The sequence below is a fragment of the Nonomuraea sp. GTA35 genome (genome assembly GCF_041950525.1).
Taxonomy (GTDB): Bacteria; Actinomycetota; Actinomycetes; order Streptosporangiales; family Streptosporangiaceae; genus Nonomuraea.
In genome coordinates this window covers 1270838-1382699 of record NZ_JBGNUV010000001.1, presented here as the reverse complement: position 1 = coordinate 1382699, position 111862 = coordinate 1270838, and the positions used below count along the sequence as shown (strand labels likewise).

Here is a 111862-nt window from a genome sequence, read left to right as displayed (position 1 = left end):
CGAGCCCCCGGGTGAGAACACCGTCAACGGATTCGTTGTCGTTGACGGAGCCGCGCCTTTCATCGACTTCCTCGTCGCTGTCTTTGACGGGACCGAGCGGGAGGAAGCCCGCACCCCTGACTTCCACGCCGGAGACGGAACGCTGATCCACGCCGAGGTCAAGATCGGCAACTCGTTGCTCATGGTCGCTGACCGTAAGGCCGGCTGGCCGTTCACCCCGGCCCTGACCCAGGTGTACGTCGCCGACCCCGAGGAGACGATGCGCAGAGCGGTCGAACGCGGTGCGACCGTCGTCACTCCGGTGTCTCCCTTCTACGGCGGGTACGGCATCGCCCGGTTCCTCGACCCTTGGCGCAACCTGTGGTGGCTGTTCTTTCCGGCGGCGGAGACCAGTCCGGCGGCCGAGGGAGAGTCGAGCTGGGAGGAATCCGCTGAACCCGGCACTGTATACACGACGCTGCTCGAGACGATGGTGACGCTGTCCGACCCCGGTGCTGGTGGCACCGGATAACCTGACCGGCGTGTGAGATCTTCTGCTGCGGGCGGGCCGACTCCGAAGGAGCTTTCCACCCACCGCCCAGGTGGCCAACGACAGACGGTGGTCATGGTCTGTGACCTTTGTCCGACCCCAGGGGTGAGGCGAAGACGCTCACGCAAGAAATTGTCCTAGCTGATTGATGCCAAGGCGTCTGGCTACAGTTTGTGGTCATAGGCGATCAGGGACCGCTTGATCGGCTGGCCGGTCTTGTCGTTGGGCCAGATCACGCTGGTCAGCGCGAGGATGCGGGTCAGCACACGAATGATGACGCCGGCAGGGGTACGGCCGCCGCGGCGTTCCAGGCCCAGCCGGCTCTTGAAAGTCCATAAGTGTCCGGTCATGCGTCGCGGTGGTTGATCGCCAGGGTTGCCAGCAGGAGGGACACCACGACGTAACCCACCAGGATGACGGCGGCCGTTGAGGGACCGAAGGCTCCTGCGTCGGGTACGGCGGCCAGTTGCCTGGCCAGTGACGGAATCGTCAGGGAGCTGATCCGGTCGTTCCACGGGGCCGGGAGGAAGCGCTCGAGCACGGTCGGGGACAGCGGGAGGACGACCAGCGCGATGAGCGCTCCCGGTGTCGACCGCAGGACCGTCGCCAGGCCCAGCCCCAGTACCGCGGCGACGGCGGAGCCGGCGCCGGTGGTCAGCACCTCGGCCAGGGCCCCATGTTCGGCGAACGAGGCGCCGATCGGACGCCCGGCCACCACGGCCTGTGCGGTGAAGTAGGTGGCGAACGCCAGCACCTGGCCCGCGACCGCGGCCACGGCGGCCACCACGGCGGCCTTGGCCAGAAGGAGCGTCCACCGGCTCCGGATCGTGGTCAGCGTGAGTCTGATCATGCCGGTGGCGTACTCACCGGAGATGGCGAACACGCCCAGCATGCCGAACAGCACAGGAGGGATGTCGGCGCTGAGGCTGAGACCCGTGCCGACGGGATCGCCGCCGGGGCCGTTGGTGTCGAAGTAGCGCGAGATCGAGTAGGCGGCGAAGCCGGTGAGCGCAAGGGCCGAGAGCGTGGAGGCCAGGACGTAACAGGTGGCTCGGAGCGAGCGTAGCTTGAGCCATTCCGATGCGACGACGTCGCTCATTGGGTGATCTCCATGAAGGCTTCCTCCAGTGAGGTCCGGCGCGACACCAGCTCGTGAACGGCACAGCCGTTCGCCAGGGCGATGTCGCCGATGGCGGCTGCGGTCAGGCCGGTCACCAGCAGTTCCTCTCCGGCGACGGCGTCCCGCACGGGGCGCGCATCGACTCCAGCGGCTGCGGGCCTTCCGGGCACCGGTTGCTCACCGGCTTCGGTGTCCTGAGCGGGGCGGATGGTTGCGCCGGCCGCTTCGAGTGCCCTGGACAGGCGGGCCGCGTGGGGCGATCGGACCAGTACGCCGCTCTGGAATCGGGCCAGCAGGTCCGCCGTCGAGGCGTCCTCGATCAGCCGGCCCTGGCCGATGATGACGAGCCGGTCGGCGGTGAGGGACATCTCGGTCATCAGATGGCTCGACAGCAGGACGGTGCGCCCCTCGGCGGCCAGGGATCTGAGCAGTGTCCTGAGCCAGCGGATGCCGTCGGGGTCGAGGCCGTTGACCGGCTCGTCGAGAATGAGCACGCCCGGGTCACCGAGCAGTGCCGCCGCGATGCCGAGGCGCTGGCGCATCCCCTGGGAGTAGCCGGCGATCCGTTTGCGGGCCGCCCCGGCCAGGCCGACCTCCTCCAGCACCTCCACGACCCTGCGGCGCCCGATCCCGCCCGCGTACGCCAGCGCCTGGAGATGAGCGAACGCGCTGCGCCCGCCCTGCACCTCGGCCGCGTCGAGCATGGCGCCGACCTCGCGCATGGGGTCGCGCAGATCCTGTTTGCGGACGCCGTTGATCAACGCCTTTCCCGACGTGGGCGTGTGGAGGCCGAGGATCATGCGCATGGTGGTGGATTTGCCGGCGCCGTTGTGCCCGAGGAAGCCGGTGACCTGCCCGGGCTCGGCGCGGAAGGTGAGCCCGGACACCGCGCGGGTGGAACCGTACAGCTTTGTCAGTTCTGTGACCTCGATCATTTCCCCACCTTCTGGATGATCTCGGCCGGGCAGCGCGTGCCCGGGGCAGGCAGCTTCCCTGTGGTCAGGTAGGCGCTGACGTGCCGCCGCAGGCAGCTGTTTCGCGCCCACGACGCGTGGCCGTCGCCGTGCCACAGGACGCGCGCGGACGGGATCTGCTCGGCCACGTGCGCCTGCCCGCGATAATTGGTGTTGTTGTCGAGCTCCCCGATCGCGAAGAGGATCGGTGGGGCGTCCTTCACCCGCAAGGGACGCGGTGCCCAGGAGGCGCCTCCGCTGCGTCCCCAGCACCGCCCGAGCTCGAAGCGTCCCTCGAGCCAGCCGATCCTCGGCGCGATCTCACGGAGTCTGGCCTCGATGCCCTGGAACTCCTCGTACGTGGGCAGCTTCGGCATGAAGTCGTTGCACAAGGAGTCTTGGCTCACGGACGCGCCGCCCTCATCCGGGAGCAGTTCTTCCAGGAAGTCGCCGGCGTCGCCATCGAGGGCCTTGCGGATGGCGGTGGCGAGCTGGGGCCAGAATGCCGGATTCATGCCTTTGATCGCACCGGCGTACAGCTGCCCCTCGTGCACCGTCCGTCCGGCCGACGCCGGCAGTGGCGCGCGGCGCACCCTGGCGACGAGCTCATCCCACGCCTTGCCCGCGTCCGTACCGCGAAGGGCGCAGTCGGTGCGGCGGGCGCACCAGTCCCGGAAGCGGGTGAGATGGCGCTCCTGCGTGAGCGCGTAGTTGCGTATCCAGGGCTCGAACTCCTGCTGGGTGTGATCGGCGGTGCCGTCGAAGTACATCCGGCCGACCCGCTGCGGAAACAGCTCCAGGTAGGCCTGGGCGTAGACGGTGCCGTAGGAGTTGCCCGCGTAGACGAGCCTGTCCTGGTCGAGTGCGGCGCGCAGGGCGTCGATGTCGTGCGCTACGTTCCACGCCGTCATCCCGCGCCAGGCCGATCTGGCCATGATGCGGCAGCTCGCCTGATGGGCGGCGTTCTTGGCGGCGTGGGCGTCCCAGTCCTGCTTCGTCCTGGCCAGGAGCAGTCCGTAGATGGAGGCGTCGGGCTCCGCGCAGCTCACCTTGTTGCCGCTCGCGGGCTCCGCGAGGCCGCGCGGATCGATGGCGATGACGTCGAAGCTCCTCCGCAGCTCATCGAGCAGGCCGGGCAGCTCCGCCTGAGCGTCGGGCTGGCTTTTCCGCCTGAGCATCGACGTGCTGGTGCCGGGCCCTCCGAAGTTGACGATCAGCGGCCCGATGCTCTTGCCCGTCGCGGGCAGTCTGGCCACGTGCACCGAGGTTCTCGGCCCGCCAGGATCGGCCCAATCCACGGGAACGACCAGCTCGGCGCATCGCAGGCCGTCACCACAGTCCTTCCACACGAGGCCGTGGGCCTGCGCCGAGGCCAGCGCGATACCGCCGAGCGGCACGGCGAGACAGGCCGCCAGGCACAGGGCGATGAGTCTGCGTCGGTTCATGGCGGCAACGATGCTGCACGGCGGTGGGCCGCGCATCGGAGCCGGATCCGATCTTTGGGGTCGGACCAGGGTCATACGGTACGGGCGGGACGTGGGCGGAGTACGACCCTGGTCCGACGGCCCGTGCTCCGATTCGCGCCCGGGCCGTTCCTCGATAACGTCGGGCTGTGAATCTGCTCGCCCGAAGGCCTCCACCGTGGCTGCTCATCCTGGCCGACACCGTGGTCGCGGTGCTGCTCGCGCTGGCGTTCACGGCGAGTCCGCCGGAGCCGGCCACGAACGCCGTGACCACCGGGCTCTGCTGGCTGCTCGCGGTGCCCGTGGCGGTGCGGCGGACATGGCCGGAGCCCGCCTACTACGGTGCGCTCCTGATCGGCCTTGCCGTGCTGGCGCTGCAGGCCAACCGGCTGATGCCGACGGTGGTGGCGGCCCTGGCCATCTACCCGGTGGCGACGGGCCGGCCGGTGCGGCGATCGGCGATCGCCCTGGTGTCGGGCCTGCTCGTCAACGGAGGCTCGCTGCTGGTCTCGATCTCGGGCTCGCCACGATATGCGAACGGCTGGCCCGACCCCGTCGTCATCGTCGGCGCGGCCTGGCTGGCCTTCGCCGCGAGCTGGAGTCTCGGCACGGCGGCGCGCACCCGCCGCGAGTTCGCCGCCCGCGAGGCCAGGAGGCAGGCCGAGCAGGCAGCGGCCGGCGAGCGCCTGCGGATCGCGCGCGAGCTGCACGACGTCGTCGCCCATTCGATGAGCGTGATCACCGTCAAGGCGGGGGTGGCGGCCAAGGTCCTGGACAAGCATCCGGAGGAAGGGCGCAAGGCGTTGCGGGCCATCGAGGAGATCGGGCGCGGCTCGCTCGCGGAGATGCGCCATCTTCTCGGCGTGCTGCGCGAACCCGGCAGCGCGCCCGACAGCGCGCCGCTCCCCCGGCTCGCCGACCTGCCGTCCCTGGCGCGCCAGGCGGCGGAGGCCGGCGTGCAGGTCGACCTGTCGGTGGACGGAACCGTGCCCGACAGCATGGCGCCGGCCGTCTACCGCATCGTCCAGGAGGCGATCACCAACGTCGTCAAGCACGCCGCTCCCGCCCACTGCCGGGCCAGCGTGTCGGTCGCCGATGGAAGGTTGCGGATCTCCGTGGTCGACGACGGGCCTGGGCAGCGGGTACTGCCGGGGCGGCCAGGTGGGCACGGGCTGGCGGGGATGCGCGAACGGACCCTGTTGTACGGCGGCACCTTCGAGGCCGGCCCGCTCCCGGGAACGGGGTTCGGCGTGCACGCGTCATGGGAGATCCCCTGACCCGCCTGGGACTTCGACGGAATGAGCGGGCGCGGCGCCGGGCGTTCCCGCGGGGGCGCGGGCGTACGCGAGCGGCGGGACGCGGGCGTACGCGGACGGCGGGGCACGGGCGTGCGCGAGCGGTGGGCCATTCGACACAGTGCCGCATGGAGTTGCGTACGGCCGGCGTTCCGAAAGGCATCGACGTGGTGGGAGCGATAGGCGCGGATCGGTCATGATGGACGTGATGACGAGGATCTTGAGCGTGAGCTGGGAAAAGCGGAGTCGGCGGGTCCGGAGAGGACGTCCGCGGACCGGGCCGGGCCTGGTAGGGGTGGGTGCGGCAGGGGGAGGCTCGTGATTCGGGTGCTCATCGCCGACGATCAGGCGCTCCTGCGCGGCAGTTTCCGCTTGCTGATCGATTCGGAGGACGATCTCACCGTGGTCGGGGAGGCGGGTGACGGGCGGGAGGCGGTGGCGCTCGCACGTACGGAGTCACCCGATGTGGTGCTCATGGACGTCAGAATGCCCGAGATGGATGGCATCACCGCGACCAGGCAGATCGCCGGGGACACCCGGGTGCTCATCCTGACCACCTTCGACCTCGACGAGTACGTCTATTCGGCGCTGCGGGCGGGTGCCAGCGGGTTCCTGCTCAAGGACGCGCCTCCGGACGACCTGTTGAAGGGGATCCGCGTGGTGGCATCGGGTGAGACGCTGCTCGCACCGGCCGTCACCACCAGGCTGATCGCGGAGTTCGTACGGCGGCCGGTCCAGCAGCCCCTTCACGGGCTCGACACGTTGACGGACCGGGAGCGCGAGGTGCTCACCCTCGTCGCCCACGGGCTGTCCAACGCCGAGCTCAGCGCGCAGCTCCAGGTGAGTCCTGGGACCGTGAAGACGCATATCGGCCGCCTGCTGGCCAAGCTCAACGCCCGCGACCGCGCCCAGCTCGTCATCGCCGCCTACGAGGCCCGCCTGGTAACGCCGCGTTAGCCGCCCGCGCGCCGTGACCGCAGGCCGCGTCGCCGCATCACCAGGCCGGCCCGCACACCGGGTCTCATCCAGCGCACCCAGGGCGGATTCGGCAACGGCGGCGCGACGGTCACGCGGGCGGGCTCGGCCTTCAGCCGAGCGAACACCGACGCGCAACGCCTGGCAATATCCGCCGAGTCCCCGTGCAGCATCTCGCCGCCGGGCCGGAGCTCCTCGGCGTGCGCGGCCAGCGCACCGATCCGGCCACCGGCGTCAGCGGCCTGGCACACGCAAAACCCGCGCTCGGCCAGCCGGGCCTGCGCCGCGACACACGACGCCGCCCGGCCTTCGTCGGCGCGGCGAGCGGCGGCGGTTGAAGAGGCCGGCCCATGCTCACACGGCCTCCACGCAACGACTTCACCGGCCTTGACCAGGTCGAAGACCGGCTGATCGCCTTCGAGCGCCGTTACAACGAGACCGCTGCCGCTTCGGCCCGCGCGTGCTCAACAGAGGCAAGTTCACCATCGGGTGAGCCGCACGGCACTCAGGCCAGCACGTCGCGCAGCAGCCGGGCGTTCTTCACCATCTGGCTCGACCCGCTGCGCGCCGCCAGCGCGTCCACCTCGGCGATGCCGCCCTTGGCCCCGCACCGCGAAGCGCACTCGACGGCGAGCGCGAGCAGCGTCGCGGCGCCCCGGATCGGCTCGTCGCGCAGCAGCGCGGGCAGGGCGGCCTCGAACACCGACCAGACCGTGCCGTACGCGCCCGTCTCGGCCGCCGCGCGCAGTGCGTCGGCGGCCCGGTTGGGCTTGTGCCATCCCTTGCGCAGCTGGGCCTGCAACACGCCCGCGAACAGCCGGGTGTCGAGCTGCCCGCGCGCGGCCAGCACCAGCAAGGCGTCCACCGCCGCCTCCGGCCGCCAGCTCAGGGCGTTGGCGATCTGCCAGTGCACCGCGTACCCGGCCGGTCCGCCGGATTCGGCCAGGGCCGGGAACAGGTGGGACCTCAACGTCTCGCCCTGGTGGGTGCGTGCCGCCACCTCGTCTCGGTGATGCGGCAACTGCGCCAGCCAGTACGGCGAGGCGTAGGCGTCGGCCGGCGCGAAGGACTTGTCCGGCCCTAACAGGGCCACGGCCGCCGGTGGGAGGCCCGGGGCGACGTCGAGCCCAGGACGTTCCGGATGCCACCGTCCCGGCGCGGCGCCGCACGGGTCATCGGCCGGCCACCCCTCCGGCGTCGAGTCCTGATGGGGCAGGCCGCCGTCCTCCAGCCACCGCGCCAGGCGCCGCCCCGCGTCCGAGCGGAGCTCGCCGGCCGCCTCACACGGTACGGGGGTGACGCGCAGCAGCGCCTGCGCCAGGTCGATGGGGGCGGGGGTGACGTCCAGGCTCTCGTACGCGGCGATCCGCTCCACCAGCACGGCGGCGTCCAGCGCGCCGGTGGCGTCGGTCGGGACGGCCAGCAGGAACGGCCGCGTGCCGGACTCGACCAGGTCGATCGCCTCGTCCAGCCGGGCCAGGAGCATCGTCCCGGCCAGGGAGGGCCGCGGGCCCACGTCGGGGAAGCGGCGGCTGAGGGGGTGGTCGGCGCGCAGGCGGATGTGCCAGTCGCGGGGCTCGTCGCCGCGCACCGCCGCCGCCACGTCGTACAGGTCGGCGGACGTGTAGTCGGTTCGCTGGGGCGGCTCCCTGCGCAGGACCGGTCCGAGCGCCTGAGACAGCGCGGCCCGGTCGAGGCGGGAGTGGCGGACCAGCCCGTCCAGGGCCCGTTCGAACGCCACCACGTCGTGGTCGTTGGCCAGGACCGCCGCGACCTCCTGGGCGACCTCGGCGGGCGTCTCGATGGGGCCCGGCACCGGCCGGGGCTCCGGCACGACCGGCAACACCTCCTCGAAGGGCTCCCCGGAGGGCCGCTCGCAGGGTGCCGGGCCGAACAGCTCCGTGGCCCGCGCAGCCAGCCCCGGGCTGAGCGCCTCGGCGGCCGCACGCAGCTCCGGCAGCACCGCCTGGCCCACGGCCGTGCGCGGCGCCGGTCCGCCGGCGGCCGGCAGGTGCTTGGCGACCAGGTCGAGGGCCTTCTCCTGCAGGGCCACGTCCTGGTGCCGGAAGGTGATCGACACATCGGCCAGCAGCTGTCCGGCGCGGGCCGGGTCCCGCTTGATCAAGCGGCCGATCCAGGAGAGCTGGGCGCGTACCAGCTTCTTCTCGGGACGGAGCAGGACCCGTTCGCAGGCCTCGGTGAACACGTCGTCCTCTACCAGTCCGGCCCCGTCCAGCGCGATCAGCACCTCCTGGCCGTAGGCGGCCACCGGCAAGGACAGGTCGAGCATGGCCACGTGGTCGCGCAGGAAGGGCGCGTTCTCGGCGGGGGTGGGCGCCAGGGCACGCAGGAAGGCGAGGTGCGGCGTGAGGCCATGGCGGCTGCCGTCCAGGAGCAGCCGGGCGATCAGGGGTTCCAGAAACGGCACACGTTCCGGCGCCATCCGGGCGTGCTCGTCGGGGGTGAGGGCGACGGTCTCCAGCATTTTCGCGGCGGCCGCCGGATGCGTGCGGGCCATCGCGGCGAAGAGGCGGCGGACGAGCGCGGTGCGGTCGATCACGCCGTCAGCGGCCAGGACGGTCATCGGCTCCCACCAGCCGATGTCGACGCCCTGCCGCTGCACCGCCAGCGGGAGGAGCGTGGCGGTGCAGCCGTCGTTGCGCAGCCGCTCCAGCAGGCCAGTGCCGCGCGCCCCGTCCAGCACGTGCATGGGCCGCTCCTGCGTAGGGTGGACGGCGCGGTTGCTCAGCCAGGCGTTGATGTAGGAGTCGGAGGTCGGCACCGGGGCGCCGGTGGTGCGGACGATGTGGTCGGCGATGACGAAGCAGGAATCGGGCAGCGGTCCCTCCGCCTGCTCGCCGAGCCGCGCGACGAACTCGGCCTGCCAGGTCGCGGGATACAGGTTCACCACGGCCACCATCCAGTTCGTGGCGGGGCCGGGGTAGACGTTCCTAAACTTGTGACCCAGGGCGAACGCCGCCGTGGCCGTCGCGGTGACCTGGCACGCCATCACGGCGCTCAACAGGGCGGTCCTCTGCTCGGTGGTCAGCGCGACCCAGTCCGGCGTGCTCGTCGCTTCGAGGCGGGCCGCCGGCTCCGGAGCATGGCGTGCGCGCTGCTGCGGCGCGAGGGCGGCCAGTTCCCGGAGCACTCCGGCGACGTCGCCGGCCTCCACGAGTTCGATCACGTTCATTGCGCAGATTATTCCGTCATATCCCAGACCATGCGTGCCGCGAGCACGTGCTTGCACGGCCCGCGCCCGCCCCGGTACTTCGCCCACCACAGGCAGGTGCAGCTCAGCCGCCCCGCGTCGCCGGCGCGTACCAGGTGGGCGTGCTCGCCCTCGCCCACCCAGGCCAGCCCGCCGTCGATCCGCACGGCGCCCTCGTCGACCAGCGCCCGGGCTCCGCGCAGCCGGGGATTGCGCGCCTCGGCGGCGCCCGCCGCGTAGGGCAGGTGCCGGTGGAAGTACGCCTCCTCCGCCAGGTCGTAGCCGATCTGGCCGGAGGCGCCCAGCACCGTCAGCGCGGCACGCACCCGCTCCGGCGGCAGACCGGCCTGGCGGGACAGCTCGGCCACGTCGATCCTCGGCTCCCAGGCCAGCAGCTCCGACACCGCCTCCGCGTCCTTCGCCGCCGCCCCGGTGGCCAGGTCGTTCAGCACGCCGCCCTCGCCGGAGAACCCACGCGCCGCGTTCTGGGACAGCATCAGCGTCAGCCGCATGCCCGGCAGGGCCACCTCCCAGGCCACCGCCGTGGGCTCGTCCTCCGCACGGTCGGGGGCGTACACCCGCAGGCCCGTCGCGTGCCGCAGCACCTGCTGCAGCGTCGCCAGCCGCTCGGGGCCGGGCAGGCACACCGCATCCGGCACCGGCCTGCTCGCCGGCCGGAGGCCGCGGCCCGCCGGCACGACCCAGCGCGTCGTACGGGCGCCCGACGACTGGGTGGGCCGCGGCAGCGACCGCAGGAAGGAGGTCGCCTCCACCGCCGCGACCTCCGCGCGCAGCCGGAAACCGGCCCCCAGCACCTGCGCCTCGGCGAACCCGCGCAGCCAGCGCTGCGGCAGCGGCACCCTCTTCTCCACGAACCGCCCGTCGAACGTCGTGGCCTCCACCTCCTCCGGGCCGACCGTCAGCCGCAGCGGGTCCAGCCCGCCCAGCCTGGCCAGGGCCCGCCGCAGCGGCGCGTTGATGTCCACGTTGGTCGTGCCATGGCCGACCTCGCCCCCGTCCAGGCCGGGCGCGAGCACGTCGAGGCGCGCATAGACGCCGCAGCAGCCGGAGAAGGACTCCATCCGCAGCCGGTCTCCGCCGGCGGTGACCACCGGGTCCAGCGAGCCGGCCGGCCGAGGCTGGTAGTAGCGGGCGGCCGCGACGTCGGCGACCGTCAGCAGCGCCGCCGCCGCGGCGCCCGGCGCGGTCAGAAAGCCCTCGAAGAAGCGCGGATTGGCCGTCTCTCCGGCCGGGGTGGCTCCGCCGGAGGTCTCCAGCGCCAGCGTGCGGCCCGCCGCCGACTCGTGCACGGCCGACTCGTGGAGGTAGGCGTAGGTCTGCATCAGTGAAGTCACCCGCAAACGCTACGGCCCTTTCTCGATCTGCCCACCCCGCGCTTCCCCGCTGCCGACCGCTGTCAGACGTGCACCACGGCGGTACGGCCGTGCCCTCGGCTGCCGCCGACTCGCACCTTCCGTACATGGTCGCCCTCGCGGCGGATCAGCACCGGCCCGCGATACTGAGTGCAGAAATCAGCGGTAGCCGACCTCGCGCGAACCTGCGGCAGTAACGTGCGGCTGTCGCCGTGCGGATCGAGACAGATCCGTGCACGACCGATGAGATCGGCGCCGCGATCCGGTCGAACCGAACGACGCCCCCCGCGCGAAGGGAACTGCGACCATGAAACTGACGACTGTCACGAACGTCTCCGTCGACGGAGTGACGCAGGGACATCGACGGATTGATGCAGGGATCCGGCGCGAAGTCGGCGCGCCGGACGAGGACGGCAGCGGTGGATTCGAGCGCTTCGGATGGGCCCCGCCACTGCTCGACGACGAGGCCTCGACGTTCATCAGCCAGACCTTCCAGCGCGCCGACGCGTTCCTGTTCGGTCGGCGGACCTACGAGATCTTCGCCGGCTCCTGGGGAGCAGGCATGGATCCGGGAAACCCCGTCGGGAAAGCGTTGAACACGCGGCCCAAGTACGTCGCCTCGACCACGCTCACCGATCCGCAATGGGCGCACACGACCGTCCTGTCCGGTGACGTCGCGGGCGCCATCGGCGAGCTGAGAGCCGCGCCGGGCGGTGAGCTGCAAGTGTGGGGCAGTGGCACCCTGATTCGCTGGCTGCTCAACCACCGGCTGGTCGACGAGATCGTGCTGCTCACCTATCCCGTGGTCGTCGGCCAAGGCACGCGGCTCTTCCCCGCCACCGGCTCGGACGTAGGACTCGAGCTGGTCGACTTGCAGTCCACCCCGAAGGGGCTGACGATCCAGACCTACCGCACCACCGGTCGCCCGCAGTACGAGACGGCTACGACCTGAGGCATGCAGGAGTCCGGGCCCACCTGGACCAGCAACTTCGCCGACGGCCAAGGCTCGCGGCCATCCAGGAAGGGCCTGCTCAGCCGCCTTTCCCTGGAGACGGCCACGTGCATGTGCGACGGTCCGATGGTCAAGCCTGATCAGAAGCACGGCGGTCTCTTGGCGTGGTCAGCTCCGTGATCCGATCGTGGTGCCACGCCTGACAGGTGGCCGGGCCGCGGAAGTGCCTGGTCGAGCGGCCAGTGACCGTTCGAGCGCGACGGAGTGGTCCAGGTCGTCTTCGGCCCTCGTCATGGCCGAAGAGCTCTGGGCGGCGGCGCTGTGGCGGGCCGCCGATCGGTGACCCGCCCGCGCCGCGCCGCCGGTCACGGTGTGGCCGTGCCCCCGTCCACGCCGATCGCCGAGAACGGCCGCGCCACCCTGGTCGCCGCCCCCGCGTCAGGCCCGCACGCCGCCTCCAGCAGGTGGTACCCGATCGCGAAGTCGATGGCGTGCGTGACAGGGCTACCGTTCTCGTCGAGCTGCTGGTAGTTCCGCAGGTTGGTGCCGAAGGCGAACTGGCGTCCGCCGCCGGTGTCGGAGAACGCGAAGGTCTGCATGCCGGGGATGCTCCCGTCGTGCCCCCAGAACCTGCCGCACGGCAGGTCGAGGGGGAAGATCCCGAGACCGTAGTCGATCACGGCGCCCGAAAACGACCGGACGGGCACGGTCTTGTGCATCTCGGCGAGCAGAGTCGCGTCGAGCAGCTCGCCGCGCAGCAGCAGCCGGAAGAAGCGGTTGAGGTCCTCCATCGTCGAGGTGACCGCACCCGACGTCCAGGCCCAGGACATGTTGTAGACGCTGTAGTCCTTGGGCGGGTCGAAGTAGCCGAACAGCGCCTCGTACGCCTTGGAGCTCGGCCCAGGCAGGTACGGCGTACGCGGGAACGACGTGTTCCGCAGCCCGGCCTTCCGGAAGACGTGGTCGGTGAGGTACCGCTCGGCACTCGTGCCCGTCACCTTCTCCAGCAGCAGGCCGGCGATGACGAAGTTCGTGTTCGAGTACGACCCGGGTGTAACCCCCGGCTGCCCGGTCGCGGGGGCCCCGAGCCCCGCCCGCGCCAGCTCCTCCGGCGGGAAGGCACGGAAGCGGTTGGCGTCCAGGCTCTCGACCGTCGGGAAGAGCACCTCGGTGTGGTTGGCGATGTGGCTGGTGTGGTTGAGCAGCATGCGTACGGTGATCTGCTGCCCGCGCTCACCCGGGATCAGGTCCGGCAGGTAGCGGCCGATGGGGGCGTCGAGCTCGATCGTGCCCTTGGCGACCTGCTGTAATACGCCCACGGCGACGAACGACTTGGTGATGCTCCCGGCCCGGTGCACCATCCCGGGCCGCATCGGGCGGCGGGTCTCGACGTCGGCGACGCCCGCGGCACCCTTCCAGCTCCGCCGGCCGTCCACGACGTTCGAGGAGATGCCGTACATGCCGGCCTCGTGCACGGCGTCCAGCGTCTGGCGCAGCCGCTGCCGGTCGAGGCCGCCGTCCTCGGCGGCGGCCGCGGGTGCCGCCGCCGCGAGCAGGGCGGCGGCCAGGGTCGCGGCTCCCAGCCGCGAGGCGAGCGTGCTGAATCGACGAATGGTCATGGCGCCCAGCATGGGCCTTCCGCTCGGCGGAGGTCAGTGCGCTGTGTCACAGGTCCCGCATGACAGAAGTCAGCTCTCGTGCCGGGCCGGCGTGTGGCCGTCGTCGGCGGTGGATGCGGCTTCGGGGTGTTTCAGGCGTCGACGGGCAGGCGGGTCTCCGCGTCGATGACGACGGGTGGCGTAGCGGCGGGAGCGGCGCAAGGCGAAGTCGTCACGGCGAGCATCCCTGGCGGCGCGACGGCGCGCAGACGATGGCGATCATCTGCCGCGCCACGAGGCGGGCGGTCAGCGGTGCTCAGCCACGGGGCACGACCTCGATCTCGTACACGCGGGCCACGTCGAGCGCGTTGCCGGACGGGTCGGAGATCGACAGGCGCACCTGGTCGGCCGTCACCGAGGCCGGGACGCGGACGGTGCCCGCGGTGTTCCCGGTGATCGCGGCGACCTGCCGCCACCCGGACGCGGTGTGCGCCTCGACGGCGAAGTCGCGCAGCACGTCCGTGCCGGGGACGGGCGCCTTGGTGTAGCCGGAGTGAACCCGGATCTCGCTGATCGGGTACTCGCGGGCGAGCCTCACGGTGATCGTCGGCGCGGTGTCGCCCTCGGCAGAGATCCACCGGCTGTCGTCCGAGCACAGCCCGTCCACGGCCTTGCCGCCCTCGGTCCCGGCGCGCAGCACCGACGACACGGTCACGGAGGCGTTCAGCGCGACGTTCAGGCCGCCGGCGCCGGAGGCCAGCAGCCGGTCGGCGATCTCCGAGAACGGCCCGCCCGCTCCCGGCTCGCCGCCGCGCGGCACGGTGGCCCTCCACAGGGCGCCGATGACGGGCGCGGTGACGTACAGGAGGTCGGTGCCGTTGACGGAGCGCTCGGCGCGCAGCCGCTGGAGCCCCCGGCGGACGTCGCCGAGTGCGCTGAACGTCCACGGCTCGGTGCCGGACCGCTCGGCGCGCACGACCTGGCTGCGGACGCCGCCGCAGCCGCCCGCCTCGGCGACGAAGTAGATCCGGGTGACGGCCCCGGCGCGGGTGATGCCGATCGTGGCCGAGTTGTCCACGGCGTGGTCGGCCCGCGCGAGGACGGTCTCCCGCTTCCACGCGGCACCGTCCCAGCTCGCGTAGCGCACGTCGAAGCCGGTGAACGTGCTGCCGGAGCGTGCCGTCAGGTACCGGTAGGCGATGCCGGCGAGCTGGTCGCCGTACACGGCGAGCTTGGCGGTCTGGACGGCCCGGCTGGTCGAGGTGATCGTCTCGCCGTCCTCGTACGGCTGGTAGACGACGGTGTTCCCGGCACCCGGCGCGAGCGGCACGGTCAGCGCGGCGCCGGTGACGTCGCGCCAGGAGCCGTCCGCGGGGGCGAACACGGCGTACGAGCCGAGGTGCCGGTGCGTCGTCGCGGGCCACGGGCCCCACTCCCAGAGCACGTGCACCCGCCCGGCGGCGTCCACCTGCAGGTCGTCGGGGTAGAAGGAGGAGTTCGTGCCGGAGGCGATGACGGCGACGCGGCTCCAGGCGTGGGTGGCGGTGTCGAAGCGGTACAGCCGTCCGTCGCGGACGGCCGCCGCGTCCCTGTGCGCCCGGACCATCACGTACGCGGAGCCGTCCTTGCCGCGCGCGGTGACCGGGTAGGTGAAGCCGAGGCCGGCGTCGGGCAGGGTGGAGGACGCCTCGGCCAGGGAGGTGACGTCGCCGGGCCTGGTGGCGCGGTAGTAGCGCCAGCGGTCGCCGTGCATGGAGACGAAGGCGTGGATGACGCCCTCGCCGTCCAGGACGATCGACGGCTGGTTGTGCCCGACGTCGTCCACGTACGTGACGCAGGTGCCGAAGGCGTCGGGCAGGCAGCCGTCGCGCCAGGTGCCGTCCTCGGCGCGGGAGGCTATGTGCACCTCGTGGCGGCCGGCGGTGGAGGCGGGGGCGTTGTAGGCGAAGTAGCTGGTGCCGCCGAACGAGTCGAGCGGCCGCCACCAGCCGGACTGGTTGGAGGAGTCCACGGTGACGGGCACCTGCTCGACGGAGGGATCGGCGATCGCGGTGGGGGCCACGACGGCCGGCGCGGTCGTCGGCGCGGCGGCGGCGGCGGGCAAGGGGGCGAGGGAGGCCGCGAGCAGCGCGGCGGCGGCGGCGAGGATGACTGGACGGAGCACCGTTCCTCGTTTCATGGGAGGGGGGTGGAAGGTGGTCTTCGCGGCGAGGCCGGCCAGGCCGTGGCCGGGGGTGACGGTCTCGTGCGGGCAGGGCTCGGGCGGCCGTCGCCAGGACGCGGCCGGCGGAGCCGATCGTGATCGTGCCCGTGGGGTCCAGGGCGCCCGGCCCGGTGGCGGTGGTCGTGTCGCCGTCGCCCGCGCGGCCGGTTCCGGTCTACCGGGACGGCGGCGTCGAGGTCGAGGCCGAGCGGGGCGCGCGGCCCCGCCGCCGGCGGCGGGGCCGGCGGGGGGCGGGTGAGGAGCGCTGGGCACGCGTTCGTGCGAGCATGGCGGGGACCACCTGTGTCGAAGAGGGCATGCGGTGTCGTCGGAGGCCGCCCGGTGGAGCAGGGGTCGCCGTCCGGGAGTTGCCGCTCCCGGCGGCGCCGGCGTGCGAGGAGTTGCCGCTCCCCGCCGTGCCGGGGCGGGGGCGCTGTTCCCCGCCACGCGCCCCCTGCCGGGCGGCTGTCCTACTTCTGCAGCGGCTTGGCCGTCTCGGCGGCCTTGGCCAGCGCGTCCTTGGCCGACGACTGCCCGACGAGCACGGCCTGCACCTGCTCGGCGATGGCGGTCTCGATCTGGGCGTAGCCGGCGTAGCGCCAGAACGGGTTCGGCGTCGCGGTCTTGGTGATCTTCTCGGTCCACTCGGTGGTGAACGTGTCGCCCGCGACCTTGGGGTCGGCCAGGCCCGCCGTCGTCGTGGGCGGCAGCTTCACCTTCTCGAAGAACGCCGCCACGGTGGCCGTGTCGGACGTCGCGTACGAGGCGAAATCGGCGGCGGCGTCGGAGCCCTCGCCGTCGACGACCACGATGACGTGCCCCCACAGCAGCGCCTGCGGCGTGTCGCCGGCCTTGAGCACCGGCCTGGCGAGCGGCACCATCTTCTCGGTCAGCGACTTGTCGGGCGACTGCGCGGCCACGACGCCCCGCGTGATGACCGCGTCGTCGTAGAAGGCGGCCTTGCCCTGGGCGAACAGCGCACGGGCGTCGAAGCGGTCGACGTCGGGGGCGATGAGCTCGGCGTCGTACAGCTTCTTGTACCACTCGACCGCGGCCACGGACGCGTCGTCGCCGACCGTGATCGTGTCGCCCTCCATCAGGGGGCTGCCGAAGGTGCGCATCCACGGCAGGATGTCCTTGAGCTGCGCTGCCTTGGTCGCCGCCGCGTACGGCGTGATGCCGCCGCCGAGCGCGGCCACCTTGCGCAGGGCGTCCTCGAACTCCTCGACGGTCGCGGGCATGCCCTCGACGCCCGCCCTCTTCAGGATCTCGGTGTTGGCGACCAGGCCGATCGAGCCGGTCGTCCACGGCAGGCCGAGCTGCCTGTCCTGGAACCGGCCGCTGGACAGCGCGACGTCGGTGTAGCCGCCCTTGGCGGCCTGCGCGCCGAGGTCCTTCAGCCTGCCCATGGCGGCCAGGGCGGCCAGCCAGGAGATGTCGAGCTGGACGGCGCCGGAGAGCTGGCCGCCGCGCAGCTTCAGCGTCACCTGGTTGAGGTACTCGTTGTACGGGAACGACGCGGTGTTGATCTTCACGCCGTTCTTGGCCGCGTACGCGTCCACGGTCGCCTGCACGGCGGCCTTCTGCGCCTCCTCGTTCAGCGACCACGAGGTGAAGCCGAACGTCTTGGCCGCGGCGTCGCCCTTGGGCACGCCTCCTCCGGCGGCGTCGGGCGCGCAGGCGGCCAGGGCGGCGCCGAGCGCGGACAGGCCGGCCAGGCGGAAGGCGGCGCGGCGGTTGAGCGTTTCCATGTCTCTCCTACGGGGTGGGGGGTTGGGGGGGTCAGCCCTTGACCGCGCCCGCCGTGAGCCCGCCGACCAGGTACCGCTGCAGGAACATGAACGCGGCGATGACCGGGAGCGAGACGACGAAGGACGCGGCCATGAGGTCCGGCCAGGCGGTTTGGAATTCCCCGAGATAGGTGTGCACCAGGCCCGGGGGCAGGGTCTGCCGGTCCGGGTCGGTGAGGGTGAGCGCGAAGATGAAGTCGTTCCAGGCGCGGACGAACGCGAACAGCCCCGCCGCGATCAGGCCGGGCGCGGCCAGCGGCAGCGCGATCTGGTGCAACGTCCGCCAGCGGGAGGCGCCGTCGATCGCGGCCGCCTCCATCAGCGTGGACGGCACCGTGTCGAAGATGCCCTTCAGCATCCACACGCACAGCGGCAGCGTGAATGTCGTGAACGACAGGATGAGCGCGGTGTAGCTGCCGAGCAGCCCCGACGCGCTGAAGACGGCGTACAGGGTGACGAGCAGCAGCGCCTGGGGGAACAGCTGGGAGGCGAGCACGAGGTGCATGAGCGACTTGCGCCCGCGGTAGCGGAACTTGGAGAACGCGTACGCCATGTACGCCGACACCAGAACGCTGAGGAAGGCCGTCACGACCGACACGACGACGCTGTTGACGAGGTAGCCGAACAGCTGCTCGTTCTCGGCCAGCTTGGTGAAGTGGTCGAAGGTGATCTCGGTCGGCACCAGCGAGGGCGGGAAGGCGAAGGCCCGCTCGTCCGGTGTGAAGGCGGTGACGACCAGCCAGTAGATCGGGGCGAGCCCGAAGAGCCCGATGACCGCGACGGCCGCCCAGGCGGCGGCGCGCGAGCGCGGCCTCCTCCGTCTCGGCGCGCGGGTGATCGGGACGGAGCGCGACAGCGTGGCCGTCACGTGTTCTCCTTCCTCAGGTAGAAGGCCATGAGGACGAGCAGCAACAGCATCCACAGGCCGCCGAGCGCGGTGGCGTGGCCCAGGTCGAAGCCCTTGAACGCGGTGTCGTAGACGGCCACGGCGAACGTCTTCGTCGCCCCCGCGGGGCCGCCCCCGGTGAGGACGTAGATGGTGTCGAAGTGCTGGAAGTTCCAGATGAACTCCAGTAGGAAGGCGATGCCGGCGATCGCGCGCATGTGCGGCACCGTCACCGACCTGAAGCGGCGGATCGCGCCCGCGCCGTCGACGGAGGCGGCCTCGTGCAGCTCCTTCGGCATCGTCTGCAGGCCCGCGAGCAGCATGACCATCATCCAGGGGAAGCTCGCCCACGTCTTCGTCACGATCACCGCGATCATGGCGGTGGTGGGCGCGCCGAGCCAGCTCACGTGCGTGCCGAGCAGGCCGTTGAGCACGCCGTAGTTGGCGTTGAAGATCCACAGCCACAGGAACGAGACGACCACGCCGGGGATCACCCAGGGGAACAGGAACACGCCGCGCAGCCAGCCGGGCAGCCCGGCGTTGAGTGCCAGGGCGAGCGCGTACCCGATGACGAACGGCGCGATCGTCGCGCCGAGCGTGAAGACCAGCGTGTTGCGCAGCACCGGCCAGAAGTCGCCGCCGAGCAGGTCGGCGAAGTTGGCCAGCCCGACGAACGCGCGTCCCGGCTGGACCAGGCTCTGCTCGAAGAAGCCCGTGACCAGCGCGGACACCAGCGGGTAGGCGATGATGGCGAGGAACAGCGCCAGGCCCGGCACCATGAGCAGCCAGGCGAACTGGCCGTCGGTCAGCCGGCGGTTCACGCCGTGCCCGCCGCGACGGCGTGGACCGGCCCGACGTAGCCGAGGCCGATGCTGATGGAGTCGGCGGTCTCGATGACCGTGCGGGCCAGCTCGGCCTCGCGTGCCTCCAGAGCGATCGCCGACAGCGGGCCCGAGATGGAGATCGCCGCCACCACCGCGCCCGACATGTCGCGGATGGGGGCCGCAACGCAGGCCCGGCCGAACGCCAGCTCCTCCACCTCGGTCGCGTACCCGCGCCCGACCACCGCGGCCAGCTCCTGGTCGAGCCGCTCGTGCGTGACGATCGTGCGCGAGGTGAACTGCTGCATCGACGCCTCGGGGATCAGCTCGCGCCGCTCCTGCGCGGTGAGCGCGAGCAGCAGGCACTTGCCGATGCCCGTCGCGTACAGCGGCTTGCGCTGGCCGGTCAGCACGAACGACCTCGGGGCCAGCCTGCCTTCGAAGTTGAGCAGGTAGAACATCGACTCGCCGCGCCGCACGGCCACGTTGACGCCGAGGCCGAGCGTGGCGGCGAGGTCCTGGGCGACCTGGCGGGCCTCGCGGTGCACCGGGTTCTGGTTGAGCGCGACGCCGCCGAGCGTGATGGGGGCGGTGCCCAGCCGGTAGAGGCCGCTGACCTCGTCCCGCTCGACGAACTCCAGTGTCTCCAGCGTCGCCAGCAGGCGCGACGCGGTCGAGACGCCGAGCCCGGTGGCCTTGGCGACGTCCGACACCCGCAGCTCCGGCCGGCCCGTCAGGAACGCGCGCAGGACCGAGATCGCCCGCTCTACGCTCTGGTTGTTGCTCTGATCGGAAGCCACCCTGTCTCCATTGCAATCGACTTGCACTATGTGAGATGGTCACGCACATGGCGCAAATCCGTCAAGTGCGATGTTTTCCGGTGAAGCTACGGCACCGCGACGCCTACCTCGGCGCACCCGCGCAGGAGGAGGGCTACTTCGTGCGCCCGCCGTGGCGCAGCCTCTACTCGGCCCGTTTCGAGACGCTGCTCGTCTCGATCACCGCCGACGACGGCACCACCGGGTGGGGCGAGGCGCTCGCGCCCGTCGCGCCCGAGGTGCCCGCCGCGATCGTCGAGAGGCTGCTGGCCCCCGTGCTCGTCGGCGAGGACCCCACACGGATCCGCCCGCTCTGGGACAAGCTCACCGGCCTCATGCGCGAGCGCGGCCACCTCACCGGCCACCAGGCCGACGCCCTGGCCGCCGTGGACATCGCACTGTGGGACCTCACCGGCCGCCTCACCGGCCGATCCGTCGCCTCCCTGCTCGGCGGCGCCTTCCGCGACAGCGTCCCCGTGTACGTGAGCGGCCTGCCCCGCCCCACCGACGCCGAACGCGCCGAGCTGGCCGGGGAGTGGGCCGCCAAGGGCGCCACCATGGTCAAGCTCCACCTCGGGCACGGCGTCGAGGAGGACCTCGCCACGTACGACGCCGTCGCCGCGTCGGGGCTGCGCGTCGCCGTCGACGCCCACTGGGTCTACGACGTGCCGCAGGCCGTCCGCCTGGCCCGCGGGCTGGCCGAGCGCGGCGCGCTGTTCCTGGAGGCGCCGCTCGCCCCCGAGGACGTCGAGGGTCACAGGGAGCTCGTCCGCCGCGCCGACCTGCCCATCGCCGTCGGCGAGACCCTGCGCAACAGGTACGAGTTCGCCCACTGGCTGGGCCGCCGCGCCGTCGGCCTGGCCCAGCCCGACGTCGGGCGCACCGGCATCACCGAGCTGATGTCCATCGCCGAGCTCGCCGCCGCGCACCACGTCCGGGTCGCGCCGCACCACTCCACCGGGCTCGGGGTGGCGCTCGCCGCCGGCGTCCACGTCAGCGCCGCCCTCGGCAACCTGGCGTTCTTCGAGTACCAGCCCACCACCTGCGAGGCGGCCGGCTCGATCCTCACCGCGCCGCTGCCCGGCGACGCGACCGGCTTCCCCGTGCCGTCCGGACCCGGCCTCGGCGTGGACGTCGACCCCGGCGCCCTGTGACCACCACCTCCGACGCACCTGAAAGGGAGTATCCGTTGGTTCTGTCTGGACTGATCCCCATCCTCGCCACCCCCTTCTCCGATGGCGGCGGGCTCGATCTGCCGAGCCTGCGCAGGCTGACCGAGTGGCAGCTCGCCTCCGGAGCCGACGGAGTGGCCGTGTTCGGGATGGCCAGCGAGGGCTTCGCCCTGACCGCCGACGACCGCGCGCGCGTGCTCGCCGAGGTACGGGCCGCCGCCGGCGCCGCCCCGGTCGTCGCGGGCGTCGGCGCGACCAGCACCGCCACCGCGCTCGAACAGGCACTCGCCGCCAGGGACGGCGGCGCCGACGCCCTCATGGTGCTGCCGCCGTACCTGGTCAAGCCGTCCGGGGCGCAGCTCGTCGACTTCTACGGCGTCGTGGCCGAGCGGGCGGGGATCGACGTGATGGTGCAGGACGCGCCCGGCGCCACCGGCGTCAGCATGCCGGAGTCGCTGATCGTGGAGCTGAGCAAGCTCGACGGCGTCACCTCGGTGAAGGTGGAGGCGCCGCCGACCGCGCCCAAGGTCGGGGCGGTGGCCGCGGGCGTCCCCGACGGCTTCGCCGTCTTCGGCGGGCAGAACGCGCTGTTCTGCCTGGAGGAGTACGCGCTGGGGGCCGTCGGCACGATGCCCGCCTGCGAGTTCACCGACCTGCTCGCGCCGGTGCTCGCCGACTGGGCGGCCGGACGCGCGGAGCAGGCCCGCGCGGGGCACGCCAGGCTGCTCCCGCTGATCCGCTTCGGCATGCAGCCCGGCCTGGCCTGGGCGGTGCACAAGGAGGTGCTGGTCCACCGCGGGCTCATCGACTCGGCCACCGTACGCTCCCCGGCCCGCCCCCTGGACCACGCCAGCCGCGCCCTTCTGGACGCGCTCACGGCGGAGCTGTGGTGACGGAAGCGCCGGGGCTCGGGAGCGGGCCCGGGGCGCGCGGCGTGCTGGTGGCGGGCGGCAACTCCGGCATCGGCCTGGCCATCGCCGCCGCGTTCGCCGAGCGGGGCGACCGGGTGGCCGGGATCGGCCTGCAGCCGTGCGCCGACCCCGTCTACGACGCCTTCCTCGTCCACGACTGCGCCGTCCCCGCCGAGGCCGACACCGCCGTCGCCGAGGCCGAGGGCCTTCTCGGCCGTCTGGACGTCCTGGTGCTGGCCACGGCCGTGATGCCGGTCGCGTCCGTGGTGCGCACCACCGACGAGCAGTGGAGGTCCGCGATCGGGGCCACCCTGGACGCCGCCTTCCACCTGTGCAGGGCCGCGCTGCCCCGCCTGGCGCCGGGCTCCGCCGTCGTCGCGGTCGGCTCGGTCAACGCGTTCCTGGCCGCGCCGGGCGTGCCCGCGTACGCCGCCGCCAAGGGCGGGCTGGACGCGTTCGTCCGCCAGCTCGCCCTGGAGTACGGCCCCGCCGGGATCCGCGTCAACTCGGTGGCTCCCGGCCTGATCGGCGGGGACGGCCTGGAGAACGCCGCGGAGGGCTACCCGCTCGGGCGCACCGGGACGCCGCGGGACGTGGCTGAGGCGGTGGCCTTCCTCGCCTCGCCCGGCGCCGCGTTCATCACCGGGGCGGTCCTGCCGGTGGACGGCGGACTGTCGATCGCCTCGCCCGCCGCCTACCTGCGCCCGGACCTCCGGGCCCGGTTCCTCCCGTGACCGGCCGTGGACCGGTCACAGTGATGGAGCTTCCGCGCCGGCCACACCTCCGCAGCGCTCCTGCCTGCAGCCGGAACCTTGACCACCTGTCCTCGGGGCGAGACCCCTGCGTTTGACGCGGTACAGATTTGCCCTCAATCCACCAGGTCGGGCAACATTCCGGCCTTTTCGTACGATGCCAGGCGGTCCGCAGGCCGCGGCCATCTCATCGTGCGAAGGGCCGACGACGTGCGGGCGGTAGCCGTACCCTTCCATGAGCTTGACGAGCTCGCCTTCCGGGCTCCTGGCCGGCCGCGGTCAGCTCTCGGCGATCACGGTGAGGACGGTCTTGCCGGTGGCGCCCCCGCCGTCGATGTACCGGTGCGCCTCGGCGGCCTGCGCCAGCGGCAGTTCCCGGGACACGCTGATCCGCAGTTTTCCGGAGTCGGCCAGCTCGGCCAGGTGTTCCAGGCCGCGGTAGTCGGGCTCGACGATGACGGGCGCCACCCGCAGGCCGCGCTCGGCCGCCTCCTGCGAGACGTCCAGCCCGCGCGGCAGCGGGATGAGCAGTCCGCCTTCGGCCAGCACCTCCAGCGAGCGGCGGCGGGTCTCGCCACCGACGAGGTCGAGCACCACGTCCACGGGCTCGACGGCGTCCTCGAACGCGACGGCTGTGTAGTCGATCACCTCATCGGCTCCCAGCGAACGCACGAAGTCGTGCTTGGCGGCGCGAACGGTGCCGATCACGTACGCGCCCCGCGCCTTGGCGATCTGCACCGCCAGATGGCCGACGCCGCCCGCCGCCGCGTGGATCAGCACGCGCATGCCGGGCCCCACCTGGGCGGTGTCGACCAGGGACTGCCAGGCGGTCAGCCCCGCCAGCGGCAGCGCCGCAGCCTGCACGTGCGACAGGCTCGCGGGTTTGCGGGCGACCTGGCGCGAGCGCACCGCGACGAACTCGGCGTACGTGCCGGCACGGTGCGGGAAGTTCGGCATGCCGTACACCTCATCGCCCGGCTGGAAGCGGGTCACGCCGTAGCCGATCTCCTCCACCACACCCGACAGATCCCAGCCGGGGATGAACGGCGGCCGGCCCACTTGGGGGGCGAAGCCGCCGCCGGCGCGGGTCTTGCCGTCGATCGGGTTGACCCCGGCGGCGTGCACCCGTACCAGCACCTCGGTGACCCCCGGCTCGGGCCGGGAAACCTCGGTGAGCTGCAGCACCTCCGGGCCGCCGTAGGCGTGCTGGACGATCGCCCGCATGGTCGCCGTCATGACGTACTCCTTCTGTGAGCCCTTCGGCCGAGCCGAGCCAGGGTGTGGGAGGCGATCTCGCGCCGGCCCGCTACCGATCGATCAGGGGGACGCGGCCGGGCCCCGTCACCATTGACAGCGCCAGAGCCTGGCGCTGGTGCCGATCGTCCACCTGTATGGAATCAAGAATTCCACGGGAGCGTGGACCCTCCCCCGCCATATTCTCCGTGTCCTGGAAAGTCACCCTCACGGCGAGTCCAGCGTTCCGAGGGGCCCCGCGGCGGGTTGCGACACGGGGATCAGGCGGCCTGGGTGGGCGCGTCGCAGCAGGCGGCCCCGAAATTTGACTGTTCGTTCCAGATAAGGCTAGCCTGCGTGGCATGGCACGGGTGAGGGAGTTCGACACGGAGGCCGCGCTGGAGGCGGCGATGTCGGTCTTCCGGCACAAGGGCTACGAGGGCACCTCGGTGCAGGACCTGGTCGACGCCACCGGGGTGGGCCGCGGCTCTCTCTATGCGGCGTTCGGCAGCAAGGAGGGCCTGTATCGGGCGGTGCTCGATCGCTACCGGGAGCGGTATGCGCTGCCTCTGGTCGATCTGCTGCGCAGCGGCACCCCGGCACGGGAGCTGATCCGCGACATCCTGGTCGATCTGGTGGAGACCATCCTGCGGGACGGACGCGAGCAGACCTGTCTGATCGTGAGCGCCGCGACCGAGCGGCTGTGTCACGACCCCGAGGTGGCCACGCGGGTGGGGGCGACGACCTCGCTGCTGGAGGACGAGCTGACCGAGGTGATCGCGGCGGCCCAGGCCCGCGGCGAGCCGGTCGGCATCCGCGACCCCCGGGACTCGGCGAGGCTCATCATGACGCTCATTCATGGGCTGCGTGTCACGGGGGCGATCAACCCCGATCGACGGCACCTGATGAGCATCGTGGAGGCAGCCCTGAGCTGCCTTGACTGATGCTTCACGCCCTTAATCTGTAACGATCATTCAAGATATTTGCCGTCGACGGCCAGGAAGGCAGGCATGGAAGACAGCGACACGGGGACCTTCCGTGGGCGCCCGGGGTTCCCGCTGCGCGGGCGTGCCGATCGGCCGGGCGCGTTCAGCAGCCGGCGGTGAGGGCCATCGGCGGGCTTCGGCTTCGTCGGGCCCGCGCGGTCAATCCGCCGGACGCTCGCGATCACCGGCGCGGCCGGCGGCCTGTTGATCCAGCCGGCGAAGGCCGACGGGCTTCGGGCCGTCGGCGCGACTTCGCTCCTGCCGACCGCGACCTGGTCCGATCTCCGGGCGCGGACTCGGCGGTCGCCAGGGGCGGCGACGTGGCCACGCGGTCCCGCGAGATCGTGCCCGCCGGCGTGCACGCTCTGGCCGACAGGCAGACCCGACACGCTCGACACCCCCCGGCACGACATCGGCATACCGTTCGCCACCGGCGACCGGACATCACCAGAAGGAGCATCATGAAGATCGGCGTCGGCATCATCGGGGCGAGCATCGGCGGCTGGGCGGCCATCAGCCATGTCCCCGCGCTCAAGGCCCTCCCGGACTACGAGCTGCGTGCCATCAGCACCTCACGCCGCGAGTCCGCCGAACGGGCCGCCAAGGAGTTCGACGTCCCGGCGGCCTTCGGCGACCCCGCCGACCTGATCGCCCACCCCGGAGTGGATCTGGTGGTGGTGTCGGTCAAGGTGCCCCACCACCACGCGCTGATCTCCGCGGCGCTGGCGGCGGGGAAGATGGTCTACAGCGAGTGGCCCCTCGGCGTCGGCACCGACGAGGCAGCCGACCTGGCCGCCCGAGCCGAGGCCGCGGGGGTCCGCACGGTGATCGGGCTGCAGGGCGGCTTCCTCCCGGTGATCCGCCACACCCGTGACCTGGTCGCGGACGGCTACGTCGGGAAGGTGCTCGGCACGACGCTGGTCGGATCGGGCCTGTCCTGGAGCCCCGTGACCGACCGCGCGCACGCCTACCTCTACGACGCCACCGCCGGCGCGACGCTCTTGACGGCGTCGGCGCTGCACGCTCTGGAGGCGGTCAACGTTGTGCTCGGCGAGCTCACCGATGTCTCGGCCAACCTGGTCACCAGCCTCGCACAGGCACAGGTGATCGACGATGGCTCCACCATCCCGGTGACGGTGGCCGACCAGGTATCCGTCACGGGCACCTTGCGCAGCGGTGCCGCCCTCTCCCTGTTCTACCGGGGCGGCTTCTCCCGGGGCGACAACTTCCGCTGGGAGATCAACGGCACCGACGGTGACCTGGTCCTGACCGCGCCCGGCATCAACGGCAACCTCCAGGCTCTGGACCTGCGGCTGCAGGGCGGCCGGGGCGACGACCAGGCGCTCACCGACCTCGCCCTCCCCGACAGCCGCTTCCATCCGGTCCCGCGCGACCTGCCGGCAACGGCGCAGGGCGTCGCCCAGGTGTACGCGTGCTTCGGACGGGACCTGCATGAGGGCACGCACACCGTGCCCGGCTTCGACCACGCCCTGCGGAGACACCGGCTCATCGACACGATCGAGCGGGCCTCCCGCACCGGAACCACCCAGATACCGGCCCCGGCGGCATAGGGACGTGCTTCGTCGCATGGAACACATCACCATCACATCAACCGGCCGGCGTGCCCCGGCCAGGCCGGGCGATCCGAAACCGACGGTTCCCGGCTCGCCTGAGAAGATCATCTCGCTCTGACCTGCGGGAAGATGCCAACAACCCCAGACAGCAGAGCACGACCGCAACCGGCAGGGTAAGACGGTGAGCGGCGTCCTGCCGCACGCGACGGAACAGGCGGACGCTGTGCCCTTGGTGCGCCCGTCTGTACTGGTCACTCGCCAGTTCGGTCGTGCTTCCCCACCTACATCCGGATCGAGGAAACGCCCATGTCCGAGCTCTTCCGTAGTCCCTTCGACCGCCATTCGACCGCTTCGGAGGTGATCAAGAGTGTCGACCTCTCCGGCAGACGCGCAGTGATCACTGGCGCCACGTCCGGGATCGGTGTCGAGACCGCCCGCGCACTGGCGGCCATCGGCGCCGAGGTCACCCTCGCGGTTCGGCGTCCCGACGCCGGGGAGCAGGTCGCGGCCGACCTGCGGACCAAGACCGGCAACGACGCGATCCACGTCGCCCGGGTGGACGTGGCGGACCTGGCCTCGGTGAACGCGTTCACCGAGGCCAGGGCCGGTCCCCTGCACATCCTGGTCAACAACGCCGGGATCATGATGCTCCCCGAACTGGAGCGGGGCACCGGTGGCCACGAGCAGCAGTTCGCCACCAACTACCTGGGGCACTTCGCCCTGGCCCTGGGCCTGCATGGGGCGCTCGCCGAAGCCGGCGGTGCCCGCATGGTGAACGTGTCTTCCAGCGGTCACCTGTTCTCCCCGGTCGTCTTCGACGACCTGGACTATCGCTTCCGCCCCTACGACGCGCTGGGCGCCTACGGCCAGTCCAAGACCGCTGAGGTGCTCCTGGCCGTCGAGGCGGACCGGCGCTGGTCAGGCGAGGGCATCCGGGCGAACGCGCTGCACCCCGGGGCGATCGCCACCAACCTCCAGCGGCACACCGGCGGCCTGAAGACCCCCGAGCCCTACCGCAAGACCATCGAACAGGGCGCGGCCACCTCCGTCTTCCTCGCCGCCTCCCCGCTGGTCGAAGGCGTCGGCGGACGCTACTTCGAAGACGTCAACGAAGCCCCGCAGGTCACCTCACGGCCCACACAACTGGGCGTGCCCGGCGTGGCGCCCTATGCGCTCGATGCCGCGAACGCCGAGCGTCTGTGGGAGTCGGCACCACCATCCTGCGCTGACCGCGGTCATGGGACACGGCGGAGATCCCCGGCGATCGGTGGGTGCCGAGCGGATCGGCGCGCACGTCGCACGTCAGGAGGTGGCTGCCGGGTGCGGGTCGCCGAGGTACGGGAACCGGTCCAGGGTGTCGGTGTGCGGCGTCAGCCCGGTGGGCGGGGCCTCGTTCTTGGTGAGGAACGCGACGCGGATGTCGATGACGTCTTCCACGAACGTCCGGCCATTAGGGTACGCGGCCGGCTTGGACGGGTCGAAGCGCAGTACGTCCGGCAGGAGGCCGTGCTCGTCGAGCGCGGTGATCGCCTCCTCACGCGAGTAGCCGCCGGTGTGGCCCAGCAGATGGACGAACTGGTCCGTCCACCTGGTCCGGTCGTTGACCGGCTCGCTGGCGTTGTACTCCTCCTTCGTGTCGTCGGTGTTGAAGAAGCTGCTCATCGACGGGTGTCCGGCTCGGTCGGCGTGGACGAGCTCGCCGTGGCGCAGGACGCTGCACCGGCCCCAGATGTGCAGCTCGGGGTTGGGCGCCAGCTCCGCGGCCGGCAGTTCGATGGCCATGGAGAAGACGTTGGCCGTGCTGTTGGAGTCGACGCCCGTCCACGGGGACTTCCCGCCCAGATGCGGGGCGGTGAAATTCCGGTTGCCGCTGGTGTCGAAGAGATTCTTGATTCCGTCGAAGTCGAAGAAGAAGGCGTCACTGCGGCTACCGGCGGCCACCTTGTAGCCGCCGCTGCTGACCACGTTGGCTTGGGGGCCAAAGGAAACGGCGGCGTCCGACACGATCTCGGTGCCGACCGCCTCCGGGCTGCGGGACTCCGCACCGCTTGCCATGAAGACGCTGTAGGTCTGGGAGCCGTCGGATGCCGGCGGGCTGAAGACCCAGCTGAAGGCGACGTCGGTCAGGTAATCGCCGTCGTTGTCGATGTTCAGGCGGTATACGGCGTCAGGGTGCAGGGCGTCCGCGTTGGGATTGGCGTTGAGGATGAGAACGATCCTGCTCGGATCGCCAGGTGCCCCGAAGGCGTAGAGGTCGCACAGGTCGAGGCGCTGGTCGCCGAGTGGCGGCCCGAGGCTGAGGCCGGTGAAGTGGTTGGACATGTCAGATCCCTCCGTTGCTCGCTCGCCGGAAACCGCTGGAGCGCTCCAGTCGGCCCGCGGTCCTGTCGGTCCACTGGTGGCCGAGGTGGGGCGCTGTGTCGAGCAGTGCATCGGCGAGCCGATCTCGCTGTGCCCGGTCGCGGGTCTGGTCCGTGATCGTGGTCATGTGGTCCCCTTCGCACGCCAGGGGGAGGTGGAATGTCTTCCCGCCGCTCACCCGCGGTAATCCTCCGCGGCAGGGCCAGAGCAGCCCAGCCGATCACGAGGTCATGGATCGGGGACCACCTGCGTGTTCGGTCAGTCGTACCCGATCTCAGGGGGCCGCCCGCCTGCGCCGCATCCCAAGTTGACGGTCAACGAAACCCGCCCGCCCTGGGGGCCGGGCGGGCGGGTGGCCGGGGCGGCTACTTGAGCCACGGGGTGCGCTGGACGATGGGCAGGTTGCCGAGTCCGAGGGTGGTGCCGGCGCCGGTGAGGGCCAGGCCGATGAGGACGATCGCGTAGATGAGGTGGTCGTCCATGAAGGGGTTGGTGGTCAGGGGCAGCTCGGCCGCCCACATCAGGAGCAGCATCGCGGTGCCGGCGCCGGCGGCGATGCGGGTGCCGATGCCGAGCACGAGCGCCAGGCCGACTCCGGCCAGGCCGGCCATGAACAGCCAGTCCACCCACGCCTGCCCGGCCAGGCCGGCGAAGAAGCCGCCGAGGGCGTGCTCGCCGGTGCCCTTGAGGAAGCCGGTCGTCGGGCTGCCGCCGTTGATCCAGGCCTTGGCCGCCGGGGTGGCGAAGCCGAAGCCGAAGGTCTTGTCCAGGAAGGCCCAGAGGAAGACCCAGCCGATCGAGATCCGGGCGACGGCCCAGACGTAGTCGGCCGGCGTCTTGTGCTCCGCCTTGCCCGCGCTGGTGTGCATCACAGGCTTGTCGATGGTGGTGGCCATGGCGGGCCTGCCTTTCCTGTCCTGTCGTGCGTCCTGGTCTCACCTCCATCACACCGGCTGCGGCCGCCGGCGCTCAGTGCCGTACGGCCCGAGGCCTGAGGACCTTGGTCCTCCCCCACGCCAGGATCGGACGGCAGGGGACAAGGGACACGTCGGCAAGCGCAGCCGGCGCTGCTCGACCTGCGCACGGCCGGCCGGCGGCCAATGGTGTGGCGGTTGCCCACGCCCCCTGGCGGCCGTGCGCGTGGGCGGGCCGCTGCCCGTCCCCGAGGGGTATCGCGAGTTGTACGACCTCATCCCCGTACGCCGTACCAGCCGCCGGCCCTTCGCCGATTGTGCTCTGCTGGGCACGCGCAGGCGCATGACCTTCGATGCGAGCGGGCTGCCGCAGGCCGAGGGGTACAACTTTCTCGGGTTCGCCTCCGACGACCGCACCGCCGTCGCGCTGGCCGGCGGGTATTGGGTGCGGTGGGCTCCGCCGGCCGTTCCCGAAGCGATCGACGTGGACTTCTCCGCCGGGCTCGGCAGTCTGTCCAGCGACGGGGCGCACCTGGTCGCGTGGGCCTGGGTGAACAACACCACGAAGCTCGGTGTGATCATGGACGTCACCTCGAAGCGGCAGATCGCGAGCTGGCCCGTCCCCGAGCAGCCCGCGACAAGCCCACTCCTCAGCCACGACAAGACGCGGGTGTTCATGGCCTCCGACCAGTACGCCGGCAACCAGCCCAAGAGCACCCTCATCGAAGGGCTGGCCCGTCCTGGGATGGGCCGGATCTGGTCGATGGTCCTGCCCTACGACGAGGCGGGGCCCGCGTTGGACGGGGCCGACGGGTTCCTCACAGTGCGCACACCCCATGAGATTCTCGTCATCCGTGACGACGGCACGGTCGAGCTTCCGCGCGGACGCGACCACAGCCACCTGCCGTTCGTCGGCAGATGGCGGACACACGGCCTCGCCTTGACCATCGGCTCGGACCTGCGTGGCACCCAGGTCTGGAACGCGGGTCCCTGTCCGAGCGCGGACGGCATGTGCACGGGGCACGCCGAACTCGCCTTCAAGATGGACCCGCGAGGCCTGGTCGGCACAGTGGGTGACGTGGTCTTCAGGAACGGGTCGGGTCGGGCGGTATCCGGACATTCCGCTGTGGACGGCCATCCTCGCAAGGGCGACTCGCTCGTCCTTGAACGTGTGGACACCGGGGTGCTGCGCAAGCTGTTGCCAGCCGGCGACGGCAACCCGTACCTGTGCGGCAGCGGTGCCCGCGCCAAGTGGAAGGCCGAATGCAACGTGTGACAACGGCCTGTACCGCATCAATCCCATCGGATGGCGCTTGAACGGGGGTGGACCCGTCCGAAATTGACGGAGGCTGTCCGTCGGGCCCGGACGCGCCGCCTGGCGCGGGTGGCCCCCGGCGGGCACTTCGTCCATGCGGGTGCTACCTGGCGGCCCGCCCCGCCGGCGTTCCGGACCTGTCCCCGGATCCCGATGGCCGTAGCCGGCCTGCGCGCGAACGGCCGGAAGCCGGCGCCCCGCACGATGCCGTGCCCTCCGATCCGCCATGCCGCGTCCACGACGGCGCTCCTACAGCAACGGCGGGGCGACGATGAGGTCGTCGTTGTCGAAGACCACCTCGCACACCACGTCCATGACGCCTTCGACGGCGCGGGCCGGCTCGGTGACGGAGATGACCTGGGAGCGCCACCGCACCTGGCCGCCGATCGTCACCACGCCCGCGTCGATCTCGACCGTGAACGGGCCTCCCTCGGGCAGCACGGCGCGGATGTCGGCCTCGATCTCGGCGGTGGGCCGGGTGAAGACGCGCAGCACGTCCCGCTGGTGCAGGGTGCCGACGACCCTCCCGGTGACCACGTCGATCACGGGCAGCTGCTTGATGCGCTCGGCGTGCATCAGCCGCGCAGCGTCGCGCACGCTGGTGCCCGGGGTGACGGTGATCGCCGGGGAGGTCATCAGCTGGGATGCCGTGACTGCGGCGGCCTTGTCGTGCTCGCGCCGCCGCCTGCGGGACTCGAACATCGACACGCTGTGCCGCACGGGATCGATCTCCTTGAGCAGCAGGTCGTCCTCGGAGACCACGCCCATCGGGCGGCGGTCCGCGTCGATGACGGTGACCGCGCCGACCGCGAACCGCTTCATCGCGGCCACGATCTCGGCGAAGGACGCGTCCGCCAGCACGGCGATGGCCACACGTCCCATGACGTCCTTGACTTCGATCGACATGATGTCCACCTCACTTCCACGTCCATGCTCGCGTGCGGCGGTCCGCCCGGTCAGCGGCGAACGTCCCCGATGACTCGGGCCGAAGGTCCCGCCCAGCCGTCGACTCCTACGATGATCATGATTGCCTCCTTCGTCACCCTCGTCGCGACCTCGTACGCATCCGCGTGGTGCGGGGGCGGAGGTCGTCGGCGCCCGGGACGAAGGGCCCTGTCTGCGGCCGAGGCGGATGGGTAGCGTCACCACCATGGCCGCTCTCGATCTGACCACGCTCCGGGCCGTGACCTTCGACGGCATCACCCTGCCACGCGGTGCCGGCACCACGATCTCCTGGTCCTGCCCATCTGGCTGTTCGCCAAAGGCTTCACCCTGCCTCGGCCGGCGCGGGTCCGCGCGGCGTAGTCAACCGGCAGGCCTGCCGGCATGTCGATGCCGGCTCCGGCCGAGTGCTGCGGCAAGGTGATCTGAAGCGCGGGTCATGGGACGGTGGTGGGCTGTTCCGACCTGTGAGCGGCGTGTGGTCGGCGTGCTCTGGAGGGATCAGATCACCTGGTGACGAGCGCTCCGATTGGGTTTTGGCATCACCGGAAGGCCGCGGCGTTGCGCTTGGCCCAGTCGCCGAAGGTGGCGGGAGCACGGCCGAGGATCTTTTCGACATCGGGGCTTACGGTCTGTTCGCGGATGGCAGGGGTGCCGAGGATGTCGAGGGTGGTGTCGGCCACCGGGGCGGGCATGAACGTGAGCATCTGGGCGCGGGCCTCTTCCCGGGTCTGGTCGATGAGGGTGACAGGCTCGCCGATGGCGTCCCCGATGGCGGCCGCGCGCTGGCGCGGGGTGGTTGGCGTGGGGCCGGTCAGTTCGTAGATCGCCTTCGAGTGGCCCGGCTGAGTCAAGGTGGTGGCGGCTACGGCGGCGATGTCGTCGGGGTCGATGACCGGGAGGCCGATGTCGCCGAAGGGCGCGGCGATCGTGCGGGCTGCCTTGATGGAGGAGGCCCAGGCGTAGGCGTTGGAGGCGAAGCCTCCCGGGCGCAGGATGGTCCAGTCGGTGCCGGAATCCATGACGGCCTGTTCGAAGGCGGCGAAGGCCTGCCCGTGGGGCAGGGACTCCGGGCGGGTGGCCACTCCCTGGGAGGAGAGCAGGACGATCTTTCCGTAGGCCGCGAACGGGGTGACGACCCGAGCTGGGTCGCCGGCCATCATCAGGTCTCCGCCGACGAGCAGGAAGACCGCATCCGCCGCGGACGGCAGGTCGGCGGACGGCTGGGAGAGGTCGGCGGCGATCGCGCGGACGCCGGGCGGTACGTCGCCATCGGAGATGCGGCGCGAGATGGCGGTCACCTCATGGCCCTGTTCGACAAGGATGCGGACCAGCGTGCGGCCGACATTTCCTGTGGCTCCCGTGACAACGATCATGATAGATCCCTCGGCTCCCGAGTTAGTTAGCTGACTGACTTGCTTGCCTGAGAAGAAGCTAGCACAGATGCAAGCCGTAGAGTTAGTCAGCCGACTGACTTAAAGGATTTGGTTCGAGCACGCACGGCACCTGGACCTGCTCACCAGCCGCCTGAGCCAGCTCTTCGGCCCCCGCGAGCGCCTGCAAGGACTGATCAACGCCTGGGCGAGCCAGCGCGACTCGCCGCCCGCTACGACTGCCCGACCGGAACACTCGCGGTCGAGCCGGACAACCACAACGAGGGCGGCCTGGATGTCGAAGCAGGCAAGGTCATCCGGCTCATGCTCACCTGGGTCGAGCGCCCATTTCGAGAGCCGGCCCGGCCAGCGCGCGCACCCACCGGGAGACCTCGACCCACGCGCCGGACCACGGGCGCCGCCGTTATCGTCATGACCTGCCCCGGCGGAGACACCTAGAACCAGGCCGAGCAGTGGAAGGCTCGCTGCGCCGTACGCACGGGGTGGCTCGCGCGCTCCGGCCGGCCGCGCGGATCACCGGTGAGACGGGCGGGCACGCCACCGCGATGGCGATCTCGCCGCACCCCGGGCTCCTGGCGGCCGGCCACGACGGCGGCCGGAGTCCCGACGGCGCTGAGTGCGGCCATGCCGGACGGCTGCGCGCCGGCGACTACGACATCCCTCTCTGAGGGGGTTCGGCACGATCAGGGGCACGCCTTCGAGGCGGTCACCCGGCAGCCGGACGGCGCCGTGGCCCTGCATGCCGCCGCCCACGGCCGCCCGGGCTTGGACCAAGCGTCAGGCCTGGCTCAGCCCGGGCGGCCTGAAGGTCAGCAGCCCCAGCTGTCGTGATAGACGCCGTAGACATTCAGGTAGTAGCCGAGTTCCACCTGCTTCCCCGCCGGGACGCAGAAATGCTGGTTGTCGGAGGACCTCCTGTAGGTGACCCAGATCTTTTCGCTGGTGTCCTTACAGTTGCGGTAGTACTCCGTTCCGCTCTTGGTGTAGTGGCCGCACGTATCGTCCGTGAGTGCAGTGGGCCGCATGCCGGTTGCCTGCGCGACGGCCGGCGTGCCGGCGCCGGCTGCGGCGGGAAGCGCGAGGGCTGCCGGGCCGAGGGTCAGGACGGTGGCCGCGGTCAGCAGGGCCGCCTTGAGCTGAGCGTGCATGGGACTTCTCCTTCTCGTGCTTGCGGTGGGTGTCCGTACGATCACCGCTGTGTGGCACAAGCGAAGCCGGGCGACGAAGGTGTCCAACAGGGCCTTGGACGGACTCGGCCGGAACTGATCCACTCTGCGTTCCCCCTCGGACAGGGGCGTGCACCTCGAACTCGCGTGGCCCGGCCCGGAGCCGGGAAGGGTCTTCTGCGACCATCACCAGCGACGCCACGTAACATCACCGCGGCGAGCGGTATCTCCTCGGGGCGGTCTGAGGAAACCCACGGATTTCCTGTGGAAGACATGAGGTCAGGGTTTGCACAGGGTGCTGGCCGAGCCGGTGCCTGCCAGGCCCCTGACGATGACGGTGATCTGAAGGCAGCCCCGTTCGGCGAGCAGGATGTTGCCGAAGACCGCCTGGCCGTCGAACGAGGTGGTATACGGCACGCCCTTCGTTCCGGTGGCTGGACGGTGGGCCACGATCGATACTGTGCTGCCCCGTAGGTAGCTCAACCGGTCGCTGGGCGTGAACCTGCCCCAGGCGGCCCGGCAGCGGGGGGAGTAGCGAAGCTCGGCGACCCCGAGGAAGTGTCGGTCGCTGGTGTTGACCTCGATGCTGTCGATCGTGGCGACCGCCGCGTCATAGGAGCAGCCCGTCTCCTTGGGGTCGGCGTTGTCGCCAACCGGCACGCTGCTTCCCGCGAACCGCGCTACCGGCTCCGACGGGCGCGGCGCGGAGTCATCGCCGGTGAGTACGGCGACAGTGACGGTGACGGCGATCACAGTGAGCAGCGCGAGAGCTCCGAGCACAGGCAGCAGCGGCACTCGACGCGCCCGCGTCCGCTCACCCGCCGGCTCGGCGGGCGGCTCGGCAAGCGGTCCTGTAGTCGGCTCGGAGAACGGCTGCGGCTCGGGAAGAGGAGGTAGGCGGAGTTCGCTTCTGACCTCGTGCCAGCGGGCCCGCCACTGCTCGGCGTCACCTCCGCACGCCTCGACGTAGGCCAGCGTGACCTCAAGGGTCGGCAGCCGGTAACCGGCGGCCGCGTCGGCCAGGGTTGCCTTGGAGAAGTGCGCCTGCTCGGCCAGGCGGCGATAGGAGGGGCTGCCCGCCTTCTCCCGCAGGGCCCGCAGCTCTGTCGCGAACCGCGCTACTGGCCCCTGCTCGGGGTCGACGGGACGTTCGGGACGCGGCATCGCGGAGCTCCCTCGCGGTTGTCCGGAGTTCATTGTCCGGGCCCGGACGCGATGTCAGTCAATCGTCCGCCCCTATACACCTGGGTTCATCCGACAGAAAGGAGCAGTCATGCGACGACTGCTCATCGCCCTGGCCCTGACAACGACGGTGGTCACGGGCGTCACGGCGGCGGCCGGACCCGCGTCCGCAGCCGTACGCGGTCTTGACCTCCAGCGCGACGGCTGCGATCTGCAGGCCCCCGGCACCGTCATCAAGCTGCGGGCCTTCAACGTCAACGGATGGAGGTGCTACAACGGCATCTACGACCTCTGGATCAACATCAACACGGCATGCCGCCAGCGGTACGGCAACACCTCGAGCGCCTACTACCTGAACTACAACGACCCCTATTCCTGGCGCTGCACCTGACCCAGCCCGCCGGAAGCGTGGACTCCGCGCTTCCGGCACGGCACGCACGTCATCGCCCAGCCGCGGCGCAGGAGCCTCCGGCGGCCACGACCAGGGCTTGGCAACAACTCCTCACCTACGTCTTCGCCCCGCCCGACGCCGCCGCGGCGGCAGCCGCTGCTACTCGCTGGTACCGCTGTTGGCGGTACGGCTGTTCCCCCAAGGGCGGATCCGGACGCTGGCGGAGCTCCGCGCGATCACATGCTGCCCGAGTTCGAAGGGCTCGGCCGCCGGATCAACCAGGCCCGGCGGCGACTCATCCGGAAGCGGTGGAGGCGGGCGCACTGGCGATCGAGCGTCGCCGACCATCAGCCGAGCTCCGCTCTCGCACGCCGGCATCTGGCCCGGTGCTGGAAGCCGAGCAGCCCGCTGTGTCGGGCGGGTGCGGCGGTGCTGGCACGTTTCGAGGACGAAGGGGCCGACGCCGGCGAGGTGCATCTGCACGGCCAGGACCTGTCCACCAGGCCGACACCGCGCACCACGCCGCGTTCGGCCTGAGAGATCTGCGCGCTCTCCCCCGCTGGATCGCAAAGTACGGCTACGCGCCGCACCTGGAGGTTGTGCGCCCACGACCACGGGTCCGTTGACCTGCCTGCAGCTTTCGACGCTGCGGCCGGGTGACCCCGGCCCGGTCCCCATCCGGTCCGCCGGGTGACCCGGTCCGGTCCCCATGCGGCGGGTCAGCCCGCTCGGCCGCCGTCGAGGTGGGCCTGTCGAGCCGCAGGCGGGTTGCCGTCGGAGACCCGCCCGGCTTTCAGGACGGCAACGGCGGCCAGGGCGGTGAGAGCCGCCAAGAGGGCGGCGGCGGCCAGGGTCAGAGCGTCGGGGCGGATGAGGGGCTGGGCGCGTAAGGCCTGCCAGGTGAGCAGGGCGATCAGGCCGGTGTAGCTGGTGGCCGCCACGCCGATCAGGCGAGCGCGGAGGCGATCCTCCCGCAGGAGGGGATGGCGCGCCGCCAGCGCGGCCAGCAGCAAGGCGGCGATCAGCATGAACTGCAGGCCGTGCAGCCCGACGAAATGCGGGATCCGCAGGTCGCCGCCGGTGGTGCTCCACTGCGTGAGCGGCAGGCCGGGCCCGCCGTCGGGCACGCCCACGCTGTGCCCGCTGCTCAGGAGGACCGTCTCGCCGCCGGCGGTCAGCGCGGTCTGCGCCGTTCCCCGCGCCGGGATGAGGAAGCCCAGGGCCATGCCGAGGACGGCCAGGCCGAGGCCGGTGTGGATCGCCCGGCTCATCGCGCGGTCGGCGTGCACCCGCTGGACGGCCAGGATGATGGCGAGCGCGAGGTTGGCCAGCATGATGCACAGCACGCCGTTGCCGAAGATGACCTGCATGACCCTCTCGGCGGAGGCGGTGGACTTGTTGAAATGGCTGAAGGTGCCACGGGCGGCCTGGATGGCGACGATGGCGGTGTCGACGAGCCCGGTGACGGCGAAGACGGTGGCCAGGCCCGAGGTCCACCTCCTGCCCCGGTGGGGCAGGGACAACATCCAGGCGAGGGTGGTGCCGTAGACGGCCATCGACACCGCGAACTTGAACGGCTTGAGCCAGACGGGGGCGCCGAGCAGGATCCGGTCGTCGAACACGAGCCCGGCGACCGAGACGACCAGCAGGAGCAGCATCGAGGCGACCATGAGCATCAGCGGCCGATGCCACCGCATCACCCGGCCGAGTGGCGCACGGAGAACAGGGGACATCGGACCTCCTGTGGACGACCTGAGCTACGGCCCAGACTCGCCGGTCGCCGGCCCCGGCCACATTGCCGTACACCCCCTTGTCGCAGTGAGGTCAGCCCTACCGTCCAGGGACGTCCCCGTGGAGGTCCCGGACGGGAGGCGGCGATCCCGTCACGCGCGATCTCCGGCGCGGGAGGAGCTGCCGCTGTGGTCATCTGGCGCCTGCGGGCGGTCGGCCAGGCTGAGCGCGCCCGGTCGACGTGACGCCGCAGGTTCTCCAGGCGGTGGGCGGCCGTCATTCGGTCGCCGGCGCTGGCCGCGCGAACTCGCCAGGGGCGTCGCCCTCGCCCGAGCGAGGAGGCGGGCATGACGGCCGTGCGGTGACTTGATGTAGTGCAGCGTTTACATGGCGAAACGGCGGGGGTAGGCCAGTCATGGACTGACAGGGCGCGTCCATGACCAGGGCATCGTGGCCACTCAGCGGAGGGTGTGGTTCCGTCACCGCGGCACGCTGCTGCCTGTCTCGGCGACGCCGGCGGTCTTCGGGGGCGACTTGCGCCTGCGGGCTGCCCTCCGTGGTACGCCGTACGACGAAAGGAAGTCGCATGCTCGATCTGGATCCGCCTTCCACCAGCTGGGCCTCATGGGAACGGCGGGCGTGACAGCATGATCAACCGGCTCGTCATCTTCGGCGCCACCGGCGACCTCAACGCGCGCTACCTGCTGCCGGCGCTGGCCGCCCTGCGGGCCGCCGGGCATCTCGACGACCGCTTCGAGCTGACCTGTGTGGACCGGGCAGACTGGACCGGCGAGGAGTTCCAGCGCTGGGCGGCCGAGCAACTGGACCGGCATGACGTCTCCTCGCCCGCCGAGGCCAGGCAGGCGATCACGAAACCCACCCGCTACCTGCGGGCAGACGCCACCGACGTCGCCGACGTCGCGTCGGCCATCGCCGGCGACGAGCCCGTCGCCGTCTACCTCGCCCTCCCTCCAGGGATCTTCCCCGGTACGGTCGCCGCGCTGCGGGACGCGGGCCTGGTGGCGGGCAGCCGGATCGTGCTGGAGAAGCCGTTCGGTGAGGATCTGGACAGTGCCGTGGCGCTGAATCGGCTGCTGGCGGAGGTCGTGCCGGAGCAGGCGGTGTTCCGTGTCGACCACTTCCTGGCCATGACGACCGTCCAGAACGTGCTCGGCAGCCGCCTGGCCAACCGGGTGCTGGAGCCCATCTGGAACAGCGCGCACATCGCCGAGGTGGAGATCGTCTGGGACGAGTCGCTCGCGCTGGAAGGCAGGGCGGGTTACTACGACGGCGCGGGCGCGCTCAAGGACATGGTGCAGAACCACCTGCTCCAGGTGCTGTGCCTGGTGGCCATGGAACCACCGCTCAGCCTCGGCGAGCGTGACCTGCGCGATCGGAAGATCGACGTGCTGCGCTCGGTACGCCCCCTCACCGACGACGATGTCGTCCGCCGCACCCGCCGCGCCCGCTATCTGGCCGGCCGCATCGCAGATCGTGACGTTCCCGCCTACGCCGAGGAGGAGGGCGTGGACCCGGGGCGAGGCACCGAGACCTTCGCCGAGGTGGAGCTGGAGCTCGAAAGCTGGCGCTGGTCCGGCACGACCTTCCGGCTCCGCACCGGCAAGGCGCTCGGCCACGACCGCAAGGAGGTCGCGGTACGCTTCCGGCCCGTACCGCACCTGCCCTTCGGCCTCGGCGAGGAGGCCGTGCCCAACGTGCTGCGGTTCGGGCTGGAGCCGGAGAGCATGACCCTGGCGCTGACCGGCATCGGCGCCGGCGCCCACACCCTCGCCCCGCTCACCCTCACCGCGCAGCCTGCGCCCGCCGGCCTGCCTGCCTACGGCCGGCTGCTGCTGGACGTGCTGCACGGGGACGCCGCCCTGTCCATCCGCGGCGACGAGGCCGAAGAGGCCTGGCGGGTGCTCACGCCGGTCATGTCGGCGTGGTCCAGGGGCCTGGTGCCGCTTGCCGAGTACCCGGGCGGATCGGACGGGCCTGCCCCGGCGAGGAGGAGCTGATGCCGCCGACGGAACATGCCGGGGGCGGCCTGCGCAGCCAGGCCTGGTGGGACAATGCGGGCAATCCTGAGATGACGGCGCTGTACCTCGAACGTTTTCTCAACTTCGGGCTGACCCCGGCCGAACTCCGGTCCGGCAGGCCGATCATCGGCATCGCCCAGACGGGCAGCGATCTCGTTCCCTGCAACCGCCACCACCTCGGCCTCGCCGACCGGGTCAGGGACGGGATCCGCGACAACGGCGGCATCCCGCTCGAGTTCCCCGTCCATCCGCTGCAGGAGACCGGTAAACGCCCGACCGCCGCGCTGGATCGTAACCTCGCCTACCTCGGGCTGGTCGAGGTGCTCTACGGATATCCGCTCGACGGCGTCGTCCTGACGACAGGCTGTGACAAGACCACGCCCGCGTGCCTGGCCGCGGCGGCGACGGTGAACATCCCGGCGATCGTCCTGTCCGGAGGGCCGATGGTCAACGGTTATCACCAGGGCCGGCGGATGGCCGCGTCGGGTTCGGGACTGGTGATCTGGCAGTCGAAGCGGCTGCTGGCCACCGGGGAGATCGACTACGAGGAGTTCATGGCGCGCGTGTGCGCTTCGGCGCCCAGCATCGGCCACTGCAACACGATGGGCACCGCGCTGTCGATGAACAGTCTCGCCGAAGCGCTGGGCATGTCCCTGCCGGGGTGCGCGGCGATCCCGGCCCCCTACCGCCGGCGAGCGCAGATCGCCTACGAGACCGGCCGCCGGGCGGTGGACCTCGTGCGCGAGGACCTCACCCCCCGCAAGATCATGACCATGCGGGCCTTCGAGAACGCGATCGTGGTCGCCTCGGCGATCGCCGCCTCCACCAACGTGCCCATCCATGTCAACGCCATCGCGCGGCACGTCGGGGTGCCGCTGACCATCCACGACTGGCAGCGCGTCGGAGCCGACATCCCGGTGCTGGCGAACGTCGCCCCCGCCGGCGAGTTCCTCGGCGAGGACTTCTACCGTGCCGGCGGCGTCCCCGCCCTCATGCGGACATTGCTGACGGCAGGGCGCCTGCACGGCGACGCCGTGACCGTCTCCGGCCGTACCGTGGCCGAGAACCTGGCCGACGCCCCGCCCGCCGACCCTGCGGTCATCCGCCCCTTCGACGAGCCTCTCGCCGCGCGCGGCGGGCTTCTCGTCATGACGGGCAACCTGTTCGACTCCGCGGTCATGAAGACCTCGGTCCTCAGCGACGACTTCCGCGCGGTGTCGGACTACCGCGCCATCGTCTTCGACGGGCCCGAGGACTACCACGCCCGCATCCAAGATCCGGAACTGGGCGTCGACGAGGGCTGCATCCTCGTCATCCGCTACACCGGCCCGATCGGCTATCCGGGATCGGCCGAGGTCGTGAACATGGAGGTGCCCGCCGCGCTGCTCCAAGCAGGCGTCGCCACGCTGCCCACGCTCGGTGACGGCCGCCAGAGCGGCACCTCAGACGCCCCGTCCATACTCAACGCCAGCCCCGAGGCCGCGGCCGGTGGCAACCTCGCCATCCTGCGCACCGGCGACCGCATCCGGATCGACATCCACAACGCGCGCGTCGACGTCCTCCTGCCGGATGAGGAGATCGCCGCGCGGTGGGCCGACTACACGCCGCCGGTGCTCGACAACCAGACACCGTGGCAGGAGATCTACCGCGCCACGGTCGGGCAACTGGACAGCGGAGGCTGCCTGGAACTCGCCGTGTCCTACCAGGATCTCGTACACACCAAGGGGATTCCCCGTGACTCGCATTGACGCCAGAGGCACGATCATGATCGCCGACTCCGACTTCGGCGACGTGGACATCGAACGCGAGATCGTCGAGGGCGCCGGATTCGAACTCCTCGCCGCACAGTGCAAGAGCGAGGACGAGGTGATCGAAAAGGGCCGGGACGCCGACGGCGTCCTGACCCAGTACGCCCGGGTCGGTTCCCGCGCCATCGACGCGTTCACCCGATGCCGGGTGATCGCCCGCTACGGCACGGGCGTGGACATCGTCGACGTCGACGCCGCGACCCGGCGAGGCATCCAGGTCACCAACGCGCCGAACGAGTGGTGCGCCGAGGAGGTCGCCGACCACGCCGTCGCGCTCTGGCTCGCCGCCGCCCGCAAGATCTGCGCCTACGACCGGGCGACCCGGCAGGGCGAATGGCAGTGGCAGAGCGGGGAGCCGATCTGGCGGCTGCGGGGCCGGGTGTTCGGGCTGCTGGGCTTCGGCGCCATCGCACAGCTCATCTCCGAACGCGCCAGAGCGTTCGGCGTCGAGGTCTGGGCGCACGACCCGTTCCTCGACGAATCCGAGCTCCGATCGCGCCACGTGCTGCCGGTGTCCTTCGACCAGCTCGTGGAGGGCGCCGACTACCTCGTGATCCAGGCGCCGCTCACGCCCGATACACACCACACCTTCGACCGTACGACGCTGCGCAGAATGAAGCCGACCGCCATCCTCATCAACACCGCTCGCGGCCCGATCGTGGAGGATACGGCGATCCACCAGGCACTCACCGAGGGATGGATCGCCGGCGCGGCACTGGACGACCTCGAGGAGGAGCCCGCGAAGCAACGCGACTGGCGGCCAGGAAACCCCCTGTTCACGCTGCCCAACGTGATCATCACTCCGCACGCCGCCTACTACTCCGAGCAGGCCATCACCACAGTGCGGCGCGTCGCCGCGGAAGAGGCCGTACGGGTCCTGACCGGGCAGGGCGCCCGATACCCGGTCAACGACGTGACGGCCGGCTCTCCCGGTCGCGATCGGTGAACGCCGGAACTCCGCACTCCCCCACCGGGTGGAGTTCGAGCGGCTGAGAACCGACCCTCCACGGACGGGCAGGATGCTGGATCCGCCGCGAGCGGACCGAAGCGGCCGGAACGCCGGCGGCGATTCCTCACCCGGCGGGCTCGAAAATCTCTGAGCCGGGTTGTCCCCCTTCCGGGTCCTCGTTCGTCGCCTGGTTGTATGCGACGAACTTCGACGCGAGACGGGGTAGCGATGGTAACGCAGCATGAGATGGACGAGGCCGAGATCCGCGGACAGATCGGCAGGATCGTCGAGGGGCTACGCGCCAAGGATCTCGAGGGACTGAAGCGGGTCTACGCCACGGACATCGTGTCCTTCGACATCGAGCCGCCGCTCCAGCACGTGGGGATCGAGGCGAAGCTCAAGAACTGGGCGAAGGTGTTCACGCTCTTCGAGAGCGTGAACTACGAGATCCGCGACCTGACGCTCACCGTGGGCGATGGGGTGGCGTTCGGGCACGCGTTCGGCCGGCTCAGCGGCACGCTGGAGGGCGGGCCGGTGACGAGCGGCATGTGGGTGAGGGCCACCTTCGGCTTCCGGAAGATCGGCGGCGCCTGGTGGATCACGCACGACCAGGTCTCGGTACCGCTCGACGTCGAGAGCGGCAAGGGCATGACCGGCCTCGAGCCCTGACCGCCGCACGACGCACGAGAGACGACGTTCGATGAACATCTTCCTCTGGATCCTTCAGGTCCTCCTGGCCGCCATGTTCGCCATGTCCGGCCTGGAGAAGGCTACTCAGCCGAGGGACAAGCTGATCGGGAAGTACCCGTGGACGGGGGATGTCCCCCAGGCGGCCGTGCGGTTCATCGCCGTGCCGGAGCTGCTCGGCGCGATCGGCCTGATCGTCCCCGCCGCTACGGGGATCGCACCGATCCTGACGCCGCTCGCCGCGGCAGGACTGGCGATCCTGGTGGCGCTGGCGGCGGCCCTGCACGTCCGCCGCAAGGAGACCGAGGGTCTCGCGATCACGATCGTGTTGTTCCTGCTCACCGCCTTCGTCGCCTGGGCCCGCTTCGGCCCCTACGGCTGGTAGCCACCGCGCCCGTGCCGCGCCCGTGCCGCGCGCGTGCTTCATGTGTCAGCGGCGCCTACGCCAACTTCCGCTCCTCCGCCACCGGGGAGGACGTCGCCGCGATCTGTCCGCCGCACATCTACCAGCGGTCAGGAGTACTGACCGCTCAGGACGCTGCCCAGAAGTACCAGCCCTGGTCATCGAAGCAGGGATGGGTCTGTGTCCCACCTGCCTGCACACCGTTCCGCCAGTATTCGCAAATTCCCTTGGTGGAGTAGGGGCCGTACCAGTGACCTGCCGCCTCCTTGGCCTGTGCGGGGCTGACGGAGAGCAGCAGAGCCGCGAGGCCGCCGACCGCGGTAATGGCAATACTTCTGGTGACGTTTCTCTTCATTTCTCCCGCTTCCTTTTCTTCGTCATACGACCGCCCATTCGTTTTCACGCGAATTGAAGACTGACGCATGTCTGGAGGTGCCGATAATTTCGTCACCCGCGTGCCATTCACGCTAAGGTCCAGGAAGGCTCGGCTCCAGGTAACCAGCAGGACATTCATAGGACATTCCACCGCCGGCAGGAGCAGTTCACGAGAGCCGGACGCACCTGCTCCCCGCAGACGTTGTCCGCCAATCCCCCGGGCCACGCAAAGGGCTGCCGTCCGGCGTTTCGATGATCGCCGTCCCTCAGGGCGCCGAGCAGTTCGTCAACGCCGGCCGGCTCGTGGAAGCGGGCTCAGCCGGCCGATCGTGCCGCTCCGGGAGCGGCGTGCCCGGCCAGGCGGCGCAGCAGCTCGACGAGGTGCCGCCGCTCGGGCCCGGTGAGCCAGCCGAAGAGCTGGTCACCCACCTGCTCGGCGATCTGCCGCGCCTCCGCGAGGACCTGCTCGCCGCGGAGGGTCAGCACGATGGAGTACGCGCGCCGGTCCTGCGGCGCCCGCTGACGGGAGACGAGCCCGCCTTCCTCCAGCTCGTCGATGATCCGGACCATGGTGGACTTGTCGATGCCCATGTGCCCGGTCAGGTCCCGCTGGCTGACGGGGCCGTACATCGGCAGCGCGAGCAGCACGCCGAAGCTGCGGATGTTGACGCCCAGCGGGCGCAGCGCCTGGTCCAGCCGTTCCCTGCTCTGGTGGTGGGCCTCCGCCAGCAGCATGCCGAGCCCCACGTGATCGGCGGCCGGGCCGCCGCTCCCGGACAGCAGGCGTTCGAGCAAGTCGTGGAGCATGCGCACATCCTAGTGCCACCCAATATAGTCTCAGGTGAGATTATCTCAGCAAGGTCCGTGCGCGTCGAGGAGGAAACCCCCATGCCCGAGCCGACCCACCACCGCGCGTTCCCGGCGCGCGCCCGCACCGGAGGATCCCGATGATCGCGACCCCGGCCGGCGAGCGCGTGCCCGATCAGGTCATGATCGCGACGCGGGTGGTGAAGACCTACGGCACCGGCGACAGCGCGGTGAGCGCGTTGCGCGGGGTCTCGGCGACGTTCGCCCGGGGCCAGTTCACCGCGATCATGGGGCCGTCGGGGTCGGGGAAGTCGACGTTCCTGCACTGCCTGGCTGGCCTGGACACCGTGACGTCCGGCACCATCGTCATCGGCGACGTGGACCTCACCGGCCTGTCCCGCACCGGCCTCGCCGAGCTGCGCCGCGACCGGATGGGGTTCGTCTTCCAGTCGTTCAACCTGCTGCCGATCCTGACGGCCGAGGAGAACATCCAGCTCACCGCGCGGCTGGCGGGCCGCCGGGTCGAGCCGGGCTGGTTCGACACGGTCGTGGACGCACTGGGGCTGCGCCGGCGGCTGGAGCACCGGCCCTCGGAGCTGTCCGGCGGCCAGCAGCAGCGGGTGGCCGTGGCGCGCGCGCTGCTGACCAGGCCGGAGGTGCTCTTCGCCGACGAGCCGACCGGGAACCTGGACTCCCGGGCCGGCGCCGAGGTGCTGGGCTTCCTGCGTACGGCCGTCGACGACCACCAGCAGACGGTGGTCATGGTGACGCACGACCCCGTCGCCGCCGCGACCGCCGACCGGGTGCTGTTCCTGTCCGACGGGGCGATCGTGGACGAGCTGACCGAGCCCGCCATCGACGCCGTGCACGCCCGCATGCGCAAGCTCGAAGGGTGACATGATGGGAAACCCCCTGTGGCTCATCGCGCGCCGGTCCTTCGCCGAGGGCTGGGTGCGGCTGGCTGCCACGCTGCTGGCGGCACTGGGATCGATCGCGCTCATCGCGGGCTCGCTGCAGTTCGCCCTGCGCGCGCAGGAGGCGGTGGCCGGCGGCGACGCCAGCGAGTACTTCCGCGCGGACGTGCTGGTGCAGGGCGGGACGGTGGATCCGGACAACGTGTACGCGCCGCCCGACGGCCGGATCCGGCTCGACCGGCTCGCCTCCCGCCCCGGGGTGGCGGCGGCCGCCGGGGACGCCGCCGTGGCGGTGACGGCCTCCCGCCCGGACGGGCAGGCGATCATGGCGGCGGCCGAGGGCCGCACGCTGCTGCGCCCCTGGGTGCCCGACCCGCAGCTGAACCCCTACCAGCTGGAGGCCGGCCGTGCCCCGTCCGGTGACGGCGAGGTGGCGGTCGTCCGGCACCTGGCGCGCGCCGGAGAGCTGAGCGTCGGCGGCACGATGACGCTGACGCTGCCCCACCGGACGCAGCAGGTGCGGATCTCCGGCATCGTCAACGTCCAGGGCCGGGGCGCGGTGGCCGCGGGCGACCTGGTGCTGGCTTCGCCCGAGACCGTGCAGCGCGCCGCGATGCTGCCCGCCGGCACCTGGCAGAGCGTCTGGCTGAAGGCCGCCCCCGGCGTGCCCGCCGAGCGGCTGCGCGGCGAGCTGGCCCGCGAGCTGGCCCAGGAGCCGGGCGGCGTCACGGTGCGCACCGCCGAGTCCGTACGGCGGGTGCAGCTCGCCACCGCCTCGGGTGAGGGCACCACGATCGCCGGCATCGTCGGCATGCTCGCCTCCGTGGCGATCTTCGTCGGGCTGTTCGTGGTGGCCAACACCTTCGGCACCCTGGTCAGGCAGCGCACCCGCAGGCTCGCGCTGCTCGGCGCGATCGGCGCCACGCCGCGGCAGATCGGCCGGCTGATCCGGCTGGAGGCGCTGGTGCTGGGCGCGATCGCCTCGGTGGGCGGCGTGGCCGCGGGCTTCCCGGTCTCCGAGCTGATCATCCGGCTGTTCGCGCGGGACGGCTTCGACGTCTCCGGCTCCGACCCCCAGACCGGCTGGATCGCGCTGACCCTCCCGGCCGTGGCCGGCATCCTGGTCACCCAGGGCGCCGCCTGGCAGGCGGCGTACCGCGCCGCGGGCGTCTCGCCCGTCCAGGCGTTGCGCAGCACGGTCGCCGAACCCCGGGAGCGGCGCCTGCCCCGGCTGCTGTTCGGGGGCGCGATCCTGGCCGGGGCCGTGGCCTGGTACGCGGTGGCGGCGGCGATCCGCGCCGCCGAGCCACCCGGTCCTGACCGCACGTTCGTCATCGCCCTGATGGTCCTGTTCGGGTCGCTGATGGCCGTGACCGGGCTGGCCGTGCTCACCCCGTTCTTCGTCAAGCCGCTGGGCGGGCTGGTGGGGCGCGTCGGCAGGCTGGTCGGCGGGGAGACCGGACGGCTGGCGCACGCCACCGTCACCCGCAGCCCGCGACGGGTCTCCTCGGCCGCCTCGTCGCTGATGCTCGGCGTCGCGCTGGTCGCCTCGGTGGCGCTGGTCACGATCTCGGTGCACGACCGGTTCCGCGAGGCGGGACGGCAGGTGATGGCGGCCGAACACGCGATCACCTCCACCGCCAGGACCGCCGAGGGCGCGCCCGCGCCCATCGCCCGGGACGTCGCGGCGAAGCTGGCCGGGGCTCCGGGGGTGTCCCGGGCGGCCGTCCTGACCCAGACCGAGGTCACGCTGGTGCCGCCGGCGCCGGGCGGCTCGCCGGAGGAGCGGCCCGAGCCGTTCCGGTTCCTGGTCAGCGGCGCCGAGCAGAGCGGGCTGCGTGACGTCCTGAGGCTGGGCGGCCGGCCACCCGCCCTCGGCACGGGCGAGATCGCGCTGTCGTCGGCCGTCATGAAGGGGCAGGGGCTGCGGCGGGGCCAGGAGATCGTCGTGCGCGGCGTGCACGGACGCACCACGCTCACCGTGGCGGGCACCTACCACGACCCGTCCCACCTGTTCGCCGACCAGGCGCTGGTGGCGGCGGAGACGATGGACCGGCTCGACGCCAACGCCCCCACCCGGGCGGTGCTCGTGCGTGGCGGCTCGACGGAGGCGCTGACCCGCGCCGTGGCCGGGGTGCCGGGGGTGCGGGTCCTCGGCCGCGACGCGTATGTGGACGCGGCCTCGCAGTCGCAGACCCGGGCCCTGCGCTCCACGTACGTCTTCGTCGGCATGGCGCTGCTGCTGGCGCTGTTCGGGATGGCGACCACGGTGTCGATGAGCGTGGCGGAACGCACCCGCGAGTTCGGGCTGCTGGGCGCTGTGGGTGCCACCACGCGGCAGATCCGCGCGATCATCCGCTGGGAGGCGGCCACCGTGGTCGTCCTCGGCACGCTGCTCGGCCTGGCGATCGCGATGGGCACGCTGGGGTTGCTGCACGTGATGAGCGGCAGTTCGTTCCTGCGGCCGGACCCGCCGTGGTGGCTGTTCCCGCTGGTCCTGACGGGTGCGGCGGTGGCGACGCTGGTGACGTCGGCGCTGCCCGCGCGCCGGGCCGCGGCGGTGCCCGTCCTGGAGGCCGCCAAGGCGGAGTAGCGGGCCGTCGCGGATCGCCGAAGGCGAACGCCGCCCCATCGCGCGCCGGATCGTTGCAGGGTGGGCTCATGATCCTCACAACGTTCGAGCACGGCGCCGGCGAGCTGGCGGAGAACATCGTGGTACTCGCCGACGGCACGGTCTGCGCGACGCTGCTGCTGGCGGGCACCGTCTGGCTGTCGAGCGGGGAGCAGGAGCGGGTCGTCCCGGAGCCGGCCGACGCGATCGTGGTCGGGCTCGCCGCCGACGCCGAGGACCGGCTGTACGCCGCGGTGCGCGGCACGGCCGAGGGAGTGGCGGGGATCTGGCGGCGCGAGGCGCCCCGCCGCTGGGTCCGCTTCGCCGCCGCGCAGGCCGGCGCCGGGCTCAACGGCATCACCTTCGCCGGCGACGGCACGTTGTTCGCGGCGGACTCCGTCAACGGCGAGATCCTGCGCTGCGCCCCCGGTGACGACACGCTGCGCCTCTGGCTGGGCGGCGAGCCCCTCCTGGCGCCGCTGTCGCCGGACGACCCGGTGTCGTCCACGGGCGTGAACGGGCTCAAGGTCTGGGACGGTGCCCTGTGGGCGACCAACACCGCCCAGGGCACCGTCCTGCGCATCGCCCTGGACGAGGGACGGCCCGGCGAGGTGAAGCAGGTGCACACCGGCATCCCCGCCGACGACCTCGCCTTCGACACCTCCGGCGCGCTCTACCTCGCCGTCCACCCGCGCGACACCGTGGTGCGCATCGCCCCGGGCGGCGCCATGACCGTCCTGGCGACCGAGGCCGACGGGCTCGACGGGCCCACCGCGATCGCCGTCGTCGCGGACGGGCTCCTCGTGACCAGCCTGGGCATGCTCGGCTCGCGGCACCGGCCGAACATCGTCCGTCTCACCCTGGACGTGGCCGATCCGGCGCTCCCCCGGCCGCGCGTGCCTCGCTGAGCAGCACCGGACGGCCGCCTGCCTCGGGGGCCGCGGGGTTGGCCATGCTGTTGCGGCCAAGGTGTCCCCGCGGATTCCCGCCGCCTCAACCGGTGGACGGCAGGTCGATGACGCCGAGGAGTGACAGCAGCGCGAGTGCCGCCACCACGGCCAGCACGATCCAGGCCACGGGGGTGCCGAGATTGAGCGTCCACCGGCTGCCGGCACGTCGGTGCACGAGGATCGCGGGGTCGTGGCGGTTGACGTAGACGGTTCCGGCCAGGTGCCAGTACCGCGTCGCCGGCATGGTGTCGCTCGACGTCGCCCGGACGGCCGGTTCGTGGGGCTCGCTGCCCCTGGCCCTCATCAGCGCCAGTGGTGACCAGCCGGCCATCGCCCGCCACCGGCAGATCGCGGCCGTGTCGGCCCGCGGACGCCATGCCGTCGCGCCCACGGACGACCATGACCCGCACCTGGCCGAGCCGGCGCTGGTCCTGCGCCACATCCGCCAGATCGGCCGGCAGGGGAAGCCGGTCATGAGGGCCAGGCCGGGCCGGCTTGAGAAACGGTGCGGGGGGTGACGACAGCGCTTCCAGGCCGCAGCCGGTCCCCAGTGCCGACCCCGCGGGCAGGCTTCGGCCGTCCTGGGCCGGCCGCGGAGCGTGGCGCGTTCCATGCGGAGAGCACGGCGAAGCTCGTCAAAGAGATGGTCACGGGCGGGTGCGGGTACCGGCTGGTGGTGGCGGATCGGGGTGCCGGAGGGAAGACCGGAGTCATGGCAGACCTTCCCTTCGGCGACCGGTCCGATTTCGACGCCGCCGACCGCGGATTCGTGGCCGCGCTGAGCCCCGCGACCGTCAGGGCCGACGGCCGTGTCGTGTGGGACACCGACTCCTACGGCTTCCTGGCGCAGGAGTGCCCGGACACCGCGCATCCCAGCCTGTGGCGGCAGGGGCAGTTGTGCGTCAAGCAGGGCCTGTACGAGGTGACGGACGGCATCTACCAGGTGCGCGGCCTGGACCTGTCGAACATGACCCTGATCGAGGGCGACAGCGGCGTCATCGTGGTCGACCCGCTGCTGTCCGTCGAGTGCGCGGCGGCCGGGCTGAAGCTCTACCGCGACCAGCGAGGGGACCGCCCGGTCACCGCGGTCATCTACACCCATTCCCACGCCGACCACTTCGGCGGGGTACGCGGCGTCACCGACGGCACCGTGCCGATCCTGGCCCCGGCCGGGTTCATGGAACACGCGGTGTCGGAGAACGTCTACGCCGGCACCGCGATGAACCGCCGCGCCACCTACATGTACGGCCCGGCCCTGCCCCGCTCGCCGGAAGGGCAGATCGGCTGCGGGCTGGGCATGACCACCTCGACCGGGACGATCTCCCTCATCCCTCCGTCCAAGGACATCACGCGCACCGGGCAGGAGGAGACGCTCGACGGCGTGCGGATCGTCTTCCAGCTCACCCCCGGCACCGAGGCGCCGGCGGAGATGAACTTCCTCATCCCCGGCCGCCGGGCGCTGTGCATGGCCGAGAACGCCACGCACAACCAGCACAACATCCTCACGCTGCGCGGCGCGCTGGTCCGTGACGCGCGTGTCTGGTCGCGCTACCTGACCGAGGCGATCGCCCTGTTCGCCGGCCAGGCCGACGTCGTCTTCGCCTCACACCACTGGCCCACCTGGGGTCAGGAGAACATCGTCGCCTTCCTGTCGCAGCAGCGCGACCTGTACGCCTACCTGCACGACCAGACGCTGCGGATGATGAACAAGGGCATGACCGGCACCGAGATCGCCGAGGCGATGCGGATGCCGCCGGCGCTGGAGCACGCCTGGCACACGCACGGCTACTACGGCTCGGTCAGCCACAACGTCAAGGCCATCTACCAGCGCTATCTGGGCTGGTTCGACGGCAACCCGGCCCACCTGTGGGAGCACCCGCCGGTCGAGCAGGCGCGCCGCTACGTCGAGTGCATGGGCGGGCGCGACGGCGTCCTCGCCTACGCCCGCCGCTACATCGACGACGGCGACCTGCGGTTCGCCGCCTCGCTGCTCAACCACGCCGTCTTCGCCGACGAGCACGACAGCCAGGCGCGCTCGATGCTCGCCGAGGTCTACACCCGGCTCGGCCAGGGCGCGGAGAACGGCACCTGGCGCAACTTCTACCTGGTCGGCGCACTGGAGCTGACCGGCGACGTCGTCCCTGCCAACCTCAACAGCACCTCGCCGGAAATGATCGCGGCCCTGACCGTCGAGCAGGTCTTCGACTCCCTGGCCATCCGCGTCGACGGCCCCAGGGCGTGGAACGAGACTTTGGTCATCGACTGGCGGCTGACGGATCTGAACCAGCGCCACCGCATCACGCTGTCCAACGGCGCGCTCATCCACCAGGCCGACCCGCCGCGGCAGCCGGCGGACCTGACGCTCACGCTCACCAAGCAGCAGCTGCTCGGCCTGCTCACCGGCCGGCAGGCCGACGGCATCGAGCACGAGGGCGACATGGACGTCCTGCGCCGCCTGACCGCCGTCCTGGACGACCCGGATCCCGCGTTCGCGATCGTGACGCCGTGAGCCCTGGGCGAGCAGGCCGCGCAGGCCCTTGGCGAGGAACAGCAGGGCGAACGCCAGGATGAGCAGCAGGGTGAGGGCGCCGTTGTGCTGGATCAGCCAGCCGCGCATGCGCTGGAGCCGCTGTTCGCCGCCCGGGGTGAGCCCGGTGGCGTAGGGGGCGAGCACGCCGATGCTGCCGATGACGACGAACACGGCGGCGAGGACGAGCTGCCGACCGGCGGGCAGGGGCTCGTGGGCGGCGGCGACGGCGCCACCGGCCGGCGAGGCGAGGTTGACCGGCTTGGCCACGATGAGCAGGGCCGCCACAGCGATGATCTTCGGGTTGGTCAGGGTGTCCATGGCGGCGATCCAGCGGGGCACCCCGGGGGCCTTGCCCTCCTTGCGGCGGGCGGCCCTGCGGATGCCGGCGCAGGCCATCGCCAGCAGGAGCACGCCGATGATCAGGGCGAGCCAGGCCACCCAGGCGGGGCTGGCGTGCCCGCCGGCGCCGAGGGCGCCGAGCAGGGCGATGAGGACGAGCAGCACGACCCAGCTCATGACCAGCCAGGTGGCTTCGAACAGCAGGGCCTTGGTGCGGCGGTTCGCGCTGATCAGCAGGGCGATGACGACCACGACCGGGAACGGGCCTCGGACGTAGCGGCCGCGCTGCACCGCCTCATCGACGGCTGCGACCGGCGGGCTCACGCAGCTTCGCGATGAAGCTCGTGTCCGCCGGCACAGGATCGGTCTCGATGCGGGCTCGCCTCATGGGCACCAGCCGCCGGCAGCGCCGCCCCACGGCGACGGCCGTCGTCCAGCGCGGCACGCTCATGCGTGCGGCGCAGGTCCGGGCCGCGGCCAGGACGCTCCGGACGGTGACGGTGTCGAGGCGGCCGGCGGGCCGGCTGACAGGCGTCCAGGCCATCACCAGCATGCCGCCCAGCAGGCCCAGGAGCATGCCGAGCAGGAATCCGCCCAGGTTGGAGTAGACGAACGACGCCATCGACAGCAGCACCGCGATCAGGCCGAGGAACACCCGCTGGCCGGGCTGCAGCCAGACGAGCACCCCCGCGATGATCAGGACGAGGGCGATGAGATAGCCGGCCCCCACCGTGCCGAACCTGACGGCCAGGGGCAGCGCGTCGAGCGCGAGCGGAATGGACAGCAGCTCCAGCCCCGCCACCACGATGAACAGCCCGCCCCAGAACGGCCGGGAACGCCGCCACGACTTCATGATCTTCCGCCCTTCGTCTCGCGCCGTGCCCGCCCGCCGCCGGCCAGGGCGGGGCCTGCTCCGCCTCAGTAGCACTCGTGCACGCCGCGCGACAGCCTGAGGCCGAGGTCGGGCAGGCTGAACGTGGCGGCCGTGACGGCCCTGGCGCCCAGCCTGACGTTGTGCAGCGTGACCACTCTGGCCTGGCCGCCGAAGGTGCCGGCCGGCCCTCTGCCGGCGGGAACCTCGTCCAGGGTGCTGGCATCCCGGCCCAGCTCGAGGTCACGGATGGAGGCCGCGGTCTGTCCCGCCGTCACATCGATCACCAGGTTGTCGATGTTCACCTCGTTGCCGCCCTGGCCGCCGGTCAGCCGGAGCGTCACCGTGCCCACAGGGGTCTTCACCAGCGCGCTCGAGCACAGCTCGGTGACCGCGGCCCGCCGGACGCCGGCCACGATGACGGGGACCAGCCGGCCCTTCCTGGTCCGGTCCACGTCGGTGGCCAAGGAGAAGCCCTGACCGCGCAGCTCACCGGCGAAGAGTTTGAAGCCGTTGCCGGAGATCACGAACGTGGCGGCGATGACCCCTTGGGCCGTGGCGCCGATCAGCAGCGACGTCAGCGCCGCGACAGGAACGAGGATCAGGCCGAAGCGCTTCCATCGCACGCGTCCCTGCTCGGCCATCATGTGCTCCCCTTTGCGTCAGCTCCGGACGAGCCGGCAATCCCCTTACAGACAGTCACAGGTCCGTCTATTGCCGAGCATGCGCGACGTCCACCACGTTCGCCGACATACACGCCGGACGCGCGGAGCTCATGGCTTCAGGCTGGGCAATCTTGCCGAAAACCAGAACGGCGGCTCCCCGCGCACCGGTCGACCGGGAAGCGCCTGTGCGAGCGGACCGGTGGACGGCGATCGCGCCCCCGTTCCAGCCGGAGGACGAGATCGATCGTTCAGGCGGCGGTCATCCCGCCGTCGATCGCGAGGGCCGCTCGGCCAGCCGGCGGATCTGGTGCAGCTTGTCCGTCCGCCCCGCGTAGTCGGGGACGAACGTCGTCCGCACCGTGGCGTGGCCGCCGTGGCCGAATTCGTGGCCGCCGGGTTCATCGGCGCCAGGAACCGCGCGTACGTGCCGCCGTCCCGTACGGCGTCCAGAAGGCGCGGCCCGATCAGCGCCGTGTCGGCGACCGCGTCCACGCCGTCCGGATACCGGTCCCGGAGGCGGGCGGCGACATCGGGCCCCCTGGTGACGACGTCGGCCGCGCCCAGGCGGCGGACCAGGGCCTCGTCGGCGGGCGCGGCATCGGCAACCACGGTGAGCCCGGCGTGCCTGCCCAGCTGGACGAGGTAGCCGCCGAGGGTTCCGGCGGCCCCGGTCACGGCGAGGATCGAACCCGGTGCGAGTGCCGGCTGGTCGAGCGTCAGCTGCGCGGTGAGCCCGTTCATCGGCAACGTCGCCGCCGCCGCGCCATCGGCGCCCGCCGGCGCGCGGACGACCCAGCCGGCCGGCAGCACCACGTACTCGGCGTAGCCGCCCGCGGCCGGGCCGATCGGCATCACCATCGCCATCACCGGCTCGCCGGGGGACAGCTCGGTCCTCGTTCCCGGGCCGATCTCGTCGATCTCGCCGGCGATGTCCATCCCGGGCACGTACGGGGCCGGCACCCCGGCGAACGCCCGCGCGTGCACGCCGGCACGCAGCAGCGTGTCCGCCGGATTCACCGCGGCCGCGCGCACCCGCACCCGGACCTCGCCGGGCCCGGCATGCGGCTCCGGCAGGTCGACGACCCGCAGCACGTCGGATCCCCGAACTCGTACAAGCCGATCGCTCGCATCATGGCAGCTCCAAGACAGTTCTCTTTTGATACCAGGTCCGTTGTCCGTACCATCGCATCGCTGCCGCGAGCCCCACAAGAGAGCACTTCGATGTGCTCAGGTATCACCAGGAGAACCACTCCACCGGGGGCGGCACCTGCGCGGCATGGGCCGGGCAGGCCTCCGTCCGCGGCCCTCGTCCTGCGGCCGTGGCGTCCGGGCCTGCCCGCGGGCGGGGGCGGCGGTGGGGTGGACAACATCCGGTCGACCGGGCGCTCGAAACGGGGAAGGCCTTCTCACCCGTGGCGACGGCGGCGGACTCGGTGACCCATGACAAGGTGGCGAGTTGGGGATCCGTGTTCGCCGTCGGTTCTCAAGGCACCGCCGACCGTGGCCGCCAGGGGCTGACAACGTTGGCTCGTCACTCGATTTCCTGCGGCTCGCGGTAATGTCGGAATCAGGTTCTCCGAGCACCGGCAAGGTCGCTCCTGGTCCCGGTATGTCGTGCGTGAAGTCGGAGGTGATCACGGTGCATCCGGTCTTGTGACAGCCCCATCCCGGGGCGTCGCGGAGCCGAAAGGTGACCGTATGAGCAAGACTGACAAGACCCGGCCCTGGTGGGTGGGGATGGCCGAAGCGCCGATGGTGAACTGCCGGCCCGTGCATGATCATCGGTTCGGGCCGTGCACGCTGCCGGAGGAGATCTCCGCCGACAGCGCGTCCATGAACCGTCGCGGAAGAAGCGGCTGTTACTGGGGCGCCAGCGACTACTTCCTGTTCGATTGCGGCAGCCTCAGTGGTGGCCAGGAGTGGTACTACTTCCGGCGCGAAGAGCGTCGCCGCAGCCGTCACCAGGCGCGCCGCGAACTGCGCGCCTACAGCGGCGAAGACTGAAAGAGAGGGCTGGGCCCGCATACCAGCGGGCCCTGCCCCAGCCGCCGGCTGAACTTCAGCCACACCGCCGGCGCCGGCAGGTGGTGCTCGTCCTGAGCTCATCGCTGCCCTGCGTGCCTGGTTCACCCGCCCCGGCGCCGAAGTCCCCGCCTGACCGCGCGCACAGCGACCTCGTGGTGGGCAGGCCCTGCGGCTGCTCGACGCCGATCCGGCCCGTCCGTGGACGGTTGTACCCTGGCGGCGAAGACCGGCGTGTCCCGCGCGGCGTTGGCCCGGCGCTTCACCGCCCTGGCCGGCCGGCCTCCCATGGCCTATCTGCGCGAGCGCCGGATCACCCAGGCCGCCGAGCTGCCGCGCGAACCCGGTGCGACGCCCGACCGAACGCCGAACAGGCGCGGCTCGGGCCCAGGAGTGAATCGCTCCATGCCAGTAGGCGCCGTGCAGCGTGATGACCGTCGCGCACGGCGACTCCCACACCTGAACGTTTCTGAGAGGCGAAAGCGGCGCCCGGGAGGATGGGGCTTGCGAGCATGGCCGTGACCTGATCCGCGACGTGCTCGAACGGATCGGCGACAAGTGGTCGGTGGTCGTCATCTGCCAGCTGGGTGACACCACCCGGCGGTTCAACGAGCTGCGCCGGATGAGCGAGCCCATCACCCAGCGCATGCTCAGCGCGACGTTGCGGGGGCTGGAGCGCGACGGCCTGGTGACGCGGACCGTCCACGACACCAAACCTGTGCGCGTCGACTACGCGCCGACCCCGCGCGGGATCAGCCTGCTCGAGGTCGTTCGCGCCCTGGCCGGCTGGGCGGAGGACAACGCCGCCGGCGTCCTGGAGTCAAGGACGTCCTTCGACGCCCGATGACCCGGGGGACGCTCCGAAGCCGGCATCCCTCCCCGTCGGCCTTCATGGAAGGCTAGTTTGACATCTCTCTAATCAGTGAGGCATGCTGCTAACTACTTCGACAAACATCTAATCAGTGCTGGTGTGGTGCGCGCTCTCATCGGCCACGGCGCGGGGACAACACGATCACGCTCGGCGAGCAGCCGTGAAGAGACCCGCGATGCCCTGCAGAACCAAGGCGATGACCGATCACGCCCGCGCCTGATGCTCCGCCGACCGGAGACGACGAGACCTGAGAGGCAATCATGGGTAACGGATGCTGCAGCACCACCACGTCCCTGGAGACAGAGCAGCCCACGGCCGCCCTGGAGACCAGCGCGCTGCCCGTGGTGGTCATCGGTGCGGGCCCGGTCGGCCTGGCCGCCGCCGCCCACCTGGCCGAGCGCGGCCTCGACTTCCTCGTCCTGGAGGCGGGCGGGCAGGCCGGCGCGTCCATCGCCAAGTGGGGGCACGTACGGGTGTTCAGCCCCTGGCGTTACAACATCGACGCCGCCGCTCGCCGCCTGCTCGACGCCGCGGGCTGGCAGGCGCCGGACGACGACTGGCTGCCTACCGGCGCGGAGTTGATCGACGGCTATCTCGCCCCGTTGGCCAAGGTCCTGGGTGACCGGGTACGGGTCAACGCGGCGGTGAGCGCGATCACCCGGCTGGGCTTCGACCGGGTCCGGACCAACGGCCGCGAGGAGGTACCGTTCCTGATCCGCCTGCGGGATGGCGAGGAGCTGTACGCCCGGACGGTCATCGACGCCTCCGGCACCTACACCACCCCCAACGTGCTCGGCGCGAGCGGCCTGCCCGCGCACGGCGAGGCCGACGTGGCGGCCCTGATCGACCACGCGCTGCCCGACGTGCTGGGCGCCGACCGGGCCGCCTACGAGGGCAGGCACACCCTGGTCGTCGGCGCCGGCCACTCGGCCGCCACCACGCTGCTGGCCCTCGCCGAGCTCGCCGACACCCCGATCACCTGGGCGATCCGCGCGGCCGACGCCGGCCGCACGTACGGCGGCGGCGACGCCGACGCCCTCCCCGCGCGCGGCGCGCTCGGCATCCGCCTGCACGCCCTGATGGAGTCCGGCCGGATCACGCTGCTGACCGGCTTCTACACCCACCGCGTCCGTGGCACCGACCAGGGAATCGAGGTGGTCAGCCGCGACCCGTCCGGCGCCGAGCAGGCGATCACCGTGGACCGCATCGTGTCGGCCACCGGATATCGTCCCGACCACTCCATCGCCGGCGAGCTGCGCCTCGACCTGGACCCGGTGCTCGGTTCGACCCGCGCGCTCGCGCCGCTGATCGACCCGAACCAGCACTCCTGCGGCACCGTCCCGCCGCACGGCGTGGACGAGCTGGCCCACCCCGAGCCCGGCTACTACGCGATCGGCGTCAAGAGCTACGGCCGCGCGCCCACCTTCCTCATGGCCACCGGCTACGAGCAGGCCCGCTCGGTCGTCGCCGCCCTCGCCGGAGACTGGGAGGCCGCCCGCGACGTGCAGCTCGACCTGCCCGAGACCGGCGTCTGCTCCTCCGGCCTCGCCGAGGCCCAGGAACAGCGCGTCGGCCTGGCCACCGGCATCAGCGGCGGCCTGCTGTCCACCCCACTCCCCCTGGTGACCGCCTCGTCCGGCGGCGGCTGCTGCGGCTGAACGGGGAAGAGCGCGATGTCCGACGGCTGTCCCACCGCGGCGCAGGAGGCGCTGAGCCTGATCTGCGACCACGAGCCGATGCCCGCCGACCGGCTCGCGGAGCGGCTGCTCGCCGCCCCGCGAACCCGGCACCGATCCCGGCCACGCCCGCGCCATCACCCGCATGGCCGCAACCCCGGCCTGGCGGCTGCAGGCGCAAGGCTTCATCACCGCCAACGGCACCGACGCCTGGCGCACCACCTCCACGGGACGCGCGCTGATCGCCTGCCCGGGCGCAAGCCCGTGAGCTCCACCACGACCAGCGGTTCGGCCGCCGCCTCCACGGGGAGCGCGGCGGCCAGGGCCGCTTCCGCCAGGGCCGGCGCATCGTCGCCGCCCTGGCCGTCACCCAGGCCGTCGGCTACGCCGAGCCCCTGCTCGCCTGACACCGCCTATAATTTCGACAAGGTTCGAATTAGGAGGAGGAGCCGGATGGCCGCCACCACGACCCCGTGCTGCGCACCGATCGCGCGCGAGCCGCTGTCGGAAACCGACGCGGCCGACCTCGCGGTCATGCTGAAGGCGGTCGCCGACCCGGTCCGGCTGCGCCTGCTGTCCATGATCGGATCCCACGCGGGCGGCGAGGCGTGCGTGTGCGACCTCACCGACGCCTTCGACCTGACCGCCCCGACCATCTCCCACCACCTGAAGGTGCTGCGCACCGCAGGCCTGATCGACGGCGAGCGGCGCGGCACCTGGGTGTACTACCGGATCATCCCCGAGGCGGTGAACAAGCTCGGCGCCCTCTTCGCCCCGCTGACCGAGCCCTCGCCCGGCAGGCCGGGAGACCTCGAGCTCCTGCCCGTATGACCCGAGCTCCGCGCCCGGTCGACGTCCTGGTCGTCGGCGGCGGTCAGGCGGGCCTGGCCGCCGGCTACCACCTGCGCCGCGCGAAGGCCGACTTCGTCATCCTGGACTCCCAGGAGGAGCCCGGTGGGGCGTGGAGGCACGCGTGGCCGTCACTCCGGCTGTTCTCCCCCGCCCAGTACAGCTCGCTGCCCGGCCGCATGATGCCCATCCCGCCCGGCGGCGGCCACCCCGGCGCCGCCGGCACCGTCGCCTACCTCGCCGACTACGAACAGCGCTACCAGCTCCCGATCATCCGGCCCACGACCGTGCATGCGGTACGGCGAGGCGAGCAGCGACTCCTGGTCGACACCGACGCCGGCACCTGGCAGGCCGGCCACGTGATCAGCGCCACCGGCACCTGGTGGCGCCCCTACGTGCCCTACTACCCCGGCATCGGCGGCTTCCGGGGCGAGCAGCTGCACACCGCCGGCTATCGGGGCCCGGAGCCGTTCCACGGCCGCCGCGTCGTGGTCGTGGGCGGCGCCAACTCCGGCGCCCAGATCCTGGCCGACGTCTCGACCGTCGCCGACACCACCTGGGTCACCCTGCGCCCGCCTCGCCTGCTGCCCGACGAGGTCGACGGCCGGGCCCTGTTCGCCCTGGCCACCCGCCGGACCCGGGGTGCGGACGGGGTGGGCTCGCTGGGCGACATCGTGGCCGTCCCGCCGGTCCGCGAGGCGCGCGACCGCGGCGTGCTCAAGGCACAGCCGATGTTCAGCCGCATCACCTCCACGGGCGTCACCTGGCCGGACGGCACCGGCCTCGACTGTGACGCCATCATCTGGTGCACCGGCTTCCGCCCGGCCCTGGGCCACCTGGCCCCGCTCCGGCTGCGCGGCCCCGACGGGCTCATCCCGGTCGAGGGCACCCGCGCCGCGGGCGAGCCTCGCCTGCACCTGCTCGGCTACGGCGACTGGACCGGCCCCGCCTCCGCCACCCTGATCGGCGCGAGCCGCACGGCCAGATACACCGTCGCGGAGATCATGCGAGAGGCGAGGCCCCGGCGAGGTCGCTAGCCGATGAACGGGGCGTCGGGATACTTCCACTGCGGCCCCGCCGTGGCCTCGGATGTTCGCCGCAGTGCGTCACAGCTTCGCGTCCAACACCGGCCTCGCCTGGCGGACGATCTCCACAGCCAGGGCCCTCCTGCCTGACCTCGCGGCTGCGGGCCCATTGGCGTCACCTTATAGATGTATGTCAATATGAGAAGGACTTCGACAGTCATCTATATCAGGGGGTCACGTGGAGCCGCTGCAGATCCTGGATTGCAGCCCGCCGCTGGTACGCGAGCAACTGGACGCCGACAAGGCCACCGAACTCGCCCGCGTGTTCAAGGCTCTGGGCGACCCGGTACGGCTGCGCATCCTGTCGATCGTCGCGAGCCACGCGGGCGGCGAGGCCTGCGTCTGCGACATCACCGACGCCTTCGACCTGACCCAGCCGACGATCAGCCACCACCTGAAGGTGCTCAGGGACGTCGGCCTGCTCACCCACGAACGGCGCGGCTCCTGGGTCTACTACCGGCTCGTCCCGGAGAACCTGAGCCAGCTCTCGGCGCTGCTGAACATCCCCGCCACGGTCTGACGGCCATCTCACCAGGGAAGAACGACATGTCTTCGGATGCTGCCCGCGCCCAGGTTCCCGCACAGGAGATCACTACAGCCGTCGTCGGCCGGCTGTCGGTCCTCGACCGTTTCCTGCCGGTGTGGATCGGCGCCGCGATGGCCGCCGGCCTGCTGCTGGGCCGCTTCGTCCCCGGTCTGGACACCGCGCTGGAAGCCGTGAAGATCGGCGAGATCTCGCTGCCGATCGCGCTCGGCCTGCTGCTGATGATGTACCCGGTGCTGGCCAAGGTCCGCTACGACCGGCTCGACACCGTCACGGGCGACCGCCGGATGCTGATCTCATCGCTCCTGCTGAACTGGATCGCCGGCCCCGCGCTGATGTTCGCGCTGGCCTGGACCTTCCTGCCGGACCTTCCCGAGTACCGCACCGGGCTGATCATCGTGGGGCTCGCCCGCTGCATCGCCATGGTGCTCATCTGGAACGACCTGGCCTGCGGCGACCGCGAGTCGGCGGCCGTGCTCGTGGCGATCAACTCGGTCTTCCAGGTGGTCGCGTTCGGGGCGCTCGGCTGGTTCTACCTGCAGGTCCTGCCCGGCTGGCTCGGCCTCTCGCAGGCCGCGCTCGAGGTGTCGATGTGGGACATCGCCCAGTACGTGCTCATCTTCCTGGGCATCCCGCTGCTGGCCGGCTACGTCTCGCGCACCTGGGGCGAGCGCGCCAGGGGCAGGACCTGGTACGAGGAGCGCTTCCTGCCGAAGGTCGGCCCGCTGGCCCTGTACGGCCTGCTGTTCACCATCGTCATCCTCTTCGCGCTCCAGGGCCACACGATCAGTGAACGTCCCCTCGACGTGGCCCGCATCGCGCTCCCCTTGCTGGCCTACTTCTTCGTGATGTGGGGCGGTTCGTTCCTGGCCGGACGCGCGATCGGCCTGTCCTACGAGCGGACCACCACGCTGGCCTTCACCGCCGCCGGCAACAACTTCGAGCTGGCCATCGCCGTGGCCGTCGGCGTCTTCGGCGTCACCTCCGGCCAGGCCCTGGCCGGGGTCGTCGGCCCGCTCATCGAGGTCCCCGTCCTGGTCGCCCTGGTCTACGTCAGCCTGGCCGGCCGCCGCCTGTTCACCACCGCTTCCAAGGAGCAGATGTCGTGACTGACAAGCCGAGCGTGCTGTTCGTGTGCGTGCACAACGCCGGACGTTCCCAGATGGCCGCCGGATGGCTCACCCACCTGGCCGGCGACCGCATCGAGGTGCGCTCCGCCGGATCGACCCCCGCCGACCAGGTCAACCCGGTCGCCGTCGAGGCGATGCGCGAGGTGGGCATCGACATCACCGCCGAGCAGCCCAAGATCCTCACCGTCGATGCCGTCGAGGCCTCCGACGTGGTCATCACGATGGGCTGCGGGGACGCCTGCCCGATCTTCCCCGGCAAGCGGTACGAGGACTGGAAGCTCGACGACCCCGCCGGTCAGGGCATCGAGCCGGTCCGCGTGATCCGCGACCAGATCCGTACCCGCATCGACACGCTCATCGGCGAGCTGACCGGCTGACGAAGCCAGGACGGCCGGCACGCCGCCCTTCGAGCGCCTGCCTCAGCACCCCGGCCCGGTAGGTTCGGCGGTCATGACCACGATCGCCCATCAGCTCGCCCCGACCCTGGCCGCGGCCGTCGCCATGTTCGCCGGGACCAACGTGGACGACCTGATCGTGTTGACGGTGCTGTTCCTGTCCGCCCGCGCCGGCGGCGCGCTGCGGCCGTGGCACATCTGGGCCGGCCAGTACGCCGGCATCGGCGCGCTGGTGGTGATCTCGGTCATCGCCGCGCTCGGCCTGGCCCTGCTGCCCGATCGCTGGGTGGGGCTGCTCGGGCTCATCCCTCTGGCCCTGGGGGTGCGCGGCCTGCTCGGCGCACTGCGCTCACGCGGCGACGGCGGCGGCGACGGGCCGTCCGGCGGGCCGCCTCCGGCCACCGGCGTGGTGTCGGTGGCCGCGGTGACGATCGCCAACGGAGCCGACAACATCTCCGTCTACACGCCGGTCTTTCGCACCATCGGCTCCGCCGCCTCTGCTCTGACCATCGCAGTGTTCGCCGCCGGGGTCGCCGTATGGTGCCTGGCCGCCTCCTGGCTCGGCTCCCACCGCGCCGTCATCGCCGTCGTCGAACGCCACGGCCACTGGATCGTCCCGCTGGTGTTCATGGCCATCGGAATGGTCATCATCGCCGAGTCCGGCGTCCTGTCGGAGATCTTCTGACCCGAGGTGCGGCTCGGCCGCCGACCGCGGCGTCTTCGGCGCCCGGTACGCCCAGCTGGATCCGTGCAGCGGCCGGTCAGCAGCTCCACCCCGGCGGTCCGCTGCCCGCACCCCAGGCGAGCTTAATTAGATCTACGTCTATCTTGACGAGCTTCTAATCAGAATGCCAAGATTGCCGTTGTTTAGAAGTTCATCTAAGTAAAGGAAAGGCGGCAACGATGACGAAGGAGACGCGCGGGGGCTTCATCGGCAGCCCGGAGGAGGCGTTCGCCCCGGCCGCAGCCGGAGGTTGTTGCGGCGCTCCCGCTTCGCAGGCCGCCTCACCAGCCGGAGGCGACACCTCCGCGGCCTGCTGTGGTGGCCCGGCACCCGCCGTGCAGGCAAGCGAGGACGGCGGCTGCTGCGGCCAGGCGCCGGCCCCCGGCAACGAGCGGGCAGTTTCCGCCTCTGCGGCATGCTGCGGATGACGTCCTCCAGCTCGGTGCCGGCGCGATCCACGCCGGCACCGGCGTCTGCCCTGGAGCGGATGTCCTCCGCGCGCATGCTGGCCACCGTGCGGGAACTGGCCGCCGATCGCTACGCCGGCCGGCGCGTGGGTACGCCCGGCGGCCGGGCCGCCGCCACCTGGCTGGCGGGGAGGCTGGGCGAGCTGGGCGCCGAGGCCGAGCTGATCGGCTTTCCCGTCTCCGGCGTGCGGGAGCTGTACGGCACTCCGGAGCTGCATTGGCGTGCCGAGGGGCAGCCGAGGCGTCTGGAACATCGCCGGGACTTCGTCGAGCACCTCGCTTCGGCCGAGCTGCCCATGGCGCGCACCGCTCCCCTGGCCACGATCGAGGATGCCGACCTGCGCGGCCGATGGGTACTGGTCGCCGCCGAGCGCCTGGGGCAGGCGTGCGAACGGGCCGTAGCAGGCCAGGCGGCCGGGATTCTCACCGCGCGCGGCACCGATGCCGAGGGCTGGATGCCCAAGATGATCGCCGGGCCGGCCGTCCAGCCCGTGCCGATCCTGGCCTTGCGTACCGACCTGCACCAGCACTTGGCCGACGTCTTCCGCGACACCGCGGTGGAGGTGTCAGCATCCATGCCCCTGCGGGTGGTCTCCGCCGACGGCGTCAACGTCGTGGGCCGCCTGCCGGGCCAAGCTCGCCCCGACGGCGGTACCGGCGAAGAGCCGACGCGGGTTCTGCTGACCGCGCACTTCGACGGTGTCGGTGACGATCCGGCGCGCCGTCTGCCCGCGGCGGCCGACAACGCCTCCGGCGTGGCCGTCGTCCTTGAGGTCGCCCGCGCCTTGGTGACGGCCGGCATCCCAGAAGGACTGGACGTGCGGGTCGCGTTACTGGACGGCGAGGAAGCAGGTGCGCGCGGATCAGCGCACCACGCCGCGGCCGTCCCGGCGGACACGCTGGTGATCAACATCGATGGGGCGGCGCGACTTCACGAGGCCGCGTCGGTGGAGGCCGGCGGTCCCGCCCATGTCCTCCTGAGCGCTGTGGATCAGGCCGCTCGGGTAACCGGAGTACCCCTGCGGGCCGGCGCGATGGCCTCGGACAACCGCCGCTACGCCGCGGCGGGGCTGGCGGCGATCGGCATCGGCATGGGCATGCCCGGCTACCAGACTCCGGCCGAAACCCCGGAGCGCGTCGAAGCGGACACCCTCCTCGCAGCGGCCCGCCTGCTGACCGCCACCGTCCTGGAGCTGGCCTCCCTCGGACGGACCTCCGCAACCCGGTCCTCGCGGCACTGAGCGGCGCGGCCGGTGCGCAGCTCGCAGGCATCCCGGACACCGCCCTGATCGGCAGCCCCGGTCACCCTCGTGCGCCCGCCTGTCCCACCAGGGCACTCCAGGGACCGCGAGCTGCTCCCACCCGCCCGCGTCGAACATGAACAGCATTCCCGCGGCACGAGAACGCCATCAGCCACACGCTGAGGTCCCCGCCCCGCAGTCGCCGGGCGGGCAGCAGGCTTGCAGCGTCGCCTGCAGGTCGGACAGGGCCTTGCCGATGCGGGCCGAATCGGCCCTGTAGTAGACGGTCTTCCACTCGCGTCGCGAGGCCAGCACGCCACCGTCGCGCAGCGTGGCCAGATGCGTGGAGGTGGCCGACTGCGCGAGCGACATGCGCTCGGCCACCTCGCTGACCGTCAGCTCGACACCGCCGACGAACAGCTCCATGATCTGCTGGCGCGTCTCGCTGGCCATCGCCTTGAGAAAGGCGCGCGCCTCGTCGCTCAGCTCGAACCCGTTCGTCGTCATGGTCATAGCATCACCCCGCCCTCATCATATTGTGATTTCTGGATATGAGGATATGATGCGGCGGCATGGACACCATCGTCATCGGCGGAGGCCAGTCCGGCCTCGCCGCCGCGCACTGCCTGAGCGCCGCCGGGCTCCGGCCCGTCATCCTTGAAGCGGGCGAACGCCCCACCGGCTCCTGGGCCGGCTACTACGACAGCCTCACCCTGTTCTCCCCCGCCCGCCACAGCGCCCTTGGCGGCCAGGAGTTCCCCGGCGACCCCGACCACTACCCGGGCCGGGACGAGGTCGTCGACCACCTGCAGCGCTACGCCGACCGTCTGGACGTCGAGATCCGCACCCGCACCCGGGTGAGCGCGGTCGAGGGTGACGGCGCGGGCGGCTTCCTCGTCCACACCGCCGACGGCGGCACCCTGCGCACCATGGGGGTGGTGGCGGCCAGCGGCTCGTTCGGCAACCCGTACCTGCCCGAGTTCCCCGGCCAGGAGACCTTCGCCGGTCAGGTGCTGCACGTGGCCGGCTACCGCAACCCCAAGCACTACACGGGCCGGCGCGTGGTCATCGTCGGCGGCGGCAACTCCGCCGTGCAGGTCGGCCACGAGCTCGCCGAGGTGGCCACCGTCACCCTGGCCACCCGCCACCCGGTCGCGTTCATGCCGCAGTTCATCGGCGGCAAGGACGTGCACCACTGGCACACCACCACCGGCTTCGACGACCTGCCGCCGCACTGGCTGGCCCGGATCACCGCCCGCGCCGGCGGCGGCACCCTGGTCCTGGACACCGGCGACTACGCCGCCGCCCTGGCCGACGGCCGGATGGACCGCCGCCCCGTCTTCACCGCCTTCGACGGCGACCGGATCGTGTGGTCCGACGGCGAGCGCGAGCACGTCGACACGGTCATCTTCGCCACCGGCTACCGTCCCGACCTCGGCTACCTGCGCCCGCTCGGCGCGCTCAGCGAGGACGGCACGCCCCTGCACGACGGCGGCATCTCCACCACCCACCTCGGGCTCGGCTACGTCGGGGTGGAGTTCCAGCGCTCGTTCGCCTCCAACACCCTGCGCGGCGTCCACCGCGACGCCCAGCACGTCACCGCCCCGATCGCCGCGTACGCCGGCGGAGCCCTGGCCGGCTACGGTCTGTGACACCTGATGACCAGCGACCTGCCCGGCCCCGGCGCCGCCGTCCGGCCATGGGGACGACGACGCCCTACCGGCGCCCCATCCAGGCCTGAGTAAATAACACGTCACCCACCGCGGCGTCGCAGAAGGGCGGTCTCCGGCGCGTGTGGGTGGGCTGGACGCGTCGGAAGGGCCACAGGTTTACGTGCGACAGGGCAAGAATCCTTGATCGGACGATACGGGGTGGCGAGCGGCCCGGCGGCCTCCGCGAACTTACGTTTCGTTGTGGCTTCACTTCGGGCCGCAACAAAGGGGGATTCCTCATGCTTCGTCGTACTCTTATGGGCTGCCTCACGCTCGCCGCCGCAGGTCTCGCCACCATCGCCGGCCCGGCCGCGCACGCGGACCTCAAAGCCCCGTACGCGCGGGCCGCGGCGATCGTCGACGCGGACGGTTCGCTCAACGAGAGCAAGAACGTCGTCAAGGCCTGGCGGGCGAGCACCGGCCGGTACTGCGTCCAGCTCTCCCACTACATCGACGCGCGCAGCTCGCTGATCCAGCTCACCCCGCGCCACGCGCTGCGCCTGCCGCACATCGCCTACCGTCACCCGTCGCTCACCTGCGAGGAGGACAACACCATCACCGTCAACGTCTACAGCACCCACACCGGGCGCCTCGCGGACAGCGGCTTCGACCTGCTGGTCTCCTGACTCGGCCCGAAAGGACACACAACCGATATGAACACCATCAGGCGATTCGCCACCGGGACGCTCGGCGCCGCCGCCGTGGCGTCCGCCACGCTCCTCGCACCGGTGGCCGCGTCCGCAGAGACTCCGTTCGCCCAGGCCTCCGCGACGATCGAGGCGGACGGGTCGGTGACCGAGAGCAAGCACGTCGAAGACGTCTGGCACCCGTCCCGGGGCGTCTACTGCGTCATCGTGAACCAGCACGTCGACCTGGACGACGACGTGGCCATCCATGTCACGCCCATCGGCCGCTACGACCGCCCGCGCTCGCTGGCGGTGGAGCTCGGCGCCCGCGCCTGCGTCCGGCACGACCTGCACGACAGCGCGGCCGACCGCACGATCGCCGTCTACAGCCAGGCGGGCTACCGGTTGCCCGCGGAGACCGCGTTCTACCTGACCGTCTCCTGATGCCGCCGGAGCGAGGCCGCGCACGTGACCCGCGCGCGGCCTCGCCGCTGATCCCCTCCGGTGGCCAGGCGCGCGAACCCTGAGATCCCGGACGCCTCGGCGGTACGTCGCAGCCGGTGTCCTCCGAAGAGGTGAACGCCTGGTAGTTGCCGGCGTCCGTCTCGCCGGGCGACTTGAGCGCCAGTTCCGTACAGCCGCCCTTGCCCGGCGGCCTCCCCACGCCTGGCCGGCGGGAGCCGGCCCCGGGCGGTGCCGTCCGCGACCGCACCAGCCACACCGGTGACGCGTCTGCGCCGAGCCGGTTCTCGCCCCACCGGACGCCCGCTCCGTTGGCCGCTGACGGGGCGTCGCTCCCGGCTTCCCACCTCTGATGGACCGGGCGGACTCCATGCCGAGGAGTCCGCCCGGTCGCTTTCCAGCCCGCCGGAGCATTGTCTGCGGTGGTCAAAGGGGGGTACCGGACAATTTCCCCGCCCCGGAAGCTGGGTGACGCGACGAACGATCGGCCGGCACGGACACCCGTGCCGTTGCCCGAGATCCCCGGCGGAGGGTTGTGTGAGTGTGAGGTTCTGGCGTGGGACGGGGGCCGGCGTCCTGCTGCTCCTTTCGGCCGCCGCGGGCGGCGGGCCGGCGCGGGTGCCGGTCCCGGACAGGGAGCTGACGGACACCGAACGGATCCTGCTGGAACGGGCGGAGGACGTCCTGACGCGGCAGTGCATGCGGCGCCACGGCTTCCGCTACCACACCGCCACACCCCCCACCGTCGAGGAACGGCAGGGCACCGGGTACGTGCTGGCCGACGTCGCCTGGGCCCGCGAGCACGGGTACGGCACGCGCATCAGGCAAAGGTGGCTGGCCGCCAAGCGGCACAACCCGAACGTCGCCTACTACGCGACCCTCTCCCCCGCCGATCGGCAGCGTTACGACCGCGCGCTGGACGGCGGCCCTGACAGGAGCCGGGTCTCGGTCAAGCTGCCCACCGGCGGCACCGTCACCAGCGTGATGGGCGGCTGCACCGCCACCGCCAACGAGGCGCTCTACGGGGATCGCGCGGCCTGGTTCCGCGCCGACAAGGTCGCCACCAACCTGCGGCCGCTCTACGTGCCCGCCATCATGCGCGACACCCGCTTCACCACCGCGCTGGCCGCCTGGCGGCGGTGCATGGCGGCGCGGGGTCACCGCTACGCCGACCCGCCCGAGATCCGGGCCAGGCTGCCCCGCCTCACCATGGGCCTGGGCCCGGACGAGGCCCACTCCTTCGAGGTACGGCTCGCGGTCGCCGAGGCCACCTGCGCCCGGCGGACCCCGTTGCTGGCCACCGCCCGCGCGCTGGAGGACCACTACCGCGCCGAGGCTGCCCGGCCCTACGCCGTGGACCTGGCGCTGCACCACCGCCTCGAGTTCCAGGCGCTCGACCGGGCCAGGCGGATCACCGGGTCCTGACCGAGGACCGTCCGCGCGACGCGACCGGCGCGCGCGCCCCATGACGCCTGCCACGGGGCAGGCAGAAGGAGAGTCACCATGCGAAGGATCACCACGACCATGTCCGCCCTCGGGCTGGCCGCGATCACCGTCGCGGCCGCGCCGGCGGCCGCCCCCGCCGCCTCGGCGGACGCCGCCCGCAAGCAGGTGGCCAACTGCGACGCCGTCTGGTTCGACGTCCCCACCGAGAACGAGCAGGCGCACCGGGACGGGAAGGTCCGCGCGTTCGGCAGCACCGACTGTGAGGACCCGCTCGGCGCGGACGACGGCAACGACCTGGACTGGGGCGACAACGTCGGCGCGTTCAGGGGAAGCGACACCAACAAGGCCTCGTCCCTGATGAACAACGGTTTCACCAACGAGCAGCTCAAGTACGTCGCCTTCTACGACTACACCCACCAGGACCACAGGTACGGCTACGGCTGCCTCGCCCCCGACGAGCTCTACGCCGACAAACTCTCCGACGACTACCTGACCACCGGCCCGACCATCAACAACAAGATCTCCTCCCACCAGTGGGTGACCAAGAGCGCCTGCACGGACAGTAGCTGGATCGAGTGACCCGCCCGGGGAGCGGCACGGCTCACGCTCCCTTCCGCGGCGGGCAGGTCTGCCGGTAGGGGTGGTCGGGGAAGTGCCTGTCCCACTCCTGCGCCGGCAGGCCGCCGCCGGCGCGACGGCACAGGGTGGCCGCGCCGGCGTCGGGGCTGAGCGCGTACTTCTGGAGGGGGACGTGCCCGCTCGCGGCGTACAGGGTCCGGCCGTCGGGGCCGAAGGCCAGCGCGAGGATGATGTCGCCTCCGGCGGGCAGCGGTGAGCCGATCGGCTCGCGGGAGGCGACGTCCCACAGTTGCAGCGAGCCGTCGCCGCTGCCTGCGGCCAGCATCGTGCCGTCGGGCGAGAAGGCCAGCGCCGTCACGAGCTTGCCGTAGTCGTGGACGGTCGTGCCCGGCGGCGTCAGCACGCCCAGGCGCCGCTGGACGCGGCCGTCCCACAGCACGGTGGCGCCGGTGTCGTCGCCGGCGGCGAGGTGGCGGCCGTCGGGGCTGAAGGCCAGCGCGGTGGTCTCGCCGGGGCCGTGCCGGCCGGTGGCCTTGGTGACCGAGGGCAGGTCCACGACCTCTCCCTGCGAGGTGACGAGCTGCCGCCGGTCGGGGCTGAGGGCGATCCGGTGCGCGCTGGTGCCGGCCAGCGTCCTGGTGGCGACCCGCCGGTCGAGGTCCCAGAGCCGCAGGGAGCCCAGCGTGGGCTGTTCGGCGATCAGCAGCGACCGGTCGCCCGCGGCGAAGGCGATCGCCTCCACGTTCCGGATGTCCTGCGTCCGCAGCGGCAGGGTGTCCGTCGTACGCCCGCGCGAGACCTCCCACAGGGACACACGGGGGGCCGGCGATTCCACACCGGGCGGGGAGGCGCCGAAGGCGAGCAGCCGCCCGTCGGAGCTGAAGGCCAGCAGGGCCGAGCAGCCTTCCGGCGAGCCCGATGCCGGGCAGGGCACGTCCGGCAGGTCGGCGAGGGGCTGCCCGGAGTGCCGGTCGTGCAGCCGGAACCGGACGGTGCCCGCCTTCTCGTCGGTGTAGGCGAGCGCGAGCGTGGTGCCGTCGGGGCTGAAGGCGGCCTCGTGCGCGGCCTGAGGCCGCCAGCCGGAGGTCACCGCGCTGCCCAGGTTCAGGGTGCGGACGGTCGTCGGCCAGGCGCGGCCGGAGCCGGACAGGTAGCGGATCCAGTTCGCCTGCGGGTCCACGCGCAGGTCCATGGCGTACTGGCCGGACAGGGAGTGACGCAGCACCAGGAAGCCGGGGCCGGCGAGCCGCCAGAGCAGGATGTCGGTCGCGTCGGCGGCGACCAGGAAGGCGCCGTCCGCGCTGAAGCCGATCTCCTTGATCCCCGGATGGCGAACCGTGGCCTGCTCCGTCCCGGAGGCGAGGTCCCACAGGCGGACGCCGTCGTCGGTGATGAGGGCCAGTCGCCGGCTGTCGGGGGTGAAACTGACGTGCTCGTACTGGCACTGCCGCATGGTGACGGCAGGGGCCCAGGGCGTGTGCATCCTGCGCCCGGTCCCGACGTCCCAGAGCTGGAGCGGCAGGCCGGGCACGCACACGGCCAGGACGCGGTCGTCGGGGCTGAGGGAGGCGTCGATGAGCGGCGGCATGCTGCGCTCCTCCTCGTAGCGTCGGACGTGCGCCGCTCCCGGCTCCCAGGTGGCCTCGTCCGGCTCGGCCGCCGCGGTGCGGGGAACGCTGACCTCGATGAGCCGCCGCCCGTCGCGGACGTCGCGTACCTGGACGCGGCGGCGGGAACGGCCGGTTTCGTAGGTGATCAGGCTGCGGCCGCTCGCCCCCATCTCGACGCCGCCGGTGACGGGGCCGAAAGTGGTCGTGGCGGGGCGGCCGGCGCGCAGGTCCCACAGCGTCATCTCGCCGTCCCGTACCAGGGGGACCTGCCAGGCGTCGCCTCGGCGTACCCCGGCCTCGGACCGGTCGGCGCGCAGGCCGGGCATGGACGCGGTGCGGCGGTGGGTCTCCAGGTCCCAGATCGTGACCTGGTCGGCGCCGACGCTGAGCAGGGTGCGGCCGTCGGCGCTGAGGTGGCGGGTGGTGCCGGCGCTGCCGTCGGGGTCGGTGAAGACGTCCTGGGTGCGCTGGCCGGCGGCGGCCAGCAGAGCCGAGCGGGTCTCGGGCAGGTCGGCCAGGTGCCAGGCGGCGAGGGCGAGCCGCATGGCCGTGACCGGGTCGGCCTCGCGCAGGCTCTCGGCCACGCCGACGGCGCGGCGGGCCGCGCTCTCGCGTTGCTGGACCAGGCTGGTACGGCTCTGCTGCCAGGCCAGCAGGGCGGCGACCAGCGTCAGGACGAGCAACCCCGAGATCGCCCCGGTACGGCGGCGGCGCCGGCGCCGCTCGCGGTCCCGGGCGGCCAGACCCGCGGTGAGGAACTCCCGCTCCAAGGGGGTCAGGCCGTCGCAGGAGGCGAACTGCTCGGCGGCGATCGACAGGCGGGCCCCGCGATACAGGCCGCCCGGGTCGCGGTCGTGGTCGTGCCAGGCGCGAGCGGCCTCGGTGAGCAGGCGCTGCTGGCGGATCCGTTCTCGGTCCTCCTCGATCCAGCCGCGCAGCCGCGGCCAGGCGGTCAGCAGCGCCTCGTGCGCCAGGTCCACGCGTTCGCCGTCGAGGGTGATCAGCCTGGCCTGGGCCAGCCGTTCCAGCAGTGGCTCGGTGTCGTCGTCGCCGGTCAGCAACTCGGCCCGATCCACCGGCCGGCGGGTGTCCTGGGCTCCGTGGCCGGGGGTGACCAGCCGCAGCAGCAGATGGCGCAGGCGCTCCCGCTGGTCGGCGGTGAGGCCGGTGTAGAGCTCCTCGGAGGTGCGCGCGATGGCGGTCCGGATGCCGCCGGCGGCCTCGTAGGCGGCCGTGGTCAGGACCCGGCCGTGACGGCGGCGCCAGGTCTCCAGCAGGGCGTGCGACATCAGCGGCAGGCCGCCGGGCTCCCCCGCCACCTCGCCGACGATCCTGGCGGTCAGCTCGCGCTCCACGACCAGGCCCGCCTTGGCGGCCGGCCCGGTGATCGCCTCTCGTAGCTCGGCGGGGCTCATCGGGCTCATCAGCGTGGTCGCGTCCCGGACGGCCTCGGCCAGCTCCCGGTGCTCGGCGCAGCGCCCGAAGAAGTCGGCCCGTACGGCCAGCACGACCCGGCCGCCGTCCCCGGCCAGCAGCGCGTCGATGAAGCGGGCCCGCCGTGCCGGGTCGGCGCACAGCGTGAAGACCTCCTCGAACTGGTCCACGATGACCACGTCGTGCGTCCGGCCGGGGAACTCCGGCTCGGCACCGGGTGTCAGCACGCGGATCGAAGCAGGCCGCTCGCCGGGCCGGGCGGCCTGCCGCAGCCACGGCACCAGGCCGGCGCGCAGCAGTGACGACTTGCCGCTGCCCGACGGGCCCACCAGCATGACGAGGCGGTGCTCGCGGACCAGGGCGGACAGCCGCTCGACGAGGGCCGCGCGCCCGAAGAACAGGTCGCTGTCCTCGGTCTCGAACCGGGTCAGCCCCAGGTACGGTGCCGCGGAGTCGTCCGCGGCGGCGGCCTCCTCCCGGGCCTCCCGGCCGGCCTCCCGCCAGCGCCGCCGCCACTCCTCGACGTCTCCCCCGCAGGCCTCGGCGTACGCCTCGGCGACCGCCAGCGAGGGCAGCCGGTCCCCGGCGGCGGCCTGGGCGAGCGTCGCCGGGGAGTAGTGGGCCCGCCCGGCCATCACCCGGTAGGTGGGGCCGCCCGCCTCCTGCCGGAGCTTGCGCAGCTCGAAGGCGAACCGGGCGACGGGCCCGTCCGCCGGATCCAGTGGCCGCTCACGCCGTCCCAACGCTTCCCCCGCTCAGTCGATCCGTCCCGTACCGATGAAGAGTGATCAGTGGGCAGCATACGGACGTCCAGAAGCCGGGTATTTCCTGATGATTCGGCCACCTGTTCAGGCGGTGGGCGGCAACCCCGGCGGGCGGCTCGGGCGCAGGCGGCGTCCTGGCGCATCGGCCGCGGGAGGGGGACTGGCCGGGTCAGCCGGCGAGTGCGGCGGCGATGGCCGGGCCGAACGCGGCGCCGAGCAGGTAGCAGAGGTTGAACTGGCCCATGGCCGTCGATCTGGCGCCGTCGGGCACCGCGGCGGCGGCGCGTGCCGCGAACGCCCCTTGCCCGGAGGCGGCGGCGAGGGAGGTGAGCGCCTGGGCGATGAGCAGGACAGCCGGCCAGGTACTGAGGCATGCCAGCCCCACCCCTGCCGCCGCCAGCCCGGGGAAGAGCACGGCGACGCTCTTCACCGGGGCCTTCGCGGTGACGGCGATCATCCCGTAGGACGCCAGCCCGCCGAACATCAGCGGCCACAGGATGGCGGCTCCCACCTGGCCGCTGGTCCAGCTCGCCTGCTCGGTGAGCAGGGCGGGCAGCAGATAGATCATGCCGAAGTTGATCGCGGCCAGCAGGAACGCCAGCCCGGACGCCAGCAGGAACACCGGAGCGCGGACGATCGACACGGGCACGAACCCGTCGGGCCTGGAGCGCAGGTGCAGCACCAGCAGCCCACCACCGGCCACGGCGGCGGCACCCGCCACCGGCCACGAGTGGGGCACGAACACCAGCGCGGTGACCAGTGCCGTCAGCAGCACCGCGCCCACCGGGTCGAAGGGTGCCTGCGGCGCGGGGCCGCCCGGCCGGTGGCGCAGCACGCCCGGGACGGCGAGCAGGCTCAGCGCGGGCAACACCAGGGCCGCCTGCCAGGACAGCAGCTGTGCGGCCAGATCGGCGATCAGCGGTGCGGCGGAGCCGACGGTCGCCAGCGAGGCCGTGACGAGTCCCATGGAGCGCGCCGAGCGGGTGAGGCTCATGGCGATCGTGGTGAATCCGGCGGTGCCGAGCCCTTGAGCAGCGCTGCCGAGCACGAGCGACGGCAGCGTGGGCACGCTCACCACGAGCACCGCGCCCAGGGCGATCAGCGCGGCACAGGTGAGCAAGGCCCGGCGGATGCCCTGGTGGCTGTGCAGGCTCGCCATCAAGGGGGTGCCGATCGCGATGGCCCAGCCGAAGGCGGTGACGATCCAGGTCACGGCGCCCAGCGTCAGGCCGAGGTCGCGGGCGGCGTCCGGCAGGATGAGGCTGGGCCCGGCGATCCCGAACGAGAGCGGCCCCGCCAGCAGCGCCAGCCAGGCCGCCGGGACCCCGCGATCCGTGGTGCCGGCGCGGGTGGTGGAGGGGGTGCGGGACGAGCTGCTCATCTGTCCGCCCCGTCGGCGGGCAGCACCGGGTAGTCGGTGTAGCCGCGATGGTCGCCGCCGTAGAAGGTGCTCGGGTCGGCCTCGCTGTACGGCCCGCCCGCCGCGATCCTGGCGGGCAGGTCGGGGTTGGCCAGCCACAGCCGGCCGAAGGAGATCGCGTCGGCCAGGCCGGAGCGCAGTGCGTCGGCACCGTCCGCGGGATTCGCCGGCTCCTCGCCGCTCCACGGGTGCGGGTTGAGGATGAGCGGGCCCTGCCACAGCTCGCGGATGAGCTTGGTCACCTCGCGGGTGTCGTTCTCCGAGACGTGCACGTACGCCAGGTCGTGCGGCGCGAGCGCCCGGGCCAGCTCCGTGTAGAGGATCTCCGTGTCGCTCTCGTTCATGCCGTTGTAGGTGATGCCGGGCGAGATCCGCAGGCCGGTGCGGCCTGGCCCGATCGCGTCGGACACGGCCTGCACGACCTCCATGGCGAACCTGAGGCGCCCGGCCACCGAACCGCCGTAGGCGTCGGTGCGCCGGTTGGTGTTGTCCGACAGGAACTGGTGGATCAGATAGCCGCTGGCGCCGTGCAGCTCGACCGCGTCGAAGCCGGCGTCCATCGCCAGCCGGGCCGCCGACGCGAAATCCTCGATGGCCTGGTCGATGTCGGCGAGCGTCATCTCCCGCGGCGTCGGGTGGTCCAGCAGCCCTTCGGGGGTGTAGAGCCGCTCTCCCGAGCAGATCGCCGACGGAGCGAGGGGAAGCTCGCCCGCCGGGTACAGCCAGGGGTGGCCGATGCGCCCGGAGTGCATGATCTGGACGGCGATGCGGCCGCCCCGCCGGTGCACCGCGTCCGTGACCAGCCGCCAGGCCGTCACCTGCTCCGGCGTGTGCAGGCCGGGGGTGTCGATGTAGCCCTGGCCGATCACGCAGGGCTGGGTGCCCTCGGTGATGATCAGCCCGGCGCCGGCGCGTTGGGCGTAGTACTCGGCGGTCAGCTCACCGACGAGCCCGCCGCGGGCCCGGCTGCGCGTCATGGGCGCCATGATCAGGCGGTTGGGAAGAGCCAGCTCGCCGGCGGTCACCGGCGTGAGAAGCTCGTTCACGATCATCCTCCTCGTTACGGGATCGTCTTCGCGCTACGAGGCTATGAATGGGTCTTTACGGGCCGAATCGGTAAGGTTTCGGTACTGAACTACTGAGATCGCGTACGTGTCCCGGATGGCTGCGGTACGTATCCCCCTGACGAAAGGCATGGTCGGTTGCTGTACGGCAGGGCGAGCGAGCAGGCCGCGATCGAGGACCTCGTGGAGGCCGCGCGTGCCGGCCGCAGCGGCGGCCTCGTCCTGCGCGGCGAGCCCGGGATCGGCAAGTCGGCGTTGCTGGACTGGGCCGCCGAGCACTGCGCCGGCAGCGGCGTGCGCGTCCTGCGGGTCGCCGGCATCGAGACGGAGGCAGATCTTGCCTTCGCCGGGCTCGTCCAGCTGCTCTGGCCGGTCAAGGACCGCCTCGAAGCTCTGCCCGCGACACAGGCCGACGCCCTGCGCGCGGTGCTCGGCTCGGGCGGCGCGGCCGGGCAGGACAGGTTCCTGTCCGGGCTGGCCGTGATGATGCTGCTGGCCCAGCTCGCCGACGACGGGCCGGTGCTCTGCCTGGTCGACGACGCGCACTGGCTCGACCACGCCACCGCCGACGCGCTGCTGTTCGCCGCCCGGCGGCTGACGCAGGAACGGGTGGCGCTGCTGTTCGCCGCGCGGGAGGAGGGGTTCGCCGCCCCCGGTCTGCCGGAGATCCGCCCGTCGAGGTTGTCGCAGCAGGACGCGGAACGCGTTCTGACCCACCGGGGCCTCACCCCCGCGGCCCGGGAGCAGGTGATCGCCGAGTCCGAGGGGAACCCGCTGGCGCTGATCGAGTTCTCCGGCGAACGCAGGCGCTACCACGCGGCGGCCGGCCCTGTCCCGATCGCCGACCGGGTGCTCGCGTCCTTCCGCTCGCGCATCGCCCTGCTGCCCGACAGGACCCGCCTCATGATGCTGATGGCCGCCGCCGAGGGCCGTGGCGACCTGCCGATGCTGCTGAGCGCCGCGGACGCGCTCGGAGTCGGGCCGGAAGACCTGGAGGAGGCCGAGAAGGCCGGCCTGGTCGAGGTGAGTGCCGCGGCCATCGCCTTCCGCCATCCCCTGATCCGCACCGCCGCCTACCAGAGCGCGCCGCTGGCTCGGCGGATCGCCGTGCACCGGGCGCTGGCGGGCGCGGCCACCGACGACGACTGCCGGATCCGGCACCGGGCCGCGGCGACGACCTCGCCTGACGAGGACCTCGCGGTGGAGCTGACGCGCGCCGCCGAACGAGCTCGCGGCCGGACCGCCTTCGCCGCCGCCGCCGGGCTGTGGGAACAGGCCGCGCTCTTCACCCCGCACCCGCGCGACCGGGCTGCCCGGCTGGGCCGGGCGGCGGCGCTGGCGCTCTCGTCCGGGCACGCCGACCACGCCGCCGGGCTCGTCGGCCAGGCCGAGGAGCTGCTGGACGATCCGGTGTCCCTCGCCACGCTGACCGAGATACGAGCGGCCGTGGAGTTCGAGCGGGGAGCGGGGCGGCCGGCCGCCCGCCTTCTGCTGGAACGTTGCGCCGCCGCCGATCCGGTGCGGGTCGTGCCCATGCTGCGCACCGCGGCCGGGTACGCCTGGCTGTTCGGCGAAGCGGAGGTGATCCGGAGCGCGGCGGCACGGCTGACCGCCGCGGGCGCGCAGGATCCGATGATCCAGGGGCTGGCGCACCTGGTCGACGACGACTACGCGCGCGGCCTGCCGCTCCTGGGACAGTTCGTCGCGCACACCCTGCCGCACGTCACCGGCCAGGCGCCGGACACGCTGCCTCGCGTCACCGGCCAGGCGCCGCACACCCTGGCTCACGTCACCGGCCAGGCGCCGGACACGCAGCCGGAGGGGGCCACCATGCAGTGGGCCGTCTTCTGTGCGATGGTCATGGCCGACGACGGCGCGGCCGCCGCCCTGGCGGGCGCCGAGGTGACCCGGTTCCGCCGGCAGAGCCTGGTCGGGGCGCTGCCGCAGCTGTTGCAGGATCTGGCCGGAGTGCAGGTTCAGGCCGGCAGGCACCGTGACGCCGAGGCGTCCATCGAGGAGGCCGTCCAGCTGGCCCGCGACACCGGGATGCACCAGCGGGTGCCGCGGCTGCACTCGGTGCTGGCCAGAGTGGCGGCGATCGAGGGCGACGAGCAACGCTGCGTCCGGCTCGCCAGCGACCACCCGGACGCCGGCGGCATGACCGGCCTGGCCGCACTCTGCCTGCTCGACCTGGGGCTCGGACGCTACGGCCAGGTGCTGGAGCGGCTCGAGGCCGCGGCGCGAGGACCGCTGCGCCACCTGACGGTGCTGGTCACGGCCGGAGCCGAGCAGGTCGAGGCGGCCGTACGGCTGGGCGAGCCCGAACGGGCCGAGGAGCCCCTGCGCCGCCTGGAAGCCTGGGCGCACGCCGGGAAACAGCCGTGGGCCGAGGCGGTCAGCGCCCGCTGCCGCGGGCTGCTGAGTGACGACGAGGACGACTATCTGCGCGCTCTGGCCGCGCACCGGCGCGCGGACCGGCCTTTCGAGCAGGCGCGCACCGAGCTGGTGTACGGCGAGTGGCTGCGCCGGTCCGGGCGCCGCGCCGATGCCCGCGCCCCGCTGCGGGCGGCGCTGCAGACCTTCGAACGGTTGCGGGCCGCGCCGTGGCGGGCGCGGGCGGAGGCGGAGCTGAAGGCGACAGGAGAGTCCGTCCTGCCCGCCCGGCCGGCGGCCGCCGACCCGCTGGAGCGGCTCACGCCCCAGGAACTCCAGGTCGTGCGCCTGGCCAAGGACGGGAGCACCAGCCGGGAGATCGCCGCGCACCTGTTCCTCAGCCCGCGCACGGTCGAGCATCACCTGTATCGGGCCTACCGCAAGCTCGGCATCCGGTCACGCCGGGAACTGACCCGCCTGGACCTCACCTGAACCATGCCGGGAAGCTGTCCATGGAGGCGAGCCCGGTGGCGGTGATGTGCCGGCGCTCGGGCATGCTCGCAGAACAGGCCGGGACGCCAGTCTTCGTCCCGGCCCGCCCCGCAGGCGATCAATCGATGACGGGCATCATGGGAACACGCAGGGCCGGCCCTGGCCGTTCACCCCGCTGGACTCCCTGAGGTTCACCGCCGATCCCCGTACCACCGTCGTACCGGCGCCGGGGGTCGAGGACAGTACGGTTCCGAACACGTCCCTGCAGGTGTTGTCGAACGTGACCGCCCCGACCGTCAGACCGGCCGCCACGATCGCCTGCCGAGCGCTCGCGTCGTCGAAGCTCTGCACGTCCGGCACGGCCGTGAGGCCGCACTGGACGCGGAAGATCTCCCACGACTGGATCAGGGTCGCGTTGCTGTGGACGACGTCGGTGATCCGGCCGCCCCCGCCGACGGCGGTGAGGTAGTGGCCGTCGACGGTCCGGATGGCGAACCCGTCCCCGCCCTGACGGATCAGCGCGAACTTCTCCCAGGCCTGCAGGACGGTCGCGTCCGAGTGGACGACGTCCGTGGTCCGGTTGCCCCCGCCGACGGCGGTGAGGAAGTGCCCGGTCCGGGTCTTGATGCCGAAGTGGACGCCGTCACCCGCGTCGACCAGGGTGAACCGCTCCCAGGACCGGGCCACGGTCGCGTCCGAGTGGATGACGTCGGTCGTACGCCCCCCGCCGCCGACCGCCGTGAGGAAGTTCCCGGTGTTGAATGTCTTGAACGTGCAGGTGGTCGGGGTCGCGAAGGGCAGTGCCGCCGCTGCCGCCGAGGCGGGCTGGGGCAGCCCCGCCACAACGGCCGCGGCCAGCGCCGTGCCCGCAATCACGCCGAACACGCGTCTGAGGTTCATTGGCCTCTTCTCCTACTTCCGGCTCCTGCGATGGAGCCCTCGTCAGTAGGGCGTTCCACCGCCGTTCCGGCACGTGGAACGACTCCCCGGCCGACCAGGCCGCCCTCGTCCAGGAGCTTTACGACATGCGGGACAGGCGGACGCCCGAGGGCCGAACGCTTGGGAAGAACGGAATCGGGTGTAAGAAGGCCTTCCCTCGGACCACTTGCTCTGTGAACGGTTGTCCCCGACCGAAGGAACCGGCTTGCCCAACCCCCATGAGCGCTTCACCGCGCTCTACAACACCTATCAAGCGCGGGTGTACGGCTATGCGGTCAGTCGCGCCGGACATCAGCTCGCCGAGGAAGTGGTCAGCGAGACCTTCCTGGTGGCCTGGCGGCGTCTGGACAGCATTCCCGAGCAGGCGCAGTTCCCATGGCTTCTCCACGTCGCTCGCAACGTGCTGCGCGACAACTTCCGGCAGGCCGCACGGCGTGAGTCTCTGGAAGCCGGGCTGAGAACGTGGATGGAAGAGGCCGTCGCCGACGTAGGCGAGCACGCCACCGAGCGCGTCGCCGTACTCCGCGCCCTGGCCCGCTTGTCCGAGGCCGGCAAGGAGATCCCGACTCTGACCACCTGGCATGGCCTGTCCACCACGGAGGCGGAAGTTCCTGCCGACCGCCGCAAACCTCCTGGGCATGCCGCTCAACCCGGCGCAGCGCGCCGCGATCATCCGTGGTCTGGCCGATCTGCCGACCACCAAGGTCGTGGGCACAGTGACGGATCCGCTCGGCAGAAAGGGCATATCCATCGACTTCGGCGAGGCGGAAGGCTCCCTGGTGTACTCCAGCAAGTCAAGCAAGGAGCTTCCGGTCTCCTACAGGCAGATCCTCGACCCGGCGACCGGGGAGACGCTCTCGCGCGTTTCCTACGCGGCTCGCACCGCCTTGGGGGCGACCAAGGGCGAAGTCATGGGCTACCAGGCCCGCGGCCCCGGGTCGGGCTGGACCGGACCGCCGGCTTCTCCCCTGAAGGGGTGCAAGACGGGGAGATGAAGGGGTGCGGCTGCGGTTACCACCGGCCTCCGAGCTCATGGGTGACCGGGGAAGGGCCAAGCGGGTCACTGAGCCATCAGCAGGTCCGCGAGTTCCGTGCGAGCGTAGAGCACCAGGCGTCCGGCTCTGGCGCGGGACACCAGGCCGGCCCGCCGCAGCACGGCGAGGTGCTGGGAGACGGCGCCGGGTGTGACGCCGTGGCGGCGGGCCAGCTCCGTGGTCGACGCCGGGCCGTCCAGGGTCGTCAGGAGGCTCGCTCGAGCGGATCCAATCAGGTCGGCGAGGGCCTGCGGCGGGCGCGAGGCGGGCTGCTCCCACAAGGTGCCGATGCCCCGGCCCCGGTAGATCACGGCAGGTGGATCGTGTGCCGCTCGGGCCGGCGCAGCGCCCACAGGCTGGTGACCGTCTCCAATAGCGGTGAACAGGCGAAACGTACGTTGGCCAGATCGTCCACGGACAGCCGGTAGGTAATCATTGAGGCATACGCTAAATCACTGTCGCCGGTGCGCCGCCACGGAGTTGACTGACGCGCCATGGCTGTCGTTGTGCATCAAGTGGCCCGGCCCCAGGGGTGGCCGAGCGCCGACCAGTTCGCCTCTGTCGAGATCCCCGCCCCGGTGCCGGGCCCCGGCCAGGCGCTGGTGGAGAACCTCTACCTGTCGGTGGACCCCTACATGCGGGAACGGATGGACTTCGAGAAGCTCGGCGTGCCCATGGAGGGCCGGGCGCTGGGCCGGGTGGTCGAGTCGCGCGACCCCCGCCTGGCGGCCGGCGACGTGGTCTTCCACCGTCAGGGCTGGCGCAGTCACGCGGTCGTCGCGCCGGAGGAGACGCGGGTCGTCCGCGAGGAGCCCGGCGTGCCGCTGACGGCGTACCTGAGCGTGCTGGGCGGGACAGGACTCTCCGCGTACGTGGGGCTCACGCGCATCGCGCGGCTCAGCCCGGGAGAGACGGTCGGCGACCGGCACGAGCCCGTGCCCGCCCGCATCGACAACACGACCGGTCACGTGCTGGGCGGGCCTGCGTCCGGATGAGTCGGGTACCGAAGCGGCCGGGGAATCCCTCCCGTCGTCGGCGTCGTCTGCGCCACCGTGTTCCTGGGCGAGACCTTCGGCTTCCTTCAGGGAGTGGGCACGGCCGTGCCCGCTCACGCCGCGGAGACGCGGGGCCCGTCAGCGTGGTTTCGCGTGGGCGCGTCGGGCGTAGGCACGGGCGGCGCGGGCGCGGTCACCGCAGCGGGTGGAGCACCAGTGGCGGCGGCCGTGGCGCAGCAGGTAGCGGTTGCAGGGGGTGGATCCGCAGGCGGTGAGGCGCTCGGCGTCGGGGCCGGTGAGCAGGTCGGCCGTGTTGGCCGCAAGGGTCGCCAGGGCGTGGTCGAGGATCTCGTCGGTGGGGCACGGCACCGCGCGGTAGGGGCCGCTCTTGTCGTCCCACTGCAGCAGGGCGGCCGTCGGGGCCTTGCTCAGCGCCACGTTGACGGCGGACAGAGCCGCGGGCAGGGCGGGCAGCCCGGCAACGCGGGCGGCGAACAACGCCCTGACGTGCTCGCGCAGCGAGCGCAGCTGCGTGGTGCACATCTCCTGCACCCCGGCATCGGCCGGTGCGAGGCCGCGTTCGGCGAGCCAGCGGTTCGTCGTCTCCGGGGTGCCGAGGAGGTCGATGAACTGCCCTCCCGGCAGCGCGATGGCGCTGTTGACGAAGTCGAGGGCGAGGTAGTCCTCCGCCCCCGGCGCGGGCGGCAACACGGACTCCGCGATGGAGGGCTCGTTCATGGCTCTCATGGTACGGCTTGCATTCGTCCGTGAGACACCGCTACGTTCATCACGGATAAACCGTTTCTCATCCGTGAGGTGCCTGGATGTCTCGCTTCAGCACGACCACCGAGCAGTTCCCTGTCCGCGTCTTCGGCGGCTCCACCGCCCTTTTCGAGTACGGCGGCCTGCGGTTCCTGACCGACCCGACCTTCGACGCTCCCGGCGACTATCACGTACCGGGCGGCAGCCTGACCAAGACGGCTCCCCCGTCCGCCGTACCGGCCGACCTCGGCCGTGTCGACGTGGTCCTGCTCTCCCACGACGAGCACCCCGACAACCTCGACCACTCCGGCCGGGCGCTGCTCGCCGACGTCACGCTCACGCTCACCACGCCTGGCGGCGGTCAGCGCCTGGGGGACGGGGCCCGGGGGCTGGCCGACTGGGAGCCGATCGAGCTGGACCGCCCCGGCGGCGGCACGATCACCGTCACGGGCGTGCCCGCCATTCACGGGCCCGGCCCGCGCGAGGAGGTCGAACCGATCACCGGTCAAGTCGTCGGATTCGTCCTGACCGGGGAGGGCCTGCCCACGGTGTACGTCAGCGGCGACAACGCCTCGCTCGACCTGGTCAAGCAGATCGCCGGCCGATTCGGCCCCGTGGACACCGCCATCCTGTTCGCCGGCGCCCCCCGATTCCCCGTCCTGTTCGGCGGCGAGCTGATCGTCATCGACAGCGCGCAGGCTGCCGAGGCCGCCAGGATCCTCGGCGCCCGCCGGGTGGTTCCCGTCCACTACGACAGCTGGGCCCACTTCACCGAGGGCCGTGACGAGCTGGTGGCCGCCTTCACCGAGGCCGGGCTGGCCGACCGCCTGGACCTGGGCGACCGGGGCTGATGGCCCCGGGCGCGCGCCGGGGGCGATGCGCCGCCGCTTCTTCGCCGGGCCCCGCCGCGTCGGCTCCCGCCGGCCTGACCTGTCGGAACCGCGCCACCGGAGGCGGCCGGCCCGGTCACTCCTATCGAAAGAACTCCCTCGTGACGATGAACGTGCCTGTCCGGATCGGGGACGGCCCGCGCCTTCAGGCGCAGCGCCGCGCCTTGATCGTCCTGGTCGCCGCCCAAGTCCTCAGCGGCGTCGGATTGGCGGCCGGCGTGACCGTCGGCGCCCTGCTCGCGCAGGACATGCTCAGCTCCACCAGCCTCGCCGGCCTGCCCAGTGCCGTGGGTACCGCCGGTTCCGCGCTGGCGGCCGTCGCCGTCGGGCGCCTTTCTCAGTCCCGCGGCCGCCGCCCCGGCCTTGCCGCCGGGTACCTGGCCGGTGCCGTCGGCAGCGCCGGCGTCATCGCCGCCGCCGTCGCCGGCAACCCCGTCCTGCTGTTCCTCGCGCTGTTCGTGTACGGCGCAGGCACGGCCACCAACCTGCTGGCCCGCTACGCCGGAGCCGATCTGGCCACCCCCGCACGCCGAGCCCGTGCTGTGTCCACCGTGCTGGTCGCCACCACCCTGGGCGGCGTGCTCGGCCCCAACCTCGCCGCACCCACCGGCGTCCTCGCACAGAGCCTCGGCATCCCCTACCTGGCCGGGCCGTTCCTTCTGGCCGGCGCCGCCTATGCGATGGCCGCCGCGGTCCTGGCCGTCTGGCTGCGCCCCGATCCGCTGCTGCTGGCCCGCGCCCTGGAGTCCGAACGCGCCGTTGCGCCGCGCGCCCAGCCCGCCGATGCCGACGGCCGGTCGCGTCCCGCGGTCGAAAGGCCTCGCCCCGGCGTGCCGGTCGGTGCGCTGATCATGGTGCTCACCCAGTTCGTCATGGTCGCGCTCATGACCATGACACCCGTCCACATGCACGACCACGGCCACGGCACCGCCGCCTCCGGCCTCGTCGTCGCCGTCCACATCGGCGCGATGTACCTGCCCTCGCCCCTGACCGGCTGGCTCGCCGACCGCTACGGCCGCCTGCCCATGGCCGCCGCCTCCGGACTGACCCTCCTGGCCGCCGGAATCGTCGCCGCCGGCGCCCCCGACGACTCCGTCGCCGCGTTCGCGGTGGCCCTCGCGCTGCTGGGGCTGGGGTGGAACCTCGGTCTCGTCACCGGCACCGCGATCATCACCGATGCCGTCCCGCTGGCCCGCCGCGCCAGAACCCAGGGCTTGGTGGACGTCTCCATCTCCATCGCCGGCGCCGCCGGCGGCATGGCCTCGGGCCTCGTCGTCGCCGTTGCGGGCTATCCCCTTCTTGCCATCGGCGGCGGCATCCTGGCGCTGGTCATCGTGCCGGCGGTTGTCGCCGCAGCGCGCGGCCGGTGAGCGGGCGTCGATCCGGTCGAGATCCCGTGCGGCTGGAGTTCGTCCGCGACCGCAGATGAACCGTCCCGTGCTGCCGCCGAACCGGCTCAAGCCCGGCCGGGGTTCTCACTCGCCGCAGCCGTCTCCCCGGGAGCTCGTGCGGCGGTGTAAGTGCCTGAGATGACGACCGCTGCTGGGGACGCGGGCGCCGCGCAGCTCGCGGACGCGGGGCTGGTGCCGGGGCAGCGGGGCAGGCGGGCCGTCGAGCTGGCAGATCTCCACATCCGTGGCCGACAGGGCCGCGGCCATGCTGGCGTATGCGGCGATGGCGGGCGCTGTGTCGTGCTCGGCCTGCAGGGCGATCAGCCGGCACAGCGGCGGCTGGGCTTCGGCAACGGCCAGGTGTCCGCCCTTGGCCCGCAGGGTCCGGTGCGTGCGAGCGAGTTGGTCGAGCCCGCTCAGGTCGCAGAACGACAGCTCCGCGGCGGCGACGACCACGTAGACGACGAGGGTCTGCGCGATCGGGGCAAGAGGAGCGGCCAGGATGGGCCGCGTGGTCACGTCGAGTTCTCCGGCCAGGACGATCACCAGGGTGGTGTCCCCCACGGGAACGAGCCGTACGGAGAGCGGCATCACGACTGACGCACCTCCGCCCCTTCGAGACCGCCGCCGCCTGACAGAGGTCCGGCGGCCATCTTCCTCCGTTTCCGGGCCATGGGCGAGAGTTGCGCTGATGTCCCATGGCCGATACCCCCCATACAGTCGCGTCCAGCCGATGAACGCAACACGGGGGACTGCCGCCCCCGCGCCACCGGGCCGAGTCGGTGCCAGGCGGTCAGACCAGCCTGCTCCAGATCAGTTCGGCTGTCCGTTGCGCACCCCAGAGCCGGGTGGGGGTGGCGATGCCGAGTTTGAGGAGCTCGCCTGCGAAGCTCACCTTCCGCACCTGGCGCCGTCCCATCCAGTTCGGGAAGAGACTCGTCGTGACGTGGTGCTCGACGGTCGTGGCATCGACGACCTCGAACGACCCGGCGTAGGCGACGGGCTTCCTTCCTTGCTCGCCGGCTGGGCCCCGTCCGGGAGAACGGACGGGGCCATGGCGGGTGATCAGTGCTGGGTGAGTTCGCCGTCGACGAGCCGCCAGAGGCGCAGCGGGTTCGCCTCGCGCAGGGGCTGCGGCAGGAGGTCGTCCGGGAAGTTCTGGTAGGTGACCGGACGGATGAACCGCTCGATCGCGCCCATCCCCACGGAGGTGAAGCGGCTGTCGGAGGTGGCCGGGAACGGGCCGCCGTGGGTGGAGGCGTAGGAGACCTCCTGCGGGATCGAGAAGGCGTTGAACACGATGCGGCCCGTGCGGCGCTCCAGGGTCGGCAGGAGCCGCTGGGCGGCGGCGCGGTCGGCGGCGTCGGCGTGCAGGGTGGCCGAGAGCTGTCCGCGGAAGGCGCGGGCGGCTTCGAGCAGCTGGTCCGTGCCCGTGAGCCTGACCAGCAGGATCGCGGGGCCGAAGACCTCCTCGCGCAGGGCCGGTTCGGCCAGGAACTGGTCGCCGGTGACCTCGTACAGCAGGGACTGGCCGTCCCAGGCGTGGGCAGGAGCCGTTCCCGCGCCGATCAGGGCGGCGCCGTCGTCCTCCAGGCGCTCGGCGTTGCGGAGGTAGGAGTCGTGGATGCCGGGGGTGAGCATGGTCCTGGCGGCCGCCTTCCGCACCTCGGCCGTGGCCGCGTCGCGCAGCTCCCCGTAGCCGGGCCCGTCGGCGGCGAGCAGGACGGCGGGCTTCAGGCAGGCCTGCCCGACGTTGAACATGGCCCGCTGGACGAGGTTCGCGCCGATCTCGGCGCCGCGGGCGGCCAGGGCGGCGGGCAGCACGAAGGTGGGGTTGACGCTGGTCATCTCGGTGAAGACGGGGATGGGGTCGGGGCGCCGCTGCGCCCGGCGGTAGAGGGCCATGCCGCCGGCCTCGGAGCCGGTGAAGGTGACCGCCCGCACCAGCGGGTGGTCCACCAGCGCCTCGCCGATCTCGTTGCCGGCGCCGCGGACGAGCGAGAAGACGCCCTCGGGCAGTCCGGCCTCGGCGACGGCCTCCTGGATGACGCGGCCCTGGATCTCGGCGGCGCCGGGGTGCGCGTTGTGCGCCTTGGCGATGACGGGGCAGCCGGCCGCCAGGGCGGAGGCGGTGTCGCCGCCCGCCACCGAGTAGGAGATCGGGAAGTTGCCGGCGCCGAAGATCACCACGGGACCCAGAGCCACCTTCTGCAACCGGTGGTCCAGGCGCGGTGCGGGCTGCCGGTCCGGCTGCGCGGGGTCGATGGTCGCCTGGAGGAAGCGGCCCTGCCGGACCACGGTGGCGAACTTGCGGAACACCGCGGCGCTCCGGACGATCTCGCCCTCGAACTGGGCGGCGGGCAGGCCGGTCTCCAGGGCGGTGCGTGCGGCGAGTTCGTCCTTGACCGCCTCGAGCTTGCCGGCGATGAGGTCGAGGAACGCGGCCCGCTCGGCCAGGCCGGTGTGGCTGTAGCTGTCGAAGGCCTCGTCGGCGAGGCGGACCGCGCGGTCGACCTCGTCCGCGCCGCCGAAGGCGAACTCGGGTCCGATCAGTTCTCCGGTGGCGGGGTTGAGCGCCTTCATGGTCCCTGCGGTGGCGGGCACCTGGGCCGCCCCGATCAGCAGTGCACCGGTCAGTGTCATGCGTGCGCTCCCTTGAACGCGGCCGTGAGGTCGCCGGTGGTGGTGATGGCGTGGGCGAAGGTGGGGCCGTTCAGCTCGTGGGCGGCGTGCATCATCTCGGGCAGGAACGCCGCGGTGGCGTCGCGCACGAGCGTGACGTGGTAGCCGAGCTCCATGGCGAACCGGCCGGTGGACTCGATGCAGGTGTTGGCCAGCAGGCCGACGAGCACGACGTGGGTGATGCCGTGCTGCTTGAGCTGGAAGTCGAGGTCGGTGTTGGCGAAGCCGCTCTGCGCCCAGTGCTCCCGGGCCACGATGTCGCCGGGGCGCGGCTGGAAGTCGGGGTGGAACTCCCCGCCCCAGGTGCCGCGGGCGAAGCTGTGCCGCTCCATGATGCCGCGCTGGGTGGGATTGGGGTGGTCCCACGTCTCGTAGTCGCCGGGTTCCCAGCGGCGGTGCGGCACGATCATCACGCGGACGCCCGCCTCCCGGGCGGTGGTGACCACGGAGCGCAGGTGGTCCAGCAGGCCGACCTGCTCGGCCACGGGCTGCACGCGCGGCCAGATCTTGCCGCCCTCCGACAGGAAATCGTTGTACGGATCGACCAGCAAGACGGCTGTACGACGGGGGTCATAGGTCGGTGACATGTCTTCCACTCCTTCCTGTGGATGATGAACAACATCCAGAATCTGGATTATGCCCGTCATCCGAAATTTCGTGGAAGTGATGCTCAGGAGGCCGTGCGGCGCCAAGATGGATGATGTCCATCGTCCAAGGCTGCGCGGAAGGTCAGGACCGGCGAGGTCTCAGTCGAGATCGTCGGGGTCGTGGCCGGCGGCCTGGTCGAAGGCGCGGCGGTTGCCGCGGAGCGTGTCCTGGTTGTCGGCCGCCCACCGGGTGAGCGCCAGGACGGGTTCGGACAGGGTGCGTCCGAACGGGGTGACCTCGTACTCGACCCGGGGCGGGATCTCCGGAAAGACCACGCGCTTGACCAGCCCGTCCCGCTCCAGGCCGCGCAGCGTCAGCGAGAGCATGCGGCGGGAGATGCCGGGCGCCGTCCGCAGCAACTCGGTGAAGCGCATCGGCCCGCTGTCGAGCAACCCGATGAGGATCAGGCTCCACTTGTCGCCGACCCGGTCCAGCACGGACCGCAGGACGTCCGGGTCGTGATCAAGGCACGCCCTGCCCAGGGAACGCAGCACCCTGTCCGCCTCGGTCTGGTGCGACATGGGCTCCCGCCTCCTCCGTATCCCGAAAGTGACCAGGTCACGTTGCTGTTACTGGTTATCGAAGAGTACATCGGTGACCAAAAGTAACTCGCGAGGAGGTGCACCATGCCCGTTGTCGGACCTCGGCCTGGTGTCCGCGTCTTCCCCGGGATGACTCTCAGGTCCCCATGGCCACCCGCCGGCGGGCGCGTAACCGCCGGCGCTCTTCGGGAGTGCCGGCCACCGCGGGCCGGCGCGTCCGCCTTGTTTCCCCGCCGACCGGCTTCACCTACGCCCGGGCGAGCAAGGAAGCCACGTCGGCGGGAGCGGGAACGCCGCCCGCGGCCAGGACGCGCCCGTCCCGTCCGGTGACCACCGCGTAGGGCGGCCACGGGATGCCGTTCGCCTCGAAGACTCCCGCATCGACGACCAGCGGCAGGTCCACTCCGTGTCCAGCCAGATAGGGGCGGGCCTCTTCCGCGTCAGCGGCGGTGACCAGCACCACGTTCATCCGCCGGGCGGCGTCGGTCAGGGCCGGGAGGACGCCGGTGCACAACCCGCAGGCGGGAGAGATCAGCGCGTACAGGACCGGTTCCGGACGGGGCCCGGCCTGCCGGCCGGACAGGATGAAGGGCTCACCCGGGCGCGGTCCCGGCGGGAGTGCCGGGGAGGAGATCCGGGCCGGCAGGAGCGCCGGCGCCAGCAACGCCGCCGCCGTGAGCAGGGGCGCCAGCAGCACGTGCACGGGCTCGAACGGCGCGTCCCCCGCGAGCACCGCCATCAGGGCGAGGACCAGCAGCAACCCCGTGCGCACCAGCGTGCGCACGCTCACCCGGTCTGCCGCGCCGCCGAAACAGCCGCACGCGACGTCGAGGCGGCGTCCGAGCGCCGAGCCGATCGCGGTCAGGAACGTGGTGAACAGCAGCGCGGCCAGCACCCCGCCCCAGCGCCGGGTTCCGGGGAAGCCCAGCAACGCAGCCGTGACCACCTCCGCCGCGATCACGCCGGGCGCGGCGGCCGTGGCGAGCCGGCCGGACAGCAGGCGGTAGCCGGCGATGTCGCGGGCGAAGGCGCGCACGTCCCGGGCCTTGCTCAGCGCGGCGGCCAGCAGCACCACGACAAGGCCCAGGGACGCGGCGGCGCAGACGGCCGATCCCGGCGACAGGGCGTCCTGGTACGCGGCTCCGAGCACTGCTGCCACGCCGTCCGGCACCACCGCACCGCTGACCTGCGCCGCCACACCGTCCCCGACCGCTGCACCGCCCAGCGTCGCCACACCATCGTGGGTCACCGCACCGCCTCCCGGGGCCGCGCCGCCTTCCCGTCGTGCTGGTAGGCGGCGGACTGCAGGCCGTACAGGTCGGCGTAGAGCCCGCCGAGCGCCATCAGCTCGGCGTGTGTGCCCTGCTCGGCCACCCGTCCCCGGTCCAGGACGTAGATCCGGTCGGCGTAGCGGACGCTGGCCAGCCGGTGCGTGATCAGGACGACGGCCCGGCCGTCGGCGTGCAGCCGGATGCGCTCGAACAGGGCGTGCTCGGCGCGGGCGTCCATGGCCGAGGTCGGCTCATCGAAGATCACCAGCTCGGCGTCGTGGTAGAAGCCCCGCGCCACCGCGATGCGCTGCCACTGGCCGCCCGAGAGGTCGTGGCCGCCGCGGAACCGGCGGTCGAGCAGCGCGTCGTAGCCGAGCGAGAGCGTCGACACCACCTCGTCCGCCCCCGCCGCGGCGGTGGCCGCGGCCAGCCGCTCCTCCTCCAGGGGGCGGCCCATGAGGATGTTCTCGCGGACGGTCAGCGGCCAGCGGGTGTGGTCCTGGGCGATCACCGAGACCATCCGGCGCAGATCCAGGCCGGCCAGGTCGCGGCCGTCCCAGCGGATCGTGCCGGACTGCGGCCGGTACAGCCCCGCCAGCAGCTTGGCCAGCGTGGTCTTGCCCGAACCGTTCTCGCCGACCAGCGCGATGACCTCGCCGCGCGCGACGGTCACGCTCACCTCGCGCAGCGCGGGCCGGTCGGCCCCGGGGTAGGCGAAGGTCACCCCGTCGGCGGCCAGGCGGGTGAGTCCCGATGGGGTCAGGGCGGGCGCGGGCACCGTGCGGGTCTCGGCCTCCTCGCGGAAGGTCAGGTAGTCGCCGAAGTACAGGCCCGCCTCGTACAGGCGGTTCAGCGTCTGGACCAGCCCGGCCAGCGAGGACTGGCCCGTTCTGAGGGCGAGCACGGCCGTGCCCGCGACGGCGAGCGGGATGACGCCGGCGGCCAGCAGCCAGGCCAGCGCGCCGTAGACAGCGAGGGTGGCCGCGCCGGTCAGCAGATCGCCGCCGGCCTTCACCATGGTGCGGCGGCGTGCGACGTCGAGCTGGACGCCCTGTTCCAGGTCCGCCACCTTGGCGTACTCGCCGAGGAGGAAGTCGCGCAGCGCGAACGTGCGCACCTCGGCGGCGGGCTGCCGCTCGGCCATCAGGTCGGAGAGCATGAACTTGCGCCGCCGCGCGACCGACAGCCGGTAGAAGGCCTGGTAGCCGAGCCGGGCGGTGCGAATCGCGGCCCAGCCCGCGGGCACGGCGGTGACCAGCAGCAGCGGCATGAGCGCCGGGTGCAGGAACCCCAGCGCGGCCGTCGCCGCCACCACGCCGACCGTTCCGGTCAGCGCGGACACGGTGGTCTCCACGACCGTCGCGGTGTCGGGCACCCCGCTGTCGCGGGCGCGGCGCATCGCGTTGTGGAAGTCGTCGTCGTCGAACGCGGCCAGTTCCACCCGGGTCGTCAGCTCGAACAGCCGGGTCTCCGCGAGCCGTTCGACCTGCGGCTTGAGCCGGGCCTGCGCCCAGCCGGCGGCGGCGAGCAGCGCACCCCGCAGCCCCGTCGCGACGGCCACGAGGACCAGGGCGGGCAGCGCGGCCCGCACCCGCTCGGGAGTGGGGCCGCCGGTGAACAGCGAGGCGAGCACGTCCGAGGTCGCCACCAGCCCGTAGACGGTGAACACACCGGCCAGGACGTTGCCCGCCAGGGCGACCACCGTGTCGAAGGGGGCGGCCTGCCATGCCAGCCGCAGGGCGGAGCCGACCAGGAACGGCAGGCGGCGAGCGATCTTGCCGAGGCTCGCGGTCAGCAGCTCCTCGTCGCGGCTCTCCCAGTACGCCGCCGCCAGCCCCAACCGGTCCCCCATCGGCGGGCCGGAGGCTTTACGCCGCGTTTTTCCCCAAAACCTCATACCGCATACGAAATAGGGCAGATCATCCCGTCAATCTAGGTCAGCCTTGCGGGCCTGTAAAGGTGCGCCGCAAACACAATTCGCACTGTTACAACGCATTGCTGCATGCTTATGGACATATCAGAGCAGACATGCTCATAATGCCTCCGTTTGGCCGTGACTCTCATAGTGAGTCATGGTCAGGGCAGCGGTCACGGCACCCATCGTGTGCACGTGCCATGCCCGTACCTGCTACGACCGCTCACAGCGGTCAGGGAAGGAGACTTCATGTCGGTACTGGCTCTGGAGCCCCGCGACGCCGGTGTGCTGGAGTTCGAGGACCTCGACGTCGACTTCGACGGTGAGCTGGCCAAGCTCCTGCACGGCCCTCAGGCCTGCGTCAACACCTGCAAGCGCACGGTGTGCAGCAGCTTCCCCTGCTGCCCTTCCATCGTGTGACCCCTCGGTAACCGGCGTGCGGATCCGCGGTAATGCGGAACCGCACGTTCACCGTGGCCGGAAAAGGCCGAATTTCTTTGGGTCGACCTCAGTTCGAGCCGGTTACCGGGGTGAGAGATATGAGCGCGTCCGCCGTTGTCAATGTGCCGGACGTCCTGGCCGAGTTCGCCGCCGCGCACGGCCGCGACGTTCACCAGGACGAGACCTGGATCAGCGTGCACGATCCCGCAGGCGGCATGCCGGCACAGGGGTGGAAGATCCACGTGTCGGCGCGTCCGGGCACGCTCGGGGAGACCCTCGCACGCGCGCTGCCGGTGCTGCTGGCCCACGGCTGCGATTTCAAGGTCGCCCGGTCTCCGGACACGCTCAGGGAGCTCAACTCCGGTGACCTCGACGCGGGTGCGGTCGGCAAGGCCATCACCGCCTACCCTGCCCAGGACCGGGTGGTCGCGCTCGGGCACGCCCTCGCCGACGCACTGACCGGGCTGGCCGCCCCGCGCATCGTCAGCGACCGGCGCGTACGCGCCGACGCCCCCGTCTACTACAGGTACGCGCCCTTCGCTCCCCAGTACCGCGTCGACGAGAACGGCGACTTCGAGCTCGTCGTGGTCGGCCCGGACGGCGAACGGGTGCCCGGCGCCGCCGGCCCGGAGTTCTCCTGCCCGCCCTGGGCCACCGACCCGTTCCGCGCTCCCTCCCGCGGCCAGCCCGGAGAGCCCTCCCGCGACCGGCCCGCGGAGCCCGCTCGCCTGATCGGCAACCGCTACCGGATCACCTCGGGAGTCGTGCGCGGCCCGCGCGGCAACGTCTACCGCGCCACCGCCCCGGACGGCCGCCCCGTCATCGTCAAGGAGGCGCGTGCGTACGTCGGTGAGAACACCGAAGGCTGGGACCTGCGCATGTACCTGCGCAACGAGCTGCGCGTGCTCGGCGCGCTGCGCGGGCTGGAAGGCGTGCCGGCACCGCTCGACCACTTCCGGCACGGCGAGGACGAGTTCCTGGCCATGACCGACGCGGGCAGCCTCGACCTCAACCGCTACGTCGGCGAGAACGGCCTGTTCGCCGACGGGAGCGCCACACGCGATCTCGGCGCGCTCGCCGCGCGGCTGCTGGCCGTGCTCGACGCCGTGCACGCGCGCGGCGTCGTGGTCCGCGACCTGTCGCCCAAGAACGTCGTCCTCGGCGACGACGGCGGCTGCACCCTGATCGACTTCGGCAACAGCAGGTACGACGGCCTGCAACTGCCCGGCTGGACCCGCGGCTACAGCGTGCCCGACCAGCACACCGGCCGCGACTCCGAACCCGCCGACGACTACTTCTCGCTGGGCGCCACGCTCTTCTTCGCCTGCACCGGCATGAACCCGCTCATGATCGACCCCGATCCCGCCGCCAACGCCGAGCGCACGCTCCTGTGCCTGGAACGCATCTTCCCCGGCGTCACGACGGGAGTCGTCGGGCTGGTGCCGCGGCTGATGAGCCCGGATGCGGACACGCGCGCCGCCGCGGCCGCCGACCTGCGCGCCGGGCGGCTCACCGGGCAGCTCACCAGGCGTCCCGGGCCGGCGGCGAGGTCCGTCCGTTACACCGGTGAGCTGCTGTCGCGGGTGCTGGAGCACACCGTACGGGAGTGTTCCCGCTTCGCCGAGAGCCTCATGGAAGGCCCGGACGACGCCCGGCGCGGCACCCCGCCGGTCACCAACGTCTACGCCGGCTCGGCGGGCCTCGGGATGGAGCTGCTGCACCACACCGAGAGCAAGGACGTCGCCGCCGACCTGGCCCGCTGGACGGCACGCGTCATGCCGGCCGCCGTCCTGCCGCCCGGCCTCTACTTCGGGCGCACCGGGACGGAGGTGTTCCTGGCCACCGCCCGGCTCGCGGCCGTGCCCGAGCTGCCCGGACCGCTCCCGTTCGACCTGGCGGGTGACCAGCGGGCCGACCAGGCGCACGGCGTCGCCGGCATCGGCAGCGGGCATCTGGCGCTCGCGGCGCTCGACCCCGATCCGCGCCATCTCGCCGTGGCCGCCGAGTGCGCCAGGAGGCTGATCGCCGGCGAGGTCACCGCGTCCGAGGACGCGGTCGCCCCGGCGCAGCCGGGAACCGGTGTGGCGGTGGACGCCGCCTACGCGCACGGCGCGGCCGGCTGTGCCGACTTCCTGCTCTCCTACCACGAGGTCACCGGCGACGGCCCGGCCGGCGCGGCCGCCGCCCGCGAGATCGCCGCTCTGGCCGTGACGGCGGAGGCGCTCCTGGACGAGCTGGCCGGCCCCGACGCACGCCCGATGGGGGCCTCCTGGTGCCAGGGCATGGCCGGCATCGTCACGACCCTGGCCCACGCCGCCCAGGTCTGCGGCGACGAGCGCTACCTGGACCTGGCCGAGCGGGGCGCGCGAAGCTGCCTGGCCATCGCACCGGGGGCCTGGGTCGTCTCGCAGTGCTGCGGATTGGCGGGGATCGGTGAGGCCCTGGTGGACCTGGCCATGGTGACCGGCGAGTCCGCCTATTGGCGTGGCGCGGAGGAGATCGCCGAGCTCATGCTGCTGCGGGCGGGCGGCGCGTTCGAGGCTCCCGCCTTTCCGGGGAACGATCTGGACAAGGCCGGGTACACCTGGGGCACCGGAGCGGCGGGCGTCCTGTCGTTCCTGCGCCGCCTCAACCTCCGTACCGGCCCGCGCCTGTGGACGGCCTGGACGTCCGTCGGCGCCCCCGCTCGCTGATGCCCTCTGGAGCCCCGCAGGCAGCGAATTGACCGGATGCTGCCTCCGTTTTAGACTGCGACACGAGTACGGAGACAGCCTCCGTTTCGATGGCGTCGCCGAAATCGCAGGCGAGGGGCACATGAGCGACAGCAGGCAGCAGGGGCGCAAGCCCCGCGCGGACGTGTTGCGCAACCGTGCCGCCCTTCTGGAAGCGGCTCAGCGCCATTTTCTGAAGTACGGGATCGGCACGTCCCTGGAGGCGGTGGCCAAGGAGGCGGGCGTGGGGCCGGGCACGTTATACCGGCACTTCCCCACCCGGGAGGCGCTGCTGGCTGCCGTGCTGCAGACGCGCACCAAGCAGCTGGCGGCCCGCCGGGCGGACATCGCGCAGCTCGAAGACGCCTCCGAGGCGCTCCGGCAGTGGCTGAGGGCGATGGAGGAGTACTTCAGCGCCTTCAGCGGGCTACCGGAGCCGCTCATGGCCGCAGCCAGGGCGCAGGATCCCGGCAATCCGCTCACGGTTCCCTGCGCCGCCCTCATCGCCACCACCGACGAGTACGTGCGCGCCGCGCAGCTCGCGGGACACGTGCGCCCGTCGGTACAGGGCTACGACCTGTTCCTCGCGGCCGTCTCGGTCGCCTGGGTCAAAGGCACCGGCGCCACCGACGACGTGTCCCTCGACCGCCTTCGTGCTCTCGTCGAGAGCGGATACCGCGAGCGGGACGACGCGGCGTAGGCCACCGGTCGCCCCGCTTCCTCGCAGCGTCGAGCCTTGTTCCTGCGAACCCGGGCCCCGTCGTGATCGCAGGACTGGGTGATCCTCGAGGTCGCCCCGGCCCGCAGAGCCGCAAGAGAAACGATCCGTCCGCGCCGCCTGATCCGCACGGCCGCGAGCCAGCCACCACAGAACCCGCCCGGACCGCTTGGTCCTGGGCGCACACACGAGCGAGGAGCAGCGATGCCTACTCTGGGAATCATCGGAAGCGGGAACATCGGGGCCGCGGTCGCGCGGCTGGCGGTGGCAGCGGACATCGACGTGGTGATCGCCAACTCGCGCGGCCCGCAGAGCCTGACGGGCCTGGTCGAGGAGCTGGGGCCGCGAGCCACGGCGGGCACCGTCGAGCAGGCCGCCCGCGCCGGGGAGGAGACCCTGCTCAGCATCCCGCTCGCCGCGTACCGCTCCCTGCCCGCCGACCTGCTGCGGGACCGGATCGTGCTGGACACCGGCAACTACTACCCCCACCGCGACGGCCGGATCGCCGAACTCGACTCCGAGGAAGTGACCACGACCGAGCTGGCCCAGCAGCTGCTGCCCGGCGCCCTGCTGGTCAAGGCCTTCAACAACATCCTGGCCCACCACATCCCGCAACTCGCCCGGCCTGCCGGGGCCCCGGACCGCACCGCCCTGCCTGTCGCCGGCAACGACTCCGGCGCGAAAGCTCGGGCAGCGGAGCTGATCGACCGGCTCGGCTTCGACACCGTCGATGCCGGAACTCTGGACGAAAGCTGGCGCTTCGAGCCCGAGTCCGGCGCTTACACCCGGATCTACCTCGCCGACCCCGACGTGCCTGCCGAGCACATGCTCCGGTCTCCCGCCGCACCACTCCCGGCCGGCAAGCTGCGCGCGGTGTTGCAGACGGCCCAACGCGTGAAGGTGGCCGAACGCACCTTCTGAGCGCCACTCGTCCAGGCGGTCTCGGCGTTCTGACACGCCTGTACATCGCGTCGTCCCCGACGGCCTCCACCATGTCCCCCGGCGGAGATGCGCGGGTGGGAGAAGGGGGCGCCGACCCGTAGAACGCCGGCCTGCCCGCTCGTCGATGACAGTCCTGCCCTCCACGCAAGGGCGTCTACTACACGCTGTAGCATTACACGCCGTAGTAGAGATGGCCCGTCCGGGGGCTGTCCTGTGAAGGAGACGTGATGCGGCGCTCGGCTCAGCTGGTCATCTCGGCCACGGTCTTCGTCGACCTGCTCGGCTTCACGCTGATCCTGCCCGCGCTGCCGTTCTACGCCTCCGGGCTCGGGGCCACCGGGGTGTGGTTCGGGGCGTTGATGAGCGCCTACTCGGTGGCCCAGCTCGTCGCCGCGCCCGTGCTGGGCCGGCTGTCCGACCGGTACGGGCGGCGGCCGCTCGTGCTGCTGGCCCTCGCCGGGTCGGCGGTCTCCATGACGTTCACCGGCCTGTCCACGTCGCTGGCCGGGCTGCTGGCCTGCCGGCTGCTGGCGGGGGCGTGCGGCGGGAGCATCTCGGTGGCGCAGGCGTACCTGGCCGACGCGGTGCCGGCCGGGCGGCGTACCGGGGCGATGGCGCAGCTGGGGGCCGCCATCGGGCTGGCGTTCGTGATCGGGCCCGCGCTGGGAGGCGTGCTGGCGCCGCTCGGGTTCGCCGCGTGCGCGTACGCGGCGGCCGGGCTGGCGGCGGCCAATCTGGTGGCCGCCCTCGTCTGGCTTCCCGAGCCTGACCGCCGCCCGGCCGCCGAGCCGCACGAGGCTGCGGCAGAGCGGCGCGGCTCGGCGGCCGGGGTCACGGGCAGGCCCGTGGCGCTGCTGGCCGGAAGCGGGTTCCTGGCCATGGCCGCCTTCGTGGGGATGGAGACCACGCTGGCCTTCCTCGGCCGCGACCGGTACGGCTGGGACGCCACCGCGATCGGCCTGGCGCTGGCGGCGGCGGGGCTGGCCATGGCCCTCGTTCAGGCAGGACTGGTCGGATGGCTGGCACGCCGGTGGGGCGACGCGCGGGTCGCGGCGGCCGGGGCGGTGACGATGGCCGCGTGCATGGCGGCCGTGGCGGTGTCGGTGACGTGGTGGCAGTGCCTGGCCGCCGTCTGCCTGCTGGCCGCCGGGCACGGCCTGCTCACGCCGACCGTCTCCAGCCTGCTGGCCGCGGCGGGGCCGCCGGAGCAGCGCGGCGCGCGGCTGGGGACCGGGCAGTCGGCGGGCGCGGCGGCACGGATCGCCGGGCCGGCGGCGGCCGGGTTACTGTTCGACGCCGGGGCGGCGCTACCGTACCTGGCGGGAGCGGCGGTGGCGGCGCTGGCGGCCGTGGCCGTGCTGGCCGTGCCCACCCTGGAGCACGCGGGAGGTGAGGAGAGGGCGTGAACAGCCTCGGCGAGCTGGAACGGTCGATCATGGAGGTGCTGTGGAGCACCGGCGAGTGGCTGACCGTGCGCGAGGTCGTCAACCGGCTCAGCGACCGCAACAACGCCTACACCACGGTGATGACCGTGATGAACCGGCTCGTCCGCAAGGACTTCATCCGCCGCGAACGCGACGCCGACGGCCGTACCTGGCGTTACCGCCCGGCGGCCGGGCGGGAGGCGTACGTGGCCGAGCTGATGCTCTCGGCGCTCGGCGAGACCGGCGACCGGCTCGCCGCGCTGGGCCACTTCGCCCGCTCGGTCAGCCCGGAGGAGGCCGAGGCGCTGCGCCAGGCCCTGCCGCGGGAGCTGTCGTGACCTACGCCGTCCACCACGTCCTCACCCTGCTGGCGGCCCTGTCGGCCATGGCGGCCATGCTGCGCTCCCGGCTGCCCTGGCGGGCGCCGCGTACCTCGCTGCTGATCTGGCAGGCCACCGGCCTGACCCTCGTGCTGTCCGTGATCGGCGCGGCGATCGCGCTCGGCCTGGCCCCCTACCGGCTGGGCGTCGTCCCCGCTCTCGTGGCCTTCACCCGCGACCTGACCGGCGGCTCCCTGCCCGCCGCGCTCACGCCCCTCCATCTCCTGCTCACCGCCGGCGGCATCGCGGTGACCGGCTGGGTGGTGGCCGCCTTCGCCCGCAGCGTCAGGTCCGTGGCCGCGCTGCGGCGCCGGCAGCGGTCGCTGCTCGGCCTGATCGCCCGGCCACATCCCGAGCTCGCCGAGGCGCTGGTGGTGGACCATCCGGCGGTGGCCGCGTACTGCGTGCCGGGACGCAGGTCCGCGATCGTCGTCAGCACCGGCAGCCTCGACCTGCTCACCGAGCAGGAACTGCGGGCGGTGCTCGCGCATGAGCGGGCGCACGCCCGCGAACGCCACGACCTGGTGATCCTGCCGTTCGCCGCCCTGCACCGCGCCTTTCCCGCCAGCCGCCATCTCAGGTCCGTGCTGGACGCGGTCGCGCTGCTGGTCGAGATGCGCGCCGACGACCACGCCGCCCGGCAGAACGGCCACCTGGCCGCGGCGCTGCGCCGCTTCCGTACGTGCGAGCGCCTCGTCCCGCCGCCCGGCACCCTCGGCGGCACCGGCCACGACCTCGACGCGCGCATCGGCCGGCTCGCCACCCCCGCGCGCGTCTCCTGGCAGGTCCGGGCCCTGCTCCTGGTCATCGCGGTGACAGTGGCGAGCACCCCGCTCAGCCTGTTCCTGCTCCCCCTGTGACGCCGCCAGAGCGGCGAGGGCCGGCGGGAGAGAGCGCGCTGTCCGGGCGGGGCATCTTCACGGCAGCAGGAGCGTCCCGATGCCGAGCAGGGCGCAGATGCCGAGGATGCGCAGCATCGGCCACTTGAGGATGAACGTCATGACGAGCGCCGCCGCGGTGATCGTCGCGGCGACGGGGCTGAGCGTGCCCGGGTCGGGGAGCGGGATGGTGAACGGGCCCCATGCCCAGGTGAAGGTGCGCCCGAACAGGGTGTGCTCGGCGAAGTAGAGCGCCAGGTTCGCGATGACGCCCACCACGGAGGCGGTGATGCCGGTCAGTGCCGCGCTGATGGCGGCGTTGTGGCGCAGCTTCTCGACGTAGGGGGCGCCGAGGAAGATGAACAGGAAGCACGGCACGAACGTCACCCAGGTCGTCAGCAGCGCCCCCAGCAGGGCGCCCGCCCATGGCGTCAGGGCGCCGGGGTCGCGGTAGGCGCCGAGGAAGGCGACGAACTGCACCACCATGATGAGCGGGCCGGGCGTGGTCTCGGCCAGGGCCAGGCCGCGCACCATCTCCCCCGGGCTCAGCCAGCCGTAGACCTCCACGGCCCGCTGGGCGACGAAGGCCAGCACCGCGTACGCGCCGCCGAAGGTGACCAGCGCCGTGCCGGAGAAGAACAGCCCTTGGGTGGTGAAGACGCTGTCGGTGCCGAGCAACAGCGCGACCGCGGCCACCGGCAGCCACCACACGACCAGCCCCACGGCCAGGATCGTGCCCGCCGAGCGCAGGCTCGGCTGGGCGTGGTGCAGGGCGTCGTCGGGGATCAGCGGCGCCGGGCCGCCGTCGCCGCCGTGCCCGTTGCCCTTGGCCAGCACGTGCGGGGCCAGCCTGTGCACCGCCCAGCCGATCAGGGCGGCGACGGCGATCACGATCGGGAACGGCACCCCGAACAGGGCGAGCGCGCCGAAAGCGGCCACCGCGACGGCGACGAACAGCGGATGGGTCAGCGACCGTTTGGCGACCCGGATGACGGCCTGGGCGACGATCGCGAGCACTGCCGGGGCGATCCCGGCGAACAACGCGGTCACCACGCCGGTGTCCTGCCACAGCACGTACACCGCCGAAAGCACCAGCAGCGCGAGCATGCCCGGCAGCACGAACAGCGTCCCGGCGACCAGGCCGCCCCGGGTGCCGTTCAGCAGCCAGCCGACGTAGATGGCCAGCTGCTGAGCCTCCGGGCCTGGCAGCAGCATGCAGTAGTTCAGGGCGTGGTTGAAGCGTTGCTGGCCGATCCAGCGTTTCTCCTCCACCAGGGTGCGCTGCATGACGGCGATCTGCCCGGCGGGGCCGCCGAAGGTCTGCAACGAGATCAGGAACCAGGCCCGCACGGCCTGCCGGAACGGGATCACATCACGGGGAGCTTCGATGGTCATGACGGCCTTTCAACGGGGCGGGCAGGAATCCGGCCGGCCGGGAGGTGGGTGAGCGCCATCGTGCGCAGCAGGCCGGCCACCCGAGTTTTCGGGCTCATGCCGGTTCCCGCCCGAGCAGCAGGGCGCGCCGGTGGAACTCGTACAGCCCGTCGAAGAGCGGCCCGGTGATCTCCAGCACCCGCTCGTCGTCGCAGATCATGGACAGCCCGCGCAGGATCACGTCCACGCCGCGCGCCTCCGGCGCGTCGAACCGCTCGTCGTCGATGTCGGCCTCGTGCACGATCTCGGCCAGCTTCCACAACACCGGATCGTCGAGCTCGTAGCGGCGCAGGATCGTCTCGAAACTGCAGTCACCGCCGTGATGCGACAGCTCGGCCCCACGCATGTCGAACGGCGTCGCGTCCGCCGGCACCAGCGCCGGATCGCCGACGAACACGAACTCCGGCTCCGGATCGACGTGCCGCCGGATCAGCCAGGCGCACGCCGCCCGGTCGATGTGCACGCCCGCCCGCGTCGCCCACTTCATCGGCCACCCTCCACGACGGCTGTCTCCGCCAGCGCGCGCACCGCCCGCTGCGCCGTCTCCTTCTCCGCGGGCGGGAAGTAGTCGCGCCGCCCGATCCGGCGCAGCTCGGCCTGCAGCCGCTTGACCGTACGGCTCCGCTCCCCCGGTCTGGCCCGCTCCGCTGCGCCCGCCTGCTCGATCACTGCCCGGTACTCGGCCGCCCGTGCCTCGCGCATCTCGGCGGCGATGGCCTTCTCCTGCGCCGTGTTGCCCGCGACGGCCAGCCACACGGTGGCGGTGCCCGCCATCTCGCCGATCTCCTCGGCGATCCAGTCCAGCTGCTCACGGGTGCGGGCGTCGGCGGGCAGCGCCACCAGCCCGTCCCCGAGCCGCGCCACGCCGAGCCGGTCGAGCTTGCGCCAGATCGTGATCCGCAGCGTCGAGGGCTGGCGCGGGATCCGGTACGCCAGCAGCACCCACTGCCCCGCCATCCCCGTCACTAAGCCTCCATCATGCAACCATAGTTACTGAAACCATGGTTACACACGACGGCTGTCACGTAAAGCGGCTGCACGTGTACGGGGCAGCGGGGCAGGAGACGAGGCCGCCGGTGCGGCAGGCGGCCACGACCCGGCGGGCGGCGAGATCGCCGTCCACGATCGCGACGGCGTGCGTGCGGGGGCGAGCAGGTTGCGGTCGGCGGCCATGCCCTGATCTCGGCGCGGGATGATCCCGGGTCCGCTTCACCGCCGGATGCCCTCACGCAGGCGATGCCGGGGACCGGGATGGCGGGCGTGTCAGCCAGGCGGTCGGGTGCTGCCTGATCTGGTCGATGGAGGTCAGGGCGGCGCCGATGACGGCGGCGTCGGGCCCCAGGAGGGCGGGCCGGATCGTGATGGGCGCCCACGCGGTGCTGAGGACACGCTGGGCGATCTCCGCCCTGATGTTCGTGGTGAGCCAGGACGCCAGGAGGGAGAAACTGCCGCCGAGCAGGATGGTGTCGATGTCGAGGATGTTGAGCATGTCGGCCAGGGCGATGCCCAGTGTGGTGCCGGCGGTGTCGAGCGCGGCCAGCGTGGCGGGGCTGCCGGCCTCGGCGTGTTCGGTGACCGTGACCTCGGGGGTGGCGCCGCCGGGTACGGGGGCGTCGCTGAGGATGGCCTGGAGGCTGGCGTAGGTCTGCAGGCAGCCGCGCGAGCCGCACGGGCAGGGCTTGCCGTCGGGGTGGACGGTGACGTGTCCGAGCTCACCGCTCCAGCCGCGGGCGCCGCGCATGAGCTGCCCGTCCACGACGATGCCGGCGCCGATACCGAGCCCGCCGGAGACGTAGACGAAGCTGTCGAGGGTGTTGTCGCTGGCGTAGAGCTCGCCGAGCGCGGCGAGATTCGCCTGGTTGTCGACGGTCAGCGGCAGGTCGAGCGGGGCGATGGCGCCGCGCAGCAGGGCCCCGGCGTCGACGTTGCGCCAGCCGAGCTCGGGCGCGGACCGCGCGATGCCGTCGTGGACGGGGCCGGGGACGGCCAGGGTGGCGGTGACGACGGTGAGGTCTTCCGCGGCCATGGCGTCGAGCGCGGCACGTGCCATGTGGGCCAGGCGGGTCAGCACGTCGGGGGCGCTTCGGCCGGCGAAGGTCGACGGGGTGAAGGCCAGGTGGCGGACGGTGCCGGTGAGGTCGACGACGCAGGCGGCCAGGGCGTCGGCGCGGATGTCGAGGCCCAGCCCGGCGGGCCCCCTGCCGGACAGGGTCAGGCCGACGCGGGGGCGGCCGGCGCGGCCGTTGTGGGTCAGGCTCGTCTCGGCGATGAGCTGTCCGGCCAGGAGTTCCTCGGCGATGCGGGTGATGGTGGGGCGGGTCAGGCCGGTGCTCGTGGCCAGCTCGGTGCGGGAGATGGGCTGCCCGGCGGCGAGGATGTGCCGGAAGACCAGTTCGAGGTTGAGGGTGCGCAGGTTCTCCTGCCGGACGGGTCTTTCCGGTTGCCGGGGCCGGCTCGGCCGGATGTTCCCGGTCATGTCGCCTGCCGGGCGGTGGCGGCGAGCTCGGCGGCGGTCGCGGGAGACAGGGCGCCGTCGGCCACCACGGCGACGACATGCCGGTCGACGCTCTCTCCCGGAGCCAGCACGAACGGCTTGTCCCAGCTCAACGACGAGCAGACGCCGAGGTAGTCACGTGCGCGGACGAACCACCGGCTGCCCGCGGTGATCTCGTCGGCGGCGGTGAAGACCATCGTCCAGGCAAGCCCGGCGCGGTCGGCGCCGGCGATGGCGATCCAGTCGGCGGTGTGGCCGTGGACCTGGTGCAGGCCGTCACCGGCCGGGCTGAGGACCCGGGCGATGTCGGCGACGGCCGGGCCACGCCAGAAGATGCCGCCGTTGCCGGCGCCGACCCGGCCCAGCGCGGCCGGGCTGCGAAAGGTCAGCGGGCGCTCGGCGACGTTGGTGAGCCGGGTCCGGACGCCGAGCGACCAGGCGCTCTCGCTCATCCACCGGCAGGTGATCGAGCGTTGCTCCGCCAGCAAGGTCGCCTCGTGGGCGCCGATCCACTGCAGGGTGTGCGCGAGTTCGGTGTTGGTGCGGCGTGTCCACCGTTGGTGGCGTTGTGTGCCGTGGTTGTCCAGCCAGGCCGGGCCGTGGCCGGCGACGAAGGTGCGGCCGCCCCAGAAGTTGCGCCCGTCGAGCTCGGGGAAGGCGACGCTGATCCCGAACTGGTGGGGGTGGGAGTCGGGCGCGGCGTCGGTGACGGTGATGCCGGCCAGCGTGCGTACGGGGTGCAGGTAGGGCCGTGGCGAGGAGGACAGGGGCAGGTCGGGCTCCCATACGTACTGTGCGACGTCGTGTCCGCGCAGGCGCAGCACGGCGACACCTCGTGACCGGCCGGCCGGCACCGGGTGAACGCCGGAAGCATGCATGATCGCATCGCCGCCTCTCCTTGCCTCGATGAAGCCGAGGTTCTCTCCCCAAGGTCGATGTGCTTGTCGAGCGTACGGCAATCGCCGTCATCGCCCGGTTCGAGAGACCTCCGCGCTGGGTGCGGTAAGCGCTTGCCCCCGTCGGGGACCCCGCTGCGAGAGGGGGCTCATATGGGAGGTCGAAGACTTTGGGCTTTATTTGTTTCATGGATTGACGTAACCCGCCTGCGGCCGTAACGTGACCGTCAACTCGGGGGAGACATAGCGACACATTTCACGAAGGGACCGCGCCCCGATGATGGATAGAGCCCACATCGCGCCCAGCCGTCGCGATCTGATGAAGATGGCCGGGCTCTCCGGCCTCGGCCTGGCCCTCGCCGCCTGCGGCCGGGGTTTCGGCGGGGGCGGCGAGTCCTCCGGCGGCGGGATCGAGCTGAACATGGCCTGGTGGGGCGACGCTGACCGCGCCACCAAGACCCAGGCCGCGCTCGACCTGTTCATGAAGCAGAACCCGACCATCAAGATCAAGACCGAGTACCAGGACAGCGGCCCCTACAAGGACAAGCTGGCCACACGTTTCGCCGGGGGCAACCCGCCCGACCTGATGATGATGCGGATGGACTCTCTGCGGGAGTACGCCGACCGCAAGGCACTGCTCAACCTCAACGACCACGCCGGCGTCGTGAACACGGCCAACCTCAGCCAGGCGGCCAAGGACCTCACCAAGGTCGGCGACGCCACCTACGGCATCCCCTCGGGCCTGAACACCATCGGCTTCGTCGTCAACAAGGCGATCACCGACCAGTACGGCGTGGACATCCCCGACGGCAACACCTGGACGTGGGAGGACCTGGCCACGTTCGCCAAGGAGATCTCCGGCAAGAGCGGCAAGAAGGTCTACGGCACCCTCGTCGACCCCGCCACCATGGCCAACGTCATCGTCTATGTCGCCCAGCAGGGCGAGGACTTCTTCACCGCCGACGGCAGGTTCGGCGCCAGCGAGGCCACGCTGACCAGGTGGTTCCAGATGTTCGAGGACATGCGCAAAGAAGGCGGCTTCCCGCCCGCCGGCTTCGTGGAGACCGTCGGCTCCTCCCCCGAGCAGTCCTACATCGCCAAGGGCTCGGTCGCCTCGCAGATCATCCCGACCAACAACTTCCTGCGCTACAACCAGGTCTCCGGCGGCAACCTGCAGCTGCTACGCATTCCCGGCGAGGTCGGCGGCAAGCGCCGCGGCATGAACATCGGCACCCCGGCCCTGTGGTCGATCGCCGCCGCCTCCAAGCACCCCCAGGAGGCGCTCGAACTGCTCGACTTCCTCATCAACGACGTCGAGGGCGGCAAGGCGATGAAGACCACCCGCGGCGTCCCGGCCAGCAGCGCCGTCGCCGACGCGATCAAGCCTTCGCTGGACAGGGAAGACCAGGTGGCCACCGACTACCTGATCGGTCTGCAGAAGGAGGAGCTGCTGGTGGTCCCGCCGTACCCGAAGGGCGCCAGCGCCATCCAGGACGCGCTGACCGCGGTCGCGCCTGAGGTCGAGCACGGTCGCGTGACGTCGGCCGAGGCCGCCAAGAAGATCATTGCCGAAGCGGCGAAGGCCCTGCCGCAGTGACGGTGACGCACGTCAAGGACCGGGCCGTGTCCACGGTGACGGCAGCGCCCGGCAAGCCGCGCCAGGACCGGTCGGGTTACCTGTTCATCCTGCCCTGGCTCCTCGGGATGGCCTTCACGGTCATCCCGTTCTTCGCCTCGCTGTACCTGTCGTTCACCGACTACAACCTGCTGAACGCGCCGAGCTGGATCGGACTGGACAATTTCGCCAAGATGTTCTCCGACGCCACCTGGTGGCAGTCGGTCAAGGTCACGGTGGTCTACACGTTCGTGTCGGTCCCGCTCTCGCTGGCCATGGCCCTGGGGATCGCCATGCTGCTCAACCGCGGCGTGCGCGGCCTGCCGGTCTACCGGGCGGTCTTCTACCTGCCCTCGCTGCTGGGCGGCAGCGTGGCACTGGTACTGCTGTGGCGCTACATCTTCGGCCTGGACGGCATCGTCAACAGCTTCCTCGGCTTCTTCGGCATCGAGAAGATCGCCTGGACCTCCGACCCGGACTTCACCCTCACCACGCTGATCATCCTGCACATCTGGACGTTCGGCTCCCCCATGGTGATCTTCCTGGCCGGACTGCGGCAGATCCCGGCGATGTACTACGAGGCAGCCGCGATCGACGGGGCGAACAAGTGGATGCAGTTCCGCAGGATCACACTGCCGCTGCTCAGCCCGATCATCTTCTTCAACCTGATCCAGTCGCTGATCTCGTCCTTCCAGACCTTCACGCAGGGCTACATCTTCAGCGGCGGCAAGGGCGGGGCGGCCAACTCGACCCTGTTCTACAACCTCTACCTCTACAAGCAGGGCTTCGAGCAGTTCCACATGGGATACGCCTCGGCCATGGCCTGGATGCTGTTGATCATCATCGCCGCGTTCACCGCGCTCAACTTCCTCCTGGCCAAGAAGTGGGTGCACTATGACAACTGACGACAGCTACGTCGAGCGCCTCGGCAACAGCCGCGGCAAGCGATTCGGCAAGCACCTGCTGCTCTGCCTGGCAGGTGGAGTCATGCTCTACCCGCTGGCGTGGCTGGTGGCCAGCTCGCTCAAGCCCAACGATTTGATCTTCAAGGACCTGTCGCTGTGGCCCTCGGAGTGGGACCTGTCCAACTACACCGAGGGCTGGACGGCCCTGGCGTACCCGTTCGATCTCTACCTGGTCAACTCCCTGGTGATCGCGGTCCTGACCATCATCGGCAACCTGATCTCGTGCTCGCTGGCCGCCTACGCCTTCGCCCGGCTCAACTTCCGCGGGCGCAAGCTGTTCTTCGCGCTGACGCTGGGCACCATGATGCTCCCCGGTCACGTGCTGCTGGTCCCGCAGTACATCCTGTTCAACAGGATGGGCTGGCTGGACACCTTCTACCCGCTGATCGTGCCGAACTTCCTGGCCACCAGCGCCTTCTACATCTTCCTGATGGTCCAGTTCATCCGGTCGCTGCCCAAGGAACTGGACGAGGCCGCCCGCATCGACGGCGCGGGCACGTTCCGCATCTTCTGGAGCGTCATCCTGCCGCTGTGCAAGCCGGCCTTCGCCACCACGGCGATCTTCACCTTCATCTCGTCCTGGAACGAGTTCTTCAGCCCCTTGCTCTACCTGACCGAGCAGGAGCTCTACACCGTGCCGCTGGCGCTGCGACAGTTCATCGATTCGGAGGGCCAGTCGCAGTGGGGGCAGATGTTCGCCATGTCGTTCGTCTCGCTCGCGCCCGTCATCGGCTTCTTCATCGCCGGCCAGAAGTACCTGGTCAAGGGCATCGCCACGACAGGACTGAAATGAGACGCTACGCCTTCGTCGGCACCGGCTCGCGCGCCCAGATGTACCTGAGCGCCCTGCTCGGCCCCTTCGCCGACGCCGGAAGGCCGGTCGCCTTCTGCGACACCAACGAGGTGCGCATGGCCTACTACGACCGATTCGTCCGGCTCCCCCACTTCGGCCCCGAGCAGTACGACCAGGTTCTCAAGCTCGCGGACGCCGTCGTGGTCACCTCCCCCGACCACACCCACGCCGGCTATGTCAGCCGCGCGCTGCGGCACGGCGTGAACGTGATCGTCGAGAAACCCATGACCATCGACGTGGCAGGGGTCCGCGAGATCCGCGAGGCCCTGGAGTCCAGTACGGCCGAGCTGACGGTCACCTTCAACTACCGCTACTCCCCGCGCAATTCCCTGGTGAAGGAGCTGATCCCGCAGATCGGCGAGGTCACCTCGGTGAGCTTCGAATGGTGCCTGGACACGGTGCACGGCGCCGACTACTTCCGCCGCTGGCACCGGGACAAGTCCGCCTCCGGCGGGCTGCTGGTGCACAAGTCCACCCACCACTTCGACCTGGTCAACTGGTGGCTCGACGACGTGCCCGAGGTCGTCTTCGCCCGCGGCGGGCTGCGCTTCTACGGCGCGGAGAACGCCCGGCGGAGAGGGCTCGGGCCACGGCCGGAGCACGGTCAAATGGACGGGGATCCCTTCGGCATCGACCTGGCCGCCGACGATCGCCTGCGCGAGCTGTACCGCGACGCCGAGCACCTGGACGGCTACATCCGCGACCGCGACGTCTTCTCCGACGGCATCACCATCGAGGACAACCTCAACGTCGTGGTGGGCTACCGGCGCGGGGCGTCGATGTCCTACTCGCTGCACGCGCACTGCCCGTGGGAGGGATACCGCGTCGCGATCAACGGTACGGCGGGGCGTATCGAGCTGGAAGTCGTCGAGCGCCCTCACGTGGAGGCCGGGGGCGCGGGGGCCAGGATCGGCGCGGCCACCGCCTCGGCCGTCCTCGACCCCACCGCCGAAGACGACGGGAGCGCCGGCCGTAGCCCGGAAGAAGAGCCACGCACGCGCGGCAGCCGCCTGCTCCTCCAGCGGCACTGGGAACCGGCACGTCTGGTTCCCGTACCAGAAGGAGCAGGCGGCCATGGCGGTGGCGACGCGATGCTCCTGAACGACGTCTTCCGCGGCCCCGCAGGCGACCCGTTACGCCGGGCGGCGGGGTTCGAGGCGGGCGCCGCGAGCGTGCTCACCGGGATCGCCGGAAACGAGTCCCTGCGCACGGGCCGTGCCGTCCACCTGGAGGAGCTCGATCTGGGGGGATGAGTGTCCTCATCGATCTGCCGTACGCTGGGGAATCGCAGCGGCTGAGACGGAGAGTCGGCGAGGTGACCATGCGAGTTCCTCCGGAGGGCGCCGCCATGCTGAGCGTGTCAGGGCAGGAGGTGGCCCGCTACGTCTGGCACAGCGAGCTGCCCTTGTCGAGCTCACCCCGGCCGTTCCTGCACCCGGTGCGCACGCTCGGCGGCCACACGGTCACCGACGCCGCGCCCGATTCCCACTCCCACCAGTTCGGGATCAGCATCGCCTTTCCCGACATCGAGGGGACCAACTTCTGGGGTGGGCGCACCTTCGTCGCCGGGCACGGCCCCGCCTGGCTGGACAATCATGGTCAGGAGGTGCACCGGCGCTGGCTCCGCCGAGCCGGCTCCCACCTGTCGCACCTGCTGAACTGGGTCGGCGCGGACGGAAACGTCCTGCTGCGAGAGAGGCGCACGATCACCTGCCGGGCGCTGGACTTGACCGCCTGGGCACTGAGGGTGGACAGCCGGCTGACCAACGCCACCGACCGGCCGCTGACCGTATGCAGTCCGGCGGCCAGAGGCCGGATCGGCGCCGGATATGGCGGGCACTTCTGGCGAGGCCCGGCCGAGGCCGGGGCAACCGTCCTCTCGCCGTTCGGCGAGGGGGTGGAACGGATCCACGGGCGGGAAGCGGACTGGGTCGCGGTCACCACGAGCCGGTGGAGTCTGATCTTCGTCCCCGGTGACGCGGCCACCGCGCGCGACAGGTGGTTCGTGCGCGCCCGCGACTACCTGGGCGTCTGCTCCGCGCTGGCCTGGGACGAGCCGCTCGCGCTGCCTCCCCTGCAGACCGTCGGCCGCCAGGTGGTCACCGTCGTCGTCGACGGGCGCGTCGATGCCGAGCTCGCCGCGAAGCTCGCCCGGACGGCGGCATGACGGGACGCCTGCAGCCCAGCCCCCTGCCGAACGGCGCCGTCCGGCAGGAGAGCCTGCGCAGCATCAACCTGGAGCTGGTCTTCCGCCACATCGCGGCGGCGAACCGCCCCATCTCCCGCACCGAGCTGGCCACCGTCACCGGCCTGACGCGGCCCACGATCACCCGCATCGTCGAGGAACTGCTGTCCGGCCGCCTCATCATCGAGTCCTCGGTCGCCCACAACGGCCGCGCCGGGCGGCCCCGGGTCGGGCTCACCCTGTCCAGAACCGGCCCCGTCGGCCTCGGCCTCGACATCCGCGCCGACGAACTGGCCATCTGCGTGGTCGATCTCAGCGGCACCGTGCGCCACCTGTCCTTCCACCGCGCGGCAAGCCGCGACGCGCCGACCGTACTGGCCGACCTGGCGGCGATGGCTCGCACCACGATGGAAGCCGTCGCGACCGATGAGCTGACCGTCGTCACTGCCACCCTCGCCGCCCCTGGACCAGTCCACGACGGCGTCGTGCAGTCGGCGCCCGCGCTCGGCTGGCGTGGCGTCCAGGCCGCCGGCCCGCTGCGCGACAGCCTCGGCATTCCGGCCTTCGTCGACAACGAGGCCAACCTGGCCGCCCTGGGTGAGATGTACGCCTCCGGCACCACGGACGCCAGCTTCGTCTACGTCTCCGGCGGGCTCGACATCGGCGCCGGGATCGTCCTGGACGGGCAGCTCATGCGTGGCACGCGCGGCTGGAGCGGCGAACTCGGGCACGTCACGGTGTATCCGGAGGGCGAGCCGTGCCCGTGCGGATCGCGTGGATGCCTTCAGACCTACGCCGGCCTGCCGGTCATCCTGGGCAAGGAGCGCCCGCCGACAGGCGTCACGCCGGAGGCTGTGATCATCAATCAGGCCGAGACCGGCGACCCTCAGACTCTGGCGGCGCTCGAGCGGGCCGGTACGGCGCTGGGCATCGCGCTGTCGAACGTGCTGAACATCCTCGACATCAACACGGTTCTGCTGGGAGGCAGCTTCTCGCTGCTGTCGTCGTGGATCATCGCCAACGTCAGGGCAGAGATCGACAGGCGCGTGCTGACCGCCTCATGGGCGCCCATCGCGATCCGGCCCGCGATGCTCGGCCCCGACGCCGCGGTCATCGGCGCGGCGCTGACCTCCATCGACCAGATCCGGCAGCATCCGACGACCTGGCTGGCGCAGCAGCCGCGTCCGTCCTGGTCGTGACGGGGTGGCGTCGTCCGAGTCCAAGAGGTCGAGTGGTTGACGCGCTCCCGGGCCGAAGGCCCGGAGATTGTCGCCCGTGCCGCGGATGATCTGCGCGAAGGACCGGTGATGGAACTCGCGGCGCCGCGTCGGCGGCCTTCGCGTGCAGCCGGGCGATCTTGAGGCGCTGAGGCGCAGCCCGGCGCGCTCGGTGTCGTGCCGGGCTCGGTTCAGCGGTTCCGGTTGCCGGTTCGGGCGCCGCAGGTGCGGAGGTGCGCGACTACGGCGTCACGTTGACGACGCCGACGCCGGCGTTCCGCATGACCTGGGTCTTGGCGTCCTGGGGGGTGAGTGCGGTGTAGGCGTACGGCACGGTGAAGTCCGTGGTCGACTTCAGATGCTCGTGCGGGGTGTTCACGTAGGCGTTGTTGACCAGGTTCCAGTACCCGGTCGTGTTGCTGCCGTAGAACCAGCCGACCGGTCCGTGGATGTCGCCGGTCACCTCGTCCACCTGCCCGGTGCCGACGTTCTCGAAGTAGTTGCCCTCGACGAGTACCTGCGCGCCCATCCGGGCGTTCACGGCGGTGTCGGCCACGTCCTGGAAGTAATTGTTCAACATGTGCACATGCGAGCGCCTGATCAGCGGCACGCGGGAGTTCACGTTGCGGAACCAGTTGTTGGCGAAGGTGATGTAGTCGCTCGCCGAGCTCTGGCTGTCGCCGCCGGCGGTCAGC

General features: G+C 71.8%; 106 protein-coding genes and 3 pseudogenes (2 of these 109 cut by a window edge). 59 read left to right on the top strand and 50 right to left on the bottom strand.

Annotated elements, in window-relative coordinates:
* Positions 1 to 511, top strand: partial view of a VOC family protein gene (locus tag ACBJ32_RS06265; protein WP_375125854.1) — the 3' portion only. The gene continues 23 nt to the left of window position 1, outside the view; 511 of the gene's 534 nt are visible here — the last part of the coding sequence; its start codon lies off the left edge, out of view; the stop codon is at positions 509 to 511.
* Positions 512 to 693: 182 nt separating this feature from the next.
* On the opposite strand, the gene ACBJ32_RS06260 is transcribed toward ACBJ32_RS06265, so the two are convergent.
* From ACBJ32_RS06260 to ACBJ32_RS06245, 4 genes are read right to left on the bottom strand one after another with little or no spacing between them, the layout of a single operon-like run.
* Positions 694 to 879 (bottom strand): hypothetical protein, encoded by a 186-nt coding sequence (locus ACBJ32_RS06260; RefSeq protein WP_375125853.1) that lies wholly within the window; start codon positions 877 to 879, stop codon positions 694 to 696.
* On the bottom strand, positions 876 to 1628 hold the full coding sequence (locus ACBJ32_RS06255; RefSeq protein WP_375125852.1) for an ABC transporter permease subunit: 753 nt from the start codon (positions 1626 to 1628) through the stop codon (positions 876 to 878). Before ACBJ32_RS06255 ends, ACBJ32_RS06260 begins: the two co-directional genes overlap by 4 nt.
* Entirely contained in the window at positions 1625 to 2584 is a 960-nt protein-coding gene (locus tag ACBJ32_RS06250; RefSeq protein WP_375125851.1) for an ATP-binding cassette domain-containing protein, read from the bottom strand. The genes ACBJ32_RS06255 and ACBJ32_RS06250 overlap by 4 nt, the downstream gene beginning before the upstream one ends.
* The gene (locus ACBJ32_RS06245; RefSeq protein ID WP_375125850.1) at positions 2581 to 4047 is read right to left on the bottom strand and encodes an alpha/beta hydrolase; all 1467 of its coding nucleotides are present in this window, start codon (positions 4045 to 4047) and stop codon (positions 2581 to 2583) included. Before ACBJ32_RS06245 ends, ACBJ32_RS06250 begins: the two co-directional genes overlap by 4 nt.
* 167 nt (positions 4048 to 4214) lie before the next feature.
* Here ACBJ32_RS06245 and ACBJ32_RS06240 point away from each other — a divergent pair, with 167 nt between their 5' ends.
* The 3 genes from ACBJ32_RS06240 to ACBJ32_RS06230 all read left to right on the top strand — a co-directional run bounded on the left by ACBJ32_RS06240 (position 4215) and on the right by ACBJ32_RS06230 (position 6673).
* On the top strand, positions 4215 to 5342 hold the full coding sequence (locus ACBJ32_RS06240; RefSeq protein WP_375125849.1) for a sensor histidine kinase: 1128 nt from the start codon (positions 4215 to 4217) through the stop codon (positions 5340 to 5342).
* A gap of 336 nt (positions 5343 to 5678) precedes the next feature.
* Entirely contained in the window at positions 5679 to 6317 is a 639-nt protein-coding gene (locus tag ACBJ32_RS06235) for a response regulator (protein ID WP_375125848.1), read from the top strand.
* Between the two features lie 182 nt (positions 6318 to 6499).
* Entirely contained in the window at positions 6500 to 6673 is a 174-nt protein-coding gene (locus ACBJ32_RS06230; protein WP_375125847.1) for a hypothetical protein, read from the top strand.
* 167 nt (positions 6674 to 6840) lie between these two features.
* Here ACBJ32_RS06230 and ACBJ32_RS06225 read toward each other — a convergent pair whose 3' ends face one another.
* Positions 6841 to 9528 (bottom strand): DUF6493 family protein, encoded by a 2688-nt coding sequence (locus ACBJ32_RS06225; protein WP_375125846.1) that lies wholly within the window; start codon positions 9526 to 9528, stop codon positions 6841 to 6843.
* Positions 9529 to 9536: 8 nt separating this feature from the next.
* A complete protein-coding gene (locus tag ACBJ32_RS06220; RefSeq protein ID WP_375125845.1) occupies positions 9537 to 10901 on the bottom strand; it encodes an SWIM zinc finger family protein in 1365 nt (454 codons plus the stop codon).
* A 325-nt stretch (positions 10902 to 11226) separates the two neighbouring features.
* On the opposite strand from ACBJ32_RS06220, the gene ACBJ32_RS06215 reads away from it, so the two are divergent.
* Positions 11227 to 11871: a dihydrofolate reductase family protein gene (locus tag ACBJ32_RS06215; protein WP_375125844.1), complete on the top strand. Its 645-nt coding sequence runs from the start codon at positions 11227 to 11229 to the stop codon at positions 11869 to 11871.
* A gap of 365 nt (positions 11872 to 12236) precedes the next feature.
* On the opposite strand, the gene ACBJ32_RS06210 is transcribed toward ACBJ32_RS06215, so the two are convergent.
* The 6 genes from ACBJ32_RS06210 to ACBJ32_RS06185 form a co-directional block, all read right to left on the bottom strand.
* On the bottom strand, positions 12237 to 13490 hold the full coding sequence (locus ACBJ32_RS06210; RefSeq protein ID WP_375125843.1) for a serine hydrolase domain-containing protein: 1254 nt from the start codon (positions 13488 to 13490) through the stop codon (positions 12237 to 12239).
* A 295-nt stretch (positions 13491 to 13785) separates the two neighbouring features.
* The gene (locus ACBJ32_RS06205) at positions 13786 to 15633 is read right to left on the bottom strand and encodes a BNR-4 repeat-containing protein (RefSeq protein WP_375125842.1); all 1848 of its coding nucleotides are present in this window, start codon (positions 15631 to 15633) and stop codon (positions 13786 to 13788) included.
* A gap of 509 nt (positions 15634 to 16142) precedes the next feature.
* Positions 16143 to 17423, bottom strand: a complete 1281-nt coding sequence (locus ACBJ32_RS06200; protein ID WP_375125841.1) for an ABC transporter substrate-binding protein — start codon at positions 17421 to 17423, stop codon at positions 16143 to 16145.
* A 31-nt stretch (positions 17424 to 17454) separates the two neighbouring features.
* Complete coding sequence (locus ACBJ32_RS06195; RefSeq protein WP_375125840.1) at positions 17455 to 18330, bottom strand: carbohydrate ABC transporter permease; 876 nt, start codon at positions 18328 to 18330, stop codon at positions 17455 to 17457.
* Positions 18327 to 19169 carry a carbohydrate ABC transporter permease gene (locus ACBJ32_RS06190; protein WP_375125839.1) on the bottom strand — a complete coding sequence of 281 codons (843 nt, stop codon included), beginning with the start codon at positions 19167 to 19169 and terminating at the stop codon, positions 18327 to 18329. The genes ACBJ32_RS06195 and ACBJ32_RS06190 overlap by 4 nt, the downstream gene beginning before the upstream one ends.
* Entirely contained in the window at positions 19166 to 19969 is an 804-nt protein-coding gene (locus ACBJ32_RS06185) for an IclR family transcriptional regulator (RefSeq protein WP_375125838.1), read from the bottom strand. Before ACBJ32_RS06185 ends, ACBJ32_RS06190 begins: the two co-directional genes overlap by 4 nt.
* A gap of 80 nt (positions 19970 to 20049) precedes the next feature.
* On the opposite strand from ACBJ32_RS06185, the gene ACBJ32_RS06180 reads away from it, so the two are divergent.
* From ACBJ32_RS06180 to ACBJ32_RS06170, 3 genes are read left to right on the top strand one after another with little or no spacing between them, the layout of a single operon-like run.
* Positions 20050 to 21141: a mandelate racemase/muconate lactonizing enzyme family protein gene (locus ACBJ32_RS06180; RefSeq protein ID WP_375125837.1), complete on the top strand. Its 1092-nt coding sequence runs from the start codon at positions 20050 to 20052 to the stop codon at positions 21139 to 21141.
* 35 nt (positions 21142 to 21176) lie between these two features.
* On the top strand, positions 21177 to 22052 hold the full coding sequence (locus ACBJ32_RS06175) for a dihydrodipicolinate synthase family protein (protein ID WP_375125836.1): 876 nt from the start codon (positions 21177 to 21179) through the stop codon (positions 22050 to 22052).
* Positions 22049 to 22804, top strand: coding sequence for an SDR family NAD(P)-dependent oxidoreductase (locus ACBJ32_RS06170; RefSeq protein ID WP_375125835.1), 756 nt, complete (start codon positions 22049 to 22051; stop codon positions 22802 to 22804). Before ACBJ32_RS06175 ends, ACBJ32_RS06170 begins: the two co-directional genes overlap by 4 nt.
* Before the next feature lie 297 nt (positions 22805 to 23101).
* On the opposite strand, the gene ACBJ32_RS06165 is transcribed toward ACBJ32_RS06170, so the two are convergent.
* Positions 23102 to 24058, bottom strand: coding sequence for an NADP-dependent oxidoreductase (locus ACBJ32_RS06165; protein ID WP_375125834.1), 957 nt, complete (start codon positions 24056 to 24058; stop codon positions 23102 to 23104).
* Positions 24059 to 24417: 359 nt separating this feature from the next.
* On the opposite strand from ACBJ32_RS06165, the gene ACBJ32_RS06160 reads away from it, so the two are divergent.
* From ACBJ32_RS06160 to ACBJ32_RS06150, 3 genes and pseudogenes are all read left to right on the top strand, one after another.
* The gene (locus tag ACBJ32_RS06160; protein ID WP_375125833.1) at positions 24418 to 24999 is read left to right on the top strand and encodes a TetR/AcrR family transcriptional regulator; all 582 of its coding nucleotides are present in this window, start codon (positions 24418 to 24420) and stop codon (positions 24997 to 24999) included.
* Between the two features lie 503 nt (positions 25000 to 25502).
* Positions 25503 to 26612 (top strand): Gfo/Idh/MocA family protein, encoded by a 1110-nt coding sequence (locus tag ACBJ32_RS06155; RefSeq protein ID WP_375125832.1) that lies wholly within the window; start codon positions 25503 to 25505, stop codon positions 26610 to 26612.
* Between the two features lie 309 nt (positions 26613 to 26921).
* A pseudogene (locus tag ACBJ32_RS06150) lies at positions 26922 to 27596 on the top strand (SDR family NAD(P)-dependent oxidoreductase); the annotation flags it as partial.
* A 321-nt stretch (positions 27597 to 27917) separates the two neighbouring features.
* On the opposite strand, the gene ACBJ32_RS06145 reads toward ACBJ32_RS06150, so the two are convergent.
* The 3 genes from ACBJ32_RS06145 to ACBJ32_RS06135 form a co-directional block, all read right to left on the bottom strand.
* Positions 27918 to 28937 carry a DUF4331 family protein gene (locus tag ACBJ32_RS06145; RefSeq protein ID WP_375125831.1) on the bottom strand — a complete coding sequence of 340 codons (1020 nt, stop codon included), beginning with the start codon at positions 28935 to 28937 and terminating at the stop codon, positions 27918 to 27920.
* 1 nt (position 28938) lies between these two features.
* Positions 28939 to 29103: a hypothetical protein gene (locus tag ACBJ32_RS06140; RefSeq protein ID WP_375125830.1), complete on the bottom strand. Its 165-nt coding sequence runs from the start codon at positions 29101 to 29103 to the stop codon at positions 28939 to 28941.
* Between the two features lie 238 nt (positions 29104 to 29341).
* Entirely contained in the window at positions 29342 to 29872 is a 531-nt protein-coding gene (locus ACBJ32_RS06135; protein WP_375125829.1) for a hypothetical protein, read from the bottom strand.
* Between the two features lie 238 nt (positions 29873 to 30110).
* On the opposite strand from ACBJ32_RS06135, the gene ACBJ32_RS06130 reads away from it, so the two are divergent.
* Positions 30111 to 31166: a hypothetical protein gene (locus ACBJ32_RS06130; protein WP_375125828.1), complete on the top strand. Its 1056-nt coding sequence runs from the start codon at positions 30111 to 30113 to the stop codon at positions 31164 to 31166.
* 17 nt (positions 31167 to 31183) lie between these two features.
* On the opposite strand, the gene ACBJ32_RS06125 is transcribed toward ACBJ32_RS06130, so the two are convergent.
* The 3 genes from ACBJ32_RS06125 to ACBJ32_RS06115 form a co-directional block, all read right to left on the bottom strand.
* Positions 31184 to 31408, bottom strand: a complete 225-nt coding sequence (locus ACBJ32_RS06125; RefSeq protein ID WP_375125977.1) for a hypothetical protein — start codon at positions 31406 to 31408, stop codon at positions 31184 to 31186.
* Positions 31409 to 31454: 46 nt separating this feature from the next.
* Positions 31455 to 32111, bottom strand: a complete 657-nt coding sequence (locus tag ACBJ32_RS06120; RefSeq protein ID WP_375125827.1) for a CBS domain-containing protein — start codon at positions 32109 to 32111, stop codon at positions 31455 to 31457.
* A 578-nt stretch (positions 32112 to 32689) separates the two neighbouring features.
* Complete coding sequence (locus ACBJ32_RS06115; protein WP_375125826.1) at positions 32690 to 33523, bottom strand: SDR family oxidoreductase; 834 nt, start codon at positions 33521 to 33523, stop codon at positions 32690 to 32692.
* A gap of 470 nt (positions 33524 to 33993) precedes the next feature.
* On the opposite strand from ACBJ32_RS06115, the gene ACBJ32_RS06110 reads away from it, so the two are divergent.
* Positions 33994 to 34209, top strand: coding sequence for a hypothetical protein (locus tag ACBJ32_RS06110; protein WP_375125825.1), 216 nt, complete (start codon positions 33994 to 33996; stop codon positions 34207 to 34209).
* 141 nt (positions 34210 to 34350) lie between these two features.
* Here ACBJ32_RS06110 and ACBJ32_RS06105 read toward each other — a convergent pair whose 3' ends face one another.
* Positions 34351 to 34689: a hypothetical protein gene (locus ACBJ32_RS06105; RefSeq protein ID WP_357881713.1), complete on the bottom strand. Its 339-nt coding sequence runs from the start codon at positions 34687 to 34689 to the stop codon at positions 34351 to 34353.
* A 297-nt stretch (positions 34690 to 34986) separates the two neighbouring features.
* Complete coding sequence (locus tag ACBJ32_RS06100) at positions 34987 to 35871, bottom strand: helix-turn-helix domain-containing protein (protein WP_375125824.1); 885 nt, start codon at positions 35869 to 35871, stop codon at positions 34987 to 34989.
* Positions 35872 to 35980: 109 nt separating this feature from the next.
* Between ACBJ32_RS06100 and ACBJ32_RS06095 the strand changes: the two genes are divergently transcribed.
* Positions 35981 to 36280 carry a hypothetical protein gene (locus ACBJ32_RS06095; protein WP_375125823.1) on the top strand — a complete coding sequence of 100 codons (300 nt, stop codon included), beginning with the start codon at positions 35981 to 35983 and terminating at the stop codon, positions 36278 to 36280.
* A gap of 719 nt (positions 36281 to 36999) precedes the next feature.
* On the opposite strand, the gene ACBJ32_RS06090 is transcribed toward ACBJ32_RS06095, so the two are convergent.
* On the bottom strand, positions 37000 to 38013 hold the full coding sequence (locus ACBJ32_RS06090; RefSeq protein WP_375125822.1) for a hypothetical protein: 1014 nt from the start codon (positions 38011 to 38013) through the stop codon (positions 37000 to 37002).
* A gap of 645 nt (positions 38014 to 38658) precedes the next feature.
* Here ACBJ32_RS06090 and ACBJ32_RS06085 point away from each other — a divergent pair.
* The 5 genes from ACBJ32_RS06085 to ACBJ32_RS06065 all read left to right on the top strand — a co-directional run bounded on the left by ACBJ32_RS06085 (position 38659) and on the right by ACBJ32_RS06065 (position 43879).
* Positions 38659 to 40029, top strand: coding sequence for a glucose-6-phosphate dehydrogenase (locus ACBJ32_RS06085; protein ID WP_375125821.1), 1371 nt, complete (start codon positions 38659 to 38661; stop codon positions 40027 to 40029).
* Positions 40029 to 41798: an IlvD/Edd family dehydratase gene (locus tag ACBJ32_RS06080; protein ID WP_375125820.1), complete on the top strand. Its 1770-nt coding sequence runs from the start codon at positions 40029 to 40031 to the stop codon at positions 41796 to 41798. Before ACBJ32_RS06085 ends, ACBJ32_RS06080 begins: the two co-directional genes overlap by 1 nt.
* Positions 41785 to 42804, top strand: coding sequence for a C-terminal binding protein (locus tag ACBJ32_RS06075; protein ID WP_375125819.1), 1020 nt, complete (start codon positions 41785 to 41787; stop codon positions 42802 to 42804). Before ACBJ32_RS06080 ends, ACBJ32_RS06075 begins: the two co-directional genes overlap by 14 nt.
* Before the next feature lie 231 nt (positions 42805 to 43035).
* Positions 43036 to 43476, top strand: coding sequence for a YybH family protein (locus tag ACBJ32_RS06070; RefSeq protein WP_375125818.1), 441 nt, complete (start codon positions 43036 to 43038; stop codon positions 43474 to 43476).
* 31 nt (positions 43477 to 43507) lie between these two features.
* Complete coding sequence (locus ACBJ32_RS06065; protein WP_375125817.1) at positions 43508 to 43879, top strand: DoxX family protein; 372 nt, start codon at positions 43508 to 43510, stop codon at positions 43877 to 43879.
* 145 nt (positions 43880 to 44024) lie between these two features.
* Here ACBJ32_RS06065 and ACBJ32_RS06060 read toward each other — a convergent pair whose 3' ends face one another.
* Positions 44025 to 44411: a hypothetical protein gene (locus ACBJ32_RS06060; protein ID WP_375125816.1), complete on the bottom strand. Its 387-nt coding sequence runs from the start codon at positions 44409 to 44411 to the stop codon at positions 44025 to 44027.
* 176 nt (positions 44412 to 44587) lie between these two features.
* A complete protein-coding gene (locus tag ACBJ32_RS06055; RefSeq protein ID WP_375125815.1) occupies positions 44588 to 45079 on the bottom strand; it encodes a MarR family winged helix-turn-helix transcriptional regulator in 492 nt (163 codons plus the stop codon).
* Between the two features lie 140 nt (positions 45080 to 45219).
* Here ACBJ32_RS06055 and ACBJ32_RS06050 point away from each other — a divergent pair, with 140 nt between their 5' ends.
* The 3 genes from ACBJ32_RS06050 to ACBJ32_RS06040 all read left to right on the top strand — a co-directional run bounded on the left by ACBJ32_RS06050 (position 45220) and on the right by ACBJ32_RS06040 (position 49512).
* Positions 45220 to 45975, top strand: a complete 756-nt coding sequence (locus ACBJ32_RS06050; protein WP_375125814.1) for an ABC transporter ATP-binding protein — start codon at positions 45220 to 45222, stop codon at positions 45973 to 45975.
* A gap of 1 nt (position 45976) precedes the next feature.
* Positions 45977 to 48586: an ABC transporter permease gene (locus ACBJ32_RS06045; protein WP_375125813.1), complete on the top strand. Its 2610-nt coding sequence runs from the start codon at positions 45977 to 45979 to the stop codon at positions 48584 to 48586.
* A gap of 68 nt (positions 48587 to 48654) precedes the next feature.
* Positions 48655 to 49512, top strand: a complete 858-nt coding sequence (locus ACBJ32_RS06040) for an SMP-30/gluconolactonase/LRE family protein (RefSeq protein WP_375125812.1) — start codon at positions 48655 to 48657, stop codon at positions 49510 to 49512.
* A gap of 85 nt (positions 49513 to 49597) precedes the next feature.
* Here the strand turns inward: ACBJ32_RS06040 and ACBJ32_RS06035 are convergent, their stop codons facing one another.
* Positions 49598 to 49798 (bottom strand): DUF5808 domain-containing protein, encoded by a 201-nt coding sequence (locus tag ACBJ32_RS06035; RefSeq protein ID WP_375125811.1) that lies wholly within the window; start codon positions 49796 to 49798, stop codon positions 49598 to 49600.
* Here ACBJ32_RS06035 and ACBJ32_RS06030 point away from each other — a divergent pair.
* Together ACBJ32_RS06030 and ACBJ32_RS06025 are read left to right on the top strand one after the other, a co-directional pair.
* The gene (locus ACBJ32_RS06030; protein ID WP_375125810.1) at positions 49797 to 50072 is read left to right on the top strand and encodes a hypothetical protein; all 276 of its coding nucleotides are present in this window, start codon (positions 49797 to 49799) and stop codon (positions 50070 to 50072) included. The genes ACBJ32_RS06035 and ACBJ32_RS06030 overlap by 2 nt on opposite strands.
* A 194-nt stretch (positions 50073 to 50266) precedes the next feature.
* The gene (locus ACBJ32_RS06025) at positions 50267 to 52063 is read left to right on the top strand and encodes an alkyl/aryl-sulfatase (RefSeq protein WP_375125809.1); all 1797 of its coding nucleotides are present in this window, start codon (positions 50267 to 50269) and stop codon (positions 52061 to 52063) included.
* Between the two features lie 81 nt (positions 52064 to 52144).
* Here the strand turns inward: ACBJ32_RS06025 and ACBJ32_RS06020 are convergent.
* The 4 genes and pseudogenes from ACBJ32_RS06020 to ACBJ32_RS06005 all read right to left on the bottom strand — a co-directional run.
* Positions 52145 to 52675: pseudogene (locus ACBJ32_RS06020) on the bottom strand (GAP family protein); the annotation flags it as partial.
* Positions 52676 to 52718: 43 nt separating this feature from the next.
* Positions 52719 to 53276, bottom strand: a complete 558-nt coding sequence (locus tag ACBJ32_RS06015; protein WP_375125808.1) for a DUF6114 domain-containing protein — start codon at positions 53274 to 53276, stop codon at positions 52719 to 52721.
* 65 nt (positions 53277 to 53341) lie between these two features.
* Positions 53342 to 53941: a DUF6230 family protein gene (locus ACBJ32_RS06010; protein WP_375125807.1), complete on the bottom strand. Its 600-nt coding sequence runs from the start codon at positions 53939 to 53941 to the stop codon at positions 53342 to 53344.
* A gap of 126 nt (positions 53942 to 54067) precedes the next feature.
* Complete coding sequence (locus tag ACBJ32_RS06005; protein ID WP_375125806.1) at positions 54068 to 55051, bottom strand: alcohol dehydrogenase catalytic domain-containing protein; 984 nt, start codon at positions 55049 to 55051, stop codon at positions 54068 to 54070.
* 606 nt (positions 55052 to 55657) lie between these two features.
* Here ACBJ32_RS06005 and ACBJ32_RS06000 point away from each other — a divergent pair.
* The 11 genes from ACBJ32_RS06000 (at position 55658) to ACBJ32_RS05950 (ending at position 64963) form a co-directional block, all read left to right on the top strand.
* Positions 55658 to 55963 carry a hypothetical protein gene (locus ACBJ32_RS06000; RefSeq protein ID WP_375125805.1) on the top strand — a complete coding sequence of 102 codons (306 nt, stop codon included), beginning with the start codon at positions 55658 to 55660 and terminating at the stop codon, positions 55961 to 55963.
* A 553-nt stretch (positions 55964 to 56516) separates the two neighbouring features.
* Positions 56517 to 56828 (top strand): winged helix-turn-helix transcriptional regulator, encoded by a 312-nt coding sequence (locus tag ACBJ32_RS05995; RefSeq protein ID WP_375125804.1) that lies wholly within the window; start codon positions 56517 to 56519, stop codon positions 56826 to 56828.
* 284 nt (positions 56829 to 57112) lie between these two features.
* The gene (locus ACBJ32_RS05990) at positions 57113 to 58510 is read left to right on the top strand and encodes an FAD-dependent oxidoreductase (protein ID WP_375125803.1); all 1398 of its coding nucleotides are present in this window, start codon (positions 57113 to 57115) and stop codon (positions 58508 to 58510) included.
* 163 nt (positions 58511 to 58673) lie between these two features.
* Positions 58674 to 58796 (top strand): hypothetical protein, encoded by a 123-nt coding sequence (locus ACBJ32_RS05985; RefSeq protein WP_375125802.1) that lies wholly within the window; start codon positions 58674 to 58676, stop codon positions 58794 to 58796.
* 185 nt (positions 58797 to 58981) lie between these two features.
* Complete coding sequence (locus ACBJ32_RS05980; protein WP_357881621.1) at positions 58982 to 59359, top strand: metalloregulator ArsR/SmtB family transcription factor; 378 nt, start codon at positions 58982 to 58984, stop codon at positions 59357 to 59359.
* Positions 59356 to 60414 (top strand): ArsO family NAD(P)H-dependent flavin-containing monooxygenase, encoded by a 1059-nt coding sequence (locus tag ACBJ32_RS05975; RefSeq protein WP_375125801.1) that lies wholly within the window; start codon positions 59356 to 59358, stop codon positions 60412 to 60414. The genes ACBJ32_RS05980 and ACBJ32_RS05975 overlap by 4 nt, the downstream gene beginning before the upstream one ends.
* A gap of 226 nt (positions 60415 to 60640) precedes the next feature.
* The gene (locus ACBJ32_RS05970) at positions 60641 to 60982 is read left to right on the top strand and encodes an ArsR/SmtB family transcription factor (RefSeq protein ID WP_375125800.1); all 342 of its coding nucleotides are present in this window, start codon (positions 60641 to 60643) and stop codon (positions 60980 to 60982) included.
* A gap of 26 nt (positions 60983 to 61008) precedes the next feature.
* Positions 61009 to 62115 carry an ACR3 family arsenite efflux transporter gene (gene arsB / locus ACBJ32_RS05965; RefSeq protein ID WP_375125799.1) on the top strand — a complete coding sequence of 369 codons (1107 nt, stop codon included), beginning with the start codon at positions 61009 to 61011 and terminating at the stop codon, positions 62113 to 62115.
* Positions 62112 to 62513, top strand: coding sequence for an arsenate reductase ArsC (locus ACBJ32_RS05960; RefSeq protein WP_375125798.1), 402 nt, complete (start codon positions 62112 to 62114; stop codon positions 62511 to 62513). Before arsB ends, ACBJ32_RS05960 begins: the two co-directional genes overlap by 4 nt.
* A gap of 73 nt (positions 62514 to 62586) precedes the next feature.
* Positions 62587 to 63216, top strand: a complete 630-nt coding sequence (locus tag ACBJ32_RS05955; RefSeq protein WP_375125797.1) for a cadmium resistance transporter — start codon at positions 62587 to 62589, stop codon at positions 63214 to 63216.
* Between the two features lie 541 nt (positions 63217 to 63757).
* Complete coding sequence (locus tag ACBJ32_RS05950) at positions 63758 to 64963, top strand: M28 family metallopeptidase (protein WP_375125796.1); 1206 nt, start codon at positions 63758 to 63760, stop codon at positions 64961 to 64963.
* 168 nt (positions 64964 to 65131) lie between these two features.
* Here the strand turns inward: ACBJ32_RS05950 and ACBJ32_RS05945 are convergent, their stop codons facing one another.
* Positions 65132 to 65476, bottom strand: a complete 345-nt coding sequence (locus ACBJ32_RS05945; RefSeq protein WP_375125795.1) for an ArsR/SmtB family transcription factor — start codon at positions 65474 to 65476, stop codon at positions 65132 to 65134.
* 59 nt (positions 65477 to 65535) lie between these two features.
* On the opposite strand from ACBJ32_RS05945, the gene ACBJ32_RS05940 reads away from it, so the two are divergent.
* The 5 genes from ACBJ32_RS05940 to ACBJ32_RS05920 all read left to right on the top strand — a co-directional run bounded on the left by ACBJ32_RS05940 (position 65536) and on the right by ACBJ32_RS05920 (position 69788).
* Complete coding sequence (locus ACBJ32_RS05940) at positions 65536 to 66615, top strand: flavin-containing monooxygenase (protein WP_375125794.1); 1080 nt, start codon at positions 65536 to 65538, stop codon at positions 66613 to 66615.
* A gap of 299 nt (positions 66616 to 66914) precedes the next feature.
* The gene (locus tag ACBJ32_RS05935; protein ID WP_375125793.1) at positions 66915 to 67301 is read left to right on the top strand and encodes a hypothetical protein; all 387 of its coding nucleotides are present in this window, start codon (positions 66915 to 66917) and stop codon (positions 67299 to 67301) included.
* Between the two features lie 27 nt (positions 67302 to 67328).
* Positions 67329 to 67745, top strand: a complete 417-nt coding sequence (locus ACBJ32_RS05930; protein WP_375125792.1) for a hypothetical protein — start codon at positions 67329 to 67331, stop codon at positions 67743 to 67745.
* A 561-nt stretch (positions 67746 to 68306) separates the two neighbouring features.
* The gene (locus ACBJ32_RS05925) at positions 68307 to 69188 is read left to right on the top strand and encodes a hypothetical protein (protein ID WP_375125791.1); all 882 of its coding nucleotides are present in this window, start codon (positions 68307 to 68309) and stop codon (positions 69186 to 69188) included.
* A 78-nt stretch (positions 69189 to 69266) separates the two neighbouring features.
* Positions 69267 to 69788, top strand: a complete 522-nt coding sequence (locus tag ACBJ32_RS05920; RefSeq protein ID WP_375125790.1) for a hypothetical protein — start codon at positions 69267 to 69269, stop codon at positions 69786 to 69788.
* A gap of 22 nt (positions 69789 to 69810) precedes the next feature.
* Here the strand turns inward: ACBJ32_RS05920 and ACBJ32_RS05915 are convergent, their stop codons facing one another.
* From ACBJ32_RS05915 to ACBJ32_RS05905, 3 genes are all read right to left on the bottom strand, one after another.
* Entirely contained in the window at positions 69811 to 73575 is a 3765-nt protein-coding gene (locus ACBJ32_RS05915; RefSeq protein ID WP_375125789.1) for a hypothetical protein, read from the bottom strand.
* A 190-nt stretch (positions 73576 to 73765) separates the two neighbouring features.
* Positions 73766 to 74977 carry an MFS transporter gene (locus ACBJ32_RS05910; protein WP_375125788.1) on the bottom strand — a complete coding sequence of 404 codons (1212 nt, stop codon included), beginning with the start codon at positions 74975 to 74977 and terminating at the stop codon, positions 73766 to 73768.
* Positions 74974 to 76068, bottom strand: coding sequence for an alkene reductase (locus ACBJ32_RS05905; protein ID WP_375125787.1), 1095 nt, complete (start codon positions 76066 to 76068; stop codon positions 74974 to 74976). The genes ACBJ32_RS05910 and ACBJ32_RS05905 overlap by 4 nt, the downstream gene beginning before the upstream one ends.
* Before the next feature lie 150 nt (positions 76069 to 76218).
* Between ACBJ32_RS05905 and ACBJ32_RS05900 the strand changes: the two genes are divergently transcribed.
* Entirely contained in the window at positions 76219 to 78945 is a 2727-nt protein-coding gene (locus tag ACBJ32_RS05900) for an AAA family ATPase (protein WP_375125786.1), read from the top strand.
* Positions 78946 to 79080: 135 nt separating this feature from the next.
* Here the strand turns inward: ACBJ32_RS05900 and ACBJ32_RS05895 are convergent, their stop codons facing one another.
* Entirely contained in the window at positions 79081 to 79845 is a 765-nt protein-coding gene (locus ACBJ32_RS05895) for a PASTA domain-containing protein (RefSeq protein WP_357881570.1), read from the bottom strand.
* 298 nt (positions 79846 to 80143) lie between these two features.
* On the opposite strand from ACBJ32_RS05895, the pseudogene ACBJ32_RS05890 reads away from it, so the two are divergent.
* Positions 80144 to 80260: pseudogene (locus ACBJ32_RS05890) on the top strand (RNA polymerase); the annotation flags it as partial.
* A 262-nt stretch (positions 80261 to 80522) separates the two neighbouring features.
* The gene (locus tag ACBJ32_RS05885; protein ID WP_375125785.1) at positions 80523 to 80879 is read left to right on the top strand and encodes a hypothetical protein; all 357 of its coding nucleotides are present in this window, start codon (positions 80523 to 80525) and stop codon (positions 80877 to 80879) included.
* Between the two features lie 65 nt (positions 80880 to 80944).
* Here ACBJ32_RS05885 and ACBJ32_RS05880 read toward each other — a convergent pair whose 3' ends face one another.
* Together ACBJ32_RS05880 and ACBJ32_RS05875 are read right to left on the bottom strand one after the other, a co-directional pair.
* Positions 80945 to 81229: an ArsR/SmtB family transcription factor gene (locus ACBJ32_RS05880; RefSeq protein WP_375125784.1), complete on the bottom strand. Its 285-nt coding sequence runs from the start codon at positions 81227 to 81229 to the stop codon at positions 80945 to 80947.
* Positions 81226 to 81354 carry a hypothetical protein gene (locus ACBJ32_RS05875; protein WP_375125783.1) on the bottom strand — a complete coding sequence of 43 codons (129 nt, stop codon included), beginning with the start codon at positions 81352 to 81354 and terminating at the stop codon, positions 81226 to 81228. The genes ACBJ32_RS05880 and ACBJ32_RS05875 overlap by 4 nt, the downstream gene beginning before the upstream one ends.
* Before the next feature lie 58 nt (positions 81355 to 81412).
* On the opposite strand from ACBJ32_RS05875, the gene ACBJ32_RS05870 reads away from it, so the two are divergent.
* A complete protein-coding gene (locus ACBJ32_RS05870) occupies positions 81413 to 81913 on the top strand; it encodes a hypothetical protein (RefSeq protein ID WP_375125782.1) in 501 nt (166 codons plus the stop codon).
* A 138-nt stretch (positions 81914 to 82051) separates the two neighbouring features.
* On the opposite strand, the gene ACBJ32_RS05865 is transcribed toward ACBJ32_RS05870, so the two are convergent.
* Positions 82052 to 82651 carry a CGNR zinc finger domain-containing protein gene (locus ACBJ32_RS05865; protein ID WP_375125781.1) on the bottom strand — a complete coding sequence of 200 codons (600 nt, stop codon included), beginning with the start codon at positions 82649 to 82651 and terminating at the stop codon, positions 82052 to 82054.
* Positions 82652 to 82737: 86 nt separating this feature from the next.
* On the opposite strand from ACBJ32_RS05865, the gene ACBJ32_RS05860 reads away from it, so the two are divergent.
* Together ACBJ32_RS05860 and ACBJ32_RS05855 are read left to right on the top strand one after the other, a co-directional pair.
* A complete protein-coding gene (locus ACBJ32_RS05860) occupies positions 82738 to 83526 on the top strand; it encodes an MBL fold metallo-hydrolase (RefSeq protein WP_375125780.1) in 789 nt (262 codons plus the stop codon).
* A 146-nt stretch (positions 83527 to 83672) separates the two neighbouring features.
* The gene (locus tag ACBJ32_RS05855; protein ID WP_375125779.1) at positions 83673 to 84935 is read left to right on the top strand and encodes an MFS transporter; all 1263 of its coding nucleotides are present in this window, start codon (positions 83673 to 83675) and stop codon (positions 84933 to 84935) included.
* 105 nt (positions 84936 to 85040) lie between these two features.
* Here the strand turns inward: ACBJ32_RS05855 and ACBJ32_RS05850 are convergent, their stop codons facing one another.
* The 7 genes from ACBJ32_RS05850 to ACBJ32_RS05820 form a co-directional block, all read right to left on the bottom strand.
* On the bottom strand, positions 85041 to 85547 hold the full coding sequence (locus tag ACBJ32_RS05850; RefSeq protein WP_375125976.1) for an STAS domain-containing protein: 507 nt from the start codon (positions 85545 to 85547) through the stop codon (positions 85041 to 85043).
* A gap of 202 nt (positions 85548 to 85749) precedes the next feature.
* Positions 85750 to 86022: a lipocalin-like domain-containing protein gene (locus ACBJ32_RS05845; protein WP_375125975.1), complete on the bottom strand. Its 273-nt coding sequence runs from the start codon at positions 86020 to 86022 to the stop codon at positions 85750 to 85752.
* On the bottom strand, positions 86022 to 87599 hold the full coding sequence (locus tag ACBJ32_RS05840) for an aldehyde dehydrogenase (NADP(+)) (protein ID WP_375125778.1): 1578 nt from the start codon (positions 87597 to 87599) through the stop codon (positions 86022 to 86024). Before ACBJ32_RS05840 ends, ACBJ32_RS05845 begins: the two co-directional genes overlap by 1 nt.
* A complete protein-coding gene (locus tag ACBJ32_RS05835; protein WP_375125777.1) occupies positions 87596 to 88225 on the bottom strand; it encodes a cysteine hydrolase in 630 nt (209 codons plus the stop codon). The genes ACBJ32_RS05840 and ACBJ32_RS05835 overlap by 4 nt, the downstream gene beginning before the upstream one ends.
* 159 nt (positions 88226 to 88384) lie before the next feature.
* On the bottom strand, positions 88385 to 88807 hold the full coding sequence (locus ACBJ32_RS05830; RefSeq protein ID WP_375125776.1) for a winged helix-turn-helix transcriptional regulator: 423 nt from the start codon (positions 88805 to 88807) through the stop codon (positions 88385 to 88387).
* A 268-nt stretch (positions 88808 to 89075) separates the two neighbouring features.
* Positions 89076 to 90077, bottom strand: a complete 1002-nt coding sequence (locus ACBJ32_RS05825) for a MauE/DoxX family redox-associated membrane protein (RefSeq protein WP_375125775.1) — start codon at positions 90075 to 90077, stop codon at positions 89076 to 89078.
* Positions 90074 to 91951: an ABC transporter ATP-binding protein gene (locus ACBJ32_RS05820; RefSeq protein WP_375125774.1), complete on the bottom strand. Its 1878-nt coding sequence runs from the start codon at positions 91949 to 91951 to the stop codon at positions 90074 to 90076. Before ACBJ32_RS05820 ends, ACBJ32_RS05825 begins: the two co-directional genes overlap by 4 nt.
* Positions 91952 to 92263: 312 nt before the next feature.
* Between ACBJ32_RS05820 and ACBJ32_RS05815 the strand changes: the two genes are divergently transcribed.
* The 7 genes from ACBJ32_RS05815 (at position 92264) to ACBJ32_RS05785 (ending at position 99490) form a co-directional block, all read left to right on the top strand.
* Entirely contained in the window at positions 92264 to 92434 is a 171-nt protein-coding gene (locus ACBJ32_RS05815; protein WP_357881541.1) for a hypothetical protein, read from the top strand.
* Positions 92435 to 92553: 119 nt separating this feature from the next.
* Positions 92554 to 95148 (top strand): class IV lanthionine synthetase LanL, encoded by a 2595-nt coding sequence (gene lanL / locus ACBJ32_RS05810; protein WP_375125773.1) that lies wholly within the window; start codon positions 92554 to 92556, stop codon positions 95146 to 95148.
* 121 nt (positions 95149 to 95269) lie between these two features.
* Positions 95270 to 95866: a TetR/AcrR family transcriptional regulator gene (locus tag ACBJ32_RS05805; RefSeq protein WP_375125772.1), complete on the top strand. Its 597-nt coding sequence runs from the start codon at positions 95270 to 95272 to the stop codon at positions 95864 to 95866.
* Between the two features lie 222 nt (positions 95867 to 96088).
* Complete coding sequence (locus ACBJ32_RS05800) at positions 96089 to 96805, top strand: NADPH-dependent F420 reductase (RefSeq protein ID WP_375125771.1); 717 nt, start codon at positions 96089 to 96091, stop codon at positions 96803 to 96805.
* A 248-nt stretch (positions 96806 to 97053) separates the two neighbouring features.
* Positions 97054 to 98232, top strand: coding sequence for an MFS transporter (locus tag ACBJ32_RS05795; RefSeq protein WP_375125770.1), 1179 nt, complete (start codon positions 97054 to 97056; stop codon positions 98230 to 98232).
* The gene (locus tag ACBJ32_RS05790) at positions 98229 to 98588 is read left to right on the top strand and encodes a BlaI/MecI/CopY family transcriptional regulator (RefSeq protein ID WP_375125769.1); all 360 of its coding nucleotides are present in this window, start codon (positions 98229 to 98231) and stop codon (positions 98586 to 98588) included. Before ACBJ32_RS05795 ends, ACBJ32_RS05790 begins: the two co-directional genes overlap by 4 nt.
* The gene (locus tag ACBJ32_RS05785) at positions 98585 to 99490 is read left to right on the top strand and encodes a M56 family metallopeptidase (RefSeq protein ID WP_375125768.1); all 906 of its coding nucleotides are present in this window, start codon (positions 98585 to 98587) and stop codon (positions 99488 to 99490) included. The genes ACBJ32_RS05790 and ACBJ32_RS05785 overlap by 4 nt, the downstream gene beginning before the upstream one ends.
* A 57-nt stretch (positions 99491 to 99547) precedes the next feature.
* Here the strand turns inward: ACBJ32_RS05785 and chrA are convergent, their stop codons facing one another.
* The 5 genes from chrA to ACBJ32_RS05760 form a co-directional block, all read right to left on the bottom strand.
* Positions 99548 to 100903 carry a chromate efflux transporter gene (gene chrA, locus ACBJ32_RS05780; RefSeq protein WP_375125767.1) on the bottom strand — a complete coding sequence of 452 codons (1356 nt, stop codon included), beginning with the start codon at positions 100901 to 100903 and terminating at the stop codon, positions 99548 to 99550.
* Positions 100904 to 100997: 94 nt separating this feature from the next.
* Positions 100998 to 101429, bottom strand: a complete 432-nt coding sequence (locus ACBJ32_RS05775; protein WP_375125766.1) for a chromate resistance protein ChrB domain-containing protein — start codon at positions 101427 to 101429, stop codon at positions 100998 to 101000.
* The gene (locus tag ACBJ32_RS05770; protein ID WP_375125974.1) at positions 101426 to 101899 is read right to left on the bottom strand and encodes a Chromate resistance protein ChrB; all 474 of its coding nucleotides are present in this window, start codon (positions 101897 to 101899) and stop codon (positions 101426 to 101428) included. Before ACBJ32_RS05770 ends, ACBJ32_RS05775 begins: the two co-directional genes overlap by 4 nt.
* 268 nt (positions 101900 to 102167) lie before the next feature.
* Positions 102168 to 103418, bottom strand: a complete 1251-nt coding sequence (locus ACBJ32_RS05765; RefSeq protein WP_375125765.1) for an ROK family protein — start codon at positions 103416 to 103418, stop codon at positions 102168 to 102170.
* A complete protein-coding gene (locus ACBJ32_RS05760; RefSeq protein ID WP_375125764.1) occupies positions 103415 to 104260 on the bottom strand; it encodes a PmoA family protein in 846 nt (281 codons plus the stop codon). Before ACBJ32_RS05760 ends, ACBJ32_RS05765 begins: the two co-directional genes overlap by 4 nt.
* A gap of 349 nt (positions 104261 to 104609) precedes the next feature.
* Between ACBJ32_RS05760 and ACBJ32_RS05755 the strand changes: the two genes are divergently transcribed.
* The 6 genes from ACBJ32_RS05755 to ACBJ32_RS05730 all read left to right on the top strand — a co-directional run bounded on the left by ACBJ32_RS05755 (position 104610) and on the right by ACBJ32_RS05730 (position 111149).
* Positions 104610 to 105929 (top strand): ABC transporter substrate-binding protein, encoded by a 1320-nt coding sequence (locus ACBJ32_RS05755; RefSeq protein WP_375125763.1) that lies wholly within the window; start codon positions 104610 to 104612, stop codon positions 105927 to 105929.
* Positions 105926 to 106852 carry a carbohydrate ABC transporter permease gene (locus ACBJ32_RS05750; protein ID WP_375125762.1) on the top strand — a complete coding sequence of 309 codons (927 nt, stop codon included), beginning with the start codon at positions 105926 to 105928 and terminating at the stop codon, positions 106850 to 106852. Before ACBJ32_RS05755 ends, ACBJ32_RS05750 begins: the two co-directional genes overlap by 4 nt.
* The gene (locus ACBJ32_RS05745; RefSeq protein ID WP_375125761.1) at positions 106842 to 107705 is read left to right on the top strand and encodes a carbohydrate ABC transporter permease; all 864 of its coding nucleotides are present in this window, start codon (positions 106842 to 106844) and stop codon (positions 107703 to 107705) included. Before ACBJ32_RS05750 ends, ACBJ32_RS05745 begins: the two co-directional genes overlap by 11 nt.
* A complete protein-coding gene (locus ACBJ32_RS05740; protein WP_375125760.1) occupies positions 107702 to 109018 on the top strand; it encodes a Gfo/Idh/MocA family protein in 1317 nt (438 codons plus the stop codon). The genes ACBJ32_RS05745 and ACBJ32_RS05740 overlap by 4 nt, the downstream gene beginning before the upstream one ends.
* Before the next feature lie 68 nt (positions 109019 to 109086).
* The gene (locus tag ACBJ32_RS05735; RefSeq protein ID WP_375125759.1) at positions 109087 to 109932 is read left to right on the top strand and encodes a PmoA family protein; all 846 of its coding nucleotides are present in this window, start codon (positions 109087 to 109089) and stop codon (positions 109930 to 109932) included.
* Positions 109929 to 111149, top strand: coding sequence for an ROK family protein (locus ACBJ32_RS05730; RefSeq protein ID WP_375125758.1), 1221 nt, complete (start codon positions 109929 to 109931; stop codon positions 111147 to 111149). Before ACBJ32_RS05735 ends, ACBJ32_RS05730 begins: the two co-directional genes overlap by 4 nt.
* A gap of 259 nt (positions 111150 to 111408) precedes the next feature.
* On the opposite strand, the gene ACBJ32_RS05725 is transcribed toward ACBJ32_RS05730, so the two are convergent.
* Positions 111409 to 111862, bottom strand: the final stretch of a protein-coding gene (locus ACBJ32_RS05725; RefSeq protein ID WP_375125757.1) for a polysaccharide lyase family 1 protein. It continues 692 nt past the right edge of the window; only the last 454 of its 1146 coding nucleotides appear in the window; the start codon falls outside the window, past its right edge; its stop codon occupies positions 111409 to 111411.

Bases quoted from the DNA above. Each gene is read 5' to 3' on its own strand.
- ACBJ32_RS06260 (WP_375125853.1), bottom strand. From the start codon at position 879: ATGACCGGACACTTATGGACTTTCAAGAGCCGGCTGGGCCTGGAACGC.
- ACBJ32_RS06255 (WP_375125852.1), bottom strand. From the start codon at position 1,628: ATGAGCGACGTCGTCGCATCGGAATGGCTCAAGCTACGCTCGCTCCGA.
- ACBJ32_RS06250 (WP_375125851.1), bottom strand. From the start codon at position 2,584: ATGATCGAGGTCACAGAACTGACAAAGCTGTACGGTTCCACCCGCGCG.
- ACBJ32_RS06245 (WP_375125850.1), bottom strand. From the start codon at position 4,047: ATGAACCGACGCAGACTCATCGCCCTGTGCCTGGCGGCCTGTCTCGCC.
- ACBJ32_RS06225 (WP_375125846.1), bottom strand. From the start codon at position 9,528: ATGAACGTGATCGAACTCGTGGAGGCCGGCGACGTCGCCGGAGTGCTC.
- ACBJ32_RS06215 (WP_375125844.1), top strand. From the start codon at position 11,227: ATGAAACTGACGACTGTCACGAACGTCTCCGTCGACGGAGTGACGCAG.
- ACBJ32_RS06210 (WP_375125843.1), bottom strand. From the start codon at position 13,490: ATGACCATTCGTCGATTCAGCACGCTCGCCTCGCGGCTGGGAGCCGCG.
- ACBJ32_RS06200 (WP_375125841.1), bottom strand. From the start codon at position 17,423: ATGGAAACGCTCAACCGCCGCGCCGCCTTCCGCCTGGCCGGCCTGTCC.
- ACBJ32_RS06165 (WP_375125834.1), bottom strand. From the start codon at position 24,058: ATGACGGCGACCATGCGGGCGATCGTCCAGCACGCCTACGGCGGCCCG.
- ACBJ32_RS06160 (WP_375125833.1), top strand. From the start codon at position 24,418: ATGGCACGGGTGAGGGAGTTCGACACGGAGGCCGCGCTGGAGGCGGCG.
- ACBJ32_RS06155 (WP_375125832.1), top strand. From the start codon at position 25,503: ATGAAGATCGGCGTCGGCATCATCGGGGCGAGCATCGGCGGCTGGGCG.
- ACBJ32_RS06145 (WP_375125831.1), bottom strand. From the start codon at position 28,937: ATGTCCAACCACTTCACCGGCCTCAGCCTCGGGCCGCCACTCGGCGAC.
- ACBJ32_RS06140 (WP_375125830.1), bottom strand. From the start codon at position 29,103: ATGACCACGATCACGGACCAGACCCGCGACCGGGCACAGCGAGATCGG.
- ACBJ32_RS06135 (WP_375125829.1), bottom strand. From the start codon at position 29,872: ATGGCCACCACCATCGACAAGCCTGTGATGCACACCAGCGCGGGCAAG.
- ACBJ32_RS06120 (WP_375125827.1), bottom strand. From the start codon at position 32,111: ATGTCGATCGAAGTCAAGGACGTCATGGGACGTGTGGCCATCGCCGTG.
- ACBJ32_RS06115 (WP_375125826.1), bottom strand. From the start codon at position 33,523: ATGATCGTTGTCACGGGAGCCACAGGAAATGTCGGCCGCACGCTGGTC.
- ACBJ32_RS06105 (WP_357881713.1), bottom strand. From the start codon at position 34,689: ATGCACGCTCAGCTCAAGGCGGCCCTGCTGACCGCGGCCACCGTCCTG.
- ACBJ32_RS06100 (WP_375125824.1), bottom strand. From the start codon at position 35,871: ATGCCGCGTCCCGAACGTCCCGTCGACCCCGAGCAGGGGCCAGTAGCG.
- ACBJ32_RS06095 (WP_375125823.1), top strand. From the start codon at position 35,981: ATGCGACGACTGCTCATCGCCCTGGCCCTGACAACGACGGTGGTCACG.
- ACBJ32_RS06090 (WP_375125822.1), bottom strand. From the start codon at position 38,013: ATGTCCCCTGTTCTCCGTGCGCCACTCGGCCGGGTGATGCGGTGGCAT.
- ACBJ32_RS06085 (WP_375125821.1), top strand. From the start codon at position 38,659: ATGATCAACCGGCTCGTCATCTTCGGCGCCACCGGCGACCTCAACGCG.
- ACBJ32_RS06080 (WP_375125820.1), top strand. From the start codon at position 40,029: ATGCCGCCGACGGAACATGCCGGGGGCGGCCTGCGCAGCCAGGCCTGG.
- ACBJ32_RS06070 (WP_375125818.1), top strand. From the start codon at position 43,036: ATGGTAACGCAGCATGAGATGGACGAGGCCGAGATCCGCGGACAGATC.
- ACBJ32_RS06065 (WP_375125817.1), top strand. From the start codon at position 43,508: ATGAACATCTTCCTCTGGATCCTTCAGGTCCTCCTGGCCGCCATGTTC.
- ACBJ32_RS06060 (WP_375125816.1), bottom strand. From the start codon at position 44,411: ATGAATGTCCTGCTGGTTACCTGGAGCCGAGCCTTCCTGGACCTTAGC.
- ACBJ32_RS06055 (WP_375125815.1), bottom strand. From the start codon at position 45,079: ATGCTCCACGACTTGCTCGAACGCCTGCTGTCCGGGAGCGGCGGCCCG.
- ACBJ32_RS06050 (WP_375125814.1), top strand. From the start codon at position 45,220: ATGATCGCGACCCCGGCCGGCGAGCGCGTGCCCGATCAGGTCATGATC.
- ACBJ32_RS06045 (WP_375125813.1), top strand. From the start codon at position 45,977: ATGATGGGAAACCCCCTGTGGCTCATCGCGCGCCGGTCCTTCGCCGAG.
- ACBJ32_RS06040 (WP_375125812.1), top strand. From the start codon at position 48,655: ATGATCCTCACAACGTTCGAGCACGGCGCCGGCGAGCTGGCGGAGAAC.
- ACBJ32_RS06030 (WP_375125810.1), top strand. From the start codon at position 49,797: ATGGTGTCGCTCGACGTCGCCCGGACGGCCGGTTCGTGGGGCTCGCTG.
- ACBJ32_RS06035 (WP_375125811.1), bottom strand. From the start codon at position 49,798: ATGCCGGCGACGCGGTACTGGCACCTGGCCGGAACCGTCTACGTCAAC.
- ACBJ32_RS06025 (WP_375125809.1), top strand. From the start codon at position 50,267: ATGGCAGACCTTCCCTTCGGCGACCGGTCCGATTTCGACGCCGCCGAC.
- ACBJ32_RS06015 (WP_375125808.1), bottom strand. From the start codon at position 53,276: ATGAAGTCGTGGCGGCGTTCCCGGCCGTTCTGGGGCGGGCTGTTCATC.
- ACBJ32_RS06010 (WP_375125807.1), bottom strand. From the start codon at position 53,941: ATGATGGCCGAGCAGGGACGCGTGCGATGGAAGCGCTTCGGCCTGATC.
- ACBJ32_RS06000 (WP_375125805.1), top strand. From the start codon at position 55,658: ATGAGCAAGACTGACAAGACCCGGCCCTGGTGGGTGGGGATGGCCGAA.
- ACBJ32_RS05990 (WP_375125803.1), top strand. From the start codon at position 57,113: ATGGGTAACGGATGCTGCAGCACCACCACGTCCCTGGAGACAGAGCAG.
- ACBJ32_RS05985 (WP_375125802.1), top strand. From the start codon at position 58,674: ATGGCCGCAACCCCGGCCTGGCGGCTGCAGGCGCAAGGCTTCATCACC.
- ACBJ32_RS05980 (WP_357881621.1), top strand. From the start codon at position 58,982: ATGGCCGCCACCACGACCCCGTGCTGCGCACCGATCGCGCGCGAGCCG.
- ACBJ32_RS05975 (WP_375125801.1), top strand. From the start codon at position 59,356: ATGACCCGAGCTCCGCGCCCGGTCGACGTCCTGGTCGTCGGCGGCGGT.
- arsB (WP_375125799.1), top strand. From the start codon at position 61,009: ATGTCTTCGGATGCTGCCCGCGCCCAGGTTCCCGCACAGGAGATCACT.
- ACBJ32_RS05955 (WP_375125797.1), top strand. From the start codon at position 62,587: ATGACCACGATCGCCCATCAGCTCGCCCCGACCCTGGCCGCGGCCGTC.
- ACBJ32_RS05950 (WP_375125796.1), top strand. From the start codon at position 63,758: ATGCTGGCCACCGTGCGGGAACTGGCCGCCGATCGCTACGCCGGCCGG.
- ACBJ32_RS05945 (WP_375125795.1), bottom strand. From the start codon at position 65,476: ATGACCATGACGACGAACGGGTTCGAGCTGAGCGACGAGGCGCGCGCC.
- ACBJ32_RS05940 (WP_375125794.1), top strand. From the start codon at position 65,536: ATGGACACCATCGTCATCGGCGGAGGCCAGTCCGGCCTCGCCGCCGCG.
- ACBJ32_RS05935 (WP_375125793.1), top strand. From the start codon at position 66,915: ATGCTTCGTCGTACTCTTATGGGCTGCCTCACGCTCGCCGCCGCAGGT.
- ACBJ32_RS05930 (WP_375125792.1), top strand. From the start codon at position 67,329: ATGAACACCATCAGGCGATTCGCCACCGGGACGCTCGGCGCCGCCGCC.
- ACBJ32_RS05920 (WP_375125790.1), top strand. From the start codon at position 69,267: ATGCGAAGGATCACCACGACCATGTCCGCCCTCGGGCTGGCCGCGATC.
- ACBJ32_RS05910 (WP_375125788.1), bottom strand. From the start codon at position 74,977: ATGAGCAGCTCGTCCCGCACCCCCTCCACCACCCGCGCCGGCACCACG.
- ACBJ32_RS05905 (WP_375125787.1), bottom strand. From the start codon at position 76,068: ATGATCGTGAACGAGCTTCTCACGCCGGTGACCGCCGGCGAGCTGGCT.
- ACBJ32_RS05895 (WP_357881570.1), bottom strand. From the start codon at position 79,845: ATGAACCTCAGACGCGTGTTCGGCGTGATTGCGGGCACGGCGCTGGCC.
- ACBJ32_RS05885 (WP_375125785.1), top strand. From the start codon at position 80,523: ATGCCGCTCAACCCGGCGCAGCGCGCCGCGATCATCCGTGGTCTGGCC.
- ACBJ32_RS05875 (WP_375125783.1), bottom strand. From the start codon at position 81,354: ATGATTACCTACCGGCTGTCCGTGGACGATCTGGCCAACGTACGTTTC.
- ACBJ32_RS05870 (WP_375125782.1), top strand. From the start codon at position 81,413: ATGGCTGTCGTTGTGCATCAAGTGGCCCGGCCCCAGGGGTGGCCGAGC.
- ACBJ32_RS05865 (WP_375125781.1), bottom strand. From the start codon at position 82,651: ATGAACGAGCCCTCCATCGCGGAGTCCGTGTTGCCGCCCGCGCCGGGG.
- ACBJ32_RS05860 (WP_375125780.1), top strand. From the start codon at position 82,738: ATGTCTCGCTTCAGCACGACCACCGAGCAGTTCCCTGTCCGCGTCTTC.
- ACBJ32_RS05855 (WP_375125779.1), top strand. From the start codon at position 83,673: ATGAACGTGCCTGTCCGGATCGGGGACGGCCCGCGCCTTCAGGCGCAG.
- ACBJ32_RS05850 (WP_375125976.1), bottom strand. From the start codon at position 85,547: ATGCCGCTCTCCGTACGGCTCGTTCCCGTGGGGGACACCACCCTGGTG.
- ACBJ32_RS05840 (WP_375125778.1), bottom strand. From the start codon at position 87,599: ATGACACTGACCGGTGCACTGCTGATCGGGGCGGCCCAGGTGCCCGCC.
- ACBJ32_RS05835 (WP_375125777.1), bottom strand. From the start codon at position 88,225: ATGTCACCGACCTATGACCCCCGTCGTACAGCCGTCTTGCTGGTCGAT.
- ACBJ32_RS05830 (WP_375125776.1), bottom strand. From the start codon at position 88,807: ATGTCGCACCAGACCGAGGCGGACAGGGTGCTGCGTTCCCTGGGCAGG.
- ACBJ32_RS05820 (WP_375125774.1), bottom strand. From the start codon at position 91,951: ATGGGGGACCGGTTGGGGCTGGCGGCGGCGTACTGGGAGAGCCGCGAC.
- ACBJ32_RS05815 (WP_357881541.1), top strand. From the start codon at position 92,264: ATGTCGGTACTGGCTCTGGAGCCCCGCGACGCCGGTGTGCTGGAGTTC.
- lanL (WP_375125773.1), top strand. From the start codon at position 92,554: ATGAGCGCGTCCGCCGTTGTCAATGTGCCGGACGTCCTGGCCGAGTTC.
- ACBJ32_RS05805 (WP_375125772.1), top strand. From the start codon at position 95,270: ATGAGCGACAGCAGGCAGCAGGGGCGCAAGCCCCGCGCGGACGTGTTG.
- ACBJ32_RS05800 (WP_375125771.1), top strand. From the start codon at position 96,089: ATGCCTACTCTGGGAATCATCGGAAGCGGGAACATCGGGGCCGCGGTC.
- ACBJ32_RS05795 (WP_375125770.1), top strand. From the start codon at position 97,054: ATGCGGCGCTCGGCTCAGCTGGTCATCTCGGCCACGGTCTTCGTCGAC.
- chrA (WP_375125767.1), bottom strand. From the start codon at position 100,903: ATGACCATCGAAGCTCCCCGTGATGTGATCCCGTTCCGGCAGGCCGTG.
- ACBJ32_RS05775 (WP_375125766.1), bottom strand. From the start codon at position 101,429: ATGAAGTGGGCGACGCGGGCGGGCGTGCACATCGACCGGGCGGCGTGC.
- ACBJ32_RS05770 (WP_375125974.1), bottom strand. From the start codon at position 101,899: ATGGCGGGGCAGTGGGTGCTGCTGGCGTACCGGATCCCGCGCCAGCCC.
- ACBJ32_RS05765 (WP_375125765.1), bottom strand. From the start codon at position 103,418: ATGACCGGGAACATCCGGCCGAGCCGGCCCCGGCAACCGGAAAGACCC.
- ACBJ32_RS05755 (WP_375125763.1), top strand. From the start codon at position 104,610: ATGATGGATAGAGCCCACATCGCGCCCAGCCGTCGCGATCTGATGAAG.
- ACBJ32_RS05745 (WP_375125761.1), top strand. From the start codon at position 106,842: ATGACAACTGACGACAGCTACGTCGAGCGCCTCGGCAACAGCCGCGGC.
- ACBJ32_RS05740 (WP_375125760.1), top strand. From the start codon at position 107,702: ATGAGACGCTACGCCTTCGTCGGCACCGGCTCGCGCGCCCAGATGTAC.
- ACBJ32_RS05735 (WP_375125759.1), top strand. From the start codon at position 109,087: ATGCGAGTTCCTCCGGAGGGCGCCGCCATGCTGAGCGTGTCAGGGCAG.
- ACBJ32_RS05730 (WP_375125758.1), top strand. From the start codon at position 109,929: ATGACGGGACGCCTGCAGCCCAGCCCCCTGCCGAACGGCGCCGTCCGG.